An 81,422-nucleotide genomic window follows, 5' to 3' on the forward strand; every position below is an offset into this window, starting at 1 on the left:
AAATGTCCCGACGGGCTCATCTTCCGTGACGTTGAGTCCGTCCTCCAGTGCCAGCCAGGCGTCAATGATATGTTTGGCGTGCTGGTATCCGCGCTCGCCGTCGTCCGTTAGCTTCATGGCGTGCGTGGTACGTAAGACCAGTTTCACCCCCAGCATCGCCTCCAGCGACTGCAACCGCCGACTGATTGTCGCCTGGGTCGTGTTCAACTGACGAGCGGCAGCTGACAACGATCCGGCCTCCACGATGCGCACAAACGTTCGCATCAGTTCCACCCTGTCTATACGCTCATTCTTTTTCATTCATTCGATGCTCATACGCTTTACGTATAATGGTTTTACCACTTCGCTGACTACCAGGCCACCGCCATTCAGAGAAAAATAGCCTCACACCTGTGATTGAGGATTTTGAAATGCACACACCGTCTCGTTGGCTGATCTTTGTTCTGGCGCTGGGCGCAGGCTTCAGCGTCGCCGCCATCTACTATGCACAACCGTTGTTACCGCTAATGGGGGCCGATTTGGCGCTCAGCATCACCGGCATGGGACTGGTGCCCACGTTAACGCAGGCCGGTTATGCGTTGGGGATCCTGTTCTTATTGCCGCTCGGCGACCGTTACGATCGGCGCCGGCTCATTCTGATGAAAAGCGCCGCGCTCGCCCTGTTGCTGCTGGCCTGTAGCGTCACAGGCCAGGTGCATTCTCTACTGACCGTAAGCCTGTTGCTGGGGATGGCCGCGACGATGGCGCAGGATATCGTCCCGGCGGCGGCGATTCTCGCCACAGAGGGCAAACAGGGAAAAACGGTCGGGACAGTGATGACCGGCCTGCTGCTGGGCATTTTATTGTCACGCACCGTGAGTGGTCTGGTCGGAGAAGCCTTTGGCTGGCGGGAAATGTATCAACTCGCCGCGCTCAGTATTGCCCTGGTCGGCGTATTGCTGTGGAAAGTCCTGCCCGCATTTACAGCCCATTCCACGCTGAGTTATCCCGCACTGATGGTGAGCCTGGCGCAGTTATGGCGTCGCTACCCGGCGCTACGTCGTGCCGCCCTGGCGCAAGGTTTTCTGTCCGTCGCGTTCAGTGCGTTCTGGTCAACGCTGGCCGTGATGCTGGCAGAAAACTATCAGATGGGCAGCGCCGCCGCGGGGGCATTTGGTATCGCCGGGGCTGCCGGAGCGCTGGCTGCGCCGTTGGCCGGTCATCTGGCAGATAAGATAGGCGCAGAAAAAGTGACGCAACTGGGGGCATTGCTGGTGACCGTTTCTTTTGCGCTGATGTTCCTGTTACCCACGTTGCCCGTGCACGCACAGTGGTTGCTGATTGCGCTCTCCGCCGTCGGCTTTGACCTGGGACTGCAATCGAGCCTGGTGGCGCACCAGAATCTGGTCTATAGCCTCGAACCGCAGGCCAGGGGGCGTCTGAATGCGCTGCTGTTCAGCGTCATCTTTATTGGCATGGCGCTGGGCTCGGTGCTCGGCAGTCAGGTGTATGCGCTGGCAAACTGGCAAGGCATCGTCACGCTGGCCACCCTCAGTGGCGCCATTGCGCTGCTCATCAGACTGGCGGGAAAGCGTTCCTCAGCCCCTCTGCGGGTTAGCGTGTAACCGACAAAAAAATGCCCGCTCCGGGGTGAGAGGGAGCGGGCAGATAAAACATACCCAGTTTCATGATATGTTTCAAATCGGTATTAGCGGTTGAGCTGGAATAGCGACATCCCCTGCATATCGGTAAAGGCTTTATAAGAGGCCTGGAGCGCCGCCTGCTGCATGACGTACGACGAAATGGCCGCGTTCCAGTCCACATCCACCAGATTACTCATCTGCTGCGTTTGTCCTAGTGCGCGATCGGTGCCCAGCGAGTCCAGACTCTCCAGTTCCTTCAGTTGCGTCCCCAGTTCCGCACGCACGCTCAGTACATTATTAAGCGAGTTTTTCAGACCGCGGTTGGTTTTATCAATCACCGCTTTTGCCTGTTCTTTCAGCGTCGCATCGTCACCTACAGGGGAATTCAATGAGGCAATCGCCGAATCCAGCATTTTGAACAGGTTGGTTTCTGACGTCCCGTTGTTCGGTTCCGGAACCGCATTACTGGTGATCTTGTCGAAAATTTTATTGCCGGTGTGGCCGATGGTCATCGAACGGGAGGCATCCACCTGCTGAGTGATGTTCTCCGTACCGCCGTTGTAGGTACCGTCAGCCTGAGCAAACGGAGCCGTTTCCGTTTTATAACCGGCAAAAATATAACGACCGTTACCGTCGGTACTGTTTGCCAGGTTCATCAACTGATCGCGGATACCCTGTAAGTCCGTCGCCAGCGAGGCGCGGTCATCGTCACTCAGCGTTCCGTTACCGGCGCTGACGATTTTTTCCTGCGCGCTTTGTATCGCCGTCGTCACCTGGTTTAACACGTTCTCTTCCAGCGAAACCTTCTGCGTGGCGAAAGTCCTCGCCAGGGCGAACTGGCTGTTCTCCGACTGCGCCTGTGACAACACCACGGCCTGGGATGCGGCGATAGGATCGTCAGACGGATTGATTACCCGCTTCCCTGTCGACATCTGCTCACCGTATTTCATCCACTCCGCCTGGGAATTGGTGATACCGCGCATGTTCTGCTGGTACATCATTTGGGTACTGATACGCATCGTTTCCTGCTCCCTTAGCGAATACTCAGCAGTGCATCAAACAGAGAGTTGGCGGTTTGCAACACCTGGGCATTGGCCAGGTAATACTGCTGGAAGCGTTGCAGGTTGCCGTACTCTTCGTCAAGGTTAACGCCGGAAATGGACTGTTGCTGATTGCTCAACTGCGTCACCACGTTGCCCTGGGTGGTGCTGCTGGTTTTCAGCGTTGCGGTTTTGCTGCCCACGTTGCTGACCAGCGTAGCGTAAGCGTCGTTAAACGATTTTGAACCACCTACCGTTGTGCTGTCCTTTTGCAAATCCAGCAATGCCTGACCATTACGGTTGTCGCTTTCACCGGCCGTTGCGTCCTTCGCCATCGCAATTTGCGATTCGTTGGTCACCAGAACGCCCATATTGATGATGGCGTCGCTGACCGGCTTGACGATGAAGCTGTCATTTTTAGCAGGGCCAACATCGATGTTGATCTCCAGGCCATCAAAGGTCAGTTTGCCCGCGTTTTCGGTCGCTTCAAAAGAGGTGTTATCCGCAAGACGCGTCACCTGCCATTTCGCTCCGTCATAAACCACTTTATAGTCAGTCGCCTGAACCTCTGAGGCGGTCTTAACGGTCGCGCTGATGCTGCCGGTATTCTTGCTATTTCCATACACTGCCGGGTCGCCGATGCTGAAGAAATCGACATTATTATTGCCGTTCGCATCATACCCTTCCCGGTGCTGCTGGTTAAACGCATCGGCGAACGCCAGCGCCAGTTGTCCCAGCGTGTTGCGCGTCTGATCCAGATCCTGGGAACGGAAGGTCAGCAGACCACCGAGCGAACCGGTCGTGATCAGTTTTTCCGGAATTTCGATGTTGCCCGCGATGGAATCGACATAGGCAACGGTGATTCGTGAAGGGTCGGACTGCGACTGTACCGCCGCTAACTGACGGGCATTACTTCCCTGCACCAGTGAATAGCCGTTCGCCATCGTGATGTTATAGGTACCGCCGTCCTGAACGCTGACTTCCACGCCGACAATTTTGTTCAGCTCACTGACCAACTGGTCGCGCTGATCAAGCAGGTTATTCGGCGATGCCCCGGCACCCACACCGGTCAGACGCGAGATCTGGTCGTTCAGGCTGGCAATTTGCTTACTATAATTGTTGATCTGATCGACGCTGGAACCAATCGCGATATTGACCTGCTTGTCCTGATCGCGCAGATACTGGTCGGTCGTTTTAAACTGGTTAACCAGCCCATTGGCTTTGCCTATCAGCGTCTGGCGCGCCGCCGGGTCTTCGGCGTTACTCACCAGCGTTTGCAGGCTGGTGAAAAAATCCTGCATGGACGAGGAGACAGAGCTGGTTTTGCTGGCCAGCAGGTTGTCGATTTTGGACATCTGCTCATATCGGGTCGTCAACCCGCTGCTCTGGTTCTGCGCCGCGCGCAGTTGATTGGTGATGAACGAATCATATTCGCGCTGTACACCGGAAACATAAACACCATTGCCCACCCAACCGCCGGCACCCAGCGTGCTATTGGCTTGCGCCATAATGGTCGTCTGACGGGTATAGCCCGCAACGTTATAGCTGGAAATGTTGTTACTGGCAGTATTCAGCGCCGCCTGAGCCGCGCTCAGCCCGCTCATGGCGTTATTAATCAAGCTGGACATGGAAGTTCCTTTTAATCCTTCAGTTACAGATTATTATCGGCAGCAGGTCACAGGACTTGAGCCATTTAGAAGAGATTGTCGAGATTCGTGTTGTAAGCGTTGCTCACCTTCTCGCTCATCGACTTCAGCTGTTGGATCATACTGGTCAATTTACGCGCATAGTTCGGGTCGGTAGCATAACCGGCGCTTTGCAGTGCCTGGGCGCCCTGTTCCGCGGTAACCGCCGTGGTCACCGCCGCATAGCGTGGATTGCGGGTCAGCAGACCGACGTAATCTGACAACGCTTCAAGGTACGAGCTGTACACGCGGAATTTGGCCTTCACCTTTTTCGCTTCGCCGTTTTCATATTCGGTCGTGGTGATTTCCGTCACCGGCCCCTTCCAGTTACCCGAGGCCTTCACGCCAAACAGGTTGAAACTCGGCTCGCCGTTTTCCCGGCGAATCTGCCGCTGCCCCCAGCCGGACTCCAGCGCCGCCTGCGCCAGAATCAGGTGATGCGGCACGCCGCTCTGCTCACTGGCCAGACGGGCCGGCAGCGACAGTTGCGCCAGGAAGTCTTTGCTGTCGCCGGAGAGCGGTTCGTCATTGCTCTGCGGTGTTTTCGGCATCGCTTTACGCACCAGTTGCGTCAGCGCCTGGTTCTGGTAACTGGTCACCGTTTCCAGCGGGAACTTCATCGGCACCTGCGGCGTTTCTTCCGTAGGCTGCGCCTGCCCCTGCGTCATCTGTTTGACCATCATTTCCGCCAGCCCCAGACCTTTTCCGGCGGTCATCTGCTGTGCAATCTGCTGGTCATACATGCTGGTATACAAACGCGTCTGATCGCTGCTGAAGACGCCATCTTTTGGCAGGGCTTCACGCATGCTTTTCAGCATCATCTGGACGAACATGCCTTCCACCTGGCGGGCCACCGGGCGGATATTCGCCGCCGGATCCTGACCGGCTTTCGCCTTCAATTCATTCAGCGATTGCGCATCCCAGGCGGCGCTGGCCATCAGTTTGCTGTCGCTAATCATCAGATGATTTCCAGTTTCGCGCGTAAGCAACCGGCGCTCTGCATCGACTGCAGAATTGACATCAGATCCATCGGCGTCGCCCCCAGCGCATTCAGCGCACGGACCACGTTGTTCAGATTGGCGCTGGAACGAACGCTTTGCAGCGAACCGCCGCTCTGACGCAGATCGATTTGCGTTTGCGGCGTCACCACCGTCTGCCCCCCGCCAAACGGCGTATCCGGTTGACTGACATTAGCCTGACGGTTAACGGTCACGGAGAGATTCCCCTGCGCAACAGCACAGCTATCCAGCGTCACTTCGCGGTTCATCACCACCGAACCGGTACGTGAGTTGATCACCACTTTTGCATCCTGTGGCGTCACGTTCACTTCCATGTTCTGAATATCCGCCAGGAAGCGCACCTGAGAGCTGTTGCCGCTCGGTACGCGGACCTGAATCGTGCGCGCATCCAGTGCGGTGGCGCTGCCAAAGCCGCGTGACCGGTTGATGGTGTCAGCAATCTGCTGCGCCATGGTGAAGTCTTCATTATTCAGTTGCAGGTTTAGCGTATTACCCGCGCCGAACTGGCTGGGCAACTCGCGCTCGATTGTCGCCCCGTTGGTGATCCGTCCGCCGTTAAGCTGGTTCACCTGCACGCTGCTGCCGCCCGCAGACGCCCCGGCGCCACCAACTAAAATGTTGCCCTGCGCCAGCGCATACACCTGGCTGTCGACCCCTTTCAACGGCGTCATCAACAGCGTCCCGCCGCGCAGACTTTTCGCGTTCCCCAGCGAAGACACCACTACGTCAATGGTTTGTCCCTGACGACCAAAGGCCGGGAAGGAGGCGGTTACCATGACCGCCGCGACGTTTTTCAACTGCATGTTCGTCCCGGTCGGCACGGTAATACCCAACTGCGAGAGCATGTTGTTCAGGGTCTGGGTGGTAAATGGCGTCTGGGTGGTCTGGTCACCGGTCCCGTCCAGCCCCACCACCAGGCCGTAGCCAATGAGCGAGTTTTCGCGCACGCCCTGCACGCTGGTCAGATCGCGGATACGATCGGCATGCGCCAGCGTGGCGACGAGGACCAGAACCAGTCCAACTACAGATTTCAACATGGGAGACCTCGCTTACATCGGCGACAGGTTAAGGAAGAAACGCTGGAGCCAGCCCATATTTTGCGCTTCGTTGATGTAGCCGTTTCCGACATATTCAATACGTGCATCCGCCACCTGAGTTGACGGAACGGAGTTGCTGCCGCTGATGGTGCGCGGATTCACAACCCCGGAGAAGCGGATGAACTCAGTGCCCTGGTTGATGGCGATCTGTTTCTCACCCACAACATGTAAATTGCCGTTGACCAGCACCTGATCGACGGTCACGGTCAGCGTGCCGCTAAAGGTATTGCTGGCGTTGGCCCCGCCCTTACCGTTAAAGGTGTTACCGCCGGACGCCTCGACGTCCGCTCGCGCATTGCCGAATAATCCTTGCAGATAGCGTGGTACGGTATCAAAGCCAAAGTTGGTTTTGCCGTCACGGCTGGCGTTGGCAGAAGAGCTTTTACTGGCGCTGACGTTTTCCTGCAGCACAATGGTCAGCGTATCGCCGATGTTGCGCGGACGACGGTCTTCAAACAGTGGCTGATAGCCATAGTTGATTGGCTGCGCGGACTGAAAAATCGAACCATTTGCCACCGGCGTCGGGCCAGGAACAGGCTGCGCCGTGGTCGCGCCCTGGACGAGCGGAGTGGAAGGAATCCAGGCACATCCTGACAGTGAAACCACCAGCAGGGCCATGATCGGGTAAGCGTGCGCAGCGTTTTTTTGCATTGCCTTTATCTTCTGAATCAGGGTGCCGGTGAGACAAATGCCTCACCGGACAACACCTTAGAGTTGCGTCAGTTTTTGCAGCATCTGATCGGTCGTTGAGACCGCTTTGCTGTTGATTTCGTAAGCGCGTTGAACCTGAATCATATTGACCAGCTCTTCCGCGACGTTGACGTTTGAGGTCTCGACATAGCCCTGGTACAACAGGCCCGCCCCGTTCAGACCCGGCGTGCTTTCATTCGGCGCGCCGGAAGACTGGGTCTCGGTGTACAGGTTTTCACCAATGCTCTCCAGACCGGTATCGTTCATGAACGTGGTCAGATTAAGCTGCCCCACCTGCACGGGCGCCGCCTGTCCCTGTTGGGTCACGCTCACCACGCCGTCACGCCCGATGGTGATGCTCAGGGCGTTAGCCGGAATGGTAATCGCTGGCTGAACCTGGAAGCCGCCAGCCGTCACCAGTTGACCATTTTGATCGACCTGGAATGATCCATCGCGGGTATACGCAGAAGTACCATCCGGCAGCAGAACCTGGAAGAACCCCTGACCTTTAATGGCGACATCTTTACTGTTGTTGGTTTGCGACAGGTTGCCCTGGCTGTGCAGACGCTCGGTCGCCACCGGACGCACACCGGTACCGATTTGCAGACCGGACGGCAGCGTGGTCTGCTCAGAAGACTGAGCGCCAGGCTGACGAATGGTCTGATAAAGCAGATCTTCAAACACCGCGCGCTGACGCTTAAAACCATTGGTGCTGACGTTTGCCAGGTTGTTGGCAATCACATCCATGTTGGTTTGCTGCGCGTCCAGGCCGGTTTTGGCGATCCATAATGAACTGATCATAAAGTGTCCTGTATTAAGTCATCGACAGCAGTTGGTTAGCGCGACCAGCATTGTCATCCACGCTGCTGATAACCTTCATCTGCATTTCAAAACGGCGGGCGCTGGCAATCATGTCGCTCATCGCTGACACCGCATTGACGTTGCTCCCCTCCAGTACTCCCGACATCACGCGAATGGTCGGATCGGCCTGCAGCACCGGGCCACGGGTTGCCTGTGCGGCGGCGGTCAGACGGAACATTCCGTCGTCGCCACGTTGCACTTCGTTCCCCTCAGCCTTCACCAGTTTCAGACGTCCCACCGGCGCGATGGTGTTCGCCGGATCGCCGGGATTCAGCGCTGAGATGGTGCCGTCCGCCGCGATGGTGATTTCCGACCCTTCCGGCACCGCAATCGGCCCGGCTTCACCAATCACCGGGTGACCCTGAATGGTCAACTGTCCGGTCGGATCCACCTGAATGCTGCCGTTACGGGTATAACCTTCGCTGCCGTTCGCGGTCTGTACCGCCAGCCAGCCATCCTGCTGTAACGCCACGTCCAGCGGACGCGAGGTGTAATCCATCTGGCCAGGCGTCATATCAGCCCCCGGCGTGGACGCCGTGACCAGCGTACGCGTCGGCAATGACAGCCCTTCGACGGGGACGGCGCGCAGCGCATTGAGCTGTGCACGGAATCCCGGCGTCGAGGCGTTGGCCAGGTTGCTGGCCGTCACCGCCTGTTGGTTCAGCGTCTGACTGGCCGCCCCCATCGCGGTATAGATTGCGTGATCCATTACGTTATCCCGTCAGGCGCTTAGCGCAGGTTAACCAGCGTGTTGAGGATCTGGTCCTGGGTCTTGATGGTCTGCGCGTTCGACTGATAGTTACGCTGGGCGACGATCATGTTCACCAGTTCTTTACTCAGATCCACGTTCGAAGACTCCAGCGCGCCGTTGGTCAGCTTACCGAAGTTACCCGTTCCCGCCGTTCCCAGCAGTTCCACACCGGACGCCTGCGTGGCGGCCCAGACGTTATCGCCCTGAGAGGCCAGACCTTCGTTGTTAGCGAAGTTCGCCAGCACGATCTGCCCCAGCACCTGTTTCTGTTCGTTGGAGTAGTTTCCGACGACGGTGCCATCGTCGTTAATCTGATAGCTGACCAAATCGCCCGGCTTGTAGCCGTTCTGCGTGGTGGCGATAACGGCGTTAGTCCCGGTATTCTGCTGCATGGAGTTTTGCAGGCTGAGGGTGAAGGTCGCAGGAACCGCGCCATTGACTGTACCGGTAGTAATGGAGAATGACGGTGTGGCATTTGCCGCGCCAAGCGTCCAGGTTGGTTCAGTGGCAGGTGGAACAGGTGCAACTTCAGTATATTCTTTTACGTTATCCAGACCGCCGTTCTTGTCGAATGTCATCTGCGCGGACTTCACCAACGGCGAGTTGGCGACGCTGGAATCCTGCGTCCAGATATCCCATGTGTTATCACCCGTTTTAACGTAAAACAGGTTGATGTCATGTTGATTACCCTGGCTGTCGAACACCGTCACGGGTGCACGTTTGTTGTAGCTGTCAGCATCGGTTGGTTTGAAAGGCGTGTTCGCCGGAATCTTGTCCGTCGAGTTCAGGTTGATCTGCATTGCCGCCGTGTCGGTGCTTTTCGCCCCCATCAGGGTATTCGGGATGGTGATCGGACCCGGGTTTGCCCCTTGCTGAATGGTCGGCGGCGTACCCGTTGCCGGATAGCCGGTCAGTTGCATGCCCTGCATGTTGACCAGATTACGGTTTTCATCCAGTTTGAACTGGCCGTTACGGCTGTAGAAAACTGAGCCATTGCTGTCGACCAGACGGAAAAAACCGTTCTGGCTGATAGCGACATCCAGACCGCGACCGGTGTTGGTGGTCGTACCATCAGTAAAGTCCTGAGTAATGCCAGCGACTTTTACGCCCAGACCGACTTTAGAACCGGCAAACATATCCGCAAAAGACGCCGCACCGGATTTAAAACCATAGGTCGCGGAGTTGGCGATGTTGTTACCAATGACATCGAGGTTGGTGGCTGCGGCATTCAGGCCGCTAACCGCTTGTGAAAAAGCCATGATGACTCCTGATTAGTGTAAAGGCTTAGATTATCTGCCGTACTTCGTCGAGGGTGGTGGTTCCGTAAGTGCCCAGATCCAGGGTGTTACCGCCATTGCTGCGAATCACCCCTTGTACCAGCGCAAACTGCAAGGGTTGCGCCACCAGTTGCGTCGAGCCGTTGCTGGCGTGAATCGCCACGTTATACGAGCCGTTCACCGCCGTGGTGCCATCCGTCAGAGTGCCGTCCCAGGTAAAGGTATGGACACCCGCCTTCAGCGCGCCAATCTCAATCGTGCGCACCACTTTGCCGTCTTTGTCGGTAATGGTGGCGGTGACTTTGTCAGCCGGCTGTTGCAGCTCAACGCCAAACGGCGTGGTGGTGGTGGTGGCTCCCTCTTCGGTGCCTTTGCCCGCCAGAACGGTGGTACCCGGGATCATCACGCCATGACCAATCAGCGTGCTGGCCTGTAGTGACTGGTTGTTGTCGATCTGTCCGGAGATCGACCCCAGGGTCGTATTCAGTTTCTCAATACCGCTGACGGTACTGATCTGCGCGAGCTGTGTGGTCAACTCGTTGTTCTGCATCGGGTTGGTCGGGTCCTGGTTTTTCAGTTGCGCCACCAGCAGCGTCAGAAAGCTGCTTTGCAGATCGGCGGCATTGCTGCCCGACAGGGAACTCCCGTTGCTGCTGCTTTTCACACCGGTGTTTGTCGGATCGTTAACGTTTACCGCAATTGACATGGCTGCCTCCTTTTACTGGCCCAGTGTCAGCGTTTTAAGCATCATGCTTTTAACGGTGTTGAGGACTTCGACGTTCGCCTGATAGCTGCGGGAAGCTGACATGGTATTAACCATCTCACCGACCACATCGACGTTAGGCATCTTCACGTAGCCATTGGCATCGGCCAGCGGGTTACCGGGTTCATAGACCAGTTTGTCCGGCGCCTGGCTCTCAATGACGTCCGACACTTTCACGCCCCCCGTTACTGCACCGGGAGCTGCATCCACCTGGAAGACCACCTGCTTTGCGCGATACGGTTGACCATCCGGTCCCGTGACGCTGTCGGCGTTGGCCAGATTACTGGCGGCCACGTTAAGGCGCTTGGACTGCGCCGTTAATGCCGAACCGGCAATATCAAAAATATTCAGCAGCGCCACGGATTAGTTCCCCCCCTGTAGCACGTTCATCATGCCTTTAATCTGCCCACTCAAGGCAGTCAGGCTCATCTGGTACTTCAGGCTGTTATCCGCAAACTGCGTGCGCTCCCGGTCCATATCGACGGTATTGCCGTCGAGTGAAGGCTGGTCGGGAATGCGGTAGAGCAAATCCGTAGACGGTGCGGTGATGGCCTGGGCGGGAATATGCTGTGCGGAGGTTAATGCCAGCGACACACCGCTGGTTTCTTGCCGTCCGCGCACCATGACTTTTTTTAACTCACTGGCAAAATCCATGTCGCGTGCCTGATACCCCGGCGTATCGGCGTTCGCAATGTTGGCGGCCAACACCTCTTGCCGTTGGGCGCGCAGATTCAGCGCTTCCTGTTGAAAACGTAAGGCGGCGTCGAGCTTATCGAGCATATCTCCTCCGCAGATGACAAAATTCAGCCGACAGCTTAAATCCCATTACGCGCGCGTTATCGCTGGAATAAACGCAAAATGGGTCGCTATTTATTGCGTTGATGGTTGCGTCACACGGGTAGAATCCTGTCATTGCGAAAACGGCGGGAGGTGACGATGCAAACGTTAAAACGTGGATTAGCCATGCTGGCGCTGCTGTTCAGTCCCCTGACGCTGGCCCAGGATTTGAATGCGCAGTTGAACGACTGGTTCGGACAGCGTCTGGCCGGATTCAGCGATGATGTGGTCGTGACCGTGCGAACGCCCCCCAACCTGTTGCCGCATTGCGACACACCGGCGTTCAGCATGACCGGGGCAAAACTGTGGGGAAACGTAAATGTGCTGGCACGTTGTGCCAATGAAAAACGTTATCTGCAGGTCAACGTGCAGGCGACGGGAAACTATGTGGTTGCCGCCGCGCCCGTTGCGCGTGGCGGCACGCTTGGCCCGGCCAGCGTCACACTAAAACGCGGACGCCTTGATCAGCTCCCTCCCCGTACCGTGCTGGATATCAGCCAGGTTCAGGATGCGGTGAGCCTGCGCGATCTCGCGCCGGGACAGGCCATCCAGCTCAATATGTTGCGCCAGGCGTGGCGCATTAAAGCCGGACAGCGCGTGCAGGTCGTTGCCAATGGCGATGGATTTAGCGTCAATGCGGAAGGTAAAGCGCTGAACAATGCGGCGGTCGCGCAGAACGCACGAGTGAGAATGTTATCGGGTCAGATTGTCAGTGGCATAGTCGATCCTGATGGGAATATTCTTATTAACCTATAATGAGTTAAAGATTTTGTTGCGGCTGCCGATAGTGATTACACATTCGATGATAGCTGGCCGCTACAGCATAACCCCTCGATGAGGATGATAAAAATGAGCATTGACCGTACCTCACCTTTGAAACCCGTTAGCACCGTTCAGGCGCGTGAAAATACGGATACACCGGTCCTCAAAGCGCGTCAGGAAAAAACCTCGACGGCAACCAGCACCAGCGTGACGTTAAGCGATGCTCAGGCAAAACTGATGCAGCCCGGCGTGAACGATATCAATATGGAACGTGTTGAAGCACTGAAAACCGCTATTCGTAACGGTGAGCTTAAGATGGACACGGGGAAAATCGCCGACTCGCTGATCCGCGAGACGCAGAGCTATCTCCAGAGTGAGTAACTGACCGTATGACGCGCTTGTCAGAAATACTCGATCAGATGACGGCTGTCCTGAATGACCTGAAAACGGTAATGGATGCCGAACAGCAACAACTTTCCGTTGGCCACATTAACGGTAGCCAGCTGCAGCGTATTACAGAAGAAAAGAGTTCTCTGCTGGCGACCCTGGATTATCTGGAACAGCAGCGACGGCTGGAACAAGACCCACAGCATAGCGCGAATAATGACGTCGCCGAGCGCTGGAAAGCGATTACCGATAAAACGCAGCACTTACGCGATCTGAACCAGCACAACGGCTGGCTGCTGGAAGATCAGATTCAGCGCAATCAACAGGCGCTTGAAGTTTTAAAGCCCTATCAGGAACCGTCGCTGTACGGCGCGAACGGTCAACCCTCTTCTGCCTCTCGCGGCGGGAAAAAATTCTCTATTTGATGATTACCGGATGGCGGCGTTTCGCCTTATCCAGCCTACAGCGTTCTGTAGGCTGAATAAGCAAAGCGCCATCAGGCATCGTGATTACACCGTCCGGCGCGCAAACTCTTTCACTTTAAAGCCCATCACCGCCAGTGCGGCAAAGTAGGCGGCAATGCCGGCCACAACCACCGCCATCAGACGAAGCAGACGCCACGGCATAGTCCCCAGCGACCACTCCGGCATAATATGCAACATGCCAACCAGCACGGCTGACATCACCAGTACGGCGATAACGAGGCGAATCAGAAACCCCATCCAACCCGGTTGCGGAGTGAAAATGTTCTGCTTACGCAGTTGCCAGTACAGCAGTCCCGCGTTCAGACAGGCGGCAAGACCAATCGACAGCGACAGCCCGGCGTGCTTCAACGGTCCAATAAACGCAAGGTTCATCAACTGGGTCATGATAAGCGTCACAATGGCGATCTTAACCGGCGTTTTGATGTTCTGCCGCGAATAAAAGCCCGGTGCCAGCACTTTCACCACAATCAGCCCCATCAGTCCTACGGAATAAGCAATCAACGCACGCTGCGTCATCAGCGCATCGAAGGCCGTGAATTTACCGTACTGGAATAATGACGTAATCAAGGGGCCAGACAGGATCCCAATCGCCACCGCACTCGGCAGCGCCAGCAAAAAGCACAGACGCAATCCCCAGTCCATCAGGCGGCAATATTCGTCATGGTCGCCTTTTGCAAAACTCTTCGACAGTGAAGGCAGCAGAATGGTCCCCAGCGCCACGCCCAGTACCCCCGACGGAAACTCCATCAGGCGGTCCGCATAGTACATCCACGAAACGGAGCCAGACGCGAGAAAAGAGGCGAAAATGGTGTTAATGATCAGTGAGATCTGGCTGACGGAGACGCCGAGTATCGCCGGGCCCATTTGCTTCACAACCCGCATCGCCCCCGCATCGCGGAAGTTAATCCGCGGCAGCACCAGCATGCCGATTTTCTTCAGATGCGGAAGCTGATACACCAGTTGCAGCACGCCGCCAACGGTTACCGCCCATGCCAGCGCCAGCACCGGTGGATTAAAATACGGCGCGGCGAACAGCGCGAAACCGATCATGCTGATGTTCAAAAACGTGGGGGCAAACGCCGGAATGGAGAAGCGGTTCCAGGTATTGAGGATCGCTCCAACCAGCGACGCCAGCGAGATCAGTAAGATGTACGGAAAGGTGATTTGCAGCAGTTTGGTGGTTAACGCGAATTTATCGGCGGTGTCGGCAAACCCCGGCGCCGTCACCATAATCACCCACGGGGCGGCCAGCATCCCGGCAACGGTGACCACAGCAAGCGCCAGCGTCAGCAGTCCCGACACGTAAGAGACAAACACGCGAGTGGCGTCTTCGCCCTGCTTGCTTTTATATTCCGCCAGAATAGGGACAAAGGCCTGAGAAAAAGCGCCCTCCGCAAATATGCGGCGTAGCAGGTTAGGTAATTTGAATGCCACAAAAAAGGCATCGGTTGCCATCCCGGCACCAAAAATTCTGGCGACAATCGCATCACGTGCAAAACCCAGCACACGTGAAAACATCGTCATTGAGCTGACGGCGGCCAGCGATTTTAATAGGTTCATTGCTTTTTTATTCCAGACCCTACGGCAAAACGCCTGCAGTGCAGGCGTTGGAAGAGGCGCTTAGTCTACCTGGATTATGGTGAATTACTACCGCCAGATGTTACAGGTGATTATTCGCTCATCGCCTCGCGCCAGAGCTTTTCCACCACGCGCTGGGCAAGGATCGCCTGCTCGCCCGCGGTTTCCGGAACCGTCTGATTTTGTACACATTCCACAAAATGGCGTGCGCACCCCACGAATCCACGCTGTTCAAGCGTGGTTTGCCAGCCAGGAACCGGTTTGTGCAAGACACCCTGCCCGCGCTCTTCACGCCACTCGCGCATATCCGTCACGTCAATCAGCCCGCCATCGGTCACCGCCTGTACGCTCTCTCGCTGACTTCCCGCCCGGCGATGCATACTGGTGGTGATTTGCAACTGACTGGTCGCGAAATGGTGCTCTGCATACAGCATCTCGCCCGCGTCGTTGGTTTGTAGCGTCCCGCTGCTGAGCTGGGCGTTGCCGCCCGCCAGCCACAGTGCGGTGTCAACGACATGCAAATAATCATCCAGCAGCGTGAACCGCAGATCGTGAGGCCCCACGCTGTCGCTACGGTGTTTATCCATCCGCAGAGACGCCGCCGTCCCCAGTTCCGTCTTCAGCTCTCGGTACCGTGGCGCAAAGCGACGATTGAAACCGACCATCAGCATCAGTTTTTTCTTCGCCGCTAACGCCACCAGCCGCTCAGCATCACGTAAATTTTCCGCCAGCGGCTTATCAACGCAGACATGAACGCCGGCATTGAGTAATTCACTGACGACGGCGTAATGGGTTGCCGTGCTGGAGTGGACAAACACCGCGTCGCAGCCCGCGGCAAGATCGGTCAGCGAACCGGCATACGGAATGCGCCAGGCTGCGCAGATTTTCTCCGCTTTTTCACGCGACGGCGACCAGGCGGCCTGTAGCGTCCAGTCGCTGGCGGCGCCAAGCACGGGTAACCAGGCCTTCTGGGCGATACCCCCAAGCCCCACCACCCCGATACGTAATGTTGTCACATCATTCTCCCAGATGTTCCAGTAGCGACTCGAGGCGCTGTTTCAGCGCGGCGACTTCGCTTTCCAGCACCTCGACGCGGGCCTGTAGATCTCCCGTCGCCGCCTGTGGCTCATCGGCCAGGGCAACCGGCTCCTGCACCGCGCCACAGAACAGATGCATATAACGGCTTTCACGCTTACCCGGTTCGCGCGCCAGACGGACGACATAAGGGCCGTCTTCCCGCGTTGCCAGGCGTTCCAGGGTTGCCTCGACTTCCGCCATATCGCTGAACTCATACATTCGCGAGGCGCGACTGCGCAATTCGCCCGGCGTCTGCGCACCGCGTAGCAGCAGTGTCGTAACCAGCGCCACCTCCGCGGGGCTCAATTTCAGGTTGCCAAACTCCGAGTTACAGAAACGCTGCTCATACTTGGTGACGCGGCTACCAAAGCCGCTGACCGTGCGCAGAAAATGGCGCTTCACCAGATTGTCGAGGTGCTCCTGCACCTCGTGCTCCGCCATATTCATCACCGGTTCACGGTTGGTTTTCTGATTGCAGGCGGTGACCACGCCATTTACGGAGAGCGGATATTGCTCAGGCGTCGTGACCTGCTTTTCGAGCAGACAGCCAATCACACGGGCTTCAGCGGCAGTTAATTCATATTTCATTGGTTGTCCTCACCGACCTGCGGTCCATTCTGATGTCGTTAACGCCGTCAGCACGTGGTCGCGCCATTGCCCGTCAATCAACAGATAATCTTTTGCGTAGCCTTCTTTTTCAAAGCCAAGTCGCGCCAGTAAATCACCGCTGCGTTTATTGTGCGGCATGTAATTCGCCATAATGCGATGAATATGTTGCGTGCGTTGCATATAACGAATCGCGGCGGTCAGCGCTTCAAACATCAGCCCCTGCCCCTGCCATTTCTGCGCAATGGAATACCCCAGATAGCAGGCATGGAAAGACCCCCGCACCACGTTAGAAAAATTCGCTACCCCAATGACCTCTTTTTCATCCGGGTCCAGCAGCGCAAAGTAATAGGCGGAACCTTGCTTATGAAATTCGGCAATCATGCTCAGCCGCGCCTGCCAGCCGGAGGGATAGCAGTGGCTTTCATCACGAATCGGTTCCCAGGGTTTTAAGAAATGACGATTTTCCGCGTAATAATCTGCCAGACGCCAGGCATCACGCTCATGCACTAAACGCACGACCAGGCGGTCGGTGGTTAAGCGCACTTTTGGCACGTTACTGCGATAGCCAAACATATTTATTCCTACTCCTTCCCGAATCGCCGTTACACCCTGATTGACTTACTATACCTGTGCAAAACCACCCTGTGAAAAGTGCAATTTGCCATTTTTTGAATTATTCCGCCATTTTGATGAAAACTCTCTATCAAGATGGACTTTTGATAAAAAAATATTGTCCCGGCGAGGGTGGGCAAAAAGGCAGCAAAGCCGCAGAATAGGAGATACTTCGCTTTATCTACTCTCAATCATTCGAATGCCGCAAATTCCGCGCAACTCGAAGAGTGACGAGTGTTTCCCGGGAGGGGAAATGTCGCGTGTCTCGCAGGCCAGGAACCTGGGTAAAACTTTCCTGCTCATCGATAATATGCTGGTCGTATTGGGCTTTTTCGTCGTGTTCCCGCTGATCTCAATTCGCTTCGTCGACCAAATGGGCTGGGCCGCCGTGATGGTCGGCATTGCGCTGGGTCTGCGTCAGTTTATTCAACAGGGACTGGGCATTTTTGGCGGCGCGATTGCCGACCGTTTTGGCGCGAAACCGATGATCGTCACCGGCATGCTGATGCGCGCCGCCGGGTTTGCCACCATGGGGATCGCCCATGAACCCTGGCTTTTGTGGTTCTCCTGTTTCCTGTCCGGTCTCGGCGGCACGCTTTTCGATCCGCCGCGCTCGGCATTGGTGGTGAAGCTGATTCGCCCGCATCAGCGGGGTCGCTTCTTCTCAATATTGATGATGCAGGACAGCGCAGGGGCGGTTATCGGCGCGCTGTTAGGCAGTTGGTTGTTGCAGTATGACTTCCGTCTGGTTTGCGCGACCGGGGCAATATTGTTCGTGCTCTGCGCCGCCTTTAACGCCTGGCTGCTGCCCGCGTGGAAACTCTCTACTGTGCGTATTCCGGTACGGGAAGGAATGAGTCGGGTGCTCAGTGATAAACGCTTCGTCACCTATGTGCTGACGCTGGCGGGCTATTACATGCTGGCGGTGCAGGTCATGCTGATGCTACCCATTATGGTCAATGACATCGCCGGTTCACCTTCCGCGGTGAAATGGATGTATGCCATTGAAGCCTGCCTTTCGCTGACGCTGCTCTACCCCATTGCGCGCTGGAGTGAGAAACGGTTTCGTCTTGAGCATCGCCTGATGGCGGGCCTGCTGCTGATGTCACTGAGCATGTTACCCGTGGGGCTGGTGAGTGACTTGCAGCAGTTGTTCACGCTGATTTGCACTTTCTATATCGGTTCGATTATTGCTGAACCCGCCCGTGAAACGCTCAGCGCCTCGCTGTCGGATGCCCGTGCGCGTGGTAGCTATATGGGCTTTAGCCGTCTGGGGTTAGCCATAGGTGGTGCTATCGGGTATATCGGCGGCGGCTGGCTGTTTGATATGGGGAAACTGCTCCAGCAACCCGAGCTACCCTGGATGATGCTGGGGATCATTGGCTTCATCACTTTCCTGGCGCTGGGCTGGCAGTTCAGCCATAAACGCACGCCGCGCGGCATGCTGGAACCCGGTGCCTGATTTGATACCTGTGCGTGTCTCCTCCATACTGAAAGGGAACTGACAGTCAAATGGAGGAGAAACGTGAAGCTTTATATTTACGATCACTGCCCTTTCTGCATCAAAGCCCGCATGATTTTTGGCCTCAAAAACATCCCCGTCGAACTGATTGTCCTGGCCAACGACGATGACGAAACCCCAACCCGAATGATTGGCCAGAAAATGGTGCCCATTCTGCAAAAAGACGACAGCCGCTATCTACCGGAAAGCATGGACATCGTCCATTACGTCGATCAACTGGATGGCAAACCGCTGCTCACCGGCAAGAAAAATCCTGCTATTGACGAGTGGCTGCGCAAAGTGAACAGCTACGCCAATCACCTGCTGCTGCCGCGTTTTGCAAAATCTGCGTTTGATGAGTTTTCCACCCCTTCGGCACGCAAATACTTTACTGAGAAAAAAGAGGCGATGATTGGCAGTTTTGCCGACCATCTTGCCCATTCCGCTGGCCTGACCAAAAAAATCAGTGAGGATTTGCGCACACTGGATAAGCGCATTGTGCAACCCAATGGTGTAAACGGTGAGCTTTCCGAAGACGACATCCAGTTATTTCCCCTGTTGCGTAATCTGACACTGGTGGCCGGTATCAACTGGCCGACACGGGTTGCTGACTATCGCGACAATATGGCGAAACAGACGCAGATCAATCTGTTATCATCAATGGCGATTTAACGTTTACCGGCGGTGGCTGAATCATACAGGCTGCCGCTTTTTTCAGTTTTTTCTACTGGCGAAGTTCGCGCTGGTGACACATGCTGCGTTATGTCAGGATTAAGACGATCGCATCGTGTAGAGGAACCCCATGAAGAAGATTTTTTTTGCTGCCGCGTTGATAGTTGGCGGCCTGTTGATCGGCTGTAATCAGCTCACACAGTACACCGTAAGCGAACAAGAAATTAATCAGGCGCTCGAAAAACGCAACAACTTTGCCAAAGATATCGGGCTTCCGGGCGTTGCCGATGCGCATATCGTCCTCAACAACCTCTCCAGTCAGATCGGTCGTGAAGAGCCGAACAAAGTGACGCTAACTGGCGATGCAAAGCTGGATATGAATTCGCTGTTTGGCAGTCAGAAAGCAACCATTAAGCTAAAACTGAAAGCGCTGCCAGTCTTTAATAAAGAAAAAGGGGCCATCTTCCTGCAGGAAATGGAAGTGGTGAATGCCACTGTGACGCCGGAAAAAATGCAGTCGGTGCTGCAAACCCTGATGCCTTATCTCAATCAGTCACTGCGTAATTACTTTAACCAGCAGCCAGCGTATGTCCTGCGCGAAGACAGCAGCAAAGGCGAGGCGCTGGCGAAAAAGTACGCCAAAGGCATTGAGGTGAAGCCGGGCGAAATCATCATCCCGTTCACCGATTAAACGACAAAGGCGCTGCGGCGCCTTTTTTTACGTGCAAACGAAAACGTTTCCCCTTATCCTTTGTTTCCGGCAAAAATGACATCCCCCAGCCGGAGCATATTGATGACAGCACCCTCCCAGGTTTTAAAGATCCGCCGCCCAGATGACTGGCACCTTCACCTTCGCGACGGCGAAATGTTAAAAACGGTCGTGCCGTATACCAGCGATGTTTATGCACGTGCGATTGTGATGCCAAACCTGGCGCCGCCGATCACCACGGTAGATGCGGCAATTGCCTACCGCCAGCGCATCCTTGATGCGGTCCCTGCCGGACATTCCTTCACGCCGCTGATGACCTGCTATTTAACGGACACGTTGGATCCCGCTGAACTGGAACGCGGCTTTCGCGAAGGCGTGTTCACCGCAGCCAAACTCTATCCGGCAAACGCCACCACCAACTCCAGTCACGGGGTCACCTCCATCGATGCGATCATGCCAGTACTTGAACGCATGGAAAAACTCGGGATGCCGCTGCTGGTGCATGGCGAAGTCACCCACGCCGATATCGATATTTTTGACCGTGAAGCGCGCTTTATTGAGACGGTGATGGAGCCTCTGCGCCAGCGCCTGCCTGGGCTGAAAGTGGTCTTTGAGCACATCACTACCAAAGATGCGGCGGAGTATGTCCGTGACGGTAATGAATTATTGGCTGCGACGATTACACCGCAGCACCTGATGTTTAACCGTAACCATATGCTGGTTGGCGGTATTCGCCCACACCTCTACTGCCTGCCAATTCTGAAACGCAATGTCCACCAGCACGCTCTGCGTGAGCTGGTTGCCAGTGGCTTTGAGCGTGCCTTCCTCGGCACCGATTCGGCCCCACATGCCCGTCATCGTAAGGAATCGAGCTGTGGCTGCGCGGGATGTTTTAACGCGCCAACGGCACTGGCGAGTTACGCGAGCGTGTTTGAAGAGATGAATGCCCTGGCGCACTTTGAAGCGTTTTGTTCACTGAACGGTCCGCGATTCTACGGCCTGCCGGTCAATGACACTTTCGTTGAACTGGTACGTGAAGAGCAGCAGGTACCGGAGAGCATCGCGCTGACCGACGATACGCTGGTGCCGTTCCTCGGGGGCGAAACGGTACGCTGGACGATTAAAAAGTAAAAAAAATCGATGCCACCTGTTGTAACCTGGCCAGGATAACTGTATAAATAACCAGTACATTCAACAGGGGGCCATTATGCGTATTGAAGTCACCATTGCTAAAACTTCACCTTTACCTGCCGGTGCTATTGACGCCCTGGCAGGTGAACTCTCCCGCCGTATTACTCACCACTTTCCCGATAACGACGGTAACGTGACCGTTCGTTATGCCGCAGCGAATAATTTGTCCGTGATTGGCGCGACGAAAGAAGATAAAGAACGGATCAGCGAAATTCTCCAAGAAACCTGGGAAAGCGCTGACGACTGGTTCATTAAAGAATAAAAATGCTATGCCGTAGTCTCTTTGCCGGGTCGCCCCGGCTTTTTTCTCTCATCTTTAAGGCAATCTTTTTTGCGGCATCATTTAGTATTCTCCGTTGCCTTCGGAATTGATTATATTTTCACCAGTCACTCAAAATTATTGCACAACATACTTAAAAAGAATGAACAAGATGGTGATTAATTACTCACAAATTCTTAATTTGCAGAAATTTATGCTCCCCCCTCTTTAAAATCTCAGTGAATACCCTTATTTATTGATATACTGAAGTTGCTTCAGATAAAAACGCATTGAACCTCGAAAACCGTTGTCTTGTAACACGAATTAGGGGGCATGATGGAAAAGAATAATGAAGTCATTCAGACTCATCCGCTTGTGGGATGGGACATCAGCACCGTAGATAGCTATGACGCGCTGATGCTGCGTTTGCACTACCAGACTCCAAATCGTCCCGAAACCGATGGTACAGAGGTCGGTCAAACGCTCTGGTTAACCACCGATGTTGCCAGACAATTTATTTCGATATTAGAAGCCGGCATAGCCAAAATCGAATCCGGCGATTACCAGGCCAACGAATACCGTCGGCATTAACGAGACGGACATTCTCACTTAAAAAGGCACCTTCGGGGTGCCTTTGCTATTTCTGGGTTGTATTACGCATTTCACTTATTTACTCTGCATCAAACGCGACAGCAGAGAGAAACCGATGAAATACGACTTAATCATTATAGGCAGCGGGTCCGTTGGGGCAGCCGCAGGTTATTATGCCACTCGCGCCGGGTTAAACGTTCTGATGACCGACGCGCATATGCCACCGCATCAACAGGGTAGTCATCACGGCGACACCCGGTTGATTCGCCACGCCTATGGCGAAGGTGAAAAATACGTTCCGCTGGTGCTGCGTGCGCAGGCGCTATGGGACGAACTCTCCACGCAAAATGAAGAGCCGATTTTCGTCCGCTCCGGCGTTATCAATCTTGGCCCCGCCGGTTCGCCCTTCCTGGCAAACGTCGCGCACAGCGCAAAACAGTGGCAACTGAACGTTGAACAACTGGATGCCGCCGCCATCATGGCGCGCTGGCCCGAAATCCGCGTACCTGCAGACTACACCGGCCTGTTCGAAGCTGATTCCGGTTTTTTACGCAGTGAACTGGCGATCAAAACCTGGATCCGTCTGGCAGAAGAAGCAGGATGCGCTCAGCTCTTCAACTGCCCGGTCACAGCCATTCACCATGATGATGACGGCGGGGTCACTGTAGAAACCGCTGACGGCGAGTACCGCGCGAAGAAAGCGCTGGTGAGCGCCGGTACCTGGGTTCAGGCTTTGCTCCCCGAGCTTCCCATCCAGCCGGTACGAAAAGTGTTTGCCTGGTACCAGGCCGATGGCCGCTATAGCATCAAGAATAAGTTTCCTGCCTTCACCGGTGAGCTGCCTAATGGCGATCAATACTACGGCTTCCCGGCGGAGAACGACGAACTGAAAATCGGTAAGCACAACGGCGGGCAACTTATCCACGCCGAAGCTGAACGCAAACCGTTTGCCAGCGTCGCCAGCGATGGATCTGAAGCATTCCCGTTCCTGCGCAATATCCTTCCGGGAGTGGGTTGCTGTCTGCACGGTGCGGCCTGCACCTACGACAACTCGCCGGATGAAGATTTTATCATCGACACGCTGCCCGGCCATGACAACACGCTGATCGTGACCGGGCTGAGTGGTCACGGCTTTAAATTTGCCTCCGTATTGGGTGAAATTGCCGCTGACTTTGCCCAGGAAAAGCCATCCGCTTTTGACCTGACGCCGTTCAGACTCTCCCGATTTACGGCATAATCGTTAAATGGCCTCGTAATGAGGCCTTTTTAATGGTGATTACAATATGCGTCGTCTGTTTCTTTATCTGGTCAACAATATTCGCGAGCATTTTATGCTCTACGTTATTTTGTGGTCGCTGCTGGCGATTCTTGATGTTATTTATATCCTGTTTTACTGAGCCATCAGCATTGACAAATACTGACAAAAATTGAAAGTTATCTAATTTTTGTTTTGTTTTTTTGAATGACAAAACCCATCCCCTACCCCCCACAAACCGTCATAAATCGGTCATTTCTGACGAATCCGTTGAATCAAAATCCACACTTAATACAAAATTATTGAATCAACGTTAAATATCTCTCCCGGTGTTATTTTTTAGTTGCATTTATGTCTCTGTCAGGCCATTTTCATTCAATCCTGAAATATGAAATGGAATTTTTATGCAATTTTCAAATACGCCTCAACAGTATGGTTTTATTTCCGCCATGCTTCACTGGCTAACCGCGTTGGTGGTCTACGGGATGTTTGCACTCGGTCTCTGGATGGTGACGTTGAGCTATTACGACGGCTGGTATCACCAGGGACCGGAATTGCACAAAAGCATCGGGATCCTGCTGATGATGGGCCTGGTCGTGCGGGTCATCTGGCGTCTGATCTCGCCACCGCCGAAAGCGCTGAAAAGCTATTCGGCCCTGACCCGTGCTGGCGCAGCGTTGGGCCACCTCGCGCTATATCTGCTGCTGTTTAGCATTGTCATCAGCGGTTATCTGATCTCGACGGCGGACGGTAAACCGATCAGCGTTTTCGGCTGGTTTGATGTCCCGGCCACCTTCGCGGATGCTGGCGTTCAGGCCGATCTCGCCGGAAGCGTACACCTGTGGCTGGCCTGGACCGTCGTTATTCTTTCCATTCTGCATGGCCTGATGGCCTTTAAACACCACTTTATCGATAAAGACGACACCCTGAATCGCATGTTGGGTAAGTCGTCATCTGACTATGGAGCTCAAAAATGAAAAAAAGCCTGCTGGGTTTAACTCTCGCCTCTCTGCTGTTCACAACCGGTTCTGCCATCGCGGCGGATTATAAAATTGACAAAGAAGGACAACATGCCTTTGTTAATTTCCGTATTCAGCACCTGGGATACAGCTGGTTGTACGGCACGTTTAAAGACTTCGACGGAACCTTTACCTTTGATGAAAAGGATCCCGCCGCCGATAAAGTGAATGTGACGATCAACACCAACAGCGTGGATACCAATCACGCCGAGCGTGATAAGCACCTGCGCAGCGCTGATTTCCTCAATGTCGCGAAATTCCCGCAGGCGACCTTCACCTCCACCAGCGTGAAAAAAGACGGTGACGAACTGGATATCACCGGGAATCTGACGCTAAACGGCGTAACAAAGCCGGTGACGCTGGAAGCGAAGATGATCGGTCAGGGTGACGATCCGTGGGGGGGTAAACGCGCAGGCTTCGAAGCCGAAGGTAAAATCAAGCTGAAGGATTTCAACATCACCACCGATCTGGGTCCTGCCTCGCAGGAAGTGGAGTTGATTATCTCAGTTGAAGGCGTACAGCAGAAGTAAACGAGGAATGATGCCGGATGGCGATGTTGTCGCCGCCATCCGGCCACACCATTACTCGGCAGGATCCGGAATACCCAGTTTCGTATTCAGTCGTCCACGCGACTTGTTGAAGATTTTATTGCCGTTCTCGCGTCCTGCGCGCAGGCGACGTTGCTCTTCTTCCGGTAATGCGCTCTCTTCGCAACAGATCTCGCTACAGCAGCCGTTGTACTTTTGCGCACATGCCAGGCACTGAATAAACAGCAGATGGCAGCCGTCATTATTACAGTTGGTGTGGCTGTCGCACGGCGCACCACATTGATGACAATGCGCAATCACCTCATCTGAAATACGCTCACCCATGCGCTCATCAAACACAAAGTTTTTGCCGATGAAACGTACCGGTAACCCCTGCTCGCGGGCCTTGCGTGCATATTCAATGATACCGCCTTCAATGTGCCACACTTTACTGAAGCCATTGTGCTTCATCCAGGCGCTGGCTTTTTCGCAGCGAATACCACCGGTACAATACATCACTATCTTTTTATCTTTGTGTTCCTGCATCATTTCGACCGCTTTGGGTAACTGCTCGCGGAACGTGTCGGCCGGGATTTCCAGCGCGTTCTCAAAATGGCCCACTTCGTATTCGTAGTGGTTACGCATATCAATGAACAGCGCATCCGGGTCGTCGAGCATCGCGTTCACTTCCGCGGCCTTGAGATAGTCGCCGACATCGCTGGCATCAAAACTCGGGTCCTCAATGCCATCCGCCACAATCCGCTCACGCACTTTCATTCGCAGCACCCAGAAGGATTTCCCGTCATCTTCCAGCGCAATGTTCAGACGCACGCCGTCAAGTGCCGGATCAAAGGCGTACAGCTGCTGGCGGAACGTCTCTACCTGACTTTGCGGTACGCTGATTTGGGCGTTAATTCCTTCATGCGCCAGATAGATGCGACCGAAAACATTCAGCGCGGTTAACTTTTGATACAACGCATCGCGTGTGGCCTGCGGGTCTGCGATGGTAAAATATTTGTAGAACGAAATGGTCGTGCGCGGCTCAGTTTCAGCCAACATCCGGGCTTTGAGGGCATCATTGGAAATACGGTTATGTAACACTGGCATGGTGTACGGGTCCTGCGGCAGGTGAAATCAGAATCGGCGGCATCATATAGCAATCCGCGCCAATTTACATCCATACATTTTGCGCTACATTTCTTTCTTCAAAATAAAAAATTAACAACATTTGCTGCATTTATCGCCATTCCGGAGCCACAAATTTTTTCTGACGGCAAAAAAATGCAACAATACAGATAATTGCCCGTTTAAGGTATACAACAGGAAAGACATGACGAATTTACCTAAGTTCTCCGCAGCACTACTGCATCCACGGTATTGGTTAACCTGGCTCGGTATTGGCGCACTTTGGTTGGTCGTGCAGTTGCCCTATCCGATACTCTATCGCCTTGGTCATATGATCGGTCACCTGGCGTATCGTCTGATGAAGCGGCGGACGAAAATTGCATATCGTAACCTCGAGCTCTGTTTCCCTGAAATGAGTGAGCGTGACCGCCATGCGATGGTGGTTAAAAATTTTGAATCCGTCGGTATGGGTCTGCTGGAAACCGGGATGGCCTGGTTCTGGCCCGATCGTCGCATTGCCCGCTGGACCGAAGTGATCGGCATGGAGCATATTCGTGACGTTCAGGCTCAGCAGCGCGGTATTTTGCTGGTGGGGCTGCACTTTTTAACCCTGGAACTCGGTGCGCGTCAGTTCGGTTTGCAGGAACCCGGCATCGGCGTTTATCGCCCGAATGATAATCCCTTGATCGACTGGCTCCAGACCTGGGGTCGTATGCGCTCAAACAAATCCATGCTCGATCGCAAGGATCTGAAAGGGATGATTAAGGCGCTGAAGAAAGGCGAAGTGGTCTGGTATGCGCCGGACCACGATTATGGCCCGCGCGCCAGCGTGTTCGTCCCGCTTTTTGCCGTTGAACAGGCTGCCACCACCTCCGGCACCTGGATGTTGGCGCGAATGTCTAATGCCTGCCTGGTGCCGTTTGTACCGCGTCGCAAGCCCGATGGCAAAGGCTACCAGCTGATTATGTTACCGCCAGAATGCTCACCGCCGCTGGATGACGCAGAGACCACCGCCGCATGGATGAACAAGATTGTTGAGAAGTGCATCATGATGGCACCGGAACAGTACATGTGGCTACATCGTCGTTTCAAAACACGTCCTGCTGGCGTACCTTCCCGTTATTAAATCCTGCATAGCAGCCCCTTTTGGGCTGCTTTCTCACCGTTTTTAGCGATAAAAGCTCCCCACATTGAGACCCTCTGCATCCAGGCGCATAATGAATATGCTTAATTTATATTCGTTTTTTGCCCGATCGCGCCAACAGCGCATCACACGCGGATCGCTATGTCACCCTCTGATACTCCCATAAACTGGAAACGTAATCTCACTGTCACCTGGCTCGGCTGTTTCTTAACCGGCGCCGCATTTAGCCTGGTGATGCCATTTTTACCACTTTATGTCGAACAACTCGGCGTAACGGGCCACAGTGCGCTCAACATGTGGTCCGGACTGGTCTTTAGTATTACGTTTCTTTTCTCTGCGATCGCCTCTCCCTTCTGGGGCGGGCTTGCCGACCGTAAAGGCAGAAAGATTATGCTGCTGCGCTCTGCGCTGGGGATGGCAATAGTGATGCTGCTAATGGGCCTTGCGCAGAATATCTGGCAGTTTCTGGTACTGCGCGCACTGCTCGGGTTGCTGGGCGGATTCATTCCCAACGCCAACGCCCTCATCGCCACCCAGGTCCCACGCAATAAAAGCGGCTGGGCGCTGGGAACGCTCTCTACCGGCGGCGTTAGCGGTGCATTACTCGGCCCGTTAGCGGGCGGCCTGCTCGCCGACCAGTACGGCCTGCGCCCGGTTTTCTTCATCACCGCGACGGTACTGCTGATCTGTTTCTTACTGACGCTGTTTTTTATTCGCGAAAACTTCAAACCCATCAGCAAGAAAGAGATGCTGCGCGTCCGGGAAGTGGTTGCCACGCTTAAGAACCCGAAACTGGTGCTGAGCCTGTTCGTCACCACGCTGATCATTCAGGTCGCGACCGGTTCCATTGCACCGATTTTAACCCTCTATGTGCGGGAGCTGGCGGGTAACGTCAGCAATATTGCGTTTATTAGCGGGATGATTGCCTCTGTGCCTGGCGTCGCCGCATTGCTCAGCGCGCCAAGATTAGGCAAGCTGGGCGACCGTATCGGACCGGAGAAAATCCTCATTGTGGCGCTAATCTTCTCCGTTCTGCTGCTGATCCCGATGTCTTTTGTGCAGACCCCGTGGCAACTGGCGGTGCTGCGCTTTTTACTGGGCGCTGCCGACGGCGCGCTGCTGCCGGCGGTACAAACGCTGCTGGTCTATAACTCCACAAACCAAATCGCCGGGCGCATCTTTAGTTACAACCAGTCGTTCCGCGATATCGGCAACGTCACCGGCCCGCTCATGGGAGCAGCGATTTCCGCTAACTACGGCTTCCGTGCCGTCTTCCTGGTCACTGCCGGGGTGGTATTGTTTAACGCCATTTATTCCTGGAACAGCCTGCGCCGTCGTGCTCTCACGCGAACAGCGGGATGATTTTTCAGCATTCATACTTGCATAACCGGAGAATCAGCTATTCTTTCCCTGATTACCTCATCAAATCAAAGGGAGACTCAGATGACCATGTATGCAACGCTGGAAGAAGCCATTGACTCAGCCCGTGAAGAATTTATGGCGGACCATCCTGAGCTTGAACAGGACGAAGCCAATGTACAGCAGTTCAACGTGCAGAAGTACGTGCTACAGGATGGCGACATCATGTGGCAGGTCGAGTTTTTTGCCGATGAAGGCGAAGAAGGCGAGTGCCTGCCGATGCTCAGTGGCGAGGCCGCGCAAAGTGTCTTTGACGGCGACTATGATGAGATAGAGATCCGCCAGGAGTGGCTGGAAGAGAATACACTGCATGAATGGGATGAAGGCGAATTTCAGCTTGAGCCCCCCCTGGATACCGAAGAGGGTCAAACCGCAGCCGATGAATGGGATGAACGGTAATTACTCGTAAGGGCCGTGATGCATGTCCAGCGGCAACAGCAGCGTGTCAAACACCAGCGAGAACGGCAGATCGAGGATAGTGACATAACGCCATGCTGAATCCCGGACGTCCCACTGCACTCCCGGATAGTACTGGTTGCCATGCCCCTGTCCGGGGATTGTCCGGCTGATAATGCTGCCGCACCCGCTTAACAGCATCACCATGATGCCCACCGCTACGATTCGCACGTGATACCTCATTAATCGTTTTCTTCAGTATAAAAAAATACCGGCGCAAGCCGGTATTTTTCAGATGATTTCGCCGGGTGGCGCTTACGGCGTCTTCAGCGTCTGTGGGTTCAGGGTGATACCCTGATAATAACTCACCCACGATGAATACTTCTCTGGCGAATTCCAGACACGATAATGCAAACGCGCCATCGTCACCGGATCGCTCAGCAGTACCAGACGACGGTCGCGATTCAGTTTTTCCGGGGTCTCGTTCAGCGCCTGCTCAACGTGACGATCGCGGGCAATCTCCAGTACCTGGCTTGCACGGTGACGTGCCGTCGCCATCGCAGTGGCCAGCGCGTTAAACGATGGGTTAAACACCGCGTGCATGAAGCCATCGTCAAGCGAGCGGTTGCGGTTCATCACCAGATACTTGTCGGTATCCACCAGCACCTGCGGCGGCGAATATTCTTCCGGGATCAGGAACAGCTTCCAGCGTTTGGTACGCAAACCGACCGTTGAACGGCTGGAGATCACCGAGACAAACGGTGACAGGATCAGCGAGAAGACAATCGGTGCCAGCCAGAACAGGAAACGCAGATCCAGCCACGCCATACCGACCGCCCATACCAGACCCAGCAGCAGTTGCGAACCATGACGCATAAACGCTTCGCCCCACGGCGTAGAGTCATCGTCACGCTGCGGCGAGTTCCACACCACTTCCCAGCCCAGGAAGGCGCTCACCACGAAGACGGTGTGGAACAACATACGCACCGGCGCCAGCAAGACGGAGAACAACACCTCCAGCAGCAGCGACAGCGTCACGCGAATAAAACCACCGTACTCTTTGGTGCCTTTACACCAGATGAGCAGAATACTCAGCAACTTCGGCAGGAACAGCAGCACCATTGTCGAGGCAAACAGGGCTATTGCCAGTTCAGGACGCCACTGCGGCCAGACCGGGAACAGCTGGCGCGGTTGCAGGAAGTATTGCGGCTCGGTAAGCGCATGGACTACCTGCAGCGCAGTCGACAGCGCGAGGAACATAAACCACAGCGGCGCGGAGAGATAAGACATCACCCCGGTCAGGAACACGGCGCGGTGAACCGGATGCATCCCTTTTACAAGGAACAGACGGAAGTTCATCAGGTTGCCATGACACCAGCGCCGGTCACGCTTCAGCTCATCCAGCAGGTTCGGCGGCAGTTCTTCATAGGAACCGGGCAGATCGTAAGCAATCCACACGCCCCACCCGGCTCGACGCATTAATGCCGCTTCCACGAAGTCGTGCGACAGGATGGAGCCGGCGAAAGAGCCTTCACCCGGCAGCGGCGCCAGCGCACAGTGTTCGATAAACGGCTTCACGCGGATGATGGCGTTGTGCCCCCAGTAATGGGACTCACCCAACTGCCAGAAGTGCAAACCCGCGGTGAACAGCGGTCCGTATACGCGCGTCGCAAACTGCTGACAGCGCGCATACAAAGTGTCCATGCCGGACGCCTTCGGCGATGACTGAATGATCCCGGCGTTCGGGTTCGCTTCCATCAGACGCACCAGACCACTCAGACACTCACCGGTCATCACGGAGTCAGCATCCAGCACCACCATGTAACTGTACTGGCTGCCCCAGCGACGGCAGAAGTCATCAATATTACCGCTTTTACGCTTCACACGACGGCGACGACGGCGGTAGAAAATCTGTCCTTCGCCCTGCACTTCGGCAATCAGCTCCATCCACGCCTTTTGTTCAGCAACGCAGATATCGGGGTTGTAGCTGTCGCTAAGAATATAGACATCGAAATGTTCGCCGTTGCCGGTCGCTTTTACTGATTCCCATGTCGCGCGCAGGCCAGCAAAAACACGATCAACGTCTTCGTTACAGATAGGCATAATCAGCGCGGTACGGTGCTGCGGATTCAGCGGTTCGTCACCGACCGTTGACGCCGAAATACTGTACTTATCGCGACCAATCAGCAGTTGCAGGAAGCCCATTAACGCGGTCCAGAACCCGGCGGAAACCCAGCAGAACAGCACCGCAAAGAGGATCAAAATACCGGTTTGCAACATGTACGGCAGCAACTGCATGAAGGAGACCCACAGGTCCTGCCCAACCATATCCGCCGGATTGATCAGCGCCCAGCCCTGATACGGCAGAATCGTCTTCATGTACCAGGTCGCGACGACCGTCTGCGCCAGCGTCAGCAGCAGCAGCGTATAGCGACGAAGGGTGCCAACGGTACGCCACTTCTGCTCGCTTTCCTGTTCTTCTTTCGTCAGACGCGCGAGATAGCGCGGCGTAACGTCACGTCCACGCAGACGATCCCAGAAACGCCCAACCGGGTTGGTGCGCCAGGGATCGGGAAACATCGAAGAACGTTTGGCTTTAGGCATTGCCTGAAGCTGATCGCGCCCTTCGTCATCTTTGATCAACTGCCCTTCGCCCAGCGAGTCTGGCCAGGCTTGTTGCAGACGCGCTTTGACAGAACCCTGCGGTGAATCGTCTTCTCGCGAGTAACGGCGATGCTCGGCATCCAGCGCTTCATGCACCGCGCGGATGTCAGTTGTCGGCAATGCCGCTTTCTCGATCTCCGAGAGCGGCATGGCGTCAATGTACTCAGTTGTCTTATTCATTGGCAGGTAACTGGTAGCTCCAGGTTTCACTCAACGTCTGATCGGCATTGACTAATGCCGCACGCATTTCAGTGGTTTTCTTCACATCTTTCACTTTCACGCGCATCGTCATACGCCAACCTTTGGTGATCGGGTTGTAACGGACTGTTGTTTCCACGATCTCGCCGTTGTCGCCAATGCTGGTTTGCGCGGTGACCGGGGTATCCTGCGGCAGTTTTTTCATGTCCGTGCCGGTGAAGTCCACCACGAAGGCGATCGTGCCGTCAGGCTGGCGAATGAGATTAGACTGTTTGACATCGCCGGTTGAACGACGCGTCTGCTGCACCCAGGCGTTATCCGGCGCATGAAGTTTGTCTTCATCGCGGCTGAACGTCAGGGTGTATTTAAAGTTCATCTCTTTGCCAGGCTCAGGCAGTTGATCCGGCGTCCAGTAAGCGACGATGTTATCGTTGGTTTCGTCATTGGTCGGGATTTCAACCAGTTCAATCTTACCCTTGCCCCACTCGCCTTTCGGTGTAATCCAGGCGCTTGGGCGCAGATCGTAACGGTCGTCGAGATCTTCAAAGCGAGAGAACTGACGGCCGCGCTGGAGCAGACCAAACCCTTGCGGGTTTTCCATCGCAAAACTGCTCACCGCGAGGTGTTTCGGGTTATTCAGCGGACGCCAGATCCATTCACCGTTGCCGGCATGAATCGACAAACCGTTGGAGTCATGCAGTTCCGGACGATAGTTCGTCGCCGGTGAAGGCTGGTTTGGCCCATACAGGAACATACTGGTTAACGGCGCCACGCCCAGTTTACCGACCTTATCACGCAGGTAGACTTTCGACTGCACGTCGACAACGGTGTCACGCCCAGGAATTATCACAAAACGATAGGCCCCGGTCGCACGCGGAGAGTCCAGTAAGGCATAAATCGTCAGGCGCTTGTCAGTTGGTTTTGGACGTTCGATCCAGAACTCACGGAAGCGGGGAAATTCTTCACCTGAAGGCAGCGCGGTATCAATAGCCAGACCGCGCGCAGAAAGGCCATACACCTGACCGGCCCCCAGGACGCGGAAGTAGCTTGCGCCAAGCATGCTGACGATTTCATCGTTTTTGTCTTTGCTGTTGATCGGGTACAACACTTTGAAACCCGCAAAGCCGAGATCTTTTACCGTGTCTTTATCATGCTGAACGTCGCCGAAATTGAAGTAGTCCGGGCTGTATTTGATTCTTTTAACCGTAGTTGCCGTGACTTCATTGATTTTGACCGGCGTGTCGAAGTACATACCCTGGTGGTAGAACTCGAGCTTGAATGGGGTCTTGAGATTGCTCCAGTATGCTTTGTCGCGATTAAACTGGATCTGCTGATAGTCCGCATATTTCATGTCGCGGAAAACGGAGGGCAAGTTACTTTTTGGCGCCTCATAGCCTTTACCGGCTAAGGATTGAGCTTGCTTTGCAACATCATCGATGGAGAAGGCCCAGGCCGACGACGTGTACAGCGTTAACATGACTGCCGCACCCAACCAACGCATTTTCATCATTTGTGGTTTATGTTTCATAATTAGTAAGCACTTCCCCCTTTGTGTGCTTATATCGATCCGATCTATTTTAATGGATAATCAGGCATTAGGACAACTGAATCCCTGCATTGTTCAGCACGCTGGCTCATGGTTTAGACGCCTCGCCGGGCCCTTTTTCACTTTGCGTGCTTATCCTGGAGACAGGTCGTTGTACTTGGTGTAGGGTTGCCACCGACTGTAACGAGTAAACGCCTTACCGATAAGACGATTAGTCTGAGAATCTGAGAATACGAAAACCTTTATGAATCCCGTACCCGCACAGCGTGAATATTTTCTTGACTCCATCCGCGCCTGGCTGATGTTGTTGGGTATTCCCTTCCATATCTCATTGATCTATTCCGGCCATACCTGGCATGTGAACAGCGCCGAGCCCTCATGGTGGCTGACTCTGTTTAACGATTTTATCCATTCATTCCGGATGCAGGTCTTTTTCGTTATTTCCGGTTATTTTTCGTACATGTTATTCCTGCGTTATCCATTGAAACGCTGGTGGAAAGTACGCGTTGAGCGCGTAGGCATTCCGATGCTTACGGCTATTCCCCTGCTGACGTTGCCGCAATTTATTATGCTGCAATACGTCAAAGGAAAAGCCGACAGTTGGCAGACGCTCTCACTGTATGAAAAATACAACACGCTGGCCTGGGAATTAATTTCTCATCTCTGGTTTTTACTGGTTCTGGTGGTATTAACCACCGTCAGTCTGTGGATATTTACCCGGATGCGAAAAAACCTGGAGAAAGCGGAAAAAAAACGGCTGGCCGCCGTGTCGATGGGCAAACTGACGTTCATCTTCTTCTTACTGGGTATTGGTTATGCGGTGATACGGCGGACGCTGTTCATTGTTTACCCACCCATTCTCAGCGACGGCTTGTTTAATTTCGTGGTGATGCAAACGCTTTTTTATGTGCCTTTCTTTATGCTGGGTGCGCTGGCCTTTATCTCACCCGAGCTTAAAGCGCTTTTCACCACCCCTTCCCGGGGATGTACGCTGGCGGCGGCTTTTGCTTTCATCGCCTATTTGCTGAATCAGCGCTACGGCAGTGGCGATGCATGGATGTACGAAACGGAATATGTCATCACCATGGTGCTAGGATTATGGATGGTCAATGTGGTGTTTTCTCTCGGCCACCGTTTACTCAATTTCCAGTCAGCCCGCGTCACCTATTTTGTGAATGCGTCACTGTTTATTTATCTGGTACACCATCCGTTAACACTGTTTTTCGGCGCCTATATTACGCCACATATTACCTCGAATCTGTTGGGCTTTATCTGCGGGCTGATCTTTGTGGTTGGCATCGCACTGGTATTGTATGAGATTCATTTGCGCATTCCGCTGCTTAAATTTCTGTTCTCCGGCAAACCGCCGGTCAGACAGGAACAAAGCAAAAAAGTGACCGGCTAATGCCCGCGACCACGTTAAAGCAGCCACTCGACAGGCAATAGCGTCGCCAGTCGCACCAGAACCCGCTTCCAGAATCCTGTGGCGGGTTCTTTTTTTAACACCAGTTCTTCGTCCTGCTGCCGATCCACCCAGTTAATTCGCCCCCAGCGATCGAGGCGTAATTGCCAGGCCGCATCGCGTTGACTCTCAATGAACCGGTTATGGATAAGCGTCGCCAGCGTCTCGCTTTCAATCACAAATCCCATTTCCGTGTTCAGCAACGTGGAACGGGGATCAAAATTCAGTGAACCAATAAACACCTTACGCCCGTCAATACTGAACGTTTTGGCATGCAGGCTGGAACCGGAGTTCCCCGTAAGCCCCCTGTCGTGCAGTACCACCTGACGTTCACGCGTCGGCTTCAGTTCATAGAGCTCGACACCATAACGCAGTAGTTTCTTCCGCCAGCGCGCATATCCGGCATGTACCACCGCGACATCATTGGCGGCTAATGAATTGGTGAGAATCGCAATTTTGACGCCTTTACGCACCAGTTTCAGCAACTGCGCGACGCCTGCACGGGTCGGGACAAAATAGGCAGAAATAATGTCAATCCGCTCCGTCGGCGACCCCATCACGTCAAACAGTCGTTGTGGCAGTAAAGAGTGGCGCTGCGCTTTCCCCTGGCCTTTTAAGGGATCGTCACTTAACAGCCGGGTCTTCGCCCAGATAAGCGGTAGCGTTCCGCGATCGAGATGGGTCATAAACGGGCTGGTTTTCAGTTTATGCTGATATCGACGGGTGATGGGATCGTTGTACCAGGCGTCGGGTAGCTCAATGCGTTCGGTGATCTCTTGCTCGGAGAGTGCCAGTACCGATTTCAACGTCGAAACCGACGCGCAATGCCAGTAGCGTTCGAAATCCTCAGCAACCTCCCTGACGACGGGTCCGATGGCCATCACGTCCAGATCGGAGAACAGCGGCTCCTCGCCCGCGCCAAAATAGGCATCGCCAATGTTTCGCCCGCCCACCAGGGTGACAACACCGTCTGCGGTATAGCTTTTGTTATGCATCCGTCGGTTTAGCCTGGCGAAATCGGTCAGATAACCCAGCATCCGTAGCATGCGAAAAGAGAAAGGATTAAACAGGCGAACTTCAATGTTGGGATGGGCATCGAGCAGTTGCAGAGTGTCATCCAGCCCTGGCGTGTTGTTGTCATCAAGCAACAGGCGCACATGGACACCACGTTTCGCCGCCGCCAGAAGAACAGCGAACAGCAGTCGCCCGGACATGTCGTCTTCCCAGATATAGTACTGAACATCCAGCGTGCGCTCCGCCATTTCCGCCAGCCGGTAACGGGCGGCAAAGGCGTCCAGACTGTTATCGAGCGCAAGAATGCCGCACTCTCCGGGGTGATTGTCGCACAGAGGACGCGTGGCGCGGGCGAGGCGAGTCAGCTCATTCATCGCCTTGTTGGGTAAGTAGACGCTGGTAGAGTCGGGTTGTTTCGTCATCATAACAGACAAAGTATATCTGCTCAGGCAAAGCGCGGCGGGTAATAAATTCCGAAACGGTTTTCAGCGCAATTTCAGCGGCGGCGGCTCGTGGATAGCCGTAAACTCCGGTACTGATTGCCGGAAAGGCAATGGACGTGTAGCCATTGGCCAGCGCCAGATTCAGGCTATTAACGTACGCATCCTGTAGCAGTTGCGCTTCGTTATGCTCGCCGCCACGCCAGACCGGGCCGACGGTATGAATGACCGCTTTAGCGGGGAGGTTTCCGGCAAGCGTGATCACCGCATGGCCCGTCGGGCACTCGCCCTGCTGCTGTCTGACTTTCATGCAGGCTTCCAGTAAGGCGGGGCCCGCAGCGCGATGGATTGCCCCATCAACACCTCCGCCTCCCATCAGCGAGGCGTTTGCGGCATTGACGATGACATCAACCGCGACCGTGGTGATATCCCCCTGGATAACATGAATACGCGATTCCATAGAACCTCCTTGCGTCACTCTATTCTGTAAGTGTACAGCAGGGGATACCCTGAAATCGCTTTTTTCGTCTGTTTGTCTGAATGACCTGTTTAGCGGTAGCTGATGTCCATCACCGCCAGTTTTTTCTTCTCATCCAGATAGTGCAAGTTAACTGCGGCGATCTGCTTGAAGTGTTGTGGTGCTTTTAGCAGTTCCTGGGGTGAGTAATAGCGGGTTTGCGTGCGCCCCGTGTTAAAGCACGACATTGCAAGGCGCTGTTGCTCCAGACTCACATTGCAGGGCGGTTCTACGATTTGACCGGTGAAATGAATCACCCCGCCCTGTCCTCCCGCATCCGCCATTGCGGTAAAAGAAAACAGGGCAAGAAGCGCGAGCAGCGGAACGCTTGTTTTACGCGTGACAGGTAACAGCATGATGCTTTCCTCAATGAGTATTCATCCTTGAGGGGTGATGTATTCCCTGACGGCGACAGGCCCGGGAGTCACGCATTCCGCGTCACTCTATACATAGTTCAGCCACCTCGCTTCTGCCAGCATCGACGCATTAATTGTCAGTCAGTTATGACGGTTTCGCAGAGGGCGGCCATTGTTGCGATAAATGCAGCGACTGGCCGTCAGAAACCGTAACCACGATTTTGACGGTGTCTTGTGCAGAGATATTTAAACTGAGTCTGGTCAAATCAATGGCCTGATTAGCGGGTAGAGAAAGGGTCTTTTTCTGTCGTGACTGACTTTGCCCCGCCACGCCGTCACGAAGGGCTAAAATCTGCACCTGGCACACACAGGGTTGTGTCAGGGTGACCTGCGGCGTAATCGTGTAAATGTCGCCTTGCTGGGTGGTTGCAAACGTTATCTGATTAGAGAGCGCCGCAAGGAGTAATAAGGTGTTCATGATGTCCTCCCGAAAAAAAACAGGGCTTTCGCCCTGTTTATCGTCAGCACATAAACTGAATTAGTACTGGTTAGCGGTGGCGTTGTTGCCAAAACCAACCTGATGCACCAGAACGCTGGAATCGGACGCAGTCTGGTTCACCAGTGCGGCGTTATGTCCACCATACTGGCTCACAGTAATGTCCGAATTTTTGCCGTTCCACTGATCGATGGTGGCGTTGTTTTTAAAGCCGTTTTGAGTCAGATCGATGGTGCTGTTATCTGAGCCCTGGCCCACGTCGGCGCCGTTACCAAAGCCATTCTGATGAATGGTCGTATCAGATTTACGAGCGTCGCTTTGCAGCGCAAGCGCGGCGTTGTTGACCCCTGACTGATAAATGCTCAGGGTCGATTCCGGGCCGGAGCTGCTCCCGCCGCCGCCACCACCGCCGCCGCCCCATTGCGGAACAGAACCAGCCAGAGCACTGCCAGAAACCACGATTGCTGCAAATGCTGCCACTTGTAAAAGTTTCATGGTAAACCCCCATCGGATTGATTTAAGCGTCGTCAATGGATTAGCGTTGAATAACGCGAATTGCCATTTGCGACTGTCTCTGCACTACAACTGCTGTTTTTTGCGTACCATACTGAGTAATATTTGCTTTATTTCCAGAACCTTTCTGGATAATCATCGCACTATTACCGTAATTACTTTGCGATATACTGGCATCATTGGAATGACCCGACTGAGCAACATACGCAAAATTATAAGCTCCTGATTGGTCAACTTTGGCCCGGTTACTTCCACCTTCTTGTGAAACTACCGACAAAAGTTTAGAGCCCTCCTGGCGTATCTTTGCACTATTATTCGTGCCCACTTGACCAATAATGGCTGCCTGATTAAATGAAGACTTACTTAATTCATTTACCGCAAAGTTATATTCGGAATGCGCTAAATCATAACTTGTTGCGGAAGCAATTCCAGGCGCACCCAGTACTGTTAACATCATAAATAACAATTTGTTTTTCATGTTGTCACCCTGGACCTGGTCGCACATCGAGAAAATAACGTTCTCATCAATTTACCTGTTAACGCTAAACGTAATTTGTTAACGTCGCGTTACGATGAAGAGTATGTCTTCGGAAACATTTTAAATAACTCACCCGCCAGTGGTATTTTTATATTTTCGCTCACACCAAAGTACTAAGCAGGGCAGGAATAGCCTGTTATTTGCGCTTATTTTATTTTCTTCACGATTATCGGTAGTGCTTTTTCTCGCCGTCAGTCAGCAGGCTGTAAAGTGGACTTTCCAGGCTATGTTGTACGCTCGAAGAAGAGAGAGATGATCAAGTCGTGACAAGCCTCGTTTTTTTCGTCATCAAAATGCACGACGCCGGCGAATGTCATCACTGAGCGATTACCACACCGATGAAGTACCAGAGCGAATTGTGTTTATCACTTTAAATTCAATTAATTAATATAATTTGTATGATTTTTTAAATCTGTGCAATAACGGCTGGATGTACAACTTTACTATCAAATCTAAACTTAAAAAAAGCCTTAAGATAACAAATTAATATATATTTTTACATTTTGTTACATGTTTAACACTTGCTTTAAGATTTGTAATGGCTAGATTGAAATCAGTTGTAGTTCATTTGTATTAATATTTGCCCCGTTCGGGCTGATTCTTATTTTACTACACACAGCAGTGCAACATCTGTCAGTACTTCTGGTGCCTCATTTCTGCAGGCAACTGTCAGATGTGCGACTAAAAAAGTGGGGTTTCATCATGTTTAATGAATTCCATAGTATTCATGGTCATACATTATTGTTGATCACCAAACCATCCCTGCAAGCTACAGCATTATTGCAGCATTTAAAACAATCTCTGGCCCTCTCCGGAAAACTGCATAATATTCAGCGTTCTCTGGATGATATCTCCTCCAGCTGCATTGTTTTAGTCGATATGATGGAAGCGGATAAAAAGCTCATCCATTACTGGCAGGATAACTTAAGTCGGAAAAACAATAATTTAAAGACGTTATTGTTGAACACGCCCGATGATTATCCCTACCGGGATATTGAAAACTGGCCGCATATCAATGGCGTTTTTTACGTAGCGGATGACGAAGAGCGTGTCGTAAACGGTTTGCAAGGGATCCTGCGGGGAGAATGTTACTTCTCACAGAAACTGGCCAGTTATCTGATCACTCACTCAGGTAATTATCGCTACAACAGCAGTGAGTCAGCCCTCCTGACTCATCGCGAAAAAGAGATCCTGAATAAGCTGCGTATCGGCGCCTCCAATATCGAAATCGCACGTTCGCTGTTTATCAGTGAAAACACGGTCAAAACGCATCTTTATAATCTTTTCAAAAAGATAGCTGTCAAAAACCGTACCCAGGCGGTTTCGTGGGCAAATGATAACCTCAGGCGATAACGCCATGAAACGCTATTTAACCTGGCTTGCAGCGGCGCAGTTGCTGTTCGCTGCCAGCACGACGCAGGCTGTAGAAGTTGAAGTTCCTGGGCTCTTAACTGACCACACGGTTTCGTCTATTGGCCACGATTTTTATCGTGCGTTTAGCGACAAATGGGAAAGTGATTATCCAGGCAATTTGACCATCAATGAGCGACCCAGTGCACGTTGGGGAAGTTGGATCACAATAACGGTTAATCAGGACGTTATATTCCAGACTTTTTTATTTCCAACGAAAAGAGACTTCGAAAAAACTGTTGTCTTCGCGCTGGCACAAACTGAGGATGCCTTAAACCGACGGCAAATAGATAAAACACTATTGAGCACCGGCGATTTAACGCATGACGAATTCTAAAAAGTGATTTTTGTCCGGAGGCTGTAATGCGTGTCAAACATGCAGTAGTAGTACTCATGCTTATTTCGCCATTAAGTTGGGCCGGAAATATGACCTTCCAGTTCCGTAACCCTAACTTTGGTGGAAACCCCAATAACGGTTCTTTTTTACTGAATAGCGCCCAGGCGCAAAACTCTTATAAAGATCCCAGTTATAACGACGATTACGGAATTGAAACTCCCTCCGCGTTGGATAACTTCACTCAGGCCATTCAGTCACAAATATTAGGTGGGCTGTTGACCAATATTAACACGGGGAAACCCGGCAGGATGGTGACCAATGATTTCATTGTGGACATTGCTAACCGGGATGGTCAGTTGCAGCTAAACGTCACGGACAGGAAAACGGGCAAAACATCGACGATCGAAGTGTCGGGTTTACAGTCGCAATCTACCGATTTCTAAGTACCGCCACGTAAGGACAATCATCATGCAGCGCTTACTTGTATTCGTCGCCGTCATTTTACTGAGCGGATGCTTAACCGCCCCGCCAAAAGAAGCCGCTAAACCGACCTTAATGCCCCGTGCGCAAAGTTATAAGGATTTAACGCATTTACCGATTCCAACGGGTAAAATTTTTGTCTCGGTGTATAACATTCAGGATGAAACCGGGCAGTTTAAACCCTACCCGGCCAGTAACTTCTCAACAGCCGTCCCACAAAGCGCCACTGCGATGCTGGTCACCGCACTGAAAGATTCCCGCTGGTTTGTTCCACTGGAGCGCCAGGGACTGCAAAACTTGCTGAATGAACGTAAGATCATTCGTGCCGCTCAGGAAAACGGGACTGTCGCCATCAACAACCGAATCCCGCTACAGTCGCTGACGGCGGCAAACATCATGGTTGAAGGGTCGATTATCGGCTACGAAAGTAACGTGAAATCCGGCGGCGTCGGTGCGCGTTACTTCGGTATCGGCGCAGACACGCAATACCAGCTTGACCAGATTGCGGTGAACCTGCGCGTAGTCAACGTCAGCACCGGCGAGATCCTCTCCTCGGTCAACACCAGTAAAACCATTCTGTCTTATGAAGTGCAGGCTGGGGTGTTCCGCTTTATCGATTATCAGAGACTGTTGGAAGGTGAAATTGGCTACACTTCCAACGAACCGGTGATGTTGTGCCTGATGTCCGCCATTGAGACGGGCGTCATCTTCCTTATCAACGATGGTATCGATCGTGGGTTGTGGGATTTGCAGAATAAAGCCGATCGCCAGAACGACATTCTGGTGAAATATCGTCATATGTCGGTACCGCCGGAATCCTGATGATCAGGATAAAAAAAAGCGTGAGGATTTCCTCACGCTTTTTTATTTTCCGCAACGGTTCGCGTACTGTGTCTTTCTCGCCGGGCCGCCAGCCACAGTCCGCTGTTTTTCATGGCATAGCCAAAGAGCAAACCGACCGCCAGTGAAGGCAAGACCAGTTTCCAGTCTCCCTGCCCGGCAAACGTGGCGCATGCACCGATAAATGTGCCTGGCACAAATGACAGTAAAACTTGCTTTGCCTGAATACACATCAGGAAGGCCACCACGCCGGTAATCACATAACCCACCAGTTCGAGATGCGGCGTCAACGCGCTACCGTAAATAATGACCAACGCCCACACCACGCCGCTCAACAGCGTGGAGGCCGAAATGGCCAACCCCTTTAACCCACCCTGCGGACAGGCGAAATAGGCGGTACAGCCTAAAAAGCCAGCCCAACTGAGTAAGCCAAGAGACACGGCCACCCATCCCCAGATACCGGAGAGAATGCCCGTTGTGATTGCAATGGAAAGAAGTATGTTCATGCCGCGCATGATAGCAGAAAACGACAATATGAATGAGATCACGCACACAATTTATGCAATGATTAAATCAAGTTGCATACAAAAGTGATATATATCACAATTATTCGTCAGTCTCTTCTTCCAGTTCATCCCACATTGCGCCAATGGCATCGCGTGTTAACGGCGCCATCGTTCGCCAGAAAGGGGTTGCGGCGTGCGCTTCCACTTTACCGAGGAAGGTATCGCACCACGGAATGATGTAGTCCGCGAACAGAGTTTCCTGCGCCTCGCTTTCATCCTCCGCAGACTGATCTTCCAGCCAGGAGGCGGCCAGCAGCAACGTACCAATATGATCGGCTGGCGTTTCGCCAAGCGGCATACCTCGTGCAGAAAGGAAGGAGCGCACTTCTGATTCTGTCGCCCCTTCCACCCACGCGCTGCGATACGGTGGCACCGCGCACTCCGCACCGACAAACAGCGCGTTGTAATCCGCCGCCAACTGGGTCATATCACAGCTTTTCTGCAGACGCGCTAACAGTTCATCTTGCTCAAGCGGCCAGCTCGCCTGGAGTTTACCCTCGCGAATCAGGGTAAAAAGCGGAACCAGCAAAGGATCCTGCGGTTGACGGTAATACAGCGATCCCAGTACGCGGCACAGGATTGAAAACTCGTTCATCAAAATATTCCAGCTCGTGGTAGTTAAAGTTCAGCAAATTCAGGAATCGGCGCCATTCCGCGTGATTCCAGGAAATTGAGTAATCGTTTCGGGGTCACGTTCAAAATACGATCTTCCGGGAAATTCACTTCTTCGATAATTTTCAGACACTCACCGAAATCGCCCATTGTAAAGGCGGTATGAGAATCTGAACCCAACGCCACCCAGCCGCCAGCATCACGTACCGCTGCCGCTACCGCGCGACAGTTTGCTTCACTGCCTTTGCGTGAATGAAGGAAGGAAGAGTTGTTAATCTCCAGTGCAACATTGTATTTTGCCGCAGCCTCGGCAATTGCCGTGATATCAACGGGATACTTCGGATTCCCGGGGTGGCTAATGATATGCACAACGCCGCTCGCCATAGTGGCGATCATCGCCTGCGTATTGGTGGCTTCATCGTGGGGGGCGAAAACCGGCTCATGGAAGCCCGCGATGATCAGATCCAGTGAGGTGAGCATCGGCCCGGTACAGTCGATTTCACCTTCGATATTTTTGATATTTGCCTCAATGCCTCGCAGGATCCCGACCCCATCCACCACGCGCGGCCAGATACGCATATTGATGAAATGCCAGTGGTGTGGAGCATCCGCCATGTCCGGACCGTGATCGGTAATTGCGAACAGTTTCAGTCCCTGACGCTTCGCCTGGGCGATGTAATCGCTCAGAGTACTATAAGCATGGGTGCTGGCGACGGTATGCATATGCAGGTCAACGGGATACATGTCTCTCTCCTGTGGTCATTTTTCGACAAGGATAGCAGGAATCGCCTGCGTTTATTAGTCGAAACCCGGCAGATGCCGGGCTTCCCTTAGTAACCGCGCTGACGGTCGACCTGCCCGGTCACCGCTTCGCCGTTTTCCAGATGCGAAATCGTGCGGGAAATATAGGCGACGGCTTCAGCAGGACGCGTGACTGCCGCAATGTGCGGCGTCATCGCCACACGCGGATGTTTCCACAGCGGACTATCCGCAGGCAGCGGTTCACGGCTGAAGACATCCAGCATCGCCCCTTTGAGTTTATTACTGTTCAGTGCGGCGAGCAGATCATCTTCATTAACGTGCACGCCACGCGCGAGATTCAGCAGATACGCCCCATCCTGCAGTTGGTCAAGCAGTTTGCCATTGATAATGCCGACCGTTTCCGCCGTATTGGGCAGCAGATTTATCAACACGCGAGTCTGGCTAAGGAATGCGCCTAACTCTTCAGTGCCTGCGAAACTCTCAACGCCAGGCCAGGTTTTACGACTGCGACTCCAGCAGCGCAGCGGGAAACCCCAGGCCTGCAAACTTTCAGCCACTTTCGCGCCCAGTACGCCAGCCCCCATAATTCCCACGGTAAACACCTCGCGCGTATATTCCGGCAGCGGTCGCCATTGGCTCTCGTTTTTCAGCGCCTGGTAATCATCAAAACGGCGGAACCAGTGCAGCACCTGACTGACCGCGTATTCCTGCATCTGCAAGCCCATACCGGTATCTTCGAGACGAAAGAGAGGAATGGCAGGATCCAGCATCGTGGGATGGGCTTTCAGTTTGCTCAGGATCGAATCTACACCCGCCCCAAGTGCGAACACCGCCTTAAGTTTACGCCCTTCCAACATTTCTACCGGTGGATGCCAGACCAGCGCATAATCTGCCGGATCGGTATCGCCCTGCTTCCACTCCCGGACTCTGGCACCCGGAATAGCCTTTTCCAGGGCAGCGATCCACCAGGGGGTATCAAACGTAGGGTGATAGAAAATGATATCCATATTGACTCCTGCGGGTTGTTGTGCGGAATTTTTCGCACTTATTATCATCGTTTTCAAAGGGATCATCAGCATAGCAAATTCGCTGGCGCTGGCAAAAAAAGCAGTTTTCGCCTAATTAACCTACAGGTTGCTTGAAGTTTGTATAAACGCACGATTTTTTGGAAAAGTTGATTGACGCAGGCGGCGTATTTCCCTAAATTAGCGCCCGTTCCAGTCGTTGAGGAACAACAATATGGTGAGGTGTCCGAGTGGCTGAAGGAGCACGCCTGGAAAGTGTGTATACGGCAACGTATCGGGGGTTCGAATCCCCCCCTCACCGCCATATTTCAGATRAGAGCCGGTACTTATGTATCGGCTCTTTTCTTTTATATTCCTCAATGGGGGGGATGWGAATCCCCGACCGGGGGTCGACAACGAGCGCAGCCAGTCAATCCCCCTCACCACCCTATGTGACATTCGCCTAAAAAACAAAGCCCGGTTTTCCCGGGCTCTGAGCGCAAAGATTGCTAACTTAACTGTACGCATTCAGCGTTCGTTGGCAGAGCGCCGAGCGAACGCAATCATCTTTATTGAAGCGAACAATCCCTATCATTTCATCTTCTTTAAAGCGGGCCAGCGCGTCACTGAGCCCTGACTGAACATGAGGGGGTAAATCGCACTGGGTAATGTCCCCGTTGACGATAACCGTCACATTCTCCCCGAGGCGCGTTAAGAACATCTTCATTTGCGCAGCAGTGACGTTCTGAGCCTCGTCAAGAATGACCACTGCATTTTCAAATGTACGTCCGCGCATGTAGGCGAACGGCGCGATTTCCACCTTACCGATTTCAGGTCGCAGGCAGTACTGCATAAAAGATGCCCCGAGTCGTTTAACCAGCACGTCATAAACCGGCCGGAAATAGGGAGCAAACTTCTCCGATACATCTCCAGGTAAGAAGCCGAGATCTTCATCAGCCTGCAGAACTGGACGGGTGACAATGATCCTGTCTACATCTTTATGTATCAGGGCCTCTGCTGCTTTTGCCGCACTGATCCAGGTTTTACCACACCCGGCTTCGCCCGTAGCGAAAATCAGTTGTTTACTCTCGATAGCATTCAGGTAGTGCGATTGAGCCTCATTGCGCGCCATGATTGGCGTGGCGTCGCGACTGTCGCGCGCCATGCCAATCGCTTCTACGCCACTCATCTGCACAAGCGAGGTGACCGATTCTTCTTCACGCTGTTTATGACTGCGTGAGTCCCGTCTCAGCACACGTTTTGCTTCACGACGAGCTTTGATCACTGCTTTTTGTCTTCCCATGGATAGCACCTTGAGTTGTTGGTATTCATCACACGCGCCGTTGGCAGCGCGATTATGCGCACGAACATCTGCGGGTTGGCTTCCTTGTAAGCCATTGCTTGCCTTTCGAATAGACGCCACACACGGCTACGCGCACCGAATATGGCGTCAGTAACACGAAGAAGAGGGGAAAATGAGAGAAATTTAGCGGTGACGAGATGGCTACCGGAGGAGAGACTTCCGCGTAATAGGCTGCAAAAACTGTCAGAAACGTGTCCACGAGAGGACTTTACCATTCGCGATCTCCATAGTGAATAACCATCACTGCCGGGAACTACCGCTATTACGTATAATTACATCAGAACTTAGCAATAACGCAACAATATTTTTACCTGACGTTAACTAAATTCTCATTTCTGTTGGCAACAGTCTCTTACGGAGATATTACAAAATTATTTCAAAAAACGGATCATATAAAAAAAGAATATTTTCCGCCGCGTGAGACGCAACATACCCCGCCCACAGACGGGGTATCACTGTCAGGCTTCAAGCAGAGACTGGCCCAGATAGCGATCGGCCTGCTTGATTCCCGGTAGCGCGAAGAAATAGCCGCCGCCAATCGGCTTAACGTACTCTTCCAGCGCTTCGCCGTTTAGCCGCTTCTGCACGGTCAGGAACCCTTTTTCCAGGTCGTGTTGATAGCAGACAAACAGCAATCCCATATCAAGCTGTCCGGATGGCGTCACGCCAAGGGAGTAGCTGTATCCACGACGCAACATCAGGCTCGACTGCGTCTGTGCCGTGCGTGGATTCGCCAGACGAATGTGGCTGTCCAGCGCAATAACGTTGCCGTCCGGGTCGCTGGCGTAATCCGGCACATCATGTTCGTGCTGCATCCCCAACGGAGCGCCGGTGTGCTTATCGCGGCCAAAAATGGTTTGCTGCTCTTTGAGCGGCGTGCGATCCCAGAATTCGACGCGAAACTGAATCAGACGAACAGCCTGATAAGATCCGCCAATGGCCCACGCCGGTTCCCCCTGCTCCGCCGTCACCCACACCACGTCCTGCATCAGCTTTACATCGCTGCTGTCCGGATTCGCCGTACCGTCTTTAAAGCCCAGTAAATTGACCGGAGTCTCTTTACCCTTACTGCGCGCCGCATGGTCGGATATAAACCCTTCTCGCTTCCAGCGAACGCTCAGCAAATCCGGCGTATGTTTGATGATATCGCGCAGGGCATGGATCACCGTATCCTGGGTGTTAGCGCAAATCTGTAGCAACACATCGCCATGGCATAACGCCGCATCCAGAGAGTCATTCGGGAAACGGGTCATTTTCTGCAACGTCTTTGGCATCTGCGCCTGTAGGCCAAAGCGCGTATCGAACAGCGAATGCCCCACCGACAGCGTCATGGTCAGGTTATCCGGCGCGATGAAGGCGCCGAGGATCCCGGAGTCCATTGGTGGCAAACGCGGGTTCGGCGTTTCCGGTGCCGGGCCGCCAGTGGTCAGGAAAGCAATACGTTTCGTCAGCAGGCGAAACAATCGTTCGAGCTCACCTTTATCCGATGCCAGAACGTCAAATGCCACCAGCATCATTGAAGCCTGCTGCGGCGTCAAAATACCCGCCTGATGGGGACCGTAAAAAGGCTGAGTCTCGCTACGAGCATCCGGCGACAAGGTTCCCGGCGCGCTTTGCGGCTTTTGCGCATGGGCGACCGGACAACCGCCGGCCAATGCCAACGCGCCGCCGAGCGCGCCCATTCCTTTCAACAAACGTCGGCGTGATGGTTCGCTCACGCCGTTTATATCATCATGCTGCATGGTGCTTAATCCAGACCCAGTACACCGCGTAATTGCGCGAGATCTTCCGCCAGCGTCGTAATCGGGCCTTTCAGCGCGTTGCGATCTGCATCGGTCAGTTTATCGTAAGTCTCAAAACCATCTTTGGTGCGATATTTCGCGAGGATGGTATCCACTTTTTTGAAGTTCGCATCCACTTTTGCTAACAGCTCGCTGTTCTCTTTTTGCAGTTGCGGACGCAGCAGGTCTACGATCTTCTGCGCTCCGTCAACGTTCGCCTGGAAATCCCACAGATCGGTATGGCTGTAGCGATCTTCCTCGCCGCTGATTTTACTGGCCGCCACTTCTTCAATCAGTCCTGCTGCACCGCCAACCACTTTTGACGGTGGGAATGCCAGTTCACTGATGCGTTTTTGCAGATCCAGAACGTCGGTATTCAACTGATCGGCGTAGTTCTCCATCCCTTTGACCGAGTTATCGCCAAACAGCGCTTTTTCCAGACGGTGGAAGCCGGTAAATTTCGGGTCGGCGGCTTTTTGTTCGTAATCGTCTTCACGGGCATCAATGCTGCCGTCAAGATCGGAGAACAGCTCAGCAATCGGCTCGATACGTTCGTAATGCTGACGGGTTGGCGCATACAGTGACTTCGCTTTCTCCAGATCGCCCTCCTTAATGGCATCGGTGAAGGCTTTAGTTCCCGCCACCAGCTGCGCGGTCTCTTCGGTCACATAGGCTTTATAGTTGGTGATAGCGCCACCCAGACTCAGCAAAGTGTCACTCTGCGCGGCATCGGCCGTCGCGCTGCCCTTAACAATCAACTTCCCTTTCGGGTTCGTCAGCAGGCCACAGGTCATGTCATATTCGCCCGGTTGTAGATTGGCAGTCATCTTCTGGCTGAATCCCGGCGCGATGTTTTCGCGTTCTTCAACCACCATCACCCCCTTCAGGATCTCCCATTCCAGCGCTTTCTGACTGTGGTTTTGAATGATGAACTGGGTTTTGCCGGCATTAACCGTAATGCTCATCGGCTCACATTGTTTATCCGTTACCGTGACGTTAACCTGCGGAATATCCGCAGCATGGGCAGTAAAAGCAGAAGCAAACAGTGCAGCCATGCCAAGCTGCAGCGCACTACGGCGAAAGTGATTCGTCATGACCATCCCTTTAAATAAGTATGTTGTAACTACATAATAGTTTGCGTCGCGAAGCGTCAAGGCGCTGCGCGGGACGCGGTTGTGCCTGTGCGCGGCGGCAATGCAAACACCACCAGCGCCGGTATCAGGTAGATAAACCAGACCGCAACTTCACTGACGCTCGGAGCTTCCTGGTAGCCAAAAATGCCTTCCATCAAAGTGCCAAACAGCGAGTGCGTCGAAAGAATAGCGCTCATATCAAATGCCACGTCCTGGAAGTGATTCCACAATCCCGCTTCGTGGAAGGCGCGAATCGCGCCTGCAGCAAGACCGGCTGCCACCAGCAAAATGAACAGGCTGGTCCACTTAAAGAAAGCGCCCAGGTTCAGACGGATACCGCCCCAGTAGAGTAAGAAACCGAGAACAACCGCAGTCGCCAGCCCCAGCATGGCCCCCACTGGTGGCCAGATCCCGACATCCTGTTGAAAGGCCGCCAGCAGGAAAAAAACGGATTCCAGCCCTTCACGCGCCACGGCGAAAAAGACCATCATGATCAGTGCCCAGCCGTGGTGATTACCGCGCTGTAATGCGCTGTCGACCGCCTGCTCCAGTTGGACTTTGACGTTGCGCGAAACCTTACGCATCCAGAACACCATCCAGGTGAGGATCACCACAGCAATCACCGCAACGATACCCTCAAACAGTTCCTGCTCCTTCTGCGGAAACTCACCGGTGGTCTCGTTGATGAAGATCCCAAGGCCCAGACACAGCGCCGCCGCCAGAAATACACCAATCCACATCACGCCAATCCAACGGCCTCGTTGGGTACGCTTCAGATAACTGGCTATCAGGCTGACTATCAGTGCGGCTTCCAGCCCTTCACGCAACATAATTAGAAACGGAACAAACATGCCAGACACCCTTAAACGTTATTCTTAGTCAACTGATGCAAAGAAAGGTAAATTACAGTGATAGTGATTATCATTACGGCAAGAGAAAACTCAAGCAGAATGTAATGATAATGATGTCAGAATGTAAACACTTAGCGGGTTAATGATTGTGGCAGGAAGCGATAGCTGAAAAAGACAAAAAAGCCCGCACGAAGCGGGCCTGATTAGTCAGTGAACTGAGACGTTAGCCTTCCTGCAAACGCGATGGCGGTGCGGAATGATAGTGCGCGTCAGCCTCAGCAAAGCGTTTGAGCATCGCCGATGATGGCGCTTTACCCAACAGACTGAAGACGACGATACCGACGCTGCCGAAGATAAAGCCCGGAATGATTTCGTACAGATCCAGCCAACCGAAATGTTTCCAGACGATCACCGTCACGGCACCGATAATCATCCCGGCCAGTGCGCCGTTGCGAGTCATACGCGACCACATCACCGAGAACAGTACCACCGGACCAAACGCGGCGCCGAAACCAGCCCAGGCGTAGCTCACCAGACCCAGCACCCGGTTATCCGGGTTCGCCGCCAGGGCGATCGCCACCAGCGCGACCACCAGCACCATAATGCGCCCTACCCAAACCAGCTCCTGTTGGCTGGCACCTTTGCGCAGGAACGCTTTGTACAGATCTTCGGTAATGGCGCTGGAGCATACCAGCAACTGACAGCTCAGCGTTGACATTACCGCCGCGAGAATCGCAGACAGCAGGATACCGGCAATCCACGGGTTAAACAGGATTTGCGCCAGTTCGATGAACACGCGCTCCGCGTTCTGGTTCACCGACCCCGCCAGCGCCGGATTGTTGTTGAAGTAAGCGATGCCGAAGAAACCGACCGCGACCGCGCCCGCCAGACAGAGAATCATCCAGGCCATGCTGATACGGCGGGCATGAACGATGCTGTGGTGGGAATCCGCCGCCATAAAACGCGCCAGAATGTGTGGCTGACCAAAGTAGCCCAGGCCCCAGCCCATCAGGGAAATGATGGCGACGAAATTCAGCCCTTTGAGCATATCAACGTTCTCAATGCTCTTCTGTTTAATGACTTCCAGCGAATCGCCAAAGCCCCCAACGCTGATGATGACAATCACCGGCGTCAGGATCAGCGCAAAAATCATCAGACTGGCTTGTACGGTATCCGTCCAGCTTACCGCGAGGAATCCGCCAATAAAGGTATAGAGGATGGTGGCCGCCGCGCCTGCCCACAGTGCGGTTTCGTAGCTCATGCCAAAGGTGCTTTCAAACAGACGCGCTCCTGCCACGATGCCGGATGCACAATAAATAGTGAAGAACAGCAGAATCACCAGCGCGGAGATAATGCGCAGAACCCGGCTCTTGTCTTCAAAGCGCCCGGTGAAGTAGTCCGGCAGCGTCAGAGCGTTATTATTATGTTCGGTGTGCACGCGAAGGCGCCCGGCCACCAGCTTCCAGTTGATCCACGCCCCTAACGTCAGGCCGATGGCAATCCAGCTTTCTGAAATCCCGGAAATGAAAATCGCGCCCGGTAAGCCCATCAGCAGCCAGCCGCTCATGTCCGACGCGCCCGCAGATAATGCGGTGACAAATGGCCCGAGACTGCGGCCCCCCAAAATATAATCATCAAAGTTCTTGGTTGAACGCCAGGCGATAAAACCAATCAGTATCATGCCAAAAATATAGACACAGAACGTCACCAGCATCGGTGTGCTAATTGCCATAAAATCTCCAGACTCTTCTGTTTTATTGCTCTGCCGGAACGTGGCAAAGCCTGTTGTATTTCCCGGGCGACCGTATCCTGCCGGAAGCGGGGTTTATTCACAATCGATTTAACACATCATTTACATCAAATTTAAATGCAGATGAACACTATTTTCTGGCAGGTTGCACTCTCTCACATTTTTCGCGGTTGCACCTTTTAAAAGTGTTAACTGCCGCAGAGAAAAAGATAGCGTTATTATTTTTCCCAACGTCATACATCTTTCTTTTATTAACATTTCATTCATTTTTAAGCTTGTTATACAGGTCACATTTAACGTGGTTGCACAAAGTTGCAACATAGTAGATATTTCTCGATAACGATAAGCAGTACCTCACCGAACAACAGGAGCAGATGGCATGGGAACCACCACGATGGGGGTTAAACTGGATGACGCAACGCGCGAGCGCATTAAGTCAGCGGCAACGCGAATTGATCGCACCCCGCACTGGTTGATTAAGCAGGCAATCTTTAATTACCTGGAAAAACTGGAAAACGATGACACGCTGCCAGAAATTCCTGCGCTATTGGCCGGAGCCGCCAACGAAGGCGATGAATCCACGGCACCGCAGGAAGAGATCCATCAACCTTTCCTGGAATTTGCCGAGCAGATCCTCCCACAGTCGGTCTCGCGTTCCGCCATTACCGCAGCGTATCGTCGCTCTGAAACTGACGCGGTCTCGATGCTGATGGAACAGGCGCGTCTGCCGCAGCCGGTAGCCGAACAGGCCCATAAGCTGGCTTACCAACTGGCGGATAAACTGCGTAATCAGAAAACAGCCAGCGGCCGTGCCGGTATGGTGCAAGGCTTGCTGCAGGAGTTTTCTCTCTCTTCGCAGGAAGGGGTGGCGCTGATGTGTCTGGCGGAAGCGCTGCTGCGTATTCCGGATAAAGCCACGCGCGATGCCTTAATCCGCGACAAAATCAGCAACGGTAACTGGCAGTCGCACATTGGTCGTAGTCCGTCGTTGTTCGTCAACGCGGCGACCTGGGGTCTTCTGTTCACCGGTCGTCTGGTCTCCACCCATAACGAAGCCAGCCTTTCTCGCTCCCTGAACCGCATTATCGGTAAGAGCGGTGAGCCGCTGATCCGTAAAGGCGTCGATATGGCGATGCGTCTGATGGGCGAACAGTTCGTGACCGGAGAAACCATTGCCGAAGCGCTGGCGAATGCCCGTAAGCTGGAAGAAAAAGGCTTCCGCTACTCTTACGATATGCTGGGTGAAGCCGCGCTGACCGCAGCTGATGCGCAGGCCTATATGGTCTCCTATCAGCAGGCGATTCATGCGATTGGTAAAGCGTCGAACGGACGCGGGATTTATGAAGGTCCGGGGATCTCTATCAAGCTCTCCGCCCTGCATCCGCGTTATAGCCGTGCCCAGTACGATCGTGTGATGGAAGAGCTCTATCCGCGCCTGAAGTCGTTGACGCTGCTGGCGCGCCAGTATGATATCGGCATCAATATCGATGCCGAAGAGGCCGACCGTCTGGAGATCTCCCTCGATCTGCTGGAAAAACTGTGTTTTGAACCTGAACTGGCTGGCTGGAACGGTATTGGTTTCGTCATTCAGGCGTACCAGAAACGTTGCCCGTTCGTCATCGATTACCTGATCGATCTGGCCACCCGCAGCCGTCGCCGTCTGATGATCCGCCTGGTCAAAGGCGCCTACTGGGATAGCGAGATCAAACGCGCCCAGATGGACGGTCTGGAAGGCTACCCGGTTTATACGCGCAAGGTCTACACCGATGTCTCTTATCTCGCCTGCGCGAAAAAGCTGCTCGCCGTACCGAATTTGATCTACCCACAATTTGCGACCCACAACGCCCATACGCTGGCAGCCATTTATCAGCTGGCCGGGCAGAACTACTATCCAGGTCAGTATGAGTTCCAGTGCCTGCACGGAATGGGTGAGCCGCTGTACGAACAGGTCACCGGTAAAGTGGCGGATGGCAAACTGAACCGTCCGTGCCGCATTTATGCACCGGTTGGCACCCATGAAACGCTGCTGGCGTACCTGGTGCGTCGTCTGCTGGAAAACGGGGCGAACACCTCCTTTGTTAACCGTATCGCGGATACCACGCTGCCGCTGGACGAACTGGTGGCCGATCCGGTCGAGGCCGTCGAAAAACTGGCGCAGCAGGAAGGTCAGACCGGTCTGCCGCATCCGAAAATTCCGCTGCCGCGCGATTTGTACGGCAAAGGGCGCGAAAACTCTGCCGGTCTGGATCTTTCCAACGAACATCGTCTGGCCTCACTCTCCTCTGCCCTGCTCAACAGCGCGCTGCAAAAATGGCGAGCGTTGCCGATGCTCGAGACACCGGTTGCCGAGGGCGAAATGAGCCCGGTGGTCAACCCGGCAGAACCGAAAGACATCGTCGGCTATGTTCGTGAAGCCAGTGAAGCTGAAGTCGAACAGGCGCTGCAAAGCGCGGTGAACAATGCTCCTATCTGGTTTGCGACGCCGCCGCATGAACGTGCCGCCATCCTCCATCGCGCTGCCGTGTTGATGGAAGGCCAGATGCAACAGCTGATCGGCATTCTGGTGCGTGAAGCCGGTAAGAGCTTCGCCAACGCCATTGCCGAAGTGCGTGAAGCAGTAGACTTCCTGCATTATTACGCCGGTCAGGTGCGTGACGATTTTGATAATGAGACCCACCGCCCGCTCGGTCCGGTGGTTTGCATCAGCCCGTGGAACTTCCCGCTGGCCATTTTCAGCGGACAAATCGCCGCCGCGCTGGCTGCAGGCAACAGCGTACTGGCAAAACCCGCGGAACAGACGCCGCTTATCGCAGCCCAGGGCATTGCCATCTTGCTGGAAGCTGGCGTACCGCCGGGCGTGGTGCAACTGCTGCCTGGCCGGGGTGAAACGGTGGGCGCGCAATTGACCGCCGACAGCCGCGTGCGCGGCGTGATGTTTACCGGTTCTACCGAAGTGGCGACGCTGCTGCAACGTAACATCGCGACGCGTCTGGATGCACAGGGACGTCCGATTCCCCTGATCGCCGAAACGGGCGGCATGAACGCGATGATTGTTGACTCGTCTGCCCTCACCGAACAGGTGGTGGTCGACGTACTGTCCTCGGCATTTGACAGCGCCGGACAGCGCTGCTCCGCGCTGCGCATACTCTGTCTACAGGATGATATCGCCGACCACACGCTGAAAATGCTGCGTGGCGCGATGGCCGAATGCCGGATGGGCAACCCGGGGCGTCTGACCACCGATATCGGTCCAGTGATCGACAGTGAAGCCAAAGCCAATATTGAACAGCATATTCAGGCTATGCGGGCGAAAGGTCGTCCGGTATTCCAGGCGGCGCGTGAAAACAGTGAAGATGTCCGTGAATGGCAAAGCGGTACATTCGTTGCGCCAACGCTGATCGAACTGGAAAGCATTGATGAGCTGCAAAAAGAGGTCTTTGGTCCGGTTCTGCACGTTGTACGCTACAACCGCAACAACCTGGACGCGCTGATTGACCAAATCAACGCCTCCGGCTACGGTCTGACGCTGGGCGTCCATACCCGTATTGATGAAACCATTGCCCAGGTCACCGGTTCGGCGCACGTAGGCAACCTGTACGTTAACCGGAATATGGTGGGGGCGGTCGTCGGCGTACAGCCGTTCGGCGGCGAAGGACTCTCGGGGACCGGCCCAAAAGCCGGTGGGCCGCTCTATCTCTACCGTCTGCTGGCAAATCGTCCGGAAAATGCGCTGGCCATCACTCTGGCGCGTCAGGATGCGGACTATCCGGTAGACGCCCAGTTGAAAGCCGCGCTGATCCAGCCGCTGGAAGCGCTCAGCGAGTGGGCGGCCGATCGTCCTGTGTTACGTCAACTTTGCCAACAGTTTGGCGAACTGGCGCAGGCCGGTACGCAGCGTCTGCTGCCTGGCCCTACCGGGGAGCGTAACACCTGGACGCTGTTACCGCGTGAGCGCGTACTGTGTATCGCGGATGATGAACAGGATGCGCTGGTGCAACTTGCCGCCGTCACTTCGGTCGGGAGTCAGATTTTGTGGACTGACGATGCCTTTCACCGTGACCTGGCGAAACGCCTGCCGGCAGCGGTTTCTGCCCGCATTGCGTTTGCGAAAACCGACAGCCTGACAACGCAGCCTTTTGATGCGGTGATCTTCCACGGCGATTCCGATCAGCTTCGCTCCCTGTGTGAAGCGGTAGCAGCCCGTGAAGGCGCGATTGTCTCGGTACAAGGTTTCGCCCGTGGTGAAAGCAATATTCTGCTGGAGCGACTGTACGTCGAGCGTTCGTTAAGCGTGAACACGGCAGCCGCCGGAGGTAACGCAAGCCTGATGACAATTGGCTAAGGCTGTGGTTAATTAAGGCTCCGGAAACGGGGCCTTTTTTTATGGAGCCAGAGGGAATGATGAAACGAATACTACTCACCTGCGCTGCGCTGCTGCTCAGCGGTCAGGCGCTGGCCGATGGCTGCGCAAATGCCAGCACGCAAGCGGAAATGAATACCTGTGCCGTCACCCAGTATCAGACGGCAGACAAAGAACTGAATGAAACGTATCAGAATGCGCTGAAACGCGCAGCCCCGCCACAGCAGGAACTGCTGAAAAAGGCGCAGACCGCGTGGATCGCCATGCGCGATGCCGACTGCGCGCTTATCAGCTCCGGCACCGAGGGGGGAAGTGCTCAGGTGATGATCGCCAATCAGTGTCTGGCGGATAAAACCGCCGAGCGTGAAGCGTTTCTCGCCTCGCTGCTACAGTGCGAAGAAGGCGATATGAGCTGCCCACTGCCGCCTGCCAATTAACGAACGCGAATTCCCTCAATAATCATGCGCTGAACGTTTTCAACCGTCTGATTAAAAAAGGTTTCGTCACGCAGCGTTGCGCCCGTCACCGCCTCAACCTGAGGCGCAAAGTCGGCGTAATGCTGTGTTGAAGCCCAAATCATGAAGATCAGATGATGCGGGTCGATCGGCGCCAGTTTGCCGCTCTTCACCCAACCGGCAATCAGCGCGGACTTTTCATCAATCAGCGTTTTCAGATCGCCGGTCAATTCATCCATCAACAGCGGCGCACCGGCCAGCATCTCCATGCAAAAAAGACGCGAGGCCTGCGGGTAATCACGGGACACTTCCAGCTTCAGCCGGATGTACTCTTTAATGGCAGCCAATGGCGCAAAATCTTCCCGAAACGCTTTTAAGGGCGCCAGCCAGATATCCAGAATCTGTCGTAGCACGGCGACATACAGCGCCTCTTTTGACGGGTAGTAATAAAGAAGATTGGTTTTGGAGACGCCGGCCTGCTCGGCAATGTGTTCAATACGGGTGCCGTGAAAACCATATTGTGAAAACGTATTTAATGCGGCTGTCAGAATCGCTTCGCGTTTCGCGCTGACCGCCTGCGAGCGTTTACCTGTTTTTTTCTCAGCACGTTCGGCCATGCCCTTTCCTTGTTCGGTGAATCTGTCAGTGGCGCATAGTCTGCGTGGCGTTTCCTTTCAGTTCAACCTGACGGGCAAAAAAAACCGCCGGAGTATCCGGCGGCGGTGGCGTCATCACGCAGTTAGGGTAGGCTGAACATGATGATCGACAAGTGCGGCAATGCTAGCTGTTACGGCTACCACCACTGCTCTTGCCCCCTTTTTTACCTGCTTCAGAGGCACGCTGCGGGTCATTTTTAAAATTCCCCCCGCTGTGCTGACCACCTTTCTTACCTGCTTCTGATGCTCTTTCACGGTCTTCGGCAAAATTACCGGAACCGCCTCGATGGTTTGCCATTACTGACCTCCGTCATTGATTAGACATCATATTGCATAGGTACTGAGGAGTGACTCCTCACGCCACGGATGGCGGATGCCATTCACCTCGCGACGTGAAACTAAGCTTAGGCAATACAGAGCGTTCGGCCCGCCGCTGGTAATATCCTGCAACAGCTTAAGTCCGTGTTGAGAAATAATTGCCTCAATTTATCAATAAGCCTTTCTTATGATTAGCAAAATTTAGCGGCGAGAAAATGTATCATTTTGCTACAAAACAGGAGGCCCTAAAATTTGTTATAAATCAAAGAAATGGTCGTGATATTTGCACTCTCAGCACCACGTCATATCTTTAAAGAGGGTAGCGAATCGCTACAGACACGGTTAATACGAGGAGTAGTACAAATGGCTAAAGTTCTGGTGCTTTATTATTCCATGTACGGACACATCGAAACGATGGCGCACGCGGTAGCGGAAGGGGCAAACAAAGTGGACGGCGCAGAGGTCGTGATTAAGCGTGTACCGGAAACCATGCCAGCTGAAATTTTTGCCAAAGCCGGAGGCAAGACGCAAAACGCGCCCGTCGCCACCCCGCAAGAACTGGCGGATTACGACGCCATTATTTTTGGTACGCCAACGCGCTTTGGCAATATGTCAGGCCAGATGCGTACCTTCCTCGATCAGACGGGCGGATTGTGGGCGTCCGGCGCGCTGTATGGCAAACTCGCCAGCGTTTTCAGTTCTACCGGGACAGGCGGCGGTCAGGAACAAACGATTACGTCTACATGGACTACACTTGCCCATCATGGGATGGTGATTGTGCCCATCGGCTACGCCGCACAGGAACTGTTCGATGTTTCGCAAGTTCGCGGTGGTACGCCTTATGGCGCAACGACCATTGCCGGGGGTGACGGTTCACGCCAGCCCAGTCAGGAAGAGCTCTCTATCGCACGTTATCAGGGCGAATACGTTGCCGGTCTGGCAGTGAAGCTCAACGGCTAATCTTCAACGGGAGGATAAGAATGCCAACTCAAGAAGCGAAGGCTCATCACGTCGGTGAGTGGGCAAGTCTGCGCAATACATCGCCGGAAATAGCCGAAGCCATATTTGAAGTTGCCGGATATGACGAAAAGCTGGCAGAAAAAATTTGGGAAGAAGGCAGCGATGAAGTGCTCATTAAAGCCTTTGATAAGACAGATAAAGACGCGCTCTTCTGGGGCGAACAGACCATCGAACGTAAAAACGTTTAAGCCGTTAAATCCCCCGCTTGCGCGGGGGAACCTCATTTATTTCGCCGCCTCATTCAGCAGTGCGTCAAACTTGTCGATCGGACAGAAACCGTTCGCATCAATCGGGCATCCTTTCAACTCCAGGGTCACGCGTTGCGCCGGGGCTTTCAGCGTCAGCACATCCGCATTACGCAGTTGCTCTGAACTCTGATACACATACTCAATTTTCATCAGATCGCGGTTGGCCTTCGTGTCATGCCAGCGCTGGAAGACAATTTTGCCGCCAATCGGCGTGCGTTCGTTTTGATCATGTAACTGATAGGGTTTGAATTCCAGTGCGGTAAGCAGTGAGGCGATGTTTGAGTCATGCCCCACCAGCACGGTAATTTTCGGCGCTTTCGCCTGTTCGGTTACCAGCGCTTTGTCGATGTATTTCACCAGCGGTTTCGCCACGTTACGTGCGACCTCCGCAGAGGTAAACAGGCTGTCCTGATAGCCATTTTTCAGTTTCGACAACACCTTCCACTGCTGATCGGATTTAATTTCGCCCCAGGCCACCTGATCCATCGGGAATCCTTCGTAGTATTGCAGCGTGAAAGCGTCCACCAGCGAGTTCCCCACTTTCAGCGGTCCGGAGACACCGGGCTCCTGCTCATAGTTCGCGCTAAAGGTATCTTTAGCGTCAGTCAGCGAACACTGCTGTTTTTCCTTGCACGATGGCGAGTCTTTGTAGTTGATCATCTGTTCCAGCAACTTGTAGCTGTCATCAAGTTGCATCTGGCTGCGCTCTTTTTCCATCGCCTGTACGGCTTTCTCGCGGAAAGCCGCTGAATCATCGGTGATCACCGGGTTAAAGGTGGGGTCCATGGTGCCCATTTTTTCCTGGTGATGCACCGGAACATCGCAGCCAGGGAATGCGCCGGTGATAAAGAACTGGGCGGTCGCGACCGTACGCTGCAGACTGTTGGCATAGGTATAGACCGTATCCGGTGCCGGGCACTCGCCGGATTTCACCATCCCCTGCTCTGCCAGCCATTCACGCATGTAATGGCCCATATACACTTCCAGCACGCCACCTTTGGTGGTGAGCTGTCCGCCCGGCACATCCCATTCAGGCCATTTATTCGGAGTGGACTGCTCCAGCACGCTGCCATTGTTCGCCAGCGGCGCACGTAAGTTATGTCGACTCATCATCAATACTTGCTGTAGCTGATAGCCTTCCGGCGCCGTTTGTGCCTGCGCGGCAGAAGACACCATCATAACCCCTGCCACAGCGGCGGCAATTAACGATTTGTTCATCCCTACGACCTCGTGTTGTTTTTCGTCATTCATAAGTGTGACAGATATATGACACATTTTTGGGAACGAGACCGCAAAAACAGGGATTCAGCGCATCATATTGATGCCAAATATCATTTGCAGCTTGCGGATCCCGGAGGGCGTGAAGGTGACCTGGCGGCTTCCCGGTGCTGTTTTGATCCACCGCTGCCCGGTAAGCCAGGTCAGTAGCGCCGCGCCAAGTACACCACCCAGATGATAACGTCGCTCGCTCCAGTCCAGACAGCCGCAGCTAAATTTGCGTCGCGACACGCTGGCCTGTACGACAATGCCCAGATCCGCCAGTTTCTCCTCACCCAGAGGCGTCAAGGTTTCGCCATCTGCCGTCAGCCACTGTCGGGAAACCAGCGTATCAAACAGTCTCACCGCCACTTCTCCGGCCAGATGGTCATAACAGGTCCGCGCATGACGCAAACTGAAAGGCGTAGTGATTTTCCGCGATGCCGTTGATGTCCAGGCGACGCCCATCAGACGCTCCAGCAGTTCCGCAATGTCTGCGCTTGCAAGGCGAAAATAGCGGTGCCGCCCCTGGGCGAGAGAAACCACGAACCGCTGCTCGCACAGACGGGCCAGGTGCGCACTGGCGGTAGACGGCGAGATATCCGCCACCGCGCTCAGTTCCGTCGCCGTCCATGCCCGGCCATCCATCAGCGCACACAGCATCCGGGATCGCGATTTGTCCGCCATCACCGCCGCCGTCAGCGCCATTCGTGATTCGAGTTCGCCGTCTTCTTCATTTACGACTATTGACGTCATACTGACCTCTCAGCCTCGGGGAGGGGTTAACCATGGCACGATTTTGTCATTAAGTCACAGCACGGAGCATCATTTCGATACTTAGCCCCATCAGACAAAACAGAAAGCAACGTTTAAAGACAACGGGTGAGATGACCCGTCGGATACGAGTGCCTGCCCACTGGCCGAGCAGCGCCGGAACGATGGCGAATGCCGATAAGCTCAGCGACTGCACGGGGAGCGCGTCGTGCCACCACAGACCCAGTGCTAACGCCAGCGTGGAAAAGGTAAAAGAGATACCGAGCGCCTGAACTAGTTCATCCTTCTCAAAGCCCAGCGACTGGATCCACGGCACCGCCGGCATCACAAAGACGCCCGTTCCGCCGGTCAACAAGCCGGTAGCGAATCCGACAACCAGTGAGAGCGGTTTTTCACGCCGCGGTGCGATCGCAATTCGTTTTCCCGCCAGGGTCCAGAGCGCATACACCATCAGCGCCAGCCCGAGCGCAAACTGTGTGCGGGAAGTCTCGCCACCGGTGATCCAGACGCTGGCCAACAGTGTGGCAATCACCACCGTTAGCAACATCGGCCAGAGTCGCTTCAGCAACATCCGGGTATTTCCACCGCCGCCAAACTGAAACAGATTGCTGATAAGCGAAGGTAACAACAGCATAGCCGCCGCCGCAACCGGTGAGATCAGCGAGCCGAGGATCCCCATTGCCACGGTAGGCAGTCCCATGCCGGTGACGCCTTTCACCATCCCCGCAAGAACAAAGGTTAAGGCAATCATCACAACCTGGTCGGGGTCGAATGCAAAAAGAAGGGTCATGCTTCAGCGTCCTGTAAGGAGAAGATGACCTATCCTGAATGCTTGCGACAATGCTTGCTTCGTCAGCGAACGAAATGTGGTTTCCGCTATTCAGAGATAATGACTTCATGGCGGATGTTACGCGCGCAGTAGGCTGTCCCGTCTTTGAGATACAGTTCCTGAAAACGGCTGTTATCCATCGGTTGTTGCAGTCGCGTACGCTCGGTATCGACAAACTCTTTTTGCACGCGGTAATGCACCGCATCCTGTGTTTCGAACGCGATAAACTCGCGGGTGGCATAGGGCTTATGTTTCAGTTTGACATAGACGATGTACTGCACCGTGCTGAACGTGAGCCCGGTTCGCACGGCAATCTCCTTCATGGTCAGCGGTTCATCGGATTCATACAATGCCTGAACCTGTTGAATTCTCTTCTGGCTATACGCCGACACACGCAAACTGAGTTTCAGCCGGTAAGCCATATTGCGCACCACCGTCACATTGGTGCACAGCATCTGCGCAATGTGTTGCGTCGAGAGGACGCCCGCGTTTTCACGCAGGAGAGCCAGGCTCTCGTCGTTCCAGATAAATGCCATCAGCGGTATCCCTCCACCGAAAACTTATTGCCCCGCGAGACGGGCGAACGTGGCGGCTAATTCCGCCGGTTTACGCATTCCCTGATGCCACTCCAGCACCCGGCCTTGTGGATCAATCAGGACCGAGGTCGGTGTGCCGATGACCTGGTATCGTTCCTGAGTGATTTTCATCTGATCGCGAAGGACCGGATACGACACCTGGTGCTTCGCCAGAAGCGCATCAAGGTTGACCGTACCCGGATCGGTATTCACCGCCACCACTACCACGCTATCGCCCCATTTCTGGCTGAGCGTTTCCAGCGAATCCATCTCCGCCAGACAACCACCGCAGCCTGCCGACCAGAAATTGAGGTAGATGGATTTTCCCTGCCAGCGATCCAGTCCGGACTCCTGGCCTTGTAAATCGAAGGCCGCCAGCGCCGGAGCCGTTTCGCCGACAGCCAGCTTTTCCTCTTTACAGCCACTGAGCAATACCGCCAGTGAGAGAATGAAAACGTTAAGCCAGCGCATGTTGCATCGCCTCCTCTCCCAGATACTTTCCGTGTTGCAGACGCAAAATGCGATCGGCAAACTGCCCAAGCGCCGGGTTATGCGTCACCATGACTATCGTGCGCCCCTGGCGGTGCAAATCGGTAAGCAAATCCAACACCCGCTGTTCATTCTCTTCATCGAGGTTGCCTGTCGGTTCATCCGCGAAAATGACCGGCGGCTCATTCACCAGCGCCCGCGCAATACAGACACGCTGCTGCTCCCCACCGGAAAGCTGGCTGGGTAAATGGGTGACGCGGTGCCCAAGGCCGACCTGTTCCAGTACTTTTCTGGCTGCTGCCTCGTCCACCACGCTGTGGTAGTGCTGCGCCAGCATGATATTTTCCAGCGCGGTTAAAAAGGGAATGAGATGGAATTGCTGGAACACCAGGCCAATCTTCTCGGCGCGAAAACGACGCCGTCCCTCTTCATCCAGCGCGGCGGCGTCCGTACCCTCAAGAAACACCTGACCTTCCGTTGCGGTATCCAGACAGGTGAGGATGTTCATCAGCGTCGTTTTCCCGGAGCCGGAGGCCCCCATGATGGCGACAAACTCCCCTTGCGTAATTCGCAGGTTAATATCATCCAGGGCGGTAACGTCGCCAAACCGTTTATAGAGGTGACGTGTTTCGATCGCCACCTGTGGAATCTGCGTCACGGACATGGCGCTACTCTCCTTTCAGCACGTTAGCGGGTTCGACGCTGACCGCACGCCGTACCGGAACAATCGCCGCCAGAATGGCGACCAGTAAAGACAATACGAGGGTGATGGGCAGCACCGGCAGACGCAGCGAGATCGCCGCGTTGAATACCGTCAGTCCCAACAGTTGCGCCAGCAAATACCCCAACAACCAGCCGCACACTACGGCCGCAAGGGCGATAATGCAGGTTTCCAGCAAGATTTGCCGTACGATGTCGCCATTGCTGGCACCCAGCGCTTTTTGCAGAGCGAACTCGCGGGCACGCTCGCCGACTATCGCCATCAGGGTGGTATTCACGCACAGGGAAGAGAGCGCCAGAATCACCAGCGATACCAGTCCCATCAGCCCTTTGATCTTATCCAGCACCTGTCCTTCTGAGGCGGAGACTTTACGCACCGGGCGAATCTCCAGATCCGGATACTGGCTTTGCAACCGGCTGGCATAGCGATCAACCTGGCCAACATCATTACTGACGCTCAACAGGCCGTGGCTGATTTTCCCCGGCTGATGCAGCCAGGCTTGCGCCACGTCGAGGCTGACGATCAGCATGTTGTCCGTGGCGTCACCGGCTTCGACAATGCCTTTAATCTGCAGGTTTTTCCGCTGGTTATGATCGACCAGCGTGACGTTATCGCCGGGCTGAACGTTGAGGCGCTCCGCCAGCTTGACGCCAATCATCGCGTTGCGATCGTCGAAGCTGACGCCAATCCAGCTCCCCTGAACCTGCCAGTAAGGCACCAGTTTTTGCAACGATTCAAACCAGACGCCGACGATCACCACTTTTTCCAGTTCGGTACGCGCCATGCCGTATAACCACGGACTGGCACCGTGAACCAGCCCCGCTGGCGCATCATCCAGAAGGGTCTGTAGCTCCCGCTGTGGCATACTCGCGCCGTGCCCCGGCCCGATGTAGAAGTTGGCGCCGAAGGTGCGTAACTCTTCACTCATTTTAGTATTGATGTCGAACCATACCGCGCTCAGCGCCGTCACGATGGTCGCCCCCACCATCAGCGCGGCAAAAACCACGCTGACCCGCTGAAAACGCAGGCGCAGCGCCCGCCACACCAGCAGCCAGAGCATTGTCCGTTTAGCGGCCATACAGCACCTCCACGGGATAAAGTCGCGCAATGCGCCGCGCCGGGAACCAGGTTCCGATCAGGGCAATCAACATCGCAACCACCAGTACACACGGCACCACAATCCACGCGAATTCAAGCGGTGCGTCGAACAGCATCACGCCAATCGCTTTCGCCAGCCCCCATCCGGCAACGCATCCCAGCGCCCCGCCAGCCAGCCCACTGGAAGCGGCTTCGAGGTAGAACAGCAGCATGATCTGCCACTGACGCGCGCCAAGCGCCTTCATCAGACCGATCTCTTTGGCGCGTTCCATAATGGTGCTGGTCATCAGCGAGGCGATCCCCATTGCCGATGCCGCCAGCGCGGCAATCGTCACCACCGCCATCAGCAACTGAATTTTGTCAATCACCACCCCTTCAGAGGCGGCGACTTGCCAGACCGGGCGCACCTCCGCCCCGGAGATCGCCTCCTCCAGTTGGTGGGCGATAGAAGAAACATAAGCAGTGCAGTACCAGAGGTCGTACTCTTCCGCATTAAGCGCATCCAGATTTTCCCGCGCGCGACGTGAAAGCTCATTTTCCGGTACCGTCAGCGCCGAAACACGAATGGCCTGCACCTTGCCGGGCAACCCCAATAGCGTCTGCGCTATTGCGAGCGGCATCACCAGTTGGTTATCTTCCTCGCCGCCGCTGGAGAGGATCCCGCTGACGGTGACAGGCACTGTTGTATCCGCGTTGTTTAATACCAGCGTATCACCCGCTTTCCATCCTGTTTGTCGCGCCAGCGCATGCCCCACGAGCGTTTGCGGTGGACTGTTCTCGCCTTCCTGCGGCCAGTCGCCGGTCACCTGCCAGAACGGGCTAACCGTTTTCTGTCCGGTTTCATATCCCTCTTCATCCGGAATATCGACCGGTTGGCTGAAGAACGTCCCGAGAATGCGCACCGCGTTATCGTTCACGGTGACTTCACCGCCCAGCATCGGCGCAAAACCGACAATGTTATTGCGCCAGAAAATATCTTTGATATTCGGCAATTCAGCTTCATCAAGGAAATCCTGCCCAGAGAGCGGATTACTGCTTTCGCTAAACAGCGCAGGCAATGTCGCTTGTCCGGCAGGCTCAATCAGGATGTTTGCGCCGTAGGATTTGAGCTCCCTCGACATTTTGTCACCGATATCGATCGACACCGCCAGCAGCGCCGAGATCAGGCTGGCTGCAAGAAAGACCGTGATAATTGCCAGCCCTTTACGCCGCAAGTTGCGTCCCCAGGATTGTCGTAACATTCGCCACAGCATCGTTACTCCTCCCTCAGTTCAGCAGGAACAAACTGTTCCGGCGTTTGACGAAAACGGTCATAGTTCTCTTCGGAGGAAAAGAACCAGGTCTTACCGCCGTAGCTGTACTTGAAGTCCGCCGAGGTATTGGTCAGCGTTGAACCATCAACCGGATCGGTCACCTGAATGGTCATCACCGTCGAGAAGTAGTTCACGCCAGCGGCCAGTTCTTTACCGGGGATCACTAACTCTTTTTCATCGTTGTGCCAGTTTTCAATCGGTACCGGATTGCAACCGCCGGGTTTGCCAATGGAAGGGATAAAAATATGTACCCCACAGGCGACGCAAATGACCTGATTGCCTTCCATCACATAGCCCTGATCGCCGCACAATAGACAGGCATCAAACACCACGCCAAAGCGCAGTTTGTCGGGATAACGGTTGATGATGAAAAAGCGCACGGCTTTGCCATCGTCAGCCACCCAGACAAAGCGATGCAGCTTACCGTCCCGCAGTTGTTCAACCGGCAGATGGACACTGCCGTCGCTGGCGAGCGTTACCGGGATGGCTTGCGAAAGCTGCGGCGGCTGAGACGCGACGTTGTCCCACCACAGTTGCCCGGCAATCACCACCACGGCACAGCCGAGGGTGACCAGCCAAAGCCGTAGCGCATTCCGCCGCTGCGCCAGCGCCAGGCGATGTGCAATCGGTTCTTCTGTTGCCCGCGTCTGACGATGGGCGCTCAGCAACGACGGCAGCCAGCACAGCGCCAGAAGCAGCAGTAATCCCACCGCCATCCAGTTATAGGCTGGTGCATTATTGGTCACTTTCGCCACAAAGCTCAGCAGCGATTTCGCCAGCGGCAGTACCTGTAGCTTCATCAACAGCAACAGCAAATTACCGCTTAACGGCAGCCACAGCATGACCAGCAGAATGAGAGTGAATGGCCAGTACAGCACGCGGATTCGGCGCAGCAGCATGGCGCAAAGCACGCCAGCCAGACAAAGGATCGCGAAGGCGAGCACCACTGCCGTCAAATTCAGCAGCAGTTCAGTATTCAGGACATGCGTGCTGGTTAAGCCACCGAGATTCGGATCGAGCGCCCAGTGACGCGCTGCGCCAAAGACCAGAATCCCTTGCCACAAATAGCGCACACGGTTTCCCGCCCACCAGAAGCTGAGCACAAACAGCAACGTGACCATCACTTCCGTTCCGACCAGTAACAGCTGTACCGGTTGTGAACCGCGCAGCGTCAGTCCTGCCAGCACGCCGGCCGCCAGACCAATAAGCAGCGTCCAGCCCAGAGGGCGTAAGGAAGGGGGATCGTTTCGACTCCAGAGAACGCCGGAGAGTAACGCGATGCAGAAAAAGACCTGTAACGTGGTGACGAAAAAGTAACTCATGACATCGACTCAGAACAGCGGATTGACTCGGCCGGGATGAGTTAGCATCCCGGCGCATCGGTTTTCTTAGTTCAGACCGACGTATTTAAATTCGTAGCTCACATCAAACGGTTTCCACCAGCGACCGACACCAGTGTCACTGTCGGTGTGACGGTGCATCCCCGCTTTTGACGGCGGTTCAATGTGGTAAGTCACTTTGTAGTTGCCCACGCCCATCATCTTGACGTTCGCGCCATAGTGAGGGCCATCGCTGGCGACCATCGGCATAAACGTTCCTTCCTGTTTTTCACCGGTATCGCTGTTGACCAGGGTGTAGCTGATGGTCAGATAGGGGATCCACTCTCCTGCGCCAAAGCCGTTTTTGCTGCCTTCGACCGCGTGAATATCCGCCTCAAGGTGAATATCGGCTTTGGCTGCCGGTAAGCCCATGCCGCGCGGCTCCATATCAATCGGCTGCAGATAAACGGCGGCCAGCTCCATTTCATTCATCACGACAGGCTCGCCCGCCGGGTACTCTTTAAAGGCGAACGCTGCCGGTGCGGTGAAAATTCCGGCCATCACTGCGCTGGCAATCAGGGTTTTCTTCATGGTCATCAGACATATCCTCTCGTCTAAAATCACAACTACAGAGTGTTTTTTATTGTTTCCCCAGGAACGGCGCTTTTTCGCCGCATAACCCACAGCGCAACCAGCGCAGCGAGCAGCAATACGGCCTGCGGTAACAGCGTTTCCACATAGGGATAAATCCCCAGCCAGCTGATTTCCGGGAAACCATTAATCAACGTTGGCTGGAACAGTTTGCCTTCCACCAGCTCCAGTACACCTTTGCCCGCAAACACGAAGGCCATCAGGTACATGAAGCTGCCGGTAAACATAAAGAAGGGTTTCAGCGGCAAACGCACCACCGAATAACGCATGACCAGCCACGCCGCCAGTAACACGACACAGCCAATAACAAAGCCCGCGCCAATCGCCATGTGTCCGGCGACATCTTTGGCATCGCCGATCAGGGCGTAGTAGAACAGAACCGTTTCGGCGCCTTCGCGATAGACCGCGAGGAAACTAGTCAGCCACAGCCCCACCAGCGACCCTGTCGTCAGTGAGTGGGACAGCTTGCCTTCCAGCCAGGCCTTCCAGTGTCGGGCTTCCACTTTGGACAGCAGCCAGTAGCTCATGAAGAACAGCATCACGACCGCAATCAACATCGTGATGCCTTCCAGCAGTTCCCGACTGGCACCCGAGTTGGTGAACAGCAACTGGAAAATCACTGCGGTGATTATGCTGGCGACCAGGGCTACGATCACTGACTGGCGAATCAGCGGCAGCTTATCCTGATGATTGTTTTTCACCATGTAGGCGACAATCGCCGCCACGATCAGCAGGGCTTCCAACCCTTCACGGACGATGATCATCAGGCTGTAAAGCAGCAGACTCCATTGCGTCTCTTCTCCTTCGCCAAGCATCGTCACCGCTTTTTGCAGATCCTGCTCGAGCGCGCTCGCTTCTGACTGGAGTCTTTCTGCCGGTTGACCAGCCTTCATCAAGCTGACCAGACGGGTGAAGTAGGCTTCCAGCGTGGTTTTAAACGCCGAATCACGGGAGCCGATTTTGTTTTCCATGCCGCTGGCTTCGAAGCGATCGAAATAGCTGTCCTGAACATCCAGAATGGCATTCTGCGTCTCGCCGCGTTGATACCGCGCAATAGCGTCCTGAATGCTCTGATTGATTCCGCCCGCCACTTCACCCCAGTTTGTCCGCGAACTCTCCTCCGCCGCCGGACCGTTGTCTGCGGTTTGTGGGGCTGCAATCAGCTGATCGTCGCGGGTTGTCGGTAAGCCTGGCAGAATATCCTCAATATCCTGTAACAGCGTGGTGACCTGATAAGAGACGTCGTTGAGGCGATCGGGTTGAGCGGCAAGTGCAATCAGCGCGGAAAACTGTTGGTTGATGGCTGCGGCATCTTTGGCCGAGCGATTCTGCCTGACCGACATTTCCATCTCAGAGTTTTTGAATCCCTGATAGTGCGCCTGCTGGACATGCTGACTGGCCGTAGCGTAGTTCCCGGCCTGATAGTCATTCACCGCCTGGGCCAGCAGATCGTCGATAATACGGACGCTCTCTTGCCAGTGAACAGCGATATCCGTTCGGGTGAGCGCGCTGTGCTGCTCTTCCGCCACCAGTCGGTGTCCGCCGTCCAGCACCGGTTCGACTTCTCGTAGCGATGCCTTCAGCCAGTCGATTTTCGACTGCACATCAGCGAGCGGTTTTTTCTCGCCAATCATCCGCCGGATTTCACCGAAGGCGCTCTCCATTTCGTAACTTTTACTGGCGGAGATGTTGATGCGGATGGGGCCTTCGAGATTTTCAAACACCTCAAAGTAGGCCATTTGTACCGTGCGGCGCGCCTCATCGGTGCGCTGTTGAGAATAAAGTTCTGCTGTTTTATCAAGGCGTTGCTCAATATCCTCAATAAACGGAGCATAGTTTGTCGCGGCCCATACGCTAACGCTTATGAGCAGACTGAAGAGAGTTACCAGCAGTGAGAGGCAAAACTTACGCACGATACGCACCAAATAACACAAATGATAATTATTATCATTATCGATTTTTACTGGCGTTGTACATGACCTGGATCATAAAAATGTCAACGGGTGACAAGTTATGTAAATTTATTTCATTGATATGTGATGGAGGGCGAAATCTGACGGCGGGTAATATACGCCCCCGACCGTCAGGAATTAAATGTTACGTTGCGTAAATCCGTAAAAAATGAGTGATATTGCGCCTACTGGCTTAAAGTAAATTATCCGCAGGCGCACTTTATTCAGCGATACAACATCTCCTGGTCTTGTTTCAGTCGCTGCAAAAATGGGCCATAACCCTGCTCACTGATCCAGTAGTTAATACTCTTTTCAACGCCCGTTGACGTCAGCGTCGCACCAGAAATACCATCAACGGTATATTCATTATACTTCCCTGATTTCTCCTGAACTATTTTCAACGCCGGCGCTCCATTATCATCAGCCACCTTTTTCCCCGGCCATTGTTGACGCCAGCTTTCATCTTTCACTCTGGCCCCCAGAAATGGCGTCTCCCGCTGCTGATAATAATACAGATTGTTCACCGTACGACCGTCCAGTCCCAAAGAGAGAAATGCATGCATCATCGATTTCGCTCCTTTGCCCGAAACAGGGATGATAACCTGCTGAATCTTATTATACTTATCTTTTACCAGATAAACTTCCGCCAGCGAACAGCGTTGACGAATCTGTGCAGGGTCCTGCTCCGGAGCGAGTTTTTTACATCCTTGTGCGGCCGTTTTATCCGTCACCCACTCGCCGGAATCGAGATTCACCGTGCGCACGATAATCGCACGCTGATATAAACTCTCAATCGATTTTTTATCCTGAGCGTCCGTCTTAAGTAAGCCCGCAGCCTGTAAAACAGCGGTTTTTTTTTCTTCTGCCGTCGGCGCCGTCATTTCCCCCTGAAACAACATAAACCAGGCGATCGCAATCAGAAAAATAAGAACACAAAGCACCATCATTGATGCAATAATAACTTTACCCTTGCGCATTTATTTATAATTCCTGTAAGCATTAACAACGTTATATCGCTACATGATATGCCATTACTCCATGTCATTTGCAATGATAAAAACCGCGAAAATATAGATTCAACCCGTTTACTTTCTGCCTTAAATATTTAAATCACATGGTGTTACGGCTATTTTATGGTGTAAAAAAACCGGGTTTCCCCGGTTTTGACTCAACTGATTTTCGCCCACCCTAGCCGCAGGCGCATCCCCCAGTAGCTGGTCCAGCCGCTGGTAGTGGAAACCACCTGCCCTTTTGACACCACAATCAGCGTGGGGGTGACGCTGATATCCCAACTGCGGGAAAGTGCGCCATTAGCATCGTTGACCACGGGAAAAGAGATCCCTTTACGCGCCAGCCAGCGCGCAATCGTCTGTTCATCTCCCGAACGCAGCGCGATGGTCAGCACCTTCTCCCCTTGTGCCTGCAAGCGGGCAACGTCCGGTGTGGTATAGCGGCAAACGCCACACCAGGTGGCCCAAAAATAGATCAGTAGCGGCTCTTCCTCACTTAATGCCGCCAGCGTTACCCGTTCGCCATCCAGCGTGTAAAGCGGTGTACTGTCGAAAGCCGTTGGTGCCTGTGGCGCGCGCCAGGCATCCATTAGCCACATTCCACCAGCCAACAGGAGCAAAAAAATCACACCTTCGCGCAGCCATCGCCGCAACTTACTGACCATTTGCCACCGCCAGTTTTTCTTTAACGACTTCTTCAAGCACCTCCCAGGAGACGGCCCCCGGGATCAGCTCATCACCAACGATCGTCGCGGGTGTTCCCTGAACGCCTACGAGTCGCGCCAGTTGCAGATTGGTACGTAGCGTTTCATTGCTTTTTTCATCCAGTATGACCGGGCTGGCCGCCGATTTTTCCTGCGCCTGTTTAATGCTGACGTCAGTGTGGTATCCCTTCTTTTGCATCAGCTTTTCATGCAGCGCGAGGAACTGCTGTGGATGCTCACGCCAGGTGGTGAGCGCCGTCCGCGCAGACAACACCGAGCTTTCGCCTTTAAACGGCAGCGGTTTGATAATCACCGCCACGTCAGGGTATTTCGCCACCAGTTTCTCCAGCAGCGGATCAAGCTGTTTGCAGTACGGACAGTTGTAGTCGGTAAAATTCACCAGCGTCAGTTTTGCCTGTTTTGCGCCAAAGCGCGGACTGGCCGGATCGTTAAACAACGCCTCCTGAATGAGGGCTTCGATCTGTTTTTCTTGCTCCGGGGTAAACGGCGCGGCGTCTTTGGCAAGGCTGAACGCGCTAAACAGGGTAAATAACAGGATGATCAGGGATTTCATGGCGTTTCTCCTTTCGCTTTAGCCAGTGTTTCTAACAGACCGTCGCGCGTTAATAACGTCGGCAGCGCCTGACCTTTCGGTAAGCCGGGGCCATAGATTTGGTTATACGGTACGGCAACCTGGCCGCGTAATTTCAGAAATGCCGTAATGTCATCAGACGGCAGCGTCCAGTCGCCGCGCAGGGCCACGACATCCGGTTGCTGTAGCGCCGCCTGCACCGCATCGGTGTTCAGCACGTTATATTTATTGACCTTGCAGGTAATGCACCAGTCGGCGGTCACATCGATAAATACGCGCTTATTTTGCGCAAGCGCGTCGGTGATCGCCTGCTCGCTAAGCGGCTGCCAGCGGACACTCTCTTTCGCCGCACTTTGGGAGGTAAAACCCAGATGAGGCAGAAGTAGCGTTGCCAGCCAGAGGGCCGAACCGAGCATCATTAAGCCGAGCAAGCGTCGCAGTCCGTTCATCCAGCGTCCCGGTCGCGGCAGACGAAGCGCCAGACCCGGACGCAGGGCGACCAGCAACCACGGCAGACTCATCCCAACGCCGAGGGCGAAGAAAAGCCCCCACAGCACGGGCAGCGATGCCGTCAGCGCCACCGCCACGGCTGTACCGAGAAACGGTGCGCTGCACGGTGTCGCCAGCAGCGTGGCAAACGCGCCCTGCCAGAAATGTCCCACCAGGCCGTTACCACCGTAAGTCGCCAGTCGGGTGGTCATTGATGACGGCAGGCGAAATTCAAACAGGCCGAACAGACTGGCGCTGAAGGTCAGCATCACCAGCACCATCGCGCCAATAAACCACGGATTCTGGAACTGGATACCCCAACCGAGCGCCTGATTGCTCAGTCTTAGCACGGTCATCAGTAATGCCAGCGCCATGAAGGAGATCAAAATCCCCCCGACCGACGCGAGGAACTGCCGTCGTATCTGGTGGCGGTTTTTCTCCTCAACGAGCAAAATCGAACCCAGCTTCATCCCCAGCACCGGCAATACGCAAGGCATCAGATTAAGGATCACGCCTCCCATCAGCGCCATAAGAACCACCTGCCAGAGCGGGAGTCTGGCGGATTCTGTCACCGGCGCATCACCCACGATAAGCTGGCTCTCCTGCGCCACACCGTTATCCGCCAGCACCAGCGTGAGCGATTTGCCGCGTAAATTCGGCGCCCCTTCCCCCCAGCTATCGTGAACCGGCACCGTCGCGTGCAGTCTGTCGCCATCGACCCGGATCAGCGGTTTAGCAAAATCCGTGTCCTCTACGCTATCGAGGAACAGCTCGGGTGCGGTCCAGCCACCGCGGCGCTGCGCCTCGATCACCAACTCGCCGTCACGCGCACCAGCGATCAGGGTTTGAGTCAGACCCTGTGCCAGGGGCACACGTCCCATCGCCTGAGCATAATCATGCGCAAACCCGGCATCCTGTTGAGAGGCCGTAAACGAAAACGGGTAGTCGGTCAGCAGACACACGTTGCTACAGGTAGAGAGCGTCAGCACACCGGCAATGCGGTCGGGAGTGTGTCCCCGGACGGCCAGTGGAAACGTGACCTGTTGGTGATAGCCCTGGGTAGTCATACCGGCGACGTCAAAACGGTCCGGTGTCGGCCAGAACCAGTCTACCACGGGCATCTCTCCTTGCCAGGCGATGGCAGGCGCAACGCCGCCTTCCCCCGGCGAACGCCAGTACGTCTTCCAGCCGTTTTCCAGTTTGACGTCGATCAGCAGACGGGTTTCCCCCTGTGCTGACGTATCGGCGCGCAGTCGTACGCTGGCATGATCGTTCTGCGGGGAACGCAGCCAGCCGCTCTCTGCCGCCCACGATGCGGGCAGCCAGAGTAATAACAGGCAGATCAGTCCCTGCCTGAAGGCATACATCATAATTTTTCTCCATGAATGATTAACTTACTGTACGAAACAGCCAGTCTGTCATTCGCGGAAAACGCAGAATCTGAGATGGACCCGAAGTCTGGGGGGAGAAATAACGCGTTGCGGGAAGAACGGTAAGCGTACGGTCCTGAACGGCGTTAACAAGGCAAGGAGTAAACAGAGCGCGAGGATCGCGCCTTCAAAAACGACCGGTGGCGCGGCAAGCAGCGATTTCGCACTGAGCTCGCACGGGGTCACGGGAGATGCATCCTCTGTCACGGACGTCGGCGACGCCGTCGCCGCGATCGCGGTGGTCTCCATCTGCAACGCATGCAGGCCCGCCATGCGCTGCGCGGTACAGACCATCACCACGACACATGCCAGGCAGAGGAACCACCATCCCATCCGTTGACGTTTCGCCATCACACCCTCACTCATTGACGCGAGTTATCTTAGCGGCTGGCGTGTTTTACGCAACCTCTGGGCTGTAAAGATATGTTGTTTCGCTGGTTGGCATTCATCCTCGACAGGATTACCCTACACTTATCGATGACACCTTTTAAGGGATCCCTTTAGCCTGTATTGATTAACCCGAGAGAACGCTATGGAATTAAAGGATTATTACGCCATCATGGGCGTGAAACCGACGGACGATCTCAAGACTATCAAGACCGCTTACCGCCGACTGGCTCGCAAATATCATCCCGATGTCAGTAAAGAACCCGATGCTGAAGCCCGCTTTAAAGAGGTCGCTGAAGCCTGGGAAGTGCTGAGCGATGAGCAGCGACGCGCGGAATACGATCAGCTCTGGCAACACCGCAATGACCCGCAATTCAACCGTCAGTTCCAGCAGGGAGAGAACCAGAGTTACAACGCCGAAGACTTCGACGATATCTTCTCCTCTATTTTTGGTCAGCACGCGCGTCAGTCTCGCCAGCGCCATGCCAGCCGTGGACATGATATTGAAATTGAAGTCGCGGTTTTTCTTGAAGAAACACTCGCTGAACACAACCGAACCATTAGCTATAACCTGCCGGTCTACAATGCGTTTGGCATGATTGAACGTGAAATTCCAAAAACCCTGAACGTGAAAATTCCGGCGGGTGTCGGCAATGGTCAGCGTATTCGTCTGAAAGGCCAGGGGACGCCGGGTGAAAACGGTGGACCGAATGGCGATTTATGGCTGGTAATCCACATCGCGCCACATCCCCTGTTTGATATCGTTAACCAGGATCTGGAAATTGTGGTCCCGCTCGCCCCATGGGAAGCCGCGCTGGGCGCAAAGATTGCCGTCCCCACGCTGAAAGAGAGCATTCTGGTCACCATTCCCCCCGGCAGCCAGGCCGGACAACGTTTACGCATCAAAGGTAAAGGTCTGGTCAGTAAAAAACAGACCGGTGATTTGTATGTCGTGCTGAAAATCGTGATGCCGCCTAAACCGGATGAACGTGCGACTGTGCTGTGGCAGCAACTGGCAGAGGCACAGTCAGGATTTGATCCGCGCAAAGATTGGGGGAAAGCATAATGGCTAACGTCACCATCACTTTTACGGTTACCGAATTTTGCCTGCGCACCGGCGTGACGGAGGAAGACCTGAACGAGATCGTTGGTCTGGGCGTCATCGAACCTTACACCGAAACGGCGGACAGCTGGCAGTTCGACGATCATGCCGCCACTGTGGTACAGCGCGCCCTGCGGTTACGTGAAGAACTGGCGCTTGACTGGCCGGGGATCGCCGTGGCGCTCACGCTACTGGAAGAGAACGCACGTTTACGACAGGAAAACCGCCTGCTACGACAGCGGCTCGCGCGTTTTATTACTCATCTATAAGAATTGGGCAGCATAAGCTGCCCAATTATCAGGCAATGATATAAATCAACGCTGGCTCAACGGGATAGCCGTACGATAGTAGCATTCAAAATGCCACTTTATGGACGTCAGAAGGCAATGAGCGAAAAAAGCAGAAAGCGCTGGCAACGCCGCCCCGGAACAACGGGCGGTAAACTGCCATGGAACGACTGGCGTAATGCCTCTACCTGGCGCAAAGCTACGCAGTGGCTGCTGATGGCGATCAATATTTATATTGGCGTGACGTTTTACTACTGGGTGCGTTATTACGAAACCGGCGGCACCAGTCTGTACGTTTCCCGACCTGGCGGCATTGAAGGCTGGCTGCCCATCGCAGGCCTGATGAACCTGCGCTATACGCTGGAAACCGGCATCCTTCCCCCTGTTCACGCCGCCGCCATGCTGCTGCTGGCCGCGTTTATGCTGGTAAGTCTGTTGCTCAAAAAGTCGTTCTGCTCGTGGCTGTGCCCGGTAGGTACGTTGTCTGAACTCATCGCCGATGTGGGTAAGAGATTGTTTGGTCGCAATTTTACGTTGCCCCGTTGGCTGGATATCCCTCTGCGCAGCCTGAAATATCTGCTGCTGGCCTTTTTTCTCTACATTTCGCTGTCGATGCCAGCGCAGGGCATTCAGTATTTTTTAATGTCGGCCTACGGGATTATTATCGATGTGAAGATGCTCGATTTCTTTCGCAATATCGGCACGATCACCCTGCTGAGCGTCGCCCTTCTGGTGGTCATAAGCCTGTTCATTCGCAACGCGTGGTGCCGTTATCTGTGTCCCTATGGCGCCTTACTCGGGCTGCTTTCCCTGCTCTCACCATTCAAAATCCGCCGCAATGCGCAAAGCTGTATTGATTGCGGGAAATGTGCCAAAAACTGCCCGTCGCAAATCCCGGTGGATAAGCTGATTCAGGTGCGAACGGTTGAATGCACTGGCTGTATGACCTGTGTGGAATCCTGTCCGGTGGCTTCAACGCTGACATTTTCCCTGCGGACGCCAACGGGAAAGGCTGAAATACGGCGAGGAACATTATCGGGTATGGCGATGACGCTGCTGGTACTCGGCATAATGTTTGCCCTTATCGCATTCGCGATGCTAATGGACGTCTGGAACAGCCCAGTGCCGGATCACCTCTACTTCCGGTTGATCCCGGAAGCGAGAATGATTGGTCATTAATGGATACCGGATGGGGCATCTGCCGCCATCCGGATTTGCATCACTCGGCTTTATTATCCTCAGCGATGCCATCCTCAATAAAATCTTTATCGAGTTCTTCGGTATTCCCCGCGTGATCGCGCCCGGAAAGAATGTTCCAGCAGGCGATAAACAGCGCGGCAACGAGTGGACCAATGACGAAACCATTGATGCCATAAATCTCCATTCCGCCCACCGTGGTGATAAGAATCAGGTAATCAGGCATTTTGGTATCTTTGCCGACCAGAATGGGGCGCAGAATATTATCCACCAGCCCTACCACCACCACGAAGAAACCGACGATGAAAAAGCCCTGCCACAGTTGCTGCGTCGAAAAAAGATAAATGGCGGCTGGCACCCAGACGATCGCGGAACCCACTGCCGGGATCAGGGACAGAAACGCCATCAGCGCCCCCCACAGAATGCTGCCATCAATCCCCACAATGTAAAACGCAATTCCGCCCAACGTCCCCTGCACGATCGCCACCACAACCGTGCCTTTTACCGTCGCCCGGGAGACCGCCGCAAACTTTGCAAACAGATGTTGCTTAACGAAATTCGACAACGGTAGCGAGTCGAGGATCTGCCGAACCAGAAACGGGCCATCCTTGAGCAGGAAAAAGAGCAGGTAGAGCATGATGCCGAAACTGATCGCGAAACCAAAGGTGCCTTTGCCAATCAGGAAGGCGCTCCCGGCCAGATATTGCCCGCCCTTTAGCACCACATCCGACAGCTTCTGCTGGATTTTTGCGGCGTTATCAAGGGAGTGATCGGCAAGAAACGAACGCGCCCACTCCGGCATATGCGCAAACAAGCTCGCCACCACTTCCGGGAACTGAGCGTCGTTATGCTGCAGCTTGGTGTACACCACATTCAGTTCAACGGCGAGTGAGGAGAGGATCAGCATTAACGGGATGAATACGATCAGGCAGATGATACCCAGCGTCAGCAGAGACGCTACCCCGTTACGCTCCCCTAACGCCGAACGCAGCCTATTTTTTACCGGGTAGAAGATAACCGTCAGAATCGCAGCCCATAAAATGGCGGAGAAGTATGGCGACAGCACGTCGAAGAAAGCCCATGTCACCATGGCGAGAAGAAAGAGGAAAAACCCTTTATTCAGTCCGTTAAAACGCATTAGAGGATCCTGTAAACAAAGAAACTCTGTGGACTATAGGACTGATTGCGGATTTTACAAAGCCGACAAGACGAAAACCGCCAGCCAATACTTCACATTCAAAATGTGATAGTGCTTATTGTTTCACCAAAAGGGATGGCATTTCGCTCAAGGGTTGCTGAATGCGGCACACACGAAGGGAGTGCCGCTGTCTCCCCGTCTTTCTTGAATACACCTGTTTCGCCTCTCTGGACGGACGCCAGGTCAGTTTAGGGAAGCGTCTGCAACCGTCTGCCAGCAGGATGACCTATGGCAGACGTCGCGCGTTACTGATAACGCGCCACCAGATCCTTAACCATTGCAGCATACGTTTGTTGCTTAAGTTGCACAATCTGCTGTTCTGTCACCGTCTCTACGGATGCCTTCTGTCCAGGCTGCGGGGTTAGTATTTTGGTCTCATAATTAAACGGTGACCAGGTCGCCCAATCGCCACTCGCGACATCCACCAGCGTGAAACGCACCAGATAGCGTAGCGATGTGCTGTCAGGCTGTTTCCCTGCTTTAAAATCCGACCAGACCATGCTTTTGGTCGCGGCATCAAATCTACCGGACTGCAACGTCTCCTGATAAACGATAATCGCTTTCTGATGCCCTTTCGCCGCAATGTAGCGTAGCGCCTGCATCCAGTTGGTATTCTCAGCAACCGCCGCGTCCTGGTTCTCGTCTTTGCTTTTGTCTTTATTACAGATCGCTTTTTTTTGCCTGTCCGGAATGCCGGAAAACGTCGCAACCGTGTAATAGCGGCTCATTTCCTGCTGCATGACCGTCTCTGGCGCCCGATTGCCAGACTGTACCAGAATAACGGGTGAGTTCAGCGGTACGCGAAAATTGTCTTCTGCCAGTGCCGCCTGAATATCGTCTTCAGAGATCGCCAGCGTGGTTTCATTACCAAAAATATCTTTGTCCGTCAGCCAGGAGGGTGACGTCGTATTTCGGCCAGAACTCTCCACCTGCGATGTGGTTTTCTTCGCATCAATGGGGGAATGCGTGACACAACTCACCAAAGAAGAGAGGGTTACACATGACAATATTACTGACCTGAAATCCATTTTACCCGGCTCCTTATCTAAACCGATATATTCCTGTATAGCGAAAATAATTATATACCTGAAGTACCTCACCACAAAACAGGATTTATCCTTTTTCAATCATTCACAAAATAAATCTTTATAAATCTTTTATAGACTCCGCTTTTATATTGTTGAGAATATATGCAGATTCGCCTAATGACTCAATCGACATTCATTTCATTATTAAAACCAGAAAAGCATGTCTCTCGCTTCTAAATTATCGCCTACTCCGTTGAATTAGATAAAAATAATCATCCAAAAAATAATGCGATACGGATGTCATATCAAAAAAAGGTGATATTTCACTTTGCCCGAATCACGAAAGTCACTGATAATGCGCCCGTTCGTCTCTTCAAAATGGCGGTATATCCCCTATGCTACATTTATTTTCTGGTCTGGATTTATATACCGGCTTGATGCTTTTACTTGCGCTGGTCTTTGTCCTGTTTTACGAAGCCATAAACGGATTTCACGACACCGCCAATGCGGTCGCGACCGTCATTTATACCCGGGCCATGCAACCCCAACTGGCAGTGATGATGGCGGCGGTTTTCAACTTCTTTGGCGTCCTGCTGGGCGGACTCAGCGTTGCCTATGCCATTGTGCATATGCTACCCACGGATTTACTGCTCAATATGGGGTCGTCACGTGGCCTCGCGATGATTTTTTCCCTGTTACTGGCGGCGATTATCTGGAACCTTGGAACCTGGTATTTCGGGTTACCGGCCTCCAGTTCTCATACCCTGATAGGCGCAATTATTGGGATTGGGCTCACCAATGCACTGATGAACGGGACTTCGGTAGTCGATGCGCTAAACATCCCGGCAGTGGTCAATATCTTTGCGTCGTTGATTGCGTCTCCCGTCGTCGGAATGGTGATCGCAGGCGGCCTGATCTTCCTGCTACGCCGCTACTGGAGCGGCACTAAAAAACGCGATCGCATCCACCGTCTTCCTGAAGAACGGAAAAAGAAAGGCGGTAAAAAGAAACCCCCATTCTGGACGCGTATTTCGCTCATCTCCTCAGCGGCGGGCGTGGCCTTCTCTCACGGCGCGAACGATGGTCAGAAAGGGATCGGCCTGGTGATGCTGGTACTGGTGGGGATTGCGCCTGCCGGTTTCGTGGTGAACATGAGCGCTTCAGGCTACGAAATCACCCGCACGCGTGATGCTGTCAGCAATCTTGAAATATACTTTCAGCAGCACCCTGACGTGATAAAACAGGTAGTGGATAAGGCTCAACCGCTTACTGCACCGACAGCGAATTCCTCCTCAACCACCGAATTTCATTGCCATCCGGCGAATACGATGGATGCCCTGGGTCGCGTCAAAACACTGTTACCAGCAAACCTGGAGAGTTACGACACCTTAAGCGTGCCGCAACGCGGTCAGTTACGACGCATCATGCTGTGCATCTCCGATACGGCAGATAAAGTGGCAAAACTAGCGGATATCAGTCGTAGCGACGTGCATCTGTTGAAAAAACTGAAAACCGACATGCTGAGCACCATTGAATATGCGCCGATCTGGATAATCATGGCGGTCGCGCTGGCGTTGGGCATGGGGACAATGATCGGTTGGCGGCGCGTGGCCACCACAATTGGCGAGAAGATTGGCAAAAAAGGGATGACCTATGCCCAGGGAATGTCCGCACAGATCACGGCGGCGATCTCCATTGGTCTTGCCAGCTATATCGGGATGCCGGTTTCTACTACGCACGTGCTCTCTTCCGCCGTCGCAGGAACGATGATCGTCGACGGCGGCGGATTACAGCGGAAAACCGTCACCAGCATCGCAATGGCCTGGGTATTCACGTTACCAGCGGCGATTTTGCTGTCCGGGTTTCTGTATTGGGCTTCCCTGCGACTTATCTAAGTCAACTGCCGGCTTAGCGAAACAGAATATACCTGAGAATGCCCAGCTCGCCAGACTGGGCATCAATACTTACTGAGGATGAAAGCTAACGGCGGGCTGATTACCGTCAGTGTGATGATAGCCACGAGCAGCCATAAACACGGTTATCGCTTTTTCCGCATCCGCCAGCACTTCATCCAGCGGCTGATTAGCATCGATATCAACCAGAGGCGCACCGCCAAAGGTCAGTTGCGGTGTTATCGCGATTTTTCTTGCCAGCGCTTCTCTACGGTGATCGGGTTTGCGTGCACAAGCAACGTCGAGATCAACATTCAGTTTTATCACTAAATCCGGCTTATGGCTGGCCATCCAGTGAAACGCCGAGCGTTCTTGTTCGGCCAACCAACTCACGAAGCGACTCCCCTCTGTATTGGCGGGAAATACGGTACCATCATAAGCGCCGGGGATTTGTATCTGAGGGTAGCGATCGGCTAAG

The 81,422-nt window shown here is 54.0% G+C and carries 86 protein-coding genes and 1 tRNA gene; 31 read left to right on the forward strand and 56 right to left on the reverse strand.

The genetic code is table 11. From position 1 onward, the window contains the following. Positions 1-300, reverse strand: a 300-nt coding sequence (locus tag JTI98_RS17275; RefSeq protein WP_216081585.1) for a LysR family transcriptional regulator, incomplete at its 3' end; no start/stop codon positions are given. A 110-nt stretch (positions 301-410) separates the two neighbouring features. Here JTI98_RS17275 and JTI98_RS17280 point away from each other — a divergent pair. After that, positions 411-1,604, forward strand: a complete 1,194-nt coding sequence (locus JTI98_RS17280) for an MFS transporter (RefSeq protein WP_216081586.1) — start codon at positions 411-413, stop codon at positions 1,602-1,604. An 83-nt stretch (positions 1,605-1,687) separates the two neighbouring features. Here the strand turns inward: JTI98_RS17280 and flgL are convergent, their stop codons facing one another. The 11 genes from flgL to flgB all read right to left on the reverse strand — a co-directional run bounded on the left by flgL (position 1,688) and on the right by flgB (position 11,585). Next, positions 1,688-2,641 (reverse strand): flagellar hook-associated protein FlgL, encoded by a 954-nt coding sequence (gene flgL, locus JTI98_RS17285; RefSeq protein ID WP_043000994.1) that lies wholly within the window; start codon positions 2,639-2,641, stop codon positions 1,688-1,690. Positions 2,642-2,655: 14 nt separating this feature from the next. Continuing rightward, positions 2,656-4,290: a flagellar hook-associated protein FlgK gene (gene flgK, locus JTI98_RS17290; RefSeq protein WP_061070242.1), complete on the reverse strand. Its 1,635-nt coding sequence runs from the start codon at positions 4,288-4,290 to the stop codon at positions 2,656-2,658. 65 nt (positions 4,291-4,355) lie between these two features. Continuing rightward, entirely contained in the window at positions 4,356-5,306 is a 951-nt protein-coding gene (flgJ, locus tag JTI98_RS17295) for a flagellar assembly peptidoglycan hydrolase FlgJ (RefSeq protein WP_044258015.1), read from the reverse strand. After that, positions 5,306-6,403: a flagellar basal body P-ring protein FlgI gene (locus tag JTI98_RS17300; protein ID WP_043000997.1), complete on the reverse strand. Its 1,098-nt coding sequence runs from the start codon at positions 6,401-6,403 to the stop codon at positions 5,306-5,308. The genes flgJ and JTI98_RS17300 overlap by 1 nt, the downstream gene beginning before the upstream one ends. Positions 6,404-6,415: 12 nt before the next feature. Next, on the reverse strand, positions 6,416-7,114 hold the full coding sequence (flgH, locus tag JTI98_RS17305; RefSeq protein ID WP_042319652.1) for a flagellar basal body L-ring protein FlgH: 699 nt from the start codon (positions 7,112-7,114) through the stop codon (positions 6,416-6,418). 57 nt (positions 7,115-7,171) lie between these two features. After that, a complete protein-coding gene (gene flgG, locus JTI98_RS17310; RefSeq protein WP_042319653.1) occupies positions 7,172-7,954 on the reverse strand; it encodes a flagellar basal-body rod protein FlgG in 783 nt (260 codons plus the stop codon). A gap of 13 nt (positions 7,955-7,967) precedes the next feature. After that, positions 7,968-8,723, reverse strand: coding sequence for a flagellar basal-body rod protein FlgF (gene flgF, locus JTI98_RS17315; protein ID WP_044258017.1), 756 nt, complete (start codon positions 8,721-8,723; stop codon positions 7,968-7,970). Between the two features lie 20 nt (positions 8,724-8,743). Next, positions 8,744-10,024: a flagellar hook protein FlgE gene (gene flgE / locus JTI98_RS17320; protein ID WP_043000999.1), complete on the reverse strand. Its 1,281-nt coding sequence runs from the start codon at positions 10,022-10,024 to the stop codon at positions 8,744-8,746. A 25-nt stretch (positions 10,025-10,049) separates the two neighbouring features. After that, complete coding sequence (gene flgD, locus JTI98_RS17325) at positions 10,050-10,748, reverse strand: flagellar hook assembly protein FlgD (RefSeq protein WP_043001000.1); 699 nt, start codon at positions 10,746-10,748, stop codon at positions 10,050-10,052. 12 nt (positions 10,749-10,760) lie between these two features. Then, complete coding sequence (gene flgC / locus JTI98_RS17330) at positions 10,761-11,165, reverse strand: flagellar basal body rod protein FlgC (protein ID WP_043001001.1); 405 nt, start codon at positions 11,163-11,165, stop codon at positions 10,761-10,763. A gap of 3 nt (positions 11,166-11,168) precedes the next feature. Beyond that, a complete protein-coding gene (flgB, locus tag JTI98_RS17335; RefSeq protein ID WP_042319669.1) occupies positions 11,169-11,585 on the reverse strand; it encodes a flagellar basal body rod protein FlgB in 417 nt (138 codons plus the stop codon). Between the two features lie 156 nt (positions 11,586-11,741). On the opposite strand from flgB, the gene flgA reads away from it, so the two are divergent. The 3 genes from flgA to flgN all read left to right on the forward strand — a co-directional run bounded on the left by flgA (position 11,742) and on the right by flgN (position 13,216). Then, positions 11,742-12,398 (forward strand): flagellar basal body P-ring formation chaperone FlgA, encoded by a 657-nt coding sequence (gene flgA / locus JTI98_RS17340; RefSeq protein WP_216081587.1) that lies wholly within the window; start codon positions 11,742-11,744, stop codon positions 12,396-12,398. Positions 12,399-12,491: 93 nt separating this feature from the next. Further along, on the forward strand, positions 12,492-12,785 hold the full coding sequence (gene flgM, locus JTI98_RS17345) for a flagellar biosynthesis anti-sigma factor FlgM (RefSeq protein ID WP_043001003.1): 294 nt from the start codon (positions 12,492-12,494) through the stop codon (positions 12,783-12,785). Positions 12,786-12,793: 8 nt separating this feature from the next. Next, the gene (flgN, locus tag JTI98_RS17350) at positions 12,794-13,216 is read left to right on the forward strand and encodes a flagella biosynthesis chaperone FlgN (RefSeq protein ID WP_044266030.1); all 423 of its coding nucleotides are present in this window, start codon (positions 12,794-12,796) and stop codon (positions 13,214-13,216) included. An 84-nt stretch (positions 13,217-13,300) separates the two neighbouring features. On the opposite strand, the gene murJ is transcribed toward flgN, so the two are convergent. From murJ to rimJ, 4 genes are all read right to left on the reverse strand, one after another. After that, positions 13,301-14,836, reverse strand: a complete 1,536-nt coding sequence (gene murJ / locus JTI98_RS17355) for a murein biosynthesis integral membrane protein MurJ (RefSeq protein ID WP_044258023.1) — start codon at positions 14,834-14,836, stop codon at positions 13,301-13,303. Between the two features lie 110 nt (positions 14,837-14,946). Beyond that, positions 14,947-15,870 (reverse strand): Gfo/Idh/MocA family protein, encoded by a 924-nt coding sequence (locus tag JTI98_RS17360; protein WP_192502709.1) that lies wholly within the window; start codon positions 15,868-15,870, stop codon positions 14,947-14,949. Position 15,871: 1 nt separating this feature from the next. Further along, a complete protein-coding gene (locus JTI98_RS17365) occupies positions 15,872-16,519 on the reverse strand; it encodes a YceH family protein (protein WP_058587919.1) in 648 nt (215 codons plus the stop codon). Between the two features lie 9 nt (positions 16,520-16,528). Then, on the reverse strand, positions 16,529-17,113 hold the full coding sequence (gene rimJ / locus JTI98_RS17370) for a ribosomal protein S5-alanine N-acetyltransferase (protein ID WP_043001008.1): 585 nt from the start codon (positions 17,111-17,113) through the stop codon (positions 16,529-16,531). 292 nt (positions 17,114-17,405) lie between these two features. On the opposite strand from rimJ, the gene mdtH reads away from it, so the two are divergent. The 10 genes from mdtH (at position 17,406) to JTI98_RS17420 (ending at position 24,879) form a co-directional block, all read left to right on the forward strand. Beyond that, positions 17,406-18,614 (forward strand): multidrug efflux MFS transporter MdtH, encoded by a 1,209-nt coding sequence (gene mdtH / locus JTI98_RS17375; protein ID WP_044258032.1) that lies wholly within the window; start codon positions 17,406-17,408, stop codon positions 18,612-18,614. 63 nt (positions 18,615-18,677) lie between these two features. Then, a complete protein-coding gene (grxB, locus tag JTI98_RS17380) occupies positions 18,678-19,325 on the forward strand; it encodes a glutaredoxin 2 (protein WP_043001010.1) in 648 nt (215 codons plus the stop codon). Positions 19,326-19,455: 130 nt separating this feature from the next. Next, positions 19,456-20,016: a lipoprotein gene (locus tag JTI98_RS17385; protein WP_216081588.1), complete on the forward strand. Its 561-nt coding sequence runs from the start codon at positions 19,456-19,458 to the stop codon at positions 20,014-20,016. A gap of 102 nt (positions 20,017-20,118) precedes the next feature. Continuing rightward, positions 20,119-21,165 carry a dihydroorotase gene (gene pyrC / locus JTI98_RS17390; RefSeq protein ID WP_043001012.1) on the forward strand — a complete coding sequence of 349 codons (1,047 nt, stop codon included), beginning with the start codon at positions 20,119-20,121 and terminating at the stop codon, positions 21,163-21,165. Between the two features lie 76 nt (positions 21,166-21,241). After that, positions 21,242-21,487 (forward strand): DNA damage-inducible protein I, encoded by a 246-nt coding sequence (gene dinI, locus JTI98_RS17395; protein WP_042319691.1) that lies wholly within the window; start codon positions 21,242-21,244, stop codon positions 21,485-21,487. Positions 21,488-21,820: 333 nt separating this feature from the next. Further along, the gene (gene bssS / locus JTI98_RS17400; protein WP_043001951.1) at positions 21,821-22,075 is read left to right on the forward strand and encodes a biofilm formation regulator BssS; all 255 of its coding nucleotides are present in this window, start codon (positions 21,821-21,823) and stop codon (positions 22,073-22,075) included. 115 nt (positions 22,076-22,190) lie between these two features. Then, the gene (gene solA / locus JTI98_RS17405) at positions 22,191-23,312 is read left to right on the forward strand and encodes an N-methyl-L-tryptophan oxidase (RefSeq protein ID WP_044329068.1); all 1,122 of its coding nucleotides are present in this window, start codon (positions 22,191-22,193) and stop codon (positions 23,310-23,312) included. A 46-nt stretch (positions 23,313-23,358) separates the two neighbouring features. Then, positions 23,359-23,472, forward strand: a complete 114-nt coding sequence (locus JTI98_RS17410; RefSeq protein ID WP_043001014.1) for a YceO family protein — start codon at positions 23,359-23,361, stop codon at positions 23,470-23,472. A gap of 262 nt (positions 23,473-23,734) precedes the next feature. Beyond that, positions 23,735-24,307 carry a cytochrome b gene (locus JTI98_RS17415; RefSeq protein WP_200118581.1) on the forward strand — a complete coding sequence of 191 codons (573 nt, stop codon included), beginning with the start codon at positions 23,735-23,737 and terminating at the stop codon, positions 24,305-24,307. Further along, positions 24,304-24,879 carry a YceI family protein gene (locus JTI98_RS17420; RefSeq protein WP_043001016.1) on the forward strand — a complete coding sequence of 192 codons (576 nt, stop codon included), beginning with the start codon at positions 24,304-24,306 and terminating at the stop codon, positions 24,877-24,879. The genes JTI98_RS17415 and JTI98_RS17420 overlap by 4 nt, the downstream gene beginning before the upstream one ends. Before the next feature lie 51 nt (positions 24,880-24,930). On the opposite strand, the gene JTI98_RS17425 is transcribed toward JTI98_RS17420, so the two are convergent. Continuing rightward, positions 24,931-25,983, reverse strand: a complete 1,053-nt coding sequence (locus JTI98_RS17425; protein WP_216081589.1) for a rhodanese-related sulfurtransferase — start codon at positions 25,981-25,983, stop codon at positions 24,931-24,933. A 223-nt stretch (positions 25,984-26,206) separates the two neighbouring features. Between JTI98_RS17425 and JTI98_RS17430 the strand changes: the two genes are divergently transcribed. The 3 genes from JTI98_RS17430 (at position 26,207) to JTI98_RS17440 (ending at position 28,963) form a co-directional block, all read left to right on the forward strand. Next, positions 26,207-27,127, forward strand: coding sequence for a Kdo(2)-lipid IV(A) acyltransferase (locus JTI98_RS17430; protein ID WP_044327398.1), 921 nt, complete (start codon positions 26,207-26,209; stop codon positions 27,125-27,127). A gap of 159 nt (positions 27,128-27,286) precedes the next feature. Continuing rightward, complete coding sequence (gene mdtG / locus JTI98_RS17435; protein ID WP_043001019.1) at positions 27,287-28,507, forward strand: multidrug efflux MFS transporter MdtG; 1,221 nt, start codon at positions 27,287-27,289, stop codon at positions 28,505-28,507. An 81-nt stretch (positions 28,508-28,588) separates the two neighbouring features. Beyond that, on the forward strand, positions 28,589-28,963 hold the full coding sequence (locus tag JTI98_RS17440) for a MysB family protein (RefSeq protein ID WP_043001020.1): 375 nt from the start codon (positions 28,589-28,591) through the stop codon (positions 28,961-28,963). On the opposite strand, the gene JTI98_RS17445 is transcribed toward JTI98_RS17440, so the two are convergent. The 3 genes from JTI98_RS17445 to mdoG all read right to left on the reverse strand — a co-directional run bounded on the left by JTI98_RS17445 (position 28,964) and on the right by mdoG (position 33,332). Then, a complete protein-coding gene (locus JTI98_RS17445; RefSeq protein WP_192927005.1) occupies positions 28,964-29,203 on the reverse strand; it encodes a YceK/YidQ family lipoprotein in 240 nt (79 codons plus the stop codon). A 72-nt stretch (positions 29,204-29,275) separates the two neighbouring features. Continuing rightward, a complete protein-coding gene (gene mdoH / locus JTI98_RS17450; protein WP_043001021.1) occupies positions 29,276-31,804 on the reverse strand; it encodes a glucans biosynthesis glucosyltransferase MdoH in 2,529 nt (842 codons plus the stop codon). After that, positions 31,797-33,332: a glucans biosynthesis protein MdoG gene (gene mdoG / locus JTI98_RS17455; protein WP_080343312.1), complete on the reverse strand. Its 1,536-nt coding sequence runs from the start codon at positions 33,330-33,332 to the stop codon at positions 31,797-31,799. Before mdoG ends, mdoH begins: the two co-directional genes overlap by 8 nt. 280 nt (positions 33,333-33,612) lie before the next feature. On the opposite strand from mdoG, the gene mdoC reads away from it, so the two are divergent. Beyond that, on the forward strand, positions 33,613-34,773 hold the full coding sequence (gene mdoC, locus JTI98_RS17460; protein WP_044327397.1) for a glucans biosynthesis protein MdoC: 1,161 nt from the start codon (positions 33,613-33,615) through the stop codon (positions 34,771-34,773). Positions 34,774-34,787: 14 nt separating this feature from the next. Here mdoC and JTI98_RS17465 read toward each other — a convergent pair whose 3' ends face one another. From JTI98_RS17465 to csgB, 6 genes are all read right to left on the reverse strand, one after another. Further along, positions 34,788-36,269, reverse strand: a complete 1,482-nt coding sequence (locus JTI98_RS17465) for a phospholipase D family protein (protein WP_044266054.1) — start codon at positions 36,267-36,269, stop codon at positions 34,788-34,790. Then, positions 36,211-36,744 carry an O-acetyl-ADP-ribose deacetylase gene (gene ymdB, locus JTI98_RS17470; RefSeq protein ID WP_044258045.1) on the reverse strand — a complete coding sequence of 178 codons (534 nt, stop codon included), beginning with the start codon at positions 36,742-36,744 and terminating at the stop codon, positions 36,211-36,213. The genes JTI98_RS17465 and ymdB overlap by 59 nt, the downstream gene beginning before the upstream one ends. 89 nt (positions 36,745-36,833) lie before the next feature. Then, entirely contained in the window at positions 36,834-37,157 is a 324-nt protein-coding gene (locus JTI98_RS17475) for a type 1 fimbrial protein (RefSeq protein WP_216081590.1), read from the reverse strand. A gap of 145 nt (positions 37,158-37,302) precedes the next feature. Continuing rightward, positions 37,303-37,635, reverse strand: a complete 333-nt coding sequence (gene csgC, locus JTI98_RS17480; protein WP_044327394.1) for a curli assembly chaperone CsgC — start codon at positions 37,633-37,635, stop codon at positions 37,303-37,305. Positions 37,636-37,695: 60 nt separating this feature from the next. Next, positions 37,696-38,148: a curli major subunit CsgA gene (csgA, locus tag JTI98_RS17485; RefSeq protein WP_044258048.1), complete on the reverse strand. Its 453-nt coding sequence runs from the start codon at positions 38,146-38,148 to the stop codon at positions 37,696-37,698. Between the two features lie 40 nt (positions 38,149-38,188). Next, on the reverse strand, positions 38,189-38,644 hold the full coding sequence (gene csgB / locus JTI98_RS17490; protein WP_181628351.1) for a curli minor subunit CsgB: 456 nt from the start codon (positions 38,642-38,644) through the stop codon (positions 38,189-38,191). A gap of 762 nt (positions 38,645-39,406) precedes the next feature. On the opposite strand from csgB, the gene csgD reads away from it, so the two are divergent. Genes csgD through csgG form a run of 4 tightly spaced genes read left to right on the forward strand, consistent with a single transcriptional unit; the run spans position 39,407 to position 41,753 of the window. After that, positions 39,407-40,057: a biofilm master transcriptional regulator CsgD gene (gene csgD / locus JTI98_RS17495; protein WP_043001028.1), complete on the forward strand. Its 651-nt coding sequence runs from the start codon at positions 39,407-39,409 to the stop codon at positions 40,055-40,057. Between the two features lie 4 nt (positions 40,058-40,061). Beyond that, the gene (gene csgE / locus JTI98_RS17500; protein WP_043001029.1) at positions 40,062-40,451 is read left to right on the forward strand and encodes a curli production assembly/transport protein CsgE; all 390 of its coding nucleotides are present in this window, start codon (positions 40,062-40,064) and stop codon (positions 40,449-40,451) included. A gap of 26 nt (positions 40,452-40,477) precedes the next feature. After that, positions 40,478-40,894 carry a curli production assembly/transport protein CsgF gene (gene csgF / locus JTI98_RS17505; protein WP_044258050.1) on the forward strand — a complete coding sequence of 139 codons (417 nt, stop codon included), beginning with the start codon at positions 40,478-40,480 and terminating at the stop codon, positions 40,892-40,894. 25 nt (positions 40,895-40,919) lie between these two features. Further along, positions 40,920-41,753 carry a curli production assembly/transport protein CsgG gene (gene csgG / locus JTI98_RS17510; RefSeq protein ID WP_044258051.1) on the forward strand — a complete coding sequence of 278 codons (834 nt, stop codon included), beginning with the start codon at positions 40,920-40,922 and terminating at the stop codon, positions 41,751-41,753. Between the two features lie 32 nt (positions 41,754-41,785). Here the strand turns inward: csgG and JTI98_RS17515 are convergent, their stop codons facing one another. The 4 genes from JTI98_RS17515 to ghrA form a co-directional block, all read right to left on the reverse strand. Then, on the reverse strand, positions 41,786-42,277 hold the full coding sequence (locus JTI98_RS17515; RefSeq protein ID WP_043001032.1) for a DUF1097 domain-containing protein: 492 nt from the start codon (positions 42,275-42,277) through the stop codon (positions 41,786-41,788). Positions 42,278-42,377: 100 nt separating this feature from the next. Then, a complete protein-coding gene (locus JTI98_RS17520; RefSeq protein ID WP_044327605.1) occupies positions 42,378-42,932 on the reverse strand; it encodes a molecular chaperone in 555 nt (184 codons plus the stop codon). Positions 42,933-42,955: 23 nt separating this feature from the next. Beyond that, positions 42,956-43,693 (reverse strand): phosphatase, encoded by a 738-nt coding sequence (locus JTI98_RS17525; RefSeq protein ID WP_043001034.1) that lies wholly within the window; start codon positions 43,691-43,693, stop codon positions 42,956-42,958. An 86-nt stretch (positions 43,694-43,779) separates the two neighbouring features. Continuing rightward, entirely contained in the window at positions 43,780-44,718 is a 939-nt protein-coding gene (gene ghrA, locus JTI98_RS17530; RefSeq protein ID WP_216081591.1) for a glyoxylate/hydroxypyruvate reductase GhrA, read from the reverse strand. 234 nt (positions 44,719-44,952) lie between these two features. Between ghrA and JTI98_RS17535 the strand changes: the two genes are divergently transcribed. Next, a tRNA-Ser gene (locus JTI98_RS17535) sits at positions 44,953-45,040 on the forward strand. Positions 45,041-45,229: 189 nt separating this feature from the next. Here JTI98_RS17535 and phoH read toward each other — a convergent pair. The 5 genes from phoH to putP form a co-directional block, all read right to left on the reverse strand. Continuing rightward, positions 45,230-46,018, reverse strand: a complete 789-nt coding sequence (gene phoH / locus JTI98_RS17540) for a phosphate starvation-inducible protein PhoH (RefSeq protein ID WP_043001036.1) — start codon at positions 46,016-46,018, stop codon at positions 45,230-45,232. A 518-nt stretch (positions 46,019-46,536) separates the two neighbouring features. Beyond that, positions 46,537-47,820, reverse strand: coding sequence for an iron uptake transporter deferrochelatase/peroxidase subunit (gene efeB / locus JTI98_RS17545; protein WP_216081592.1), 1,284 nt, complete (start codon positions 47,818-47,820; stop codon positions 46,537-46,539). A 5-nt stretch (positions 47,821-47,825) separates the two neighbouring features. Continuing rightward, a complete protein-coding gene (efeO, locus tag JTI98_RS17550; RefSeq protein ID WP_044327601.1) occupies positions 47,826-48,953 on the reverse strand; it encodes an iron uptake system protein EfeO in 1,128 nt (375 codons plus the stop codon). A gap of 56 nt (positions 48,954-49,009) precedes the next feature. Next, positions 49,010-49,843 (reverse strand): iron uptake transporter permease EfeU, encoded by an 834-nt coding sequence (gene efeU / locus JTI98_RS17555; RefSeq protein ID WP_046402040.1) that lies wholly within the window; start codon positions 49,841-49,843, stop codon positions 49,010-49,012. A 223-nt stretch (positions 49,844-50,066) separates the two neighbouring features. Further along, entirely contained in the window at positions 50,067-51,575 is a 1,509-nt protein-coding gene (gene putP, locus JTI98_RS17560; protein WP_043001041.1) for a sodium/proline symporter PutP, read from the reverse strand. 397 nt (positions 51,576-51,972) lie between these two features. Between putP and putA the strand changes: the two genes are divergently transcribed. Together putA and JTI98_RS17570 are read left to right on the forward strand one after the other, a co-directional pair. After that, complete coding sequence (putA, locus tag JTI98_RS17565) at positions 51,973-55,935, forward strand: trifunctional transcriptional regulator/proline dehydrogenase/L-glutamate gamma-semialdehyde dehydrogenase (RefSeq protein WP_216081593.1); 3,963 nt, start codon at positions 51,973-51,975, stop codon at positions 55,933-55,935. A gap of 59 nt (positions 55,936-55,994) precedes the next feature. Beyond that, the gene (locus JTI98_RS17570) at positions 55,995-56,390 is read left to right on the forward strand and encodes a lysozyme inhibitor LprI family protein (protein ID WP_216082262.1); all 396 of its coding nucleotides are present in this window, start codon (positions 55,995-55,997) and stop codon (positions 56,388-56,390) included. On the opposite strand, the gene rutR is transcribed toward JTI98_RS17570, so the two are convergent. Further along, positions 56,387-57,025, reverse strand: a complete 639-nt coding sequence (rutR, locus tag JTI98_RS17575; RefSeq protein ID WP_044258058.1) for an HTH-type transcriptional regulator RutR — start codon at positions 57,023-57,025, stop codon at positions 56,387-56,389. The two genes, JTI98_RS17570 and rutR, sit on opposite strands and share 4 nt — an antisense overlap. 163 nt (positions 57,026-57,188) lie before the next feature. Further along, positions 57,189-57,362, reverse strand: coding sequence for a general stress protein (locus tag JTI98_RS17580; protein WP_043001044.1), 174 nt, complete (start codon positions 57,360-57,362; stop codon positions 57,189-57,191). 383 nt (positions 57,363-57,745) lie between these two features. On the opposite strand from JTI98_RS17580, the gene wrbA reads away from it, so the two are divergent. Both wrbA and JTI98_RS17590 read left to right on the forward strand, forming a co-directional pair. Further along, positions 57,746-58,342 (forward strand): NAD(P)H:quinone oxidoreductase, encoded by a 597-nt coding sequence (wrbA, locus tag JTI98_RS17585; RefSeq protein WP_043001045.1) that lies wholly within the window; start codon positions 57,746-57,748, stop codon positions 58,340-58,342. A 20-nt stretch (positions 58,343-58,362) separates the two neighbouring features. Further along, positions 58,363-58,590, forward strand: coding sequence for a YccJ family protein (locus JTI98_RS17590; protein WP_042319758.1), 228 nt, complete (start codon positions 58,363-58,365; stop codon positions 58,588-58,590). Between the two features lie 36 nt (positions 58,591-58,626). On the opposite strand, the gene agp is transcribed toward JTI98_RS17590, so the two are convergent. From agp to JTI98_RS17670, 16 genes are all read right to left on the reverse strand, one after another. After that, positions 58,627-59,868 (reverse strand): bifunctional glucose-1-phosphatase/inositol phosphatase, encoded by a 1,242-nt coding sequence (gene agp / locus JTI98_RS17595; protein ID WP_216081594.1) that lies wholly within the window; start codon positions 59,866-59,868, stop codon positions 58,627-58,629. An 87-nt stretch (positions 59,869-59,955) separates the two neighbouring features. Then, positions 59,956-60,663 carry a helix-turn-helix transcriptional regulator gene (locus JTI98_RS17600; RefSeq protein ID WP_216081595.1) on the reverse strand — a complete coding sequence of 236 codons (708 nt, stop codon included), beginning with the start codon at positions 60,661-60,663 and terminating at the stop codon, positions 59,956-59,958. A 49-nt stretch (positions 60,664-60,712) separates the two neighbouring features. Beyond that, positions 60,713-61,471: a sulfite exporter TauE/SafE family protein gene (locus tag JTI98_RS17605; protein WP_044258064.1), complete on the reverse strand. Its 759-nt coding sequence runs from the start codon at positions 61,469-61,471 to the stop codon at positions 60,713-60,715. Between the two features lie 86 nt (positions 61,472-61,557). Next, positions 61,558-62,046 (reverse strand): MarR family transcriptional regulator, encoded by a 489-nt coding sequence (locus tag JTI98_RS17610; RefSeq protein ID WP_044327672.1) that lies wholly within the window; start codon positions 62,044-62,046, stop codon positions 61,558-61,560. Positions 62,047-62,070: 24 nt separating this feature from the next. Beyond that, on the reverse strand, positions 62,071-62,556 hold the full coding sequence (locus JTI98_RS17615; protein ID WP_043001050.1) for a TlpA disulfide reductase family protein: 486 nt from the start codon (positions 62,554-62,556) through the stop codon (positions 62,071-62,073). Then, positions 62,543-63,238: an ABC transporter ATP-binding protein gene (locus JTI98_RS17620; protein WP_043001051.1), complete on the reverse strand. Its 696-nt coding sequence runs from the start codon at positions 63,236-63,238 to the stop codon at positions 62,543-62,545. Before JTI98_RS17620 ends, JTI98_RS17615 begins: the two co-directional genes overlap by 14 nt. A 4-nt stretch (positions 63,239-63,242) precedes the next feature. After that, positions 63,243-64,373: an FtsX-like permease family protein gene (locus tag JTI98_RS17625; protein WP_043001052.1), complete on the reverse strand. Its 1,131-nt coding sequence runs from the start codon at positions 64,371-64,373 to the stop codon at positions 63,243-63,245. Continuing rightward, the gene (locus tag JTI98_RS17630; RefSeq protein WP_200050664.1) at positions 64,363-65,646 is read right to left on the reverse strand and encodes an ABC transporter permease; all 1,284 of its coding nucleotides are present in this window, start codon (positions 65,644-65,646) and stop codon (positions 64,363-64,365) included. The genes JTI98_RS17625 and JTI98_RS17630 overlap by 11 nt, the downstream gene beginning before the upstream one ends. Before the next feature lie 2 nt (positions 65,647-65,648). Continuing rightward, positions 65,649-67,028 (reverse strand): Fe-S-containing protein, encoded by a 1,380-nt coding sequence (locus tag JTI98_RS17635; RefSeq protein WP_044264180.1) that lies wholly within the window; start codon positions 67,026-67,028, stop codon positions 65,649-65,651. Between the two features lie 66 nt (positions 67,029-67,094). Further along, positions 67,095-67,622: an iron transporter gene (locus JTI98_RS17640; RefSeq protein WP_042319779.1), complete on the reverse strand. Its 528-nt coding sequence runs from the start codon at positions 67,620-67,622 to the stop codon at positions 67,095-67,097. Between the two features lie 29 nt (positions 67,623-67,651). Next, complete coding sequence (locus JTI98_RS17645; protein ID WP_046402097.1) at positions 67,652-69,589, reverse strand: FTR1 family protein; 1,938 nt, start codon at positions 69,587-69,589, stop codon at positions 67,652-67,654. A 263-nt stretch (positions 69,590-69,852) separates the two neighbouring features. Then, complete coding sequence (nqrC, locus tag JTI98_RS17650) at positions 69,853-70,605, reverse strand: NADH:ubiquinone reductase (Na(+)-transporting) subunit C (protein ID WP_216081596.1); 753 nt, start codon at positions 70,603-70,605, stop codon at positions 69,853-69,855. Positions 70,606-70,796: 191 nt separating this feature from the next. After that, complete coding sequence (locus tag JTI98_RS17655; RefSeq protein WP_216081597.1) at positions 70,797-71,303, reverse strand: protein disulfide oxidoreductase; 507 nt, start codon at positions 71,301-71,303, stop codon at positions 70,797-70,799. Then, the gene (locus JTI98_RS17660; RefSeq protein ID WP_058587903.1) at positions 71,293-71,916 is read right to left on the reverse strand and encodes a DsbA family protein; all 624 of its coding nucleotides are present in this window, start codon (positions 71,914-71,916) and stop codon (positions 71,293-71,295) included. The genes JTI98_RS17655 and JTI98_RS17660 overlap by 11 nt, the downstream gene beginning before the upstream one ends. Beyond that, positions 71,913-73,793 carry a protein-disulfide reductase DsbD domain-containing protein gene (locus JTI98_RS17665; RefSeq protein ID WP_216081598.1) on the reverse strand — a complete coding sequence of 627 codons (1,881 nt, stop codon included), beginning with the start codon at positions 73,791-73,793 and terminating at the stop codon, positions 71,913-71,915. The genes JTI98_RS17660 and JTI98_RS17665 overlap by 4 nt, the downstream gene beginning before the upstream one ends. 48 nt (positions 73,794-73,841) lie before the next feature. Beyond that, positions 73,842-74,204: a hypothetical protein gene (locus JTI98_RS17670; protein ID WP_044327077.1), complete on the reverse strand. Its 363-nt coding sequence runs from the start codon at positions 74,202-74,204 to the stop codon at positions 73,842-73,844. A gap of 181 nt (positions 74,205-74,385) precedes the next feature. Between JTI98_RS17670 and cbpA the strand changes: the two genes are divergently transcribed. The 3 genes from cbpA to JTI98_RS17685 all read left to right on the forward strand — a co-directional run bounded on the left by cbpA (position 74,386) and on the right by JTI98_RS17685 (position 76,808). Then, positions 74,386-75,306, forward strand: a complete 921-nt coding sequence (gene cbpA, locus JTI98_RS17675; RefSeq protein ID WP_216081599.1) for a curved DNA-binding protein — start codon at positions 74,386-74,388, stop codon at positions 75,304-75,306. Further along, on the forward strand, positions 75,306-75,611 hold the full coding sequence (gene cbpM / locus JTI98_RS17680) for a chaperone modulator CbpM (protein WP_044258082.1): 306 nt from the start codon (positions 75,306-75,308) through the stop codon (positions 75,609-75,611). The genes cbpA and cbpM overlap by 1 nt, the downstream gene beginning before the upstream one ends. A 117-nt stretch (positions 75,612-75,728) precedes the next feature. Beyond that, positions 75,729-76,808 (forward strand): 4Fe-4S binding protein, encoded by a 1,080-nt coding sequence (locus JTI98_RS17685; RefSeq protein ID WP_216081600.1) that lies wholly within the window; start codon positions 75,729-75,731, stop codon positions 76,806-76,808. 40 nt (positions 76,809-76,848) lie between these two features. Here JTI98_RS17685 and JTI98_RS17690 read toward each other — a convergent pair whose 3' ends face one another. Together JTI98_RS17690 and JTI98_RS17695 are read right to left on the reverse strand one after the other, a co-directional pair. After that, complete coding sequence (locus JTI98_RS17690) at positions 76,849-77,964, reverse strand: AI-2E family transporter (protein ID WP_043001062.1); 1,116 nt, start codon at positions 77,962-77,964, stop codon at positions 76,849-76,851. Between the two features lie 305 nt (positions 77,965-78,269). Then, the gene (locus tag JTI98_RS17695) at positions 78,270-79,052 is read right to left on the reverse strand and encodes a hypothetical protein (protein ID WP_216081601.1); all 783 of its coding nucleotides are present in this window, start codon (positions 79,050-79,052) and stop codon (positions 78,270-78,272) included. Positions 79,053-79,447: 395 nt separating this feature from the next. Between JTI98_RS17695 and pitA the strand changes: the two genes are divergently transcribed. Beyond that, entirely contained in the window at positions 79,448-80,947 is a 1,500-nt protein-coding gene (gene pitA / locus JTI98_RS17700) for an inorganic phosphate transporter PitA (RefSeq protein ID WP_058587898.1), read from the forward strand. Between the two features lie 69 nt (positions 80,948-81,016). On the opposite strand, the gene JTI98_RS17705 is transcribed toward pitA, so the two are convergent. Beyond that, on the reverse strand, positions 81,017-81,422 hold a 406-nt coding region (locus tag JTI98_RS17705), incomplete at its 5' end, for a hypothetical protein (protein WP_216081602.1).

This window comes from Citrobacter sp. MGH 55, from assembly GCF_016906145.1.
Classification (GTDB): Bacteria; Pseudomonadota; Gammaproteobacteria; order Enterobacterales; family Enterobacteriaceae; genus Citrobacter_A; species Citrobacter_A amalonaticus.

Excerpts from the sequence above, each read along its gene's own strand:
- JTI98_RS17440 (WP_043001020.1), top strand. The coding sequence starts at position 28,589 with ATGACCATGTATGCAACGCTGGAAGAAGCCATTGACTCAGCCCGTGAA.
- flgF (WP_044258017.1), bottom strand. The coding sequence starts at position 8,723 with ATGGATCACGCAATCTATACCGCGATGGGGGCGGCCAGTCAGACGCTG.
- JTI98_RS17445 (WP_192927005.1), bottom strand. The coding sequence starts at position 29,203 with ATGAGGTATCACGTGCGAATCGTAGCGGTGGGCATCATGGTGATGCTG.
- putP (WP_043001041.1), bottom strand. The coding sequence starts at position 51,575 with ATGGCAATTAGCACACCGATGCTGGTGACGTTCTGTGTCTATATTTTT.
- cbpM (WP_044258082.1), top strand. The coding sequence starts at position 75,306 with ATGGCTAACGTCACCATCACTTTTACGGTTACCGAATTTTGCCTGCGC.
- JTI98_RS17465 (WP_044266054.1), bottom strand. The coding sequence starts at position 36,269 with ATGATGACGAAACAACCCGACTCTACCAGCGTCTACTTACCCAACAAG.
- JTI98_RS17635 (WP_044264180.1), bottom strand. The coding sequence starts at position 67,028 with ATGAGTTACTTTTTCGTCACCACGTTACAGGTCTTTTTCTGCATCGCG.
- solA (WP_044329068.1), top strand. The coding sequence starts at position 22,191 with ATGAAATACGACTTAATCATTATAGGCAGCGGGTCCGTTGGGGCAGCC.
- JTI98_RS17620 (WP_043001051.1), bottom strand. The coding sequence starts at position 63,238 with ATGTCCGTGACGCAGATTCCACAGGTGGCGATCGAAACACGTCACCTC.
- flgK (WP_061070242.1), bottom strand. The coding sequence starts at position 4,290 with ATGTCCAGCTTGATTAATAACGCCATGAGCGGGCTGAGCGCGGCTCAG.
- JTI98_RS17660 (WP_058587903.1), bottom strand. The coding sequence starts at position 71,916 with ATGAAATCCCTGATCATCCTGTTATTTACCCTGTTTAGCGCGTTCAGC.
- csgE (WP_043001029.1), top strand. The coding sequence starts at position 40,062 with ATGAAACGCTATTTAACCTGGCTTGCAGCGGCGCAGTTGCTGTTCGCT.
- flgE (WP_043000999.1), bottom strand. The coding sequence starts at position 10,024 with ATGGCTTTTTCACAAGCGGTTAGCGGCCTGAATGCCGCAGCCACCAAC.
- flgB (WP_042319669.1), bottom strand. The coding sequence starts at position 11,585 with ATGCTCGATAAGCTCGACGCCGCCTTACGTTTTCAACAGGAAGCGCTG.
- efeB (WP_216081592.1), bottom strand. The coding sequence starts at position 47,820 with ATGCAGCATGATGATATAAACGGCGTGAGCGAACCATCACGCCGACGT.
- JTI98_RS17655 (WP_216081597.1), bottom strand. The coding sequence starts at position 71,303 with ATGGTCAGTAAGTTGCGGCGATGGCTGCGCGAAGGTGTGATTTTTTTG.
- csgA (WP_044258048.1), bottom strand. The coding sequence starts at position 38,148 with ATGAAACTTTTACAAGTGGCAGCATTTGCAGCAATCGTGGTTTCTGGC.
- JTI98_RS17365 (WP_058587919.1), bottom strand. The coding sequence starts at position 16,519 with ATGAAATATGAATTAACTGCCGCTGAAGCCCGTGTGATTGGCTGTCTG.
- pitA (WP_058587898.1), top strand. The coding sequence starts at position 79,448 with ATGCTACATTTATTTTCTGGTCTGGATTTATATACCGGCTTGATGCTT.
- JTI98_RS17600 (WP_216081595.1), bottom strand. The coding sequence starts at position 60,663 with ATGACGTCAATAGTCGTAAATGAAGAAGACGGCGAACTCGAATCACGA.
- mdoG (WP_080343312.1), bottom strand. The coding sequence starts at position 33,332 with ATGATGAAAATGCGTTGGTTGGGTGCGGCAGTCATGTTAACGCTGTAC.
- rutR (WP_044258058.1), bottom strand. The coding sequence starts at position 57,025 with ATGGCCGAACGTGCTGAGAAAAAAACAGGTAAACGCTCGCAGGCGGTC.
- putA (WP_216081593.1), top strand. The coding sequence starts at position 51,973 with ATGGGAACCACCACGATGGGGGTTAAACTGGATGACGCAACGCGCGAG.
- JTI98_RS17640 (WP_042319779.1), bottom strand. The coding sequence starts at position 67,622 with ATGACCATGAAGAAAACCCTGATTGCCAGCGCAGTGATGGCCGGAATT.
- cbpA (WP_216081599.1), top strand. The coding sequence starts at position 74,386 with ATGGAATTAAAGGATTATTACGCCATCATGGGCGTGAAACCGACGGAC.
- flgG (WP_042319653.1), bottom strand. The coding sequence starts at position 7,954 with ATGATCAGTTCATTATGGATCGCCAAAACCGGCCTGGACGCGCAGCAA.
- JTI98_RS17625 (WP_043001052.1), bottom strand. The coding sequence starts at position 64,373 with ATGGCCGCTAAACGGACAATGCTCTGGCTGCTGGTGTGGCGGGCGCTG.
- JTI98_RS17695 (WP_216081601.1), bottom strand. The coding sequence starts at position 79,052 with ATGGATTTCAGGTCAGTAATATTGTCATGTGTAACCCTCTCTTCTTTG.
- efeU (WP_046402040.1), bottom strand. The coding sequence starts at position 49,843 with ATGTTTGTTCCGTTTCTAATTATGTTGCGTGAAGGGCTGGAAGCCGCA.
- bssS (WP_043001951.1), top strand. The coding sequence starts at position 21,821 with ATGGAAAAGAATAATGAAGTCATTCAGACTCATCCGCTTGTGGGATGG.
- csgC (WP_044327394.1), bottom strand. The coding sequence starts at position 37,635 with ATGAACACCTTATTACTCCTTGCGGCGCTCTCTAATCAGATAACGTTT.
- flgN (WP_044266030.1), top strand. The coding sequence starts at position 12,794 with ATGACGCGCTTGTCAGAAATACTCGATCAGATGACGGCTGTCCTGAAT.
- ghrA (WP_216081591.1), bottom strand. The coding sequence starts at position 44,718 with ATGGATATCATTTTCTATCACCCTACGTTTGATACCCCCTGGTGGATC.
- JTI98_RS17280 (WP_216081586.1), top strand. The coding sequence starts at position 411 with ATGCACACACCGTCTCGTTGGCTGATCTTTGTTCTGGCGCTGGGCGCA.
- JTI98_RS17670 (WP_044327077.1), bottom strand. The coding sequence starts at position 74,204 with ATGGCGAAACGTCAACGGATGGGATGGTGGTTCCTCTGCCTGGCATGT.
- flgL (WP_043000994.1), bottom strand. The coding sequence starts at position 2,641 with ATGCGTATCAGTACCCAAATGATGTACCAGCAGAACATGCGCGGTATC.
- JTI98_RS17300 (WP_043000997.1), bottom strand. The coding sequence starts at position 6,403 with ATGTTGAAATCTGTAGTTGGACTGGTTCTGGTCCTCGTCGCCACGCTG.
- dinI (WP_042319691.1), top strand. The coding sequence starts at position 21,242 with ATGCGTATTGAAGTCACCATTGCTAAAACTTCACCTTTACCTGCCGGT.
- pyrC (WP_043001012.1), top strand. The coding sequence starts at position 20,119 with ATGACAGCACCCTCCCAGGTTTTAAAGATCCGCCGCCCAGATGACTGG.
- JTI98_RS17415 (WP_200118581.1), top strand. The coding sequence starts at position 23,735 with ATGCAATTTTCAAATACGCCTCAACAGTATGGTTTTATTTCCGCCATG.
- wrbA (WP_043001045.1), top strand. The coding sequence starts at position 57,746 with ATGGCTAAAGTTCTGGTGCTTTATTATTCCATGTACGGACACATCGAA.
- JTI98_RS17685 (WP_216081600.1), top strand. The coding sequence starts at position 75,729 with ATGAGCGAAAAAAGCAGAAAGCGCTGGCAACGCCGCCCCGGAACAACG.
- rimJ (WP_043001008.1), bottom strand. The coding sequence starts at position 17,113 with ATGTTTGGCTATCGCAGTAACGTGCCAAAAGTGCGCTTAACCACCGAC.
- JTI98_RS17410 (WP_043001014.1), top strand. The coding sequence starts at position 23,359 with ATGCGTCGTCTGTTTCTTTATCTGGTCAACAATATTCGCGAGCATTTT.
- agp (WP_216081594.1), bottom strand. The coding sequence starts at position 59,868 with ATGAACAAATCGTTAATTGCCGCCGCTGTGGCAGGGGTTATGATGGTG.
- JTI98_RS17630 (WP_200050664.1), bottom strand. The coding sequence starts at position 65,646 with ATGCTGTGGCGAATGTTACGACAATCCTGGGGACGCAACTTGCGGCGT.
- JTI98_RS17590 (WP_042319758.1), top strand. The coding sequence starts at position 58,363 with ATGCCAACTCAAGAAGCGAAGGCTCATCACGTCGGTGAGTGGGCAAGT.
- JTI98_RS17520 (WP_044327605.1), bottom strand. The coding sequence starts at position 42,932 with ATGAACGAGTTTTCAATCCTGTGCCGCGTACTGGGATCGCTGTATTAC.
- csgB (WP_181628351.1), bottom strand. The coding sequence starts at position 38,644 with ATGAAAAACAAATTGTTATTTATGATGTTAACAGTACTGGGTGCGCCT.
- murJ (WP_044258023.1), bottom strand. The coding sequence starts at position 14,836 with ATGAACCTATTAAAATCGCTGGCCGCCGTCAGCTCAATGACGATGTTT.
- mdoH (WP_043001021.1), bottom strand. The coding sequence starts at position 31,804 with ATGAATAAGACAACTGAGTACATTGACGCCATGCCGCTCTCGGAGATC.
- mdtH (WP_044258032.1), top strand. The coding sequence starts at position 17,406 with ATGTCGCGTGTCTCGCAGGCCAGGAACCTGGGTAAAACTTTCCTGCTC.
- mdoC (WP_044327397.1), top strand. The coding sequence starts at position 33,613 with ATGAATCCCGTACCCGCACAGCGTGAATATTTTCTTGACTCCATCCGC.
- JTI98_RS17615 (WP_043001050.1), bottom strand. The coding sequence starts at position 62,556 with ATGCGCTGGCTTAACGTTTTCATTCTCTCACTGGCGGTATTGCTCAGT.
- JTI98_RS17610 (WP_044327672.1), bottom strand. The coding sequence starts at position 62,046 with ATGGCATTTATCTGGAACGACGAGAGCCTGGCTCTCCTGCGTGAAAAC.
- JTI98_RS17690 (WP_043001062.1), bottom strand. The coding sequence starts at position 77,964 with ATGCGTTTTAACGGACTGAATAAAGGGTTTTTCCTCTTTCTTCTCGCC.
- JTI98_RS17425 (WP_216081589.1), bottom strand. The coding sequence starts at position 25,983 with ATGCCAGTGTTACATAACCGTATTTCCAATGATGCCCTCAAAGCCCGG.
- csgF (WP_044258050.1), top strand. The coding sequence starts at position 40,478 with ATGCGTGTCAAACATGCAGTAGTAGTACTCATGCTTATTTCGCCATTA.
- phoH (WP_043001036.1), bottom strand. The coding sequence starts at position 46,018 with ATGGGAAGACAAAAAGCAGTGATCAAAGCTCGTCGTGAAGCAAAACGT.
- flgM (WP_043001003.1), top strand. The coding sequence starts at position 12,492 with ATGAGCATTGACCGTACCTCACCTTTGAAACCCGTTAGCACCGTTCAG.
- csgD (WP_043001028.1), top strand. The coding sequence starts at position 39,407 with ATGTTTAATGAATTCCATAGTATTCATGGTCATACATTATTGTTGATC.
- flgJ (WP_044258015.1), bottom strand. The coding sequence starts at position 5,306 with ATGATTAGCGACAGCAAACTGATGGCCAGCGCCGCCTGGGATGCGCAA.
- efeO (WP_044327601.1), bottom strand. The coding sequence starts at position 48,953 with ATGACGAATCACTTTCGCCGTAGTGCGCTGCAGCTTGGCATGGCTGCA.
- csgG (WP_044258051.1), top strand. The coding sequence starts at position 40,920 with ATGCAGCGCTTACTTGTATTCGTCGCCGTCATTTTACTGAGCGGATGC.
- JTI98_RS17605 (WP_044258064.1), bottom strand. The coding sequence starts at position 61,471 with ATGACCCTTCTTTTTGCATTCGACCCCGACCAGGTTGTGATGATTGCC.
- ymdB (WP_044258045.1), bottom strand. The coding sequence starts at position 36,744 with ATGGAATCGCGTATTCATGTTATCCAGGGGGATATCACCACGGTCGCG.
- nqrC (WP_216081596.1), bottom strand. The coding sequence starts at position 70,605 with ATGCGCAAGGGTAAAGTTATTATTGCATCAATGATGGTGCTTTGTGTT.
- JTI98_RS17430 (WP_044327398.1), top strand. The coding sequence starts at position 26,207 with ATGACGAATTTACCTAAGTTCTCCGCAGCACTACTGCATCCACGGTAT.
- JTI98_RS17525 (WP_043001034.1), bottom strand. The coding sequence starts at position 43,693 with ATGTATCCCGTTGACCTGCATATGCATACCGTCGCCAGCACCCATGCT.
- JTI98_RS17665 (WP_216081598.1), bottom strand. The coding sequence starts at position 73,793 with ATGATGTATGCCTTCAGGCAGGGACTGATCTGCCTGTTATTACTCTGG.
- flgA (WP_216081587.1), top strand. The coding sequence starts at position 11,742 with ATGCAAACGTTAAAACGTGGATTAGCCATGCTGGCGCTGCTGTTCAGT.
- JTI98_RS17475 (WP_216081590.1), bottom strand. The coding sequence starts at position 37,157 with ATGCTGTTACCTGTCACGCGTAAAACAAGCGTTCCGCTGCTCGCGCTT.
- JTI98_RS17570 (WP_216082262.1), top strand. The coding sequence starts at position 55,995 with ATGAAACGAATACTACTCACCTGCGCTGCGCTGCTGCTCAGCGGTCAG.
- flgD (WP_043001000.1), bottom strand. The coding sequence starts at position 10,748 with ATGTCAATTGCGGTAAACGTTAACGATCCGACAAACACCGGTGTGAAA.
- flgH (WP_042319652.1), bottom strand. The coding sequence starts at position 7,114 with ATGCAAAAAAACGCTGCGCACGCTTACCCGATCATGGCCCTGCTGGTG.
- JTI98_RS17385 (WP_216081588.1), top strand. The coding sequence starts at position 19,456 with ATGAAGAAGATTTTTTTTGCTGCCGCGTTGATAGTTGGCGGCCTGTTG.
- JTI98_RS17420 (WP_043001016.1), top strand. The coding sequence starts at position 24,304 with ATGAAAAAAAGCCTGCTGGGTTTAACTCTCGCCTCTCTGCTGTTCACA.
- JTI98_RS17515 (WP_043001032.1), bottom strand. The coding sequence starts at position 42,277 with ATGAACATACTTCTTTCCATTGCAATCACAACGGGCATTCTCTCCGGT.
- mdtG (WP_043001019.1), top strand. The coding sequence starts at position 27,287 with ATGTCACCCTCTGATACTCCCATAAACTGGAAACGTAATCTCACTGTC.
- JTI98_RS17580 (WP_043001044.1), bottom strand. The coding sequence starts at position 57,362 with ATGGCAAACCATCGAGGCGGTTCCGGTAATTTTGCCGAAGACCGTGAA.